This is a genomic window from Streptomyces sp. NPDC017676 (assembly GCF_044329325.1).
GTDB lineage: Bacteria > Actinomycetota > Actinomycetes > Streptomycetales > Streptomycetaceae > Streptomyces.
On the sequence record NZ_JBIRJA010000002.1, the window covers coordinates 113,147 to 228,489 of the forward strand.

Annotated in this window: 83 protein-coding genes and 5 pseudogenes (1 of these 88 cut by a window edge); 42 read left to right on the forward strand and 46 right to left on the reverse strand. The window is 71.6% G+C overall.

Annotated features, from left to right (window positions below; all coding sequences use genetic code 11):
- Positions 1-179: 179 nt before the first annotated feature.
- Positions 180-1,508 (forward strand): class I SAM-dependent RNA methyltransferase, encoded by a 1,329-nt coding sequence (locus tag ACH4LD_RS04915; protein WP_398054504.1) that lies wholly within the window; start codon positions 180-182, stop codon positions 1,506-1,508.
- A 379-nt stretch (positions 1,509-1,887) separates the two neighbouring features.
- Here ACH4LD_RS04915 and ACH4LD_RS04920 read toward each other — a convergent pair whose 3' ends face one another.
- Positions 1,888-5,745 carry a hypothetical protein gene (locus tag ACH4LD_RS04920; RefSeq protein ID WP_398054573.1) on the reverse strand — a complete coding sequence of 1,286 codons (3,858 nt, stop codon included), beginning with the start codon at positions 5,743-5,745 and terminating at the stop codon, positions 1,888-1,890.
- Between the two features lie 818 nt (positions 5,746-6,563).
- Between ACH4LD_RS04920 and ACH4LD_RS04925 the strand changes: the two genes are divergently transcribed.
- The 5 genes from ACH4LD_RS04925 (at position 6,564) to ACH4LD_RS04945 (ending at position 15,609) form a co-directional block, all read left to right on the forward strand.
- A complete protein-coding gene (locus ACH4LD_RS04925; protein WP_398054503.1) occupies positions 6,564-13,352 on the forward strand; it encodes an RHS repeat-associated core domain-containing protein in 6,789 nt (2,262 codons plus the stop codon).
- Positions 13,346-14,068 carry a hypothetical protein gene (locus ACH4LD_RS04930; RefSeq protein ID WP_398054502.1) on the forward strand — a complete coding sequence of 241 codons (723 nt, stop codon included), beginning with the start codon at positions 13,346-13,348 and terminating at the stop codon, positions 14,066-14,068. The genes ACH4LD_RS04925 and ACH4LD_RS04930 overlap by 7 nt, the downstream gene beginning before the upstream one ends.
- 66 nt (positions 14,069-14,134) lie before the next feature.
- Positions 14,135-14,404 carry an SUKH-3 domain-containing protein gene (locus ACH4LD_RS04935; protein WP_398054501.1) on the forward strand — a complete coding sequence of 90 codons (270 nt, stop codon included), beginning with the start codon at positions 14,135-14,137 and terminating at the stop codon, positions 14,402-14,404.
- A gap of 38 nt (positions 14,405-14,442) precedes the next feature.
- On the forward strand, positions 14,443-14,862 hold the full coding sequence (locus ACH4LD_RS04940; protein ID WP_398054500.1) for a hypothetical protein: 420 nt from the start codon (positions 14,443-14,445) through the stop codon (positions 14,860-14,862).
- A 183-nt stretch (positions 14,863-15,045) separates the two neighbouring features.
- On the forward strand, positions 15,046-15,609 hold the full coding sequence (locus ACH4LD_RS04945; protein WP_398054499.1) for an SUKH-3 domain-containing protein: 564 nt from the start codon (positions 15,046-15,048) through the stop codon (positions 15,607-15,609).
- A gap of 76 nt (positions 15,610-15,685) precedes the next feature.
- On the opposite strand, the pseudogene ACH4LD_RS04950 reads toward ACH4LD_RS04945, so the two are convergent.
- A pseudogene (locus tag ACH4LD_RS04950) lies at positions 15,686-15,898 on the reverse strand (hypothetical protein); the annotation flags it as partial.
- A 171-nt stretch (positions 15,899-16,069) separates the two neighbouring features.
- Here ACH4LD_RS04950 and ACH4LD_RS04955 point away from each other — a divergent pair.
- From ACH4LD_RS04955 to ACH4LD_RS04965, 3 genes are all read left to right on the forward strand, one after another.
- A complete protein-coding gene (locus ACH4LD_RS04955; RefSeq protein WP_398054498.1) occupies positions 16,070-16,498 on the forward strand; it encodes a hypothetical protein in 429 nt (142 codons plus the stop codon).
- Positions 16,499-16,518: 20 nt separating this feature from the next.
- Positions 16,519-18,867 (forward strand): hypothetical protein, encoded by a 2,349-nt coding sequence (locus tag ACH4LD_RS04960; protein ID WP_398054497.1) that lies wholly within the window; start codon positions 16,519-16,521, stop codon positions 18,865-18,867.
- A gap of 134 nt (positions 18,868-19,001) precedes the next feature.
- The gene (locus ACH4LD_RS04965; protein WP_398054496.1) at positions 19,002-19,595 is read left to right on the forward strand and encodes a hypothetical protein; all 594 of its coding nucleotides are present in this window, start codon (positions 19,002-19,004) and stop codon (positions 19,593-19,595) included.
- A gap of 407 nt (positions 19,596-20,002) precedes the next feature.
- Here ACH4LD_RS04965 and ACH4LD_RS04970 read toward each other — a convergent pair whose 3' ends face one another.
- Positions 20,003-21,199 (reverse strand): acyl-CoA dehydrogenase family protein, encoded by a 1,197-nt coding sequence (locus ACH4LD_RS04970; protein ID WP_398054495.1) that lies wholly within the window; start codon positions 21,197-21,199, stop codon positions 20,003-20,005.
- A gap of 22 nt (positions 21,200-21,221) precedes the next feature.
- Positions 21,222-22,778, reverse strand: a complete 1,557-nt coding sequence (locus ACH4LD_RS04975; RefSeq protein ID WP_398054494.1) for an AMP-binding protein — start codon at positions 22,776-22,778, stop codon at positions 21,222-21,224.
- Positions 22,779-23,026: 248 nt separating this feature from the next.
- On the opposite strand from ACH4LD_RS04975, the gene ACH4LD_RS04980 reads away from it, so the two are divergent.
- Positions 23,027-23,623 (forward strand): TetR/AcrR family transcriptional regulator, encoded by a 597-nt coding sequence (locus ACH4LD_RS04980; RefSeq protein ID WP_398054493.1) that lies wholly within the window; start codon positions 23,027-23,029, stop codon positions 23,621-23,623.
- Between the two features lie 17 nt (positions 23,624-23,640).
- Here ACH4LD_RS04980 and ACH4LD_RS04985 read toward each other — a convergent pair whose 3' ends face one another.
- A complete protein-coding gene (locus ACH4LD_RS04985; RefSeq protein WP_398054492.1) occupies positions 23,641-24,993 on the reverse strand; it encodes an MFS transporter in 1,353 nt (450 codons plus the stop codon).
- A gap of 202 nt (positions 24,994-25,195) precedes the next feature.
- Between ACH4LD_RS04985 and ACH4LD_RS04990 the strand changes: the two genes are divergently transcribed.
- From ACH4LD_RS04990 to ACH4LD_RS05010, 5 genes are all read left to right on the forward strand, one after another.
- A complete protein-coding gene (locus ACH4LD_RS04990) occupies positions 25,196-26,383 on the forward strand; it encodes a serine hydrolase domain-containing protein (protein WP_398054491.1) in 1,188 nt (395 codons plus the stop codon).
- Positions 26,384-26,560: 177 nt separating this feature from the next.
- Positions 26,561-28,801, forward strand: coding sequence for an MMPL family transporter (locus ACH4LD_RS04995; RefSeq protein WP_398054490.1), 2,241 nt, complete (start codon positions 26,561-26,563; stop codon positions 28,799-28,801).
- Between the two features lie 62 nt (positions 28,802-28,863).
- Entirely contained in the window at positions 28,864-30,381 is a 1,518-nt protein-coding gene (locus tag ACH4LD_RS05000) for a streptophobe family protein (RefSeq protein ID WP_398054489.1), read from the forward strand.
- 57 nt (positions 30,382-30,438) lie between these two features.
- Positions 30,439-31,182, forward strand: a complete 744-nt coding sequence (locus ACH4LD_RS05005; RefSeq protein WP_398054488.1) for a response regulator transcription factor — start codon at positions 30,439-30,441, stop codon at positions 31,180-31,182.
- Complete coding sequence (locus tag ACH4LD_RS05010) at positions 31,179-32,729, forward strand: ATP-binding protein (protein WP_398054487.1); 1,551 nt, start codon at positions 31,179-31,181, stop codon at positions 32,727-32,729. Before ACH4LD_RS05005 ends, ACH4LD_RS05010 begins: the two co-directional genes overlap by 4 nt.
- On the opposite strand, the pseudogene ACH4LD_RS05015 reads toward ACH4LD_RS05010, so the two are convergent.
- The 4 genes and pseudogenes from ACH4LD_RS05015 to ACH4LD_RS05030 form a co-directional block, all read right to left on the reverse strand.
- A pseudogene (locus tag ACH4LD_RS05015) lies at positions 32,730-32,840 on the reverse strand (3-oxoacyl-ACP reductase); the annotation flags it as partial.
- A pseudogene (locus ACH4LD_RS05020) lies at positions 32,837-33,222 on the reverse strand (fumarylacetoacetate hydrolase family protein); the annotation flags it as partial. The pseudogenes ACH4LD_RS05015 and ACH4LD_RS05020, both read right to left, overlap by 4 nt.
- Positions 33,223-33,571: 349 nt before the next feature.
- Positions 33,572-34,309: a hypothetical protein gene (locus ACH4LD_RS05025; RefSeq protein ID WP_398054486.1), complete on the reverse strand. Its 738-nt coding sequence runs from the start codon at positions 34,307-34,309 to the stop codon at positions 33,572-33,574.
- A gap of 217 nt (positions 34,310-34,526) precedes the next feature.
- Complete coding sequence (locus ACH4LD_RS05030; protein ID WP_398054485.1) at positions 34,527-35,144, reverse strand: TetR/AcrR family transcriptional regulator; 618 nt, start codon at positions 35,142-35,144, stop codon at positions 34,527-34,529.
- Positions 35,145-35,383: 239 nt separating this feature from the next.
- On the opposite strand from ACH4LD_RS05030, the gene ACH4LD_RS05035 reads away from it, so the two are divergent.
- The 6 genes and pseudogenes from ACH4LD_RS05035 to ACH4LD_RS05060 all read left to right on the forward strand — a co-directional run bounded on the left by ACH4LD_RS05035 (position 35,384) and on the right by ACH4LD_RS05060 (position 41,138).
- A complete protein-coding gene (locus ACH4LD_RS05035) occupies positions 35,384-35,536 on the forward strand; it encodes a hypothetical protein (RefSeq protein WP_398054484.1) in 153 nt (50 codons plus the stop codon).
- Between the two features lie 54 nt (positions 35,537-35,590).
- Positions 35,591-36,622, forward strand: coding sequence for an LLM class flavin-dependent oxidoreductase (locus tag ACH4LD_RS05040; RefSeq protein WP_398054483.1), 1,032 nt, complete (start codon positions 35,591-35,593; stop codon positions 36,620-36,622).
- Positions 36,619-37,143: an NADPH-dependent F420 reductase gene (locus tag ACH4LD_RS05045; protein ID WP_398054482.1), complete on the forward strand. Its 525-nt coding sequence runs from the start codon at positions 36,619-36,621 to the stop codon at positions 37,141-37,143. The genes ACH4LD_RS05040 and ACH4LD_RS05045 overlap by 4 nt, the downstream gene beginning before the upstream one ends.
- A 346-nt stretch (positions 37,144-37,489) precedes the next feature.
- Positions 37,490-37,648, forward strand: a pseudogene (locus ACH4LD_RS05050) (ferredoxin); the annotation flags it as partial.
- Between the two features lie 180 nt (positions 37,649-37,828).
- Positions 37,829-40,321: a phosphatidylserine/phosphatidylglycerophosphate/cardiolipin synthase family protein gene (locus ACH4LD_RS05055; protein WP_398054572.1), complete on the forward strand. Its 2,493-nt coding sequence runs from the start codon at positions 37,829-37,831 to the stop codon at positions 40,319-40,321.
- A 133-nt stretch (positions 40,322-40,454) separates the two neighbouring features.
- A complete protein-coding gene (locus ACH4LD_RS05060) occupies positions 40,455-41,138 on the forward strand; it encodes a phosphatase PAP2 family protein (protein WP_398054571.1) in 684 nt (227 codons plus the stop codon).
- Positions 41,139-41,145: 7 nt separating this feature from the next.
- Here the strand turns inward: ACH4LD_RS05060 and ACH4LD_RS05065 are convergent, their stop codons facing one another.
- From ACH4LD_RS05065 to ACH4LD_RS05195, 27 genes and pseudogenes are all read right to left on the reverse strand, one after another.
- The gene (locus tag ACH4LD_RS05065) at positions 41,146-42,471 is read right to left on the reverse strand and encodes a glutamate-1-semialdehyde 2,1-aminomutase (RefSeq protein ID WP_398054481.1); all 1,326 of its coding nucleotides are present in this window, start codon (positions 42,469-42,471) and stop codon (positions 41,146-41,148) included.
- A 7-nt stretch (positions 42,472-42,478) separates the two neighbouring features.
- The gene (locus ACH4LD_RS05070) at positions 42,479-43,030 is read right to left on the reverse strand and encodes a dTDP-4-dehydrorhamnose 3,5-epimerase family protein (RefSeq protein ID WP_398054480.1); all 552 of its coding nucleotides are present in this window, start codon (positions 43,028-43,030) and stop codon (positions 42,479-42,481) included.
- Positions 43,027-44,250: a polysaccharide pyruvyl transferase family protein gene (locus tag ACH4LD_RS05075; RefSeq protein ID WP_398054479.1), complete on the reverse strand. Its 1,224-nt coding sequence runs from the start codon at positions 44,248-44,250 to the stop codon at positions 43,027-43,029. The genes ACH4LD_RS05070 and ACH4LD_RS05075 overlap by 4 nt, the downstream gene beginning before the upstream one ends.
- Positions 44,247-45,194, reverse strand: a complete 948-nt coding sequence (locus ACH4LD_RS05080; protein ID WP_132783289.1) for a glycosyltransferase family 2 protein — start codon at positions 45,192-45,194, stop codon at positions 44,247-44,249. Before ACH4LD_RS05080 ends, ACH4LD_RS05075 begins: the two co-directional genes overlap by 4 nt.
- A complete protein-coding gene (locus tag ACH4LD_RS05085; protein ID WP_398054478.1) occupies positions 45,191-46,519 on the reverse strand; it encodes a hypothetical protein in 1,329 nt (442 codons plus the stop codon). Before ACH4LD_RS05085 ends, ACH4LD_RS05080 begins: the two co-directional genes overlap by 4 nt.
- Positions 46,516-47,769: a DUF4910 domain-containing protein gene (locus ACH4LD_RS05090; protein ID WP_398054570.1), complete on the reverse strand. Its 1,254-nt coding sequence runs from the start codon at positions 47,767-47,769 to the stop codon at positions 46,516-46,518. Before ACH4LD_RS05090 ends, ACH4LD_RS05085 begins: the two co-directional genes overlap by 4 nt.
- A 23-nt stretch (positions 47,770-47,792) precedes the next feature.
- A complete protein-coding gene (locus ACH4LD_RS05095) occupies positions 47,793-48,827 on the reverse strand; it encodes an NAD-dependent epimerase/dehydratase family protein (RefSeq protein WP_398054477.1) in 1,035 nt (344 codons plus the stop codon).
- 3 nt (positions 48,828-48,830) lie between these two features.
- On the reverse strand, positions 48,831-49,478 hold the full coding sequence (locus ACH4LD_RS05100; RefSeq protein WP_103814492.1) for a PIG-L deacetylase family protein: 648 nt from the start codon (positions 49,476-49,478) through the stop codon (positions 48,831-48,833).
- Positions 49,475-50,269 (reverse strand): glucose-1-phosphate cytidylyltransferase, encoded by a 795-nt coding sequence (locus ACH4LD_RS05105; protein WP_398054476.1) that lies wholly within the window; start codon positions 50,267-50,269, stop codon positions 49,475-49,477. The genes ACH4LD_RS05100 and ACH4LD_RS05105 overlap by 4 nt, the downstream gene beginning before the upstream one ends.
- A complete protein-coding gene (locus tag ACH4LD_RS05110) occupies positions 50,266-51,525 on the reverse strand; it encodes a class I SAM-dependent methyltransferase (RefSeq protein ID WP_132783285.1) in 1,260 nt (419 codons plus the stop codon). Before ACH4LD_RS05110 ends, ACH4LD_RS05105 begins: the two co-directional genes overlap by 4 nt.
- Positions 51,526-52,749, reverse strand: coding sequence for a glycosyltransferase (locus tag ACH4LD_RS05115; RefSeq protein ID WP_398054475.1), 1,224 nt, complete (start codon positions 52,747-52,749; stop codon positions 51,526-51,528). It lies immediately after the preceding gene.
- A gap of 2 nt (positions 52,750-52,751) precedes the next feature.
- Positions 52,752-53,990: an O-antigen ligase domain-containing protein gene (locus tag ACH4LD_RS05120; RefSeq protein WP_398054474.1), complete on the reverse strand. Its 1,239-nt coding sequence runs from the start codon at positions 53,988-53,990 to the stop codon at positions 52,752-52,754.
- 1 nt (position 53,991) lies between these two features.
- Positions 53,992-55,527: a right-handed parallel beta-helix repeat-containing protein gene (locus tag ACH4LD_RS05125; protein WP_398054473.1), complete on the reverse strand. Its 1,536-nt coding sequence runs from the start codon at positions 55,525-55,527 to the stop codon at positions 53,992-53,994.
- A gap of 14 nt (positions 55,528-55,541) precedes the next feature.
- Entirely contained in the window at positions 55,542-57,485 is a 1,944-nt protein-coding gene (locus tag ACH4LD_RS05130) for an alginate lyase family protein (protein WP_398054472.1), read from the reverse strand.
- Positions 57,482-59,662, reverse strand: coding sequence for a bi-domain-containing oxidoreductase (locus ACH4LD_RS05135; protein ID WP_398054471.1), 2,181 nt, complete (start codon positions 59,660-59,662; stop codon positions 57,482-57,484). The genes ACH4LD_RS05130 and ACH4LD_RS05135 overlap by 4 nt, the downstream gene beginning before the upstream one ends.
- Entirely contained in the window at positions 59,659-61,614 is a 1,956-nt protein-coding gene (asnB, locus tag ACH4LD_RS05140; RefSeq protein ID WP_398054470.1) for an asparagine synthase (glutamine-hydrolyzing), read from the reverse strand. The genes ACH4LD_RS05135 and asnB overlap by 4 nt, the downstream gene beginning before the upstream one ends.
- A 3-nt stretch (positions 61,615-61,617) precedes the next feature.
- A complete protein-coding gene (locus tag ACH4LD_RS05145) occupies positions 61,618-63,138 on the reverse strand; it encodes a Wzz/FepE/Etk N-terminal domain-containing protein (RefSeq protein ID WP_398054469.1) in 1,521 nt (506 codons plus the stop codon).
- Positions 63,135-64,505: a Wzz/FepE/Etk N-terminal domain-containing protein gene (locus ACH4LD_RS05150; protein WP_398054468.1), complete on the reverse strand. Its 1,371-nt coding sequence runs from the start codon at positions 64,503-64,505 to the stop codon at positions 63,135-63,137. The genes ACH4LD_RS05145 and ACH4LD_RS05150 overlap by 4 nt, the downstream gene beginning before the upstream one ends.
- Positions 64,502-65,767 (reverse strand): glycosyltransferase family 4 protein, encoded by a 1,266-nt coding sequence (locus tag ACH4LD_RS05155; protein WP_132783276.1) that lies wholly within the window; start codon positions 65,765-65,767, stop codon positions 64,502-64,504. The genes ACH4LD_RS05150 and ACH4LD_RS05155 overlap by 4 nt, the downstream gene beginning before the upstream one ends.
- Positions 65,757-67,082 carry a nucleotide sugar dehydrogenase gene (locus ACH4LD_RS05160; RefSeq protein ID WP_398054467.1) on the reverse strand — a complete coding sequence of 442 codons (1,326 nt, stop codon included), beginning with the start codon at positions 67,080-67,082 and terminating at the stop codon, positions 65,757-65,759. Before ACH4LD_RS05160 ends, ACH4LD_RS05155 begins: the two co-directional genes overlap by 11 nt.
- Before the next feature lie 73 nt (positions 67,083-67,155).
- A complete protein-coding gene (locus tag ACH4LD_RS05165) occupies positions 67,156-68,634 on the reverse strand; it encodes a sugar transferase (RefSeq protein WP_398054466.1) in 1,479 nt (492 codons plus the stop codon).
- A gap of 765 nt (positions 68,635-69,399) precedes the next feature.
- Positions 69,400-73,053, reverse strand: coding sequence for a hypothetical protein (locus ACH4LD_RS05170; protein WP_398054578.1), 3,654 nt, complete (start codon positions 73,051-73,053; stop codon positions 69,400-69,402).
- 49 nt (positions 73,054-73,102) lie between these two features.
- Positions 73,103-73,342, reverse strand: a pseudogene (locus tag ACH4LD_RS05175) (hypothetical protein); the annotation flags it as partial.
- A 130-nt stretch (positions 73,343-73,472) separates the two neighbouring features.
- The gene (gene meaB / locus ACH4LD_RS05180) at positions 73,473-74,474 is read right to left on the reverse strand and encodes a methylmalonyl Co-A mutase-associated GTPase MeaB (protein WP_398054465.1); all 1,002 of its coding nucleotides are present in this window, start codon (positions 74,472-74,474) and stop codon (positions 73,473-73,475) included.
- 7 nt (positions 74,475-74,481) lie between these two features.
- Entirely contained in the window at positions 74,482-76,656 is a 2,175-nt protein-coding gene (gene scpA, locus ACH4LD_RS05185) for a methylmalonyl-CoA mutase (protein WP_398054464.1), read from the reverse strand.
- Positions 76,656-78,470 (reverse strand): methylmalonyl-CoA mutase family protein, encoded by a 1,815-nt coding sequence (locus ACH4LD_RS05190; RefSeq protein ID WP_398054463.1) that lies wholly within the window; start codon positions 78,468-78,470, stop codon positions 76,656-76,658. Before ACH4LD_RS05190 ends, scpA begins: the two co-directional genes overlap by 1 nt.
- Before the next feature lie 98 nt (positions 78,471-78,568).
- Positions 78,569-79,066: a MarR family winged helix-turn-helix transcriptional regulator gene (locus ACH4LD_RS05195; RefSeq protein ID WP_398054462.1), complete on the reverse strand. Its 498-nt coding sequence runs from the start codon at positions 79,064-79,066 to the stop codon at positions 78,569-78,571.
- 124 nt (positions 79,067-79,190) lie between these two features.
- Here ACH4LD_RS05195 and ACH4LD_RS05200 point away from each other — a divergent pair, with 124 nt between their 5' ends.
- A complete protein-coding gene (locus tag ACH4LD_RS05200; protein WP_398054461.1) occupies positions 79,191-79,706 on the forward strand; it encodes a YceI family protein in 516 nt (171 codons plus the stop codon).
- Here the strand turns inward: ACH4LD_RS05200 and ACH4LD_RS05205 are convergent.
- Positions 79,687-81,408: a hypothetical protein gene (locus ACH4LD_RS05205; protein WP_398054569.1), complete on the reverse strand. Its 1,722-nt coding sequence runs from the start codon at positions 81,406-81,408 to the stop codon at positions 79,687-79,689. The genes ACH4LD_RS05200 and ACH4LD_RS05205 overlap by 20 nt on opposite strands.
- 276 nt (positions 81,409-81,684) lie before the next feature.
- Between ACH4LD_RS05205 and ACH4LD_RS05210 the strand changes: the two genes are divergently transcribed.
- Positions 81,685-82,074 carry a cell division protein SepF gene (locus ACH4LD_RS05210; RefSeq protein ID WP_014675566.1) on the forward strand — a complete coding sequence of 130 codons (390 nt, stop codon included), beginning with the start codon at positions 81,685-81,687 and terminating at the stop codon, positions 82,072-82,074.
- Positions 82,075-82,317: 243 nt separating this feature from the next.
- On the opposite strand, the gene ACH4LD_RS05215 is transcribed toward ACH4LD_RS05210, so the two are convergent.
- Genes ACH4LD_RS05215 through ACH4LD_RS05225 form a run of 3 tightly spaced genes read right to left on the reverse strand, consistent with a single transcriptional unit; the run spans position 82,318 to position 86,868 of the window.
- A complete protein-coding gene (locus tag ACH4LD_RS05215; protein WP_398054460.1) occupies positions 82,318-84,342 on the reverse strand; it encodes an Hsp70 family protein in 2,025 nt (674 codons plus the stop codon).
- Entirely contained in the window at positions 84,339-85,139 is an 801-nt protein-coding gene (locus ACH4LD_RS05220; protein WP_398054459.1) for a hypothetical protein, read from the reverse strand. The genes ACH4LD_RS05215 and ACH4LD_RS05220 overlap by 4 nt, the downstream gene beginning before the upstream one ends.
- 58 nt (positions 85,140-85,197) lie before the next feature.
- A complete protein-coding gene (locus tag ACH4LD_RS05225; protein WP_398054458.1) occupies positions 85,198-86,868 on the reverse strand; it encodes a hypothetical protein in 1,671 nt (556 codons plus the stop codon).
- Positions 86,869-87,030: 162 nt separating this feature from the next.
- Between ACH4LD_RS05225 and ACH4LD_RS05230 the strand changes: the two genes are divergently transcribed.
- From ACH4LD_RS05230 to ACH4LD_RS05240, 3 genes are all read left to right on the forward strand, one after another.
- Positions 87,031-88,227, forward strand: a complete 1,197-nt coding sequence (locus ACH4LD_RS05230; RefSeq protein WP_398054457.1) for an AAA family ATPase — start codon at positions 87,031-87,033, stop codon at positions 88,225-88,227.
- Complete coding sequence (locus ACH4LD_RS05235; protein ID WP_398054456.1) at positions 88,224-88,583, forward strand: nucleotide pyrophosphohydrolase; 360 nt, start codon at positions 88,224-88,226, stop codon at positions 88,581-88,583. The genes ACH4LD_RS05230 and ACH4LD_RS05235 overlap by 4 nt, the downstream gene beginning before the upstream one ends.
- A gap of 179 nt (positions 88,584-88,762) precedes the next feature.
- The gene (locus ACH4LD_RS05240) at positions 88,763-89,248 is read left to right on the forward strand and encodes a DUF6099 family protein (protein ID WP_181140546.1); all 486 of its coding nucleotides are present in this window, start codon (positions 88,763-88,765) and stop codon (positions 89,246-89,248) included.
- Between the two features lie 132 nt (positions 89,249-89,380).
- On the opposite strand, the gene ACH4LD_RS05245 is transcribed toward ACH4LD_RS05240, so the two are convergent.
- On the reverse strand, positions 89,381-89,575 hold the full coding sequence (locus ACH4LD_RS05245) for a hypothetical protein (RefSeq protein WP_398054455.1): 195 nt from the start codon (positions 89,573-89,575) through the stop codon (positions 89,381-89,383).
- A gap of 203 nt (positions 89,576-89,778) precedes the next feature.
- Between ACH4LD_RS05245 and ACH4LD_RS05250 the strand changes: the two genes are divergently transcribed.
- Both ACH4LD_RS05250 and ACH4LD_RS05255 read left to right on the forward strand, forming a co-directional pair.
- A complete protein-coding gene (locus tag ACH4LD_RS05250; RefSeq protein ID WP_398054454.1) occupies positions 89,779-90,702 on the forward strand; it encodes an LLM class F420-dependent oxidoreductase in 924 nt (307 codons plus the stop codon).
- Between the two features lie 512 nt (positions 90,703-91,214).
- Positions 91,215-91,742: a hypothetical protein gene (locus tag ACH4LD_RS05255; protein WP_132783261.1), complete on the forward strand. Its 528-nt coding sequence runs from the start codon at positions 91,215-91,217 to the stop codon at positions 91,740-91,742.
- Here ACH4LD_RS05255 and ACH4LD_RS05260 read toward each other — a convergent pair.
- Both ACH4LD_RS05260 and ACH4LD_RS05265 read right to left on the reverse strand, forming a co-directional pair.
- Entirely contained in the window at positions 91,702-92,376 is a 675-nt protein-coding gene (locus tag ACH4LD_RS05260; RefSeq protein ID WP_398054453.1) for a hypothetical protein, read from the reverse strand. The two genes, ACH4LD_RS05255 and ACH4LD_RS05260, sit on opposite strands and share 41 nt — an antisense overlap.
- Before the next feature lie 136 nt (positions 92,377-92,512).
- The gene (locus ACH4LD_RS05265) at positions 92,513-93,469 is read right to left on the reverse strand and encodes a D-alanyl-D-alanine carboxypeptidase family protein (RefSeq protein ID WP_398054452.1); all 957 of its coding nucleotides are present in this window, start codon (positions 93,467-93,469) and stop codon (positions 92,513-92,515) included.
- 162 nt (positions 93,470-93,631) lie between these two features.
- Between ACH4LD_RS05265 and ACH4LD_RS05270 the strand changes: the two genes are divergently transcribed.
- From ACH4LD_RS05270 to ACH4LD_RS05305, 8 genes are all read left to right on the forward strand, one after another.
- Positions 93,632-94,573 (forward strand): hypothetical protein, encoded by a 942-nt coding sequence (locus ACH4LD_RS05270; RefSeq protein ID WP_398054451.1) that lies wholly within the window; start codon positions 93,632-93,634, stop codon positions 94,571-94,573.
- Positions 94,574-94,649: 76 nt separating this feature from the next.
- The gene (locus tag ACH4LD_RS05275; protein WP_398054450.1) at positions 94,650-96,128 is read left to right on the forward strand and encodes a 3' terminal RNA ribose 2'-O-methyltransferase Hen1; all 1,479 of its coding nucleotides are present in this window, start codon (positions 94,650-94,652) and stop codon (positions 96,126-96,128) included.
- Positions 96,125-98,668, forward strand: a complete 2,544-nt coding sequence (locus ACH4LD_RS05280) for a polynucleotide kinase-phosphatase (RefSeq protein ID WP_398054449.1) — start codon at positions 96,125-96,127, stop codon at positions 98,666-98,668. The genes ACH4LD_RS05275 and ACH4LD_RS05280 overlap by 4 nt, the downstream gene beginning before the upstream one ends.
- Before the next feature lie 193 nt (positions 98,669-98,861).
- A complete protein-coding gene (locus ACH4LD_RS05285; RefSeq protein WP_398054448.1) occupies positions 98,862-100,709 on the forward strand; it encodes a RiPP maturation radical SAM C-methyltransferase in 1,848 nt (615 codons plus the stop codon).
- The gene (locus tag ACH4LD_RS05290) at positions 100,706-101,272 is read left to right on the forward strand and encodes a DUF5825 family protein (RefSeq protein ID WP_398054447.1); all 567 of its coding nucleotides are present in this window, start codon (positions 100,706-100,708) and stop codon (positions 101,270-101,272) included. Before ACH4LD_RS05285 ends, ACH4LD_RS05290 begins: the two co-directional genes overlap by 4 nt.
- 156 nt (positions 101,273-101,428) lie before the next feature.
- Positions 101,429-102,034, forward strand: coding sequence for a hypothetical protein (locus ACH4LD_RS05295; protein ID WP_398054446.1), 606 nt, complete (start codon positions 101,429-101,431; stop codon positions 102,032-102,034).
- A gap of 21 nt (positions 102,035-102,055) precedes the next feature.
- On the forward strand, positions 102,056-103,633 hold the full coding sequence (locus tag ACH4LD_RS05300) for a hypothetical protein (protein ID WP_398054445.1): 1,578 nt from the start codon (positions 102,056-102,058) through the stop codon (positions 103,631-103,633).
- Positions 103,630-104,370 carry a TIR domain-containing protein gene (locus ACH4LD_RS05305; protein ID WP_398054444.1) on the forward strand — a complete coding sequence of 247 codons (741 nt, stop codon included), beginning with the start codon at positions 103,630-103,632 and terminating at the stop codon, positions 104,368-104,370. The genes ACH4LD_RS05300 and ACH4LD_RS05305 overlap by 4 nt, the downstream gene beginning before the upstream one ends.
- A gap of 90 nt (positions 104,371-104,460) precedes the next feature.
- Here the strand turns inward: ACH4LD_RS05305 and ACH4LD_RS05310 are convergent, their stop codons facing one another.
- Positions 104,461-105,375: a macro domain-containing protein gene (locus ACH4LD_RS05310; protein WP_398054443.1), complete on the reverse strand. Its 915-nt coding sequence runs from the start codon at positions 105,373-105,375 to the stop codon at positions 104,461-104,463.
- Positions 105,376-105,476: 101 nt separating this feature from the next.
- Here ACH4LD_RS05310 and ACH4LD_RS05315 point away from each other — a divergent pair, with 101 nt between their 5' ends.
- From ACH4LD_RS05315 to ACH4LD_RS05330, 4 genes are all read left to right on the forward strand, one after another.
- Complete coding sequence (locus ACH4LD_RS05315) at positions 105,477-106,838, forward strand: macro domain-containing protein (protein ID WP_398054442.1); 1,362 nt, start codon at positions 105,477-105,479, stop codon at positions 106,836-106,838.
- A 167-nt stretch (positions 106,839-107,005) separates the two neighbouring features.
- Complete coding sequence (locus ACH4LD_RS05320) at positions 107,006-108,229, forward strand: arginine deiminase (protein WP_132783252.1); 1,224 nt, start codon at positions 107,006-107,008, stop codon at positions 108,227-108,229.
- A 137-nt stretch (positions 108,230-108,366) separates the two neighbouring features.
- A complete protein-coding gene (gene argF / locus ACH4LD_RS05325) occupies positions 108,367-109,389 on the forward strand; it encodes an ornithine carbamoyltransferase (protein WP_398054441.1) in 1,023 nt (340 codons plus the stop codon).
- A gap of 111 nt (positions 109,390-109,500) precedes the next feature.
- Positions 109,501-110,946: an amino acid permease gene (locus tag ACH4LD_RS05330; RefSeq protein WP_132783250.1), complete on the forward strand. Its 1,446-nt coding sequence runs from the start codon at positions 109,501-109,503 to the stop codon at positions 110,944-110,946.
- On the opposite strand, the gene ACH4LD_RS05335 is transcribed toward ACH4LD_RS05330, so the two are convergent.
- Positions 110,906-111,358 carry an ATP-binding protein gene (locus ACH4LD_RS05335; protein WP_030645169.1) on the reverse strand — a complete coding sequence of 151 codons (453 nt, stop codon included), beginning with the start codon at positions 111,356-111,358 and terminating at the stop codon, positions 110,906-110,908. The genes ACH4LD_RS05330 and ACH4LD_RS05335 overlap by 41 nt on opposite strands.
- Positions 111,359-111,669: 311 nt before the next feature.
- Here ACH4LD_RS05335 and ACH4LD_RS05340 point away from each other — a divergent pair, with 311 nt between their 5' ends.
- On the forward strand, positions 111,670-112,497 hold the full coding sequence (locus ACH4LD_RS05340; protein ID WP_398054440.1) for an enoyl-CoA hydratase family protein: 828 nt from the start codon (positions 111,670-111,672) through the stop codon (positions 112,495-112,497).
- 6 nt (positions 112,498-112,503) lie between these two features.
- The gene (locus ACH4LD_RS05345) at positions 112,504-114,771 is read left to right on the forward strand and encodes a bifunctional salicylyl-CoA 5-hydroxylase/oxidoreductase (RefSeq protein ID WP_398054439.1); all 2,268 of its coding nucleotides are present in this window, start codon (positions 112,504-112,506) and stop codon (positions 114,769-114,771) included.
- A gap of 27 nt (positions 114,772-114,798) precedes the next feature.
- On the opposite strand, the gene ACH4LD_RS05350 is transcribed toward ACH4LD_RS05345, so the two are convergent.
- Positions 114,799-115,343, reverse strand: partial view of a PaaX family transcriptional regulator C-terminal domain-containing protein gene (locus ACH4LD_RS05350; protein WP_132783247.1) — the 3' portion only. It continues 268 nt past the right edge of the window; 545 of the gene's 813 nt are visible here — the last part of the coding sequence; its start codon lies off the right edge, out of view; its stop codon occupies positions 114,799-114,801.

Genomic DNA, 115,343 nt, shown 5'->3' on the forward strand with positions numbered 1-115,343 from the left:
CGGAGTCGGAGTCGGCGTGGGCGTCGAGGGGGCCCGGGCGAAGTCCGAGTCCTCGTCGACGGAGCCCTCGGGCGAGGTCCGGGACGGGTCGGGAAGGCCGTAGACTGGTGGGCTGTTGTCGGGCCCGCCGGTGCGGGCCGCCCCCTTTCCCCGATTTCCCGGTCTGGAGTCACCCCACCATGCAGGCAGAACCGACCAAGTCTCTGGTGGGCGAGGAGTACGAGGTCGAGATCGGCCCCGTCGCCCACGGCGGCCACTGCATCGCCCGTACCCCCGAGGGACAGGTGCTGTTCGTCCGGCACGCGCTGCCCGGCGAGCGGGTGGTGGCCAGGGTGACCGAGGGGGAGGAAGGCGCCCGCTTCCTGCGCGCGGACGCCGTACGGGTCCTGGAGGCCTCCAAGGACCGCATCGAGGCCCCCTGCCCCTTCGCCGGCCCCGGCCGCTGCGGCGGCTGCGACTGGCAGCACGCCAAGCCGGGCGCCCAGCGCCGGCTGAAGGCGGAGGTGATCGCCGAACAGCTCCAGCGGCTCGCCGGCCTCACCCCCGAGGAGGCGGGCTGGGACGGCACCGTGGTCCCGGCCGAGGGCGACAAGCTGCCCGCCGGCCAGGTCCCGCAGTGGCGCACCCGCGTCCAGTACGCCGTCGACGCCGAGGGCCACGCCGGTCTGCGCCGGCACCGCTCGCACGAGGTCGAGCGCATCGACCACTGCATGATCGCGGCGGCGGGCGTCAGCGAGCTGGGCATCGAGAAGCGGGACTGGGCCGGCATGGAATCGGTCGAGGCCATCGCGGCGACCGGGTCCCAGGACCGCCAGGTGATCCTCACCCCGCGCCCGGGTGCCCGCCTCCCGCTGGTCGAACTGGACCGGCCGGTGTCGGTCCTGCGGGTGGACGAGAAGTCCGGCGGGGTGCACCGCGTCCACGGCCGCCCCTTCGTCCGCGAACGCGCGGACGGCCGTACGCACCGGGTGGGCAACGGCGGCTTCTGGCAGGTCCACCCGAAGGCGGCGGACACGCTCGTCACCGCCGTCATGCAGGGCCTGCTGCCCCGCAAGGGCGAGACGGCCCTGGACCTCTACTGCGGTGCCGGCCTCTTCGCCGGCGCGCTCGCCGACCGCCTCGGCGAGAAGGGCGCGGTCCTCGGCATCGAGTCCGGCAAGCGGGCGGTGGAGGACGCGCGGCACAATCTGGCCGACTTCCCGCGGGTCCGCGTCGAGCAGGGCAAGGTCGAGTCGGTCCTGCCGCGCACCGGCATCACCGAGGTCGACCTGATCGTCCTCGACCCGCCCCGCGCCGGTGCCGGCCGCGACACGGTCGCCCACCTCGCCTCCCTCGGGGCCCGCCGCATCGCCTACGTCGCCTGCGATCCCGCTGCGCTGGCCCGGGATCTGGGGTACTTCCGCGAGGGCGGCTACCGGGTGCGGACGCTCCGGGCGTTCGATCTGTTTCCGATGACGTCGCACGTGGAGTGCGTGGCGATTCTTGAGCCGGCTGCAAAGGGCCTCTGACCTGCGGCTTTCATAGCTGCTTCAGGTGCGACCGGGCGGGCTCGACCTGTTTCCCCAAGCGTACGACGTGCGGCAGGCAGCATGCCCGACCTACGCCGCTGACCTGCGGTCTCGCTCGGTGACGAGGAGACGGACGTGTCATTCCGCGGGTCTTTGCGGTGTCCGTGTGGGGCAGTTCTGACGCTCATATGACGCTCGACCTGATGGAGCGTTAGCGGTGTCCCGTCGGACCCGTCCGTCCTCATCGTCGCTCATAGCACCCGCAGCGAAAACGTCGGTCCCCGGGCCACAACCGTGTCCCGGGGACCGACGTCAGACGAGCCCCGATTTGACCATCAGCGTCACCAGACGACCGACGGGGCCAAGTGGACGGTCGACGCTACGCGTCGGGTCCCAGGGTGGTCAGGTCGAGTGCGTCGCTGATCGCGTGGTAGGCGTCGGCCGTGAGGTTGACGTGGTCGCCGGGGTCGTAGTCCGACGGTGCGGTGCCCGGGTTGAGTATCAGGGCCGGTGGGTCGGCCGCGCTGGTGGGGTCGGGGATGGCGACGGTCTGCTCGGCGTCGGCGTAGGTGACGGTCGGTGTGGTGTAGTCGGTCTGGTCGGTGATCCAGGTGTTGGCGTCTGCCCGGTCGGCGTCGTTGTCGGTGGTGCAGGGTGCGTAGCCGTGGCATGGGGTGAGGGTGGTGTAGACGACCTTGATGCCCCAGGCTCTGAGCTGGTCGCGCAGCAGCCCGTAGGACTCTTCGAGGGTCGTGTCGTCGGTTCCGGCCAGGATGTCCTTGAGTCCCTCGTCGATGATCACGGTCGTGATGCCGGGCAGGTCCAGGACGTCGCGGTCGAGGCGGGTGAGGACGGCCGGGCCGCCCTGGCCGGTCTGGTCGGCGGAGAGCCGGTTGTTCTCGATGCCGGTGGCGACGACGCCGTAGTCGGGGACGCCCTGCTCGTTCGTCCGCAGTGCGGTGGCGAGTTGGTCGGAGATCCTGTTGACGGGTGTGGTGGTGGTGTCGGCGGCGAAGGGGTCGATGAGGTTGTCACCGAGGACGGCGACGGTCGGCCGGGTGTCACCGGTGGTGACGTCGATGCCGGTGAGGATGTCGGCGAACCAGCCGGAGTAGACGCCTGTGCCGGTGAAGGCGCCGGCGCTGGTGTCGCTGGTGTGGTCGCCGGATCCGACGGCGCTGACGTACTGGGTGGTGGCGGTCGCCCAGCTGTGCTGGACGAGGTACGGCACGTCGTTGACCAGATGGAGACTGATCATGACGCGGTGGCCCGGGTTCGCGGTGTAGGTGACGGGGTCGCTGTAGATCTCGCCTCCGACGGGGAGCGTGACCGACTTGCTGCCGCCGTTGAAGGTCAGGTCCGTCGGGGTCGCGGTCGGGGTGGCGCCGGAGGACTGGGTGGCGAGGGTGGTGTGGTCGATGGTGAGGGGGCTGCGGCCGAGGGCGTTCGAGAGCCGAATGCGGACGCTGGAGCCGGCCACGCTGGGGTCGGCGGCGATGCGGAAGGTCTGGTCTTTGTAGTCGGTTCCCTCGTAGTTGAAGGAGCCTTCGTTGGGGGCGCTCCAGGCGCTGGTCCAGGCGGCTCCGTTCGGTGCGCTGGTGGTGTCCCGGAGGGCCATGCCGAGGATGTGCAGTCCGGGCACGTACTGGCGGGCGGAGTCGCTGAGGTCGGGCAGGGTGATCGAGTTGATCGGTGTGCCTGGCTTGAGGGGGATGGAGAAGGCGTAGATGTCGGTGCTGCGGGTTTCCTGGGTGCCGTTGACGTGGTTGCGGTGGGGGAGGGTGACGGCGGCGAGGTCGTGGGAGCCGTAGACCCAGTCGGGCATGTTCAGGTGATAGCTCTGTGATGTCGTGCCGTCGGCGTAGGTGATGGAGCCGTTGGGGCCGCCCGGCTGGCAGTCCTCGTACTGGCCGTTGCCGAGGGTGCACTCGCTCCCGCCGACGGCGGTGCCGTCGGGGACGACGGGGCTGCTGTAGTCGCTGTCGTCGCGCTGGGAGGCGATCATGCCGTAGGTGGAGAAGCCGAGGAAGACCAGTGCCCGGCCGGTGGCTCCGTTCATCTGGATGGTCTGGTTGGCGGCCATGACGTTGTCGCCGGACGCCGCACCGAAGTTCGGGAGCGTGAAGCCGGCACCGTCCACGGTGATCCGGCCTCCGGGCTGCCAGCCCGCGGCCTTGAGGTCCTGCAGCGAGATGGTCGAGCCGACTCCGTCCGCGTCGCCGGCCGACTGGCTGCTGTCGCTGGTGACGGCGGTGTTGTTGAAGGCGTCCTGAAGGCTGGTGTAGGTCTGGCCGGCGTGGCCGAGGGCGGTGAACTGGTACTGCTCCTGGCCGGAGGTGTTGCCGGCGGAGTCGACGGCGTAGACGTAGAGCGTGTGTGTGCCGGGGGCGGTGGGCGTGAGGGTGATCTTGGCCGTGTTGCCGGAGGCGGGGATGACCTCGGAGGCGGGGGTGTTGACGGTGGGTGGACTCACGTCCAGCCGGTAGAGGAACTTGGTCGCGCTGTCCGTGCTGAGCGTGAAGGTGCCGGGGGTACCGGCGGCTGTGATGCCGGCGGTGTCCTCGGGATAGCGCCCGTCGGCGCTTTTGACGGTGGGCGGGTCCGGTGCGGTGAGGTCGACGGTGAAGTGGCAGCTGGACGATGTGGGGCTGGTGTCCTCGCCGTCGCTGGAGTGCACGTTCCAGCCGACCACGTCTCCGGTCTTCAGCCCGCTCATGAACGTCGAAGAGAGCAGCTTGGGCGCGTTCTGCCCGCTGGCGACGGTCGCGCTGGTGGTCGTGGTGGCGGTACCGCCGTTCACCCAGTACTTGTACGTGGCCGCGAGGGCGTCCTTGTCGCCGTCGCTGATCACCGCGTTGAGGCTGGGCGGCGTGGTGGCGATCGACTTGCCGACGACCGCGGGGGTCGAGGTCCCGCAGCCGACGGAGTGCGTGCCGAACTTGGCCGTCAGACTGCTCGGCTTGGTGGGGGTGTGGTTGTACTCGATGGACATGGACGGGTTGTTGGCGAACCGCTTGAAGTAGGTGCCGTCTGAGCTGCTTTCCTGGCTGTTGACCAGCGCAAAGGTCCAACTGGAGTTCTTGGCGGCGGCCTTCTGGGCGATGGTGGACGTGACGGAGAAGCCTCCCGAGGGCTGGCTGGTGCAGGCGGGGCCGAAGCTCTTGGTCGCCAGGTACTTGGCGAGCGAGGGCTTGTTGCTCCAGGTGGTGCTGGAGCTGATGGACCCGGTCAGGTAGAGCTTGACGTCGGAGGAGAGGCTGCAGCTGGCGGAGTAGTTCTCCTTGACGTCGACTGTGGCGGACACGATGTGCGTGCCCCAGACGGCGGAGGGGACGGCGAGCTGGAAGTAGGAGCGTTCGACGCCGATGCAGCCCGACCAGCTGTTGTAGCCGACGCCTGGGTCTCCGTACTGGGTGGAGTCGTAGTTCTTTGCCGAGGGGCAGCCCTGCTGGGTCTCGATGTAGTGCTGTTTGCCGCCGGTGGCGTAGTGCGGGTTCCAGCTGGGATCGATGTAGACGGGGTACCGGGTGGCCGAGCCTGTGAGCAGGTCGTGATCGGGAGTCAGGGAGAGGGTGGAGCCGTCGACGTCGTCGCCGACGCGGGCGATGTGCGCACCGACGCCGGGCCCGTGGGCATCGGAGGCCGCTGAGCCTGCGGTGGTGAGTGCCGGGCGTGCCTGCGTGGTGGTGCCGCTGGTCGAGGAGTCCCACATCAGCGGCTGCGGCGCGCTGAACATGACCTGTCCGGCGGGGGTTGCGGCTTGCAGGTTGTCGTGACCGTCGTCGGTGACGGTGACGCCTGTGGTCTGGGTGGTGAGTTTCAGGGTGGCCAGTGCGGGATCGGCTGCCGCGGCGGCGGTCTTGACGACGATCACTTCGGAGAAGCCGCCGAGTGTGTCGGCGGTCAGCCTGAGGTCGACGTCCTTGAGTACGTCGGGGTAGGTGATGGTGGCGCCGGCCACGGTGGGCTGGGGCAGTTCCTTCGGCCAGGAGAAGCTCAGCCGCGTCTTGCCGCTGGTCATGGTCACCAGGGGGCCTGAGCCGCCGCCGGAGAAGACGAGGGGTTCGGCTGCTGCCCTGGGGCTGTAGGTGCCGTCGGAGTCCGACTGGAGTGTGGCATCGGCAGGCACCCAGGAACCGTGGTCGCGGATGCGCTGGGGGAAGAGGCTCGTCGTCCAGGTCACGGTTCCGGACGGGTTGGCCCGGACCGTGGCGGTCTCGGTGGTCAAGGCATCCACTCGGACGGATTCGCCCGTGTCCGCTGCCTGGGTCTGCGCCTGTGTCAGAGCCGACTGCTGGACTTCCGTCATGCCCGAGTCGTCCGGCGGACGGGTGGTCCCCAGGGGGCCGTCGGGCTGACTTTCCGGCAGTGGTGGCGCGGGGGTGGAGACCGGGGACGGACCGGTGTCGTCCGCCGCCGCGGCCTGCTGCGCGGCCACGACTCCCGCGGCGGACGACGGCAGCACAAGCGTCAGGGCGACGGCAGCGGTTCTCAGCCGGACACGTATTCGCCGGCCTCTTCGTGTGCGGCAGCGTGACTTTTCAGGCATGCGATTTCCTCAGAAAAGCGGGGGTTCTGACGGGTGTCGATCAGCGCGGGAGGACGCTATCCGCGGATCCGCGGATTGGACAAGCGAGCCGGTCTGGAAGGATCGCAAGGGGGAGTCGGTGTACGTAGCACACGGCACTCGAATCAGGGGCTGCTTGAGAAATCATTGATCTTTAGTGACGTATCATGGTCAAGAATTCATCCCGGGAAAACCGTCCTACCGGCGGAGGTTGATTAGATTCCCTCCGCGTCTTGCCGAGGGGATGGGGAATTTTCGTGGGTGAGTGGGCGAGATCCGGACAATGGCTTGAAAAGCTGGTCCGGCGGAGATCTTCTACGCGGATCTGGCTTGTTCTGATTGCATTGCTGGCGCTGATCGCGCCTTTCGCCGTGGCCGATCCGGCTTTGGCGGCAGAGGCAAAACGGGCTGATCACCTCATCAAGGCTCAGAAGGAAAAGTCCGTTCCGGTCATCGCTGTCCGCGGTCGCTCGGTCAAGCACCCGCGCATGAGGTCTTGGAATGCGGGCGCTGCCAGGCAGACCTGGCCGGCGTCGGGCGAAGCCGACACGGCACTGCCCCCTGCCGCGAAGAACCCGCACGAGCGTCCCGCGGCCACGGTCCGGGCCGGTCACCTACCGGTCTCCCTGGCGCCCGTGACGAACGGCCGCAACCCCGCCCCCGCCGGCACCAAGTTGCACGTGTCACTGCCCGGCCGGGCCACAGCCGGGAAACTGGGCGTACACGGCGTCGTCTTCACCCTGCGGGCGGACGGTGCCACGCCCGGCGGCCGAGCGCACGTCGGCCTCGATTACACGGACTTCCGCGACGCCTACGGCGGCGACTGGGCCTCCCGCCTCCACCTCGTACAACTGCCCGCATGCGCGCTGACCACCCCCTCCGCCGCCCACTGCCGCAAACAGACCCCGCTCGGCTCCTCCAACGACGTCCGGACCGAGACGGTCTCCGCCGACGTCACCCTGCCCGCACAGCACTCGCAGCAGCCCCTGCCGATGGTGCTGGCCGCCGTGGCCGGCACCTCCGGCGGCGGCGGCAGCTACGCCGCCACGTCCCTGGCTTCCTCGGGGCAGTGGTCGGCCGGCAGTTCCAGCGGTGCGTTCAGCTACTCCTATCCCGTCGCGCTGCCCGACGTCCCCGGCAGCCTGGCCCCGAGCGTGTCCCTGGACTACAGCTCGCAGAGCGTGGACGGACGGACGTCCTCCACGAACGCCCAGGCATCCTGGATCGGCGACGGCTGGGACTACGAACCCGGCTTCGTCGAGCGCAGCTATCCCGCCTGCTCCGACGACGCCGCGAACCAGACACCGAAGACCTCCGACCAGTGCTGGTCCGACGCGGCCGACACACTGACGCTGTCGCTGAACGGCTCATCCAACACCCTCGTCCACGACGACGCCACCGACACCTGGCACCCGCAGAGCGACAACGGCGAGAAGATCGAGATCAAGACCGACACGGTCAACGGCGACAACGACAACGAGTACTTCGTCGTCACCACCGCCGACGGCACCAAGTACTACTTCGGCCGCAACCGCCTGCCCGGCTGGGCCACCGGGAACGCCACCACCAACTCGGTGTTCACCACACCGGTCTACGGCAACGACACCGGCGAGCCCTGCCACGCGGCCACCTTCGCCGACTCCTGGTGCCAGCAGGCATACCGCTGGAACCTCGACTACACCGTCGACCGGCACGGCAACGCCATCAGCTACTGGTACACGCCCGAGACCAACTACTACGGCCGGGACAACTCCACCACCCCGACGCCGTACACCCGCGGCGGCTATCTGTCGAAGATCCAGTACGGCCAGTCGGACGGCAAGGTCTACGACAGCACCGCACCGGCCATGGCCCAGGTCCTCTTCGACACCGCCGAGCGCTGTCTGCCCGACTCCTCCTTCGACTGCGCCGCGTCGAAGATGACCACCGCGAACGCCTCGCACTGGCCGGACGTCCCCGTCGACCAGGTCTGCCCGTCCTCCGGCACCTGCGACAACCACGGCCCGGCCTTCTACACCACCCGGCGCCTGACGGGCATCCGCACCCAGGTCCTGGTCGGCACCGCCTACCAGGACGTGGACGCCTGGTCGCTGACCCACACCTTCCCGGCGACCGGGGACACCACCACACCGTCGCTGTGGCTGAGCCAGATCGTCCACACCGGCAAGGACGGCGGCAGTCTGGACCTGCCCCCGGTGCAGTTCGCCGGGCAGGCGCTCGCGAACCGGGTCGACGGCCTGGACGGCTACCAGCCCATCACCCGCTACCGGATGACCACCATCACCACCGAGTCCGGTGAGGTCATCACGGTCAACTACAGCGCACCCCAGTGCCACCGCGCGGGCACCCAGGTGCTGCCCTCCAGCGAGGACGGCAACACCTACCGCTGCTATCCGCAGTACTGGACGCCGCCGGGGCAGACCATGCCCCAGCTGGACTGGTTCAACAAGTTCGTCGTCAACACCGTCACCGTTCAGGACCCCAAGGGCCACGGCCTTCCCGTCCAGACCTCCTACAGCTACGTCGGCGACCCGGCCTGGCACTACAACGACGACCCGCTCACCCAGGCCAAGTACCGCACCTGGAACCAGTGGCGCGGCTACGGCACGGTCGAGACCCGCACCGGCACCGCACCGGAGAAGATCACCCTCTCCCGCGAGACCTTCTTCCGCGGCATGGACGGCGACAAGACCTCCACCGGCACCCGCAGCGTCACCCTCACGGACAGCACGGGCGACGACACGCAGAAGGACTCCGACTGGCTCGCCGGCCAGACCTTCGAAGCGCAGGCGTACAACGGCGACGGCGGAGCACTGCTGTCGGACGGCGTCACCGACCCCTGGAGCTCGGCCCCGACGGCGACCCAGTCGCGTACCAAGATTGGCCTCGACCCGCTGATCGCCCGCCGCGCCAACACCCAGCGGGTCCGCACGATCACCACCAAGGCGGACGGGACCAAGCAGACCACGGAGATCGACTACACCCTGGACAACTCCACCGGCCTGCCGACCGCCGTGGAGGACAAGGGCGACGCCGACACACCGGGCGACGAGACCTGCACCCGCACCTGGTACGCCAAGGACTCCGCCGGCGCCACGCTGCCCATGCCGCGCCGGGTCCAGGAGGTCTCGGTCGGCTGCTCGGCCACCCCGGCCTACCCGCAGGACCTGGTCAGTGACGACCTGACCTTCTTCGACAACGCCACCGACAACACGGCGGTCCCCACCAAGGGCGACGTGACGATGGTGCAGAAGGCCGATTCGGTGGCGGCCGACGGCACCGTCCACTACATCACCGCCCTGAAGAACACCTACGACGCCTACGGCCGCGAGCTGACCGAGACCGACGGCGACAACCGCACCACGACCACCGCCTACAGCCCGACCACCGGAGCGGCCCCGACCTCCGTCACGGTCACCAAGCCCAAGGTCACCGGACAGACCACCGGCTTCACCACCACGACCACCCTGGACCCGGCCCGCGGTCTCGACCTGAAGACCACCGACGCGGCCGGCTTGTCCACCACCAGCGCCTACGACCCGCTGGGCCGTCTCACCGCCGTCTGGAAACCGGGCTTCTCCACCTCCAACAACCCCAACACCAAGTACAGCTACAACCTCACCCCCGACACCACGTCCTCGGTCACCACCCAGACCCTCGACGACGACAACACCTATCGCACCTCCATCGCCATCTACGACTCGATGCTGCGGCCGAGGGAGACCCAGACCGCGACCGTCGACGGCGGCCGCACCATCACCGACACCGTCTACGACAGCCACGGATGGCCGGTCAGCACCTCCGACGCCTACTACAACTCCGGCGCCCCTTCCGCGACGCTGGTCGACGCACCCGACAACCAGACCCCCTCACAGACCGGCACCGTCTACGACGGCGCGGGACGCGTGACCGCGTCGATCGCCTACCACTTCGCCTCCGAGACCTGGCGCACCACCACCGCCTACCCCGGCTCCGACCGCGTCGACGTCACCCCGCCGGAAGGCGCCACGCCCACCACCACCTACACCGACGCACGCGGTCAGCTCGTCAAGCTGCTCCGCTACCACGGCAGCACTCCCACCGGTGCGGCGGACACCGTCAGCTACACCTACGACGCGGCAGGCCACCAGACAGGCCAGGACGACCACCAGGGACACACCTGGAGCAGCGGCTACGACCTGCTCGGCCGCCGCACCTCCCAGACGGACCCCGACACCGGCACCTCGTCCTCCGCCTACGACAACGCCGGCCAGCTGCTCAGCACCACCGACAACCGCGGCAAGACCATCGCGTACACCTACGACGAGATGGGTCGCAAGAAGGCCGAGTACGACATCACCGGCGGCGCCCAGCCGTCGACGGCCAACGAACTTGCGTCGTGGACCTACGACACGCTCAAGAAGGGCGAGCCGACCTCCTCCACCCGCTACGTAGGCGGCACCGGCGGCGCCGCCTACACGGACAAGATCCTCGGCTACGACAGCCACGGCTGGGTCCAGGCCACCGAACTCGTCGTCCCCTCCACCGAGGGTGCCCTGGCCGGGAACTACATCCACCAGAACCACTACAACCTGACAGGCACTCTCTCCAGCTACACCGACCAGGATCCGACCACCGTCAACCTCCCGCAGGAGACGGTCGCCTACACCTACGACGCCTTCGGCCGCCCGGTCGCCGTCGGCGGGGTCAACGGCTGGGAGTACGTCAACAAGCTCACCTACACCGAGTTCGACGAGCCCTACCAGTTCACCTACGGCACCACGGGCAACTTCGCCCAGCAGACGCTCACCTACGACGACCAGACCCACCGGCTCACCGGCTCCACCACCGTGACCCAGTCGGGCGCCGCGATCGCCGACCAGACCTCCTTCGCGTACCAGCCGTCCGGGAACGTCACCAGGATCACGGACAAGCTGGAGACCGGCCAGACCGACACCCAGTGCTTCACCTACGACTGGGCGCAGCGCCTGCAGTCCGCCTGGACAGCCACCGACGCCTGCGCGGCCTCTCCCGCCCCCGCGGCCTCCGCCATGGTGGGCGGCCCGTCACCGTACTGGCAGTCCTGGACCTACGATGCCACCGGCGCCCGGGCCACCCAGGTCGACCACGACACCACCGGCGACACCAGCCACGACGCGACGTCGAGCTACACCCCGTTCGCCGCGGGCAAGGGTCCTGCCCACGCCGTGTCCCAGGTGAACAAGGTGATACCGGGCGACTCGGCGTCCGACACCACCAACGCCTACACCTACGACGAGGACGGCAACGTCCACACCCGCACCACCCGCTCGGGCACCGACACCTTCACCTACAACGACGAGGGCCGGCTGTCCGGGCTGTCCTCCACCGGCAGCGCGGGCGACACGACATACCTGTACGACGCCGACGGCAGCCTCCTGATCCGCCGTAGCCCCGACGCCACCACCCTCTACACCGGCGACGAGGAGATCACCCTCAAGAAGAACGCCACCAGCTGTGACGGCATCCGCTACATCTCCCTCGCCGGGCAGACGGTCGCAACCCACTCCTCCGACGGCCACGTCACCTACCTGATCCCCGACCGGCAGGGCACCAGCACCCTGGCCGTCGACTCCCAGAGCCAGGCGGTCACCCGCCGCCAGTACAAGCCCTTCGGCGAGTCACGTGACCAGTCCGGAACCTGGACAGCGGGACAGCGCGGTTACGTCGGCGGCACCCAGGACGACAACACCGGTCTGACCAACCTCGGCGCCCGCGAGTACGACCCCACCATCGGCCGATTCCTCAGCCCCGACCCCCTGCTGGACCCCGGCTCACCACAGACCTGGAACGCCTACGACTACGCCGGCGACTCCCCGGTCACCGAGTCGGACCCCTCGGGTCTGTGCATGGCCGACCAGTGCGGCATCGGCTACCCCATCGGCGGCACCGGCACCAGCAAGAGCAACCCCAAGCGCTACGTCGACACCGGCCCCGTCGACCCCGGCGGCGCCGGCCACAACAGCGCCGTCTGCCACCACGGCCACTGCTCCGACGGCCACTCCATCGGCTACAGCGGCGGCAACATCAGCAAGAAGACCTACGACCCCCAGGCCGAGTCCCGCGCGGTCGCCCGCGCCAAAGCCACCGCCGACGCCACCGTCGCGGCGGCCAAGAAGCAGGCCGGCGGCCTCAAGCACCGCCTGCTGAACATGGTCGCCGACGTCATCGGCGTAACAGACGCCTACAACTGCTTCACCAAGGGCGACGTCATGGGCTGCATCAACACAGCCCTCACCGCGGTCCCGTGGGGCAAGGTCTTCAAAGCCATCAAGGTGGGCATCGAGGCCCTGGCGATCTGGCGCGCCCTCGACCGCGCCTACACCGCCGTCAAGGACGCCGAAGAAGCCGCACGACTCGCCGAGGACGCCCTCAAGGCCGAACACGCCATAGAAGAGGCCAGAGTCGCGGAAAGCGCCGGCACCGACGCCGCGGAAGGCGTGGCCTGCGCCGTCCACAGCTTCGTCGCCGCCACCGCGGTACGCCTCGCCGACGGCACCTCCAAACCCATCAGCGACATCAAACCCGGCGACACCGTCCTGGCCACCGACCCGCAGACCGGTGTCACGGCACCCGAGAAGGTCCAGCAGGTCATCGTCACCACGACCGACAAGGACTTCACCACCCTCACCCTCGACACGGCACCCACCCGCGGCCCGCCCCACCACACCAAGCACCACACCGAAACCCTCACCACCACCTGGCACCACCCCTTCTGGGACACCACCCACCACCGCTGGACCGACGCCCACGACCTCACGCCGGGCACGGAACTGCGCCAGCCCGACGGCACCACCGTGCTGGTCACCAAGGTCCACAACTTCCATCAGCACCACACCACCTACGACCTCACCGTCGGCACACTGCACACGTACTATGTGCTGGCAGGGGCGACACCGGTACTCGTTCACAACTGCGGTCCCGGTGGCGCGCAAGATGCAACAGAGCTCGTTTCCAAAAAGGCAGACCAGCGCTTTGCGACTAAGGAAGAGGCGCGCTCTGCGGCGCTTCGGGCTCACGGAGTTTCCGATGAGTCACTTGTGGAGACTCGAACGATTTACGGCAAGAACAACCCGAATCTGCGCGGCCCGAATGGTGAACCCTGGGAGCAGCTTGATGCTGTCAATGATGAGGGGGAGCTTGTCACGATCGACCACCATGCGAACGGCCACTATTTTGAAGACAACAATACGTACGCACTGCCGCATTATCATGGCCCGAATGGTGAGCACTACTTCTATGGGAGTCGCATATGGTGAGCCATGTTCAGGTGCTCAGTTCAGCTGAATTGAGTACTTTGTTGGCGGGCTTCAGTATTGCCCCGGATGTCGGGCCAAGTGCGCTGTGGCTGCCAGCGCATCCAGACAATGAAGCCATGCTGGTTGCTGAACTTAGTGCTGCGTGGCGTACCTTTGAGTGGTTTGCGCTGGGGACGTGGTATGCACCCGGTTCCTCCTCGCATGGGTCGAGTGGCTTTGCGAACAGATATCCAGGAATGACGCGCGAGATCATTGCTGAAAGCGTCATGGAGACACCGCGCGGCCTGAAGGTCCGTGCAGAGTGGTCCGCCCTAAATTCAGAATCGGCGGAAATTAAAAACTTCATGGCGTCTACCCGAAGGGCGAAGGGGAAGGGAATGTGTCTTGCACTCCTTCCGTCCGGAACATCGCCGCGTAATTGGTACGCGTTGTCGATGGGAATGGTAGGGCGTGCAGTACTGGCAGTAGAAGCTGAAGGTGACGTCCGACTAGAAGAGCTGCATCGGTCAGCCACATGGCAGTATCTTGCGGGATGTGCGGGCGTGGGTTGCGCATGTATAGTCCCTCTTGATCTCCATCCTTGGGGCGGTTATGTTGTCATAGCTGACAATAATCAGTTGATGCACCTTGCTCGACAATTTCGGCGGAGAGTGCGGGGACTTGCTCAGGTTGGATGGGAAGAAGTCATTCGTGGTGGTGGTGGACTGGCCCTATGATGATGGCGAATCGGCTCGCCCCGACGACCGTTGTGGGCAGTTGATGGAAGACCTAGAGATCAACTGATGTCCATACGCCGATTCGACTCGCTCGGCAAGCATTTGCTCGGGGCGCTTATTGCGGCCGGATGGAGCGCTGATAGGAAAGTTGACGTTGGTCAATGGGTAAAGCCGCTGGAGGGTGAAGGGTACCGGGCTCACCCGTTGGCTCAAGAAACACTCGCATCGGTGGGAGGGCTCTCCATCGATCCGATCAATCAAGTCGGCCCGAACTTCGGTAATGCGAGCCTTAGAACTTTGATCCCTTCGCCGCTGGATCAGGGCAGCGTGATCTGAGGATGTCTATAGGATTCGCGCCCGGAGACGTCCTCAGCATGCCGTTGCCCGATGGGCGGGGCGCGTACGGGGTGATGCTGACCACGCGTCCTTACATGGCTTTCTATGAGGACACGGCTGTAGTTGCGGACAAGCCGATCAGCTTCGAAAAAGGTCCATTGTTCATTGTTGCTGTTCATGCTTCGGCCTATTCGACAGGTCGATGGGGGCCGATTGTTGGTCGTGTCCTCAAGGGCAGTCTTCCGTCGGCGCCTGCGTTTTTTCGGCAGAACGTCCTCAATCTTGCCGACTGTGTCGTTGTCGATGCTGGTGGACTAGAAACGAAGGTAGCGCCGGAGGCGTGCGTAGGCCTGGAGCGCAGTGCTGTTTGGTCCGCTGAGCACATCGAAAGTCGAATCGCAGACCAGTATGCCGGCCGCCCGAATGTGTTCGTGGAGTCGATGAAAGTGAAGCTGTGAAGCTTCCTAAAGGTGGCCACTGTCCAGCCGCAGCCGACAGGTGTTCCGGTGGTGTACGACCGCCAGCGCATGAAGAAGTCATTCGTGGTGGTGGCGGACTGGCTCTATAGGAGGCAAACCGGCTTGCCCCACGACCGGCCGTTGTGATCGGCTGTCAGAAGACCCAGGGATCAACTGATTTCCATGATTCGATTCGACTCGCTCAGCAAGGATTTGCTTGGGGCGCTTGTTGCGTCCGGATGGAGTGCTGATAGGAAAGTTGACGTTGGCCAATGGGTAAAGCCGCTGGAGGGTGAAGGGTACCGGGCTCACCCGTTGGCTCAAGAAATACTCGCATCGGTGGGAGGGCTCTCCATCGATCCGATCAATCAAGTCGGCCCGAACTTCGGTAATGGCGAGCCTTACAATTTTGATCCCTTCGCCGCTGGATCAGGGCAGCATGATCTAGCGGAAGAGGTGGGCAGTGTTCTCGATGGAAGCTACTTTCCGATCGGTGAATGGCTAAGTTATTCGAGCGTATTCATCGAGGCTGGGGGGAGGGTGGTTGCTGCCGGTATGGGCTGGATTTGGGAGCTTGGGGCCACCTTCGAAGACTCACTGGAGTTGGCAGTCTGTGCGAATCGCCCGCTGGTCTGCCTGTATTCCGATCCGGGACTGGATCCTTGGCCGAGATCCGATGACAGTCAGCGAATCTCTGCCACGTCGAGCATCGTCAGGCCGGGCTTCTGGGCGGGTCGACGGCAGTAGCTGACGGCATGTCGGCTCAGTGCGTGCGCTGCGCGTGCAGATCGCCCCCATCGTCCCGGCGGGGCAGTCAGTCCCGGGTGTAGGCGCTGCTGTCGCGGCTCCAGGCGGTGGTGCCCCGCAGAGTGGCCCGTGAACGCCGGGTGACGCCGCCCGCCTCGTCGATGAGTTCGGTGGGAGTGCCGGTGAGGTCGGTGGCGATCGCGAAGAACCGCCGGTCGGTCTCCTCCTGGCGGTCGTCGGCCGTGAGGATGCGTTCGGTGTGGGACAGGGGCACGTCGGCGCGGTGGTCGCAGGGCCGCCTGCTCGGTCAGCGCGCCTCCCGCTCGGTATGGCGTCCGGGCTTCGGGGAATCAACTACCGGCCGGCCGAGGGCGGTTGATGATACAAGAGAAAGGTGATCAGGTCGGTGGCCGCGCGAGTCCGGTGAAGTGGCCTGCCCGGATGGACTTGGGGGGAATTCATGACGTTCGAGCAAGAATGGGCCGAACTGCGCGCGGCTGCGGCCAAGCGGACTGCCATGCAGATCGACAGCATCCCGGCCGACGGCGGTGGTGGTGGCGGCGGGAACGACCTGGTGGTCAATCGGGACGACCTCGGTGCCATCGGCAATGACGCGTACGACCTGCTCGGTCGGCTGGCGAAGGAGGGCGACATCGCCCGTTCCTCCACGTTCGACGCGGCTACGGCGCTGACCAACGGGAACTTCGTGAGCGGTTCGGCAGTGCTGAAGGTGCACGACTTCTGGCAGACCCACCTGAAGACGCTGCTGGACGCCTGCGCCCAGATTTCGAATCACCTCGATTACAGCAAGGCCCAGCACGCCAAGGACGAGGCGAAGGTCGAGGGAGATCTGAAGCGGATATCCGTGCTCACGGAATACATGAAATAGGGCTCGGGGGAGCGCGCGACATGCTGAAGTACGAGGACATCATCGACGCCCCGGTGGCGAAGCTGAAGGCCGCCGCAGACGACTGGTCGGAGATGGCGGGAAAGCTGGAGAAGCTCGCCACGGACGCCGCCGACGGGATGAAGGCGAAGGCGGACAGGGCGGCCTGGGAGGGCGTCAACGCAGGGGTCACCAGAGCGTTCATCGGGAAGACGGCCAAGGAGTTCGCGGATGCCGCGGCCGAGGCCAAGGGTGTGAAGCTGATCCTGGAAGAGGGTCACGCGGCCATCAAGAAGGCCAAGGACGACCTGGTCAACATCCGGGACCACGAGGGCCCCGCGGCCGGCATCCACGTGGACGGCAAGGGCAGGGTCACGGCGCGGAACCCGTTGTCCGGGATTCCCGCGGCGCGGCACGACCCCGACTACAGCGAACTTCTGCAGCAGGAGAGGCGGAACATCGAGTCGTGGCAGAAGAGGATCGACCTCATCGTCGACAACTGCAACGACACCGACCTCGCCCTCAAGAACACCCTTGAGGCCAACGTCACCGACCGTAAGGACTTCAGCGCTCCGACGTATACGAAGCTGGACCAGGAGGAGGCCGCCCGCGCCGCCGCTCTGGCGGCCAAGGGCAGGGACATCACCCACGTCGAACTTCAGCAGCTCAACGAGCTGCTGAAGGACAACAGTTCATCGGTGGAGTTCTCCAAGGACTTCTACGAGAAGCTCGGTCCCGAGAAGTCGCTCGCTTTCTTCGGTCAGCTCTCCACAGACACGTACGAGTACGGCAAGGTCGACCCGGAGCGTCTCAAGGACGTCCAGGAGCTCCAGAAGAACCTCGGCCTCAACCTGGCCACCGCCTCCCATGACAAGCAATTCACCGACACGTGGGGTCCGGAGCTCCGCAAGTTGGGTACGCAGCGCATTCCGCTGGCCAAGAACGACTACGGCGGGCCGTTCGGATACCAGCTGCTCGGCGGGATCATGCGGTACGGGAACTACGACGCGAAGTTCCTCAACCCGATCGCCGAACACGTGGCGCAGCTGCACGCGAAGGACCCGTACCTGTTCGCCGACAACAAGGTGGTGAACAGTCCGTTCAAGAACCCGTTCAACCCCTCCGGGGTGAACGGGGCCGGCTACGACCCGGCCACCGCCATGCTGGAAGCGCTCGGCAACAGTCCCGAAGCGGCGAAGAAGTTCTTCACCGACCCTCCGACCGCGTACAACGAGGACGGCACGGTCAACCGCGGTGCCACGGCCGACCTCGGAAAGAACAAGGACGGCGCGGCGATCGACAACTACCTCGACTTCTTCAGCAACGAGAAGTGGGAATCCTTCCCCGACGTCAACTCGCTCGACGAGAAGGAGCTCAAGGCGTCGCTCGACCAGATGCCCGACGCCCTCGGCCACGCCCTGGAGGCTGCGACCCTCGGTTACCCGGCCGGGCACCCGGACGACGGCGTGGTGCGTGACGCGGACAACGCCGCGGTCATGCAGAAGGTCATGGAGAAATACGGTGCGGACCCGGGTCTGCTCAAGGAGCACCACCAGGCGATGGCCGACAGCCTGGGCGTCATGGGCGCCGGCTACATCGACGACATCAACTGGGCACTGGACAAGAACGATCCGGACAGCGTGTTCGCGCCGGGCAAGAATCCGGATGGGCACCTCGACTTCGCGGACACCGCGGACGGGAACGGGCGGAGCGTCGTCCGGGGGTTCCTCAGCACCCTGGGCCAGCACCCGGACGCCTACGCGACGGTCTCGACCGCGGAGCAGGTCTACACCCGCAGCGCGCTGGAAGAGACCGTGGGCCCGGACGGAAGGATCAGCGAAGGTGCTGCCAGGGCGACCGTGCGCGTGGGCGCCGAGGTGCAGGGCATGCTCGACCAGTCCCGGGCCGACCAGGTGGAGGCGACGAACCTCAAGACCCACGAGGACTACGAGAAGGCGGTCGCCAAGCGGGCGGGCTGGGTGGAGTTCGGGGCCGTGGCGGGTGTCGCGGCGGGCGTCGCCTTCCTGCCCGCGACAGCGGCCGTGGGCACGGCCGCGGTGCTCATCCCGCTGGCGACCGACACCGCCAGTGGCGCTGTCGAACAGGTCATCGGCCAGATGGTCGGCGACGTCTCCGACAGCACGGTGGATGAGCACAAGGAGAAGATGGAGGAGCTCACCAGGGAGGACAAGACCAAGATCTACTCCGCCGGTGAGGGCATGGCCGAGGCCCCGATGGAGGACTTCCTGCGGCACAACGGCGTGGACACCAACAGCGATTTCGGTCAGGACTTGCGTGAATCGATGCTGACCGGCTACGGGGTCGGCAACGACCGGGAGAACCAGCAGGGCAACGACCCGGAGACCGGCTGAGGCCGGTGGACGGCCGAGGACACGTAAGGATGCGGACAGTGATGAATCGTAGGTCGGCACGCGGGGGACTTTTCTCCGCGGCCGTGGCCGGCTCGTTGTTCCTCGGGGCCACGGGTTGTGGAGGGGGCGGAGACGTGGACGGGACTCCGAAGACTCCGAAGGACTACAAGGTCGTTGCGGGGACACAACTCTGCGGTGGCGATGCCGTGTCCGCTGACGCGGCCAAGGCACTGAAGGTGATCACGGGGTCGTCGCGGTACGAAGCGTCGGCGAAGAGGTACACCGTCGCGCAGGCCGCGGCGGACCTTGTCGAGGCATTCTGGGATCCCGAGCGGTATCGCGGGGACGTCTGCCGTGTTTACACGCCCATCGGCACGCCGGATTTCGAGCTCAGAATCACCTGGAGGAGGGTCGACGGCGCCCCGACGGGCACCCCCGCCGCGAAGTTCACCGTGCTGAAGATGGGGGAGCGGGCCCTGGCGGCAGCGGACAACGCGAACGTCCAGTTCGCTTGCAGAAGCGACAAGTTGGCCGGCTCGTCAGGAGTGGCCCACATCGTGATCGGCGTGGAGCGCGGGGGTATGCCGAAGGAACCCGAGGGCGACATCGAGGCGTTGAAGGACGCCTACGCGACCGTGGCCCATTCCTTCTCGCTGGCCATGGCCAAGGAACTACGCTGCGAGAAGAACGGCCGGCTCCCCGCGAAGCCCGTGCTGAATCCCGCGTAGCCGCTGACGAACGCGGAAACGAGCATGATCTGGCGGCCCTGTTCTGTCCGGGGGAGGGCCGCCTGCCGTATGCGGTGAGCCCACGCTGCCGTATGCGGTGTGCCCACGGACGAGCGGTGAACAGGCCTCGTCTCCAGGGGCGTCGACCTCGCGCTCGCCCACGACTCCGACCCGGTCCGGCTGTGCCACCGGCTCCCTGCTCCACCTGCCGCCGGAAGTGAGCGCGCTCTCGGCCGGCCCACTCGCCGGCCGCCGGTCCTCCCTGTGGTGCAGGCTTCCTGGGGGCCGCCGGCAACAACCGGCAACAACACACCGCCACCACGGTCACCACCACGGCGGCAACGCAGGGAGCACCGGAGTGTGATCGAGCGCTTGTCGCGGTTCAGCGCGTCCGAGGGGCAGGTCGGTCAGTGATGGAAGGCCAGGAGTTTGGCGATGCCGTTGCGCTGGATCTCGGAGGTGCCGGTGAGGATGCGGAACATGCGGATCTTGCGGAAGAGGTACTCGATCTCGTTGCCCTGGGTGAGTCCTTCCTTGCCGTGGATCTGGACGGCCTCGTCGAGGATGCGGAAGGCGGACTCGGCGACGAAGAGCTTGCACATGAACGCCTCGGCGTGGACCTCCCGGCCCTCGTCCAGCGCGGTGAGCGCCGCGTAGGTCATGGAGCGGGCGGCGTAGAAGTCGGTGGCCATGTCGGCGACCTTGTGCTGGATGGCCTGCATCATCAGCAGTGGCTGCCCGCCGGCGACCTTGCGGGTGCGGGTGCGGTCGAGGGTCAGTGCGATGGCGCGGCGGGTGGCGCCGAGGACGGTGGGGCAGTGCAGGAGGCGGTTGGTGGTGACCCGGCCGAGCGCGATGCGCATGCCCTTGCCTTCTTCGCCGAGGAGGTTGGCGGCGGGGACGTAGCAGTCGTCGAGGACGATGTCGCTCTCGATGTGCTCGCCGGACATCGGCGTCGCTCCGTCCTCGACGCGGCAGCCGGGGCTGTCGAGGTCCACGAGGAAGGCGGAGAACCGCGGCTTGTCGCCCTCGTGTTCTCCGGTGCCGGCCATACGGGCGACGACGATCGCGAAGTCGGCGAACGGGCCCGCCGAAGAGAACACCTTGTGCCCGGTGAGGCGGTAGCCGTCGCCGTCGGGGACCGCGACCGTGCGCATGGAGCGCACGTCGGAGCCCGCGTCGGTCTCCGTGAGGGAGAAGCAGCAGGTGCGTTCGCCGCGGATCAGCGGCAGCAGGTACTTCTCCAGCTGGTACCCGGTGGCGTGCTTGAGGATGTCGCCTGCGCGCAGGGGGCCGCCCATGTCCCCGAGCACGCTGTGCGAGAGAACGCGCCCGCTGGCGCCGATCTCCTCCTTCAGGACTGCCAGTTGGGTGTACGAGAGATTCTGTCCGCCGTACTCCTCGGGCAAGTGGACGCCGTAGAAGCCTAGTTCGCGGCTGCGGCGCCAGACCGGTTCGAGGTCGGCGCGGGTGAGGCGGCTGCTGGGGGTGATGCGGCGCTCGCGTTCGTAGTCGGCGAGTTCGCCGTCGAGGTAGTCGCGCAGGCGGTCGACGAGTCCGGCGGTGCGGGGGTCGTCGTAGGAGGGGCGCAAGGAGAAGGTCATCTGGGGCTCCGGGGGCGAGGGTTCAGTTGACGCGGCGGGCGGTGTCCGCCCAGAACGGCTCGCGTACGGCCTTGCGGTCGAGCTTGCCGTTGCGGTTGTGGGGGAGTTCGGTCACGAAGTCGACCGACCGGGGCTTCTTGAAGCGGTCCAGCCTGTCCGCGCAGAAGGTGATCAGCTCGTCGGCCGTGACGGTCGTACCGGCGTGGGTGACGACGACGGCCTTGACGGCCTCACCCCACTGTTCGTCGGGCACGCCGACGACGCAGGCTTCCCGTACGGCGGGGTGCTCGTAGAGGGCGGCTTCGACCTCGGTGCAGTAGATGTTGAACCCGCCGGAGATGATCATGTCCTTCTTGCGGTCGACGAGGAAGAGGTAGCCGTCCTCCCGCATCCACGCCAGGTCCCCGGTGTGCACCCAGCCGCCGCGGAAGGTCTCCGCGGACAGCTGCGGCTCCCGCCAGTACTTCCGTACGCAGTCCGGGCCGCGCACGATGACCTCGCCGACCTCGCGCGGGCCCAGTTCCCGGCCCGCCTCGTCGACGACGCGGATCTCGGTGTCGTAGGAGGCCCGGCCGCAGGACTGGAGCAGCTCCGGGTCCTCCTTCACCGCGCGGGCGATCTCCTCGCTGCTCAGGCCCGCGACGACGCTGGTGGTCTCGCCCAGCCCGTAGCCCTGGGCGACGACCGGGCCGAAGAACTCCACCGCGTCCCGCAGGCGCTGCGGTGAGATGGGTGCGCCGCCGATGCGCACGCTCGTCAGGGAGGACAGGTCGTACTGTGCGGCACGTGGGTGGGCGAGGACCATGTTCACCATGGCCGGCACGAGGAAGGTGGCGGTGATGCGTTCCTTCTCGACCGTCTCCAGGAAGCTCTGAGGGCTCCAGCTCGGCAGGACGTAGGTCGTGGAGCCGCCGAACACCCCGGCCAGCAGGCCCATGCCGGTGGCGTGGGTGATCGGGCCGCAGGCGAGGTAGCGGGTGCCGGGGCGGGGGCGGGACTCGTCGGCCATCAGCTGTTTGCGCATGTTGGCGAGGCGGTTGCCGACCGTCTGCACGGCGGCCTTGAGCGCGCCGGTGGAGCCGGAGGTGAAGTTCAGGACGCAGGGGTCGTCCTCGCGGACCTCGACGTGGAACGGCGTCTCGTCGCCCTCGGCCAGCAGGTCGCCGTAGGACACCTCGCCCGGCTGGGCGCCGTCCAGCGGGACGGGCAGGCAGTCGGTGCCCGCGGCGGCGATCGCGGCCAGGGCGTCCTCCCGGTGGGCCGCGTCGAAGACCAGGGTCCGTACGGGGGCGTACCGCAGGATGTGCTCGATCTCGCCGCTTCCGAGGCGTGCGTTGATCGGTGCCCGCGTCAGCCCTGCCTTGTACAGGGCGAATTCGACCTCCACCAGCTCGCCCCGGTTCCAGGCGAGGGAGGCCACCGCGTCGCCGGGGCCGAGACCCCGGGCGGTCAGGGCGGAGGCAAGCCGATTGGTCGCGCGGTCGAGTTCGCCGAAGCTCCAGGAACGGTCCCCGCACACGAGGGCCGGGGCCTGGGGCCAGTAGCGAGCGCTGCGCGAAAGGTAGGTGCCGAGGTTCATGAAGAGACCTGTCTCCCGAGCGGAAGGGGTGAGGGCTGGAACGGAGGGCGAGCCGCGGTCCTGCCGTGATGAGGGGCCCGGTGGTCCGGCCGTGGTGAGGAACCCGCTGGACCGGCCGTGGTGGCGGGCTCACCGAGGCGTAACCATACTGGCCAATCAATTACATACAGCTTGTTCAGTAACGTGGGAGGTGTCAAGAGCCTCCTAGACTGAGCACACCCGCGCCGCACGACCGAGGAGGGGGCCCGATGGCCGAGGACAGACGGACGAGACGGTCACGCCGTGCCCTGGGGGCGGCTCTGGTCGCGCTGGTCCTGGAACGCGGCTTCACCGCGCTGACCGTGGAGGACATCACAGAGCGGGCGGACGTGGCCCGCGCGACCTTCTACGCCCACTTCCGTGACAAGGAGGACCTGTTCGCCCGGGTGACGGCCGACCTCCTGGACGAGCTCGGCGAGCGGCTCGCCCCCGCCGTCGCGGACAGCGCGATCGGCTTCACGGGCAAGCCGGTCCTGGAGATGCTCCGGCACGCGCGTGAGGAACGCGACCTGTACCGGATCGTGCTGCGCGGCGAGGGTGACGGCAGACCTCTGCAGATGTTCACGGACGCCTGCGCGAGGGCCACCGCGGAGGAGTTCCGTGCCCGCGCGGAGCGCAACGCGGTCCGGCCGCGCATCGACCCCGATCTGCTCGCCCGGGTGTGGGTGGGCGAGCAGGTCGCCGTACTGCGCTGGTGGGTCGAGCAGGAAACCCCGTCCCTGCCGGCCGAGGAGGTCGTGCGCATGCTGCTCGACCTGGCACTGCGCGGACGGTACTGGGCCAGCGGCTTCGAGGCGCCGGCCTGAGCGTCCGGTCAGGGCCCTCAGGGCGTGGGGCCGGTTCCCTCGGTCGCGCCCAGCCGTCGCGCGTCGAGCTCCGGCCGGATGGCGACCAGGGCCGTCAGGCCGCAGGCCAGCATGACGACGGCGGACAGCAGGAAGGCGTGGTCGTACCCGGTGCCGGGCGAGGCGGCGGAGTCCAGGAGGCGCCCGGTCAGGTACGGGGCGATCAGCCCGGGCAGGGTGCCCGTCGCGGCGACGATACCGAAGACCGCACCTCGCCGGGAGGCGGGCACGACCGCGGATGCCGTCATGTAGTGCAGGGGGAACACGATGGCGTGGCCGCCGAAGGCGACGGCGAGCAGGGCGATGCGGGCCCAGCCGGTGGTGATCGGGAGGGCGGCCATGGCCAGCGCCGCGACGACCACCGCGATGCCCTGCGGGGCGCCGCTCGACCACCGTCGCGAGAGGCCGCGCCGGTGCAGCCGGTCGAGGACGGGCGGCGTCGCGAGCAGCAGGACGAGGCTGAGGGCGGAGATGGCGCTGATGAGCGTGGCCGCGGTGCTCGGTGCCATGCCGAGCTGCGTGCGCAGGTAGACGGGCAGCCAGGCGTGGCTCAGGGCGAGGGCCCAGGAGCCGCCGAAGGCCGCGGCGATGCTTCCGCACACCGTGCCGTTCAACAGCAGACGCCGGTACGGCAGCCGCTCGGTGCGAAGCGCTGCCCGAGCGGTGCCGTCGGCCGGCCGTGAGCTCCGCGCGCGCCCCTCTGCGTACGGGCCGTCATGTCCCACCCGCCACCACACCAGGCTCCACACCAGGCTGGTCACGGCGAGCACCGCGAAGGCGGAGCGCCATCCGAAGCCGGTGATCAGCCATGTCACCACCGGCGCCGCGATCAGCGTGCCCAGCGCGGCACCGCTGATCTGGAGCGCCGAGGGCAGGCCCCGGCGGTCCGCCGGGAACCACTTGTACAGGGCGTGCATCGACATCGAGGCCGCGGGTCCCTCCGCCGCCCCCAGCAGCACCCGCCCCGCCACGAGTGCGGGCACGGAGGCCACGAACAGCACCGGCAGTTGGGCGACCGCCCACAGAGCGGCCATCGTGAACAGCAGGACCCGGCTGGACACGCGTGCCGAGGCGAAGCCGACGATCAGCCCGGAGAGGCTGAACAGCAGCGCGAACGAGCTGGAGACCAGCCCGTAGGTGCTGTTGCTGATGCCCAGCTCGTCCATGATCGGGACGGCCGCGAGTCCCAGGACGGACTTGTCGGCGTAGTTGATGAGCATGAACGTCACGATCAACGCCGTGATCAGCCAGGCCCGCCGGCGGTCGAATGCCGGACGGGAGGGGGCCTCGGCACCCGCACGGGGCGGCGCGGGCGAGGACGGTTCGACCATGGGGCACTCCTGCGGCTCGGAGGGGAAGCGTGCGGTGAACGGCGCGGCGGCCGAGGCCGGCCGGGCCGGCGCTCGCGGGGGCATGACGGACGCGTGACTGCTGCCCCAGGGCTTCCGTCGGCGAGGGGCTGTCGTCCCGTGCTGAACAGGTTGTACGTTAACGGCGTCGATGTTCAATACCCTTGCAGTGACGGAGTTGCCCGTGAACGACACGACCCGCCTCGGTGACCTTGCGTGGACCCGCGGCTACACCGACCCCGCGTGGATCCGCCGCTTCACGTCATCGGGCCGCGAACTCTCCCCCAGCCGCCGGGTGTGGCGCGGGCCGGAACCCGCCCGAGCCCTCCCGGGGGAGCCCGACGCCCTCGACGGGTTCGCCCTCGACATCGGCGGGGCCGCGATGACGCTGCCGGACCTGTTCGCCGCCGCGCAGACGGACGCCTTCCTGGTGCTGCACCGGGGCAGCGTCGTCCACGAGACGTACCGGCACGGCGCCCAGGCGCACACCCCGCACTTCAACGCCTCGGCGGCCAAGTCCTCCATCGGACTGATGGCGGCGACACTGGCGCACCAGGGCCTCCTGGACCGGTCGGCCCGGACCTCCGCCTACGTCCCCGAACTCGCCGGAACCGCCTTCGGTGACGCCTCGGTCGAGGACCTGCTGCACATGGGCACCCAGGTCAGTTACGCGGGCCGGCCCTTCGACAAGGCGATCGAGGCCCAGCGGTACCACGCCGTCCTCGCACCGCAGCTGCGGCCCTACGGCTACAGCGGCCCGACCACCATCCGTGAGCACCTCCTGACCGCCCGAGCCACCGGCCGGCCGGGCACCGGGTTCCGCTACGAGAACGGCAACGTCGAGGCGCTGGCCGAGGTCCTGCGGAGGGTCACGGGTCTGAGCACCTCCGCGCTGCTCAGCGAGATGATCTGGTCGAAGATCGGCGCCGAGGAGGACGCCTACTACGTCCTCGACGGCGACGGAGTCGAGGCGGCTTCCGGCGGCTTCAGCGCCACCGCGCGCGACGTCGCCCGCGTCGGCGAGATGCTGCGCCGCGGCGGGGCGGTCGGCGACCGGCAGGTCCTGCCCGAGGAGGTGGCCACGACGATCACCAGCGGTGTGCCCGACGGCTACCCCCGCCGCGTGCGGTTCCCCGCCGCGCCCCCCGACTCGCCGGCCACGCTCTCGTACCACGACCTGTGGTGGATTCCGAACGACCCCTATGGCTCGTACATGGCCAGCGGCATCCATGGCCAGCGGCTGTTCGTCTCGCCCGGCCTCGACCTCGTCGCCGTCCACTTCGGCTCCCAGGTGATCTCGCCGGACGTGCCGGTCGCCCCGCTCGTCCAGGCGTTCCTGGGGATCGGCGTCCACCTCGCGGCGACCCGGTGAGCTTTCTGTGAAATCGGGCCGCGGCGGCGGCGACCTCGGCCCGGATCCAGCCGCCCGGCCTCTTCGCGGCGGCGGATCTCTCAGAAGACTCCCAGAGACTCTCCGAGTGCGTTCAGGCCGGGGTGACAGCGTCGGTGGCTGTTCCGACGAAGCCTCGACCTGACAGGAGCCCTTGCTGTGGCCACGTTCCTTCACAGGCTGGGCCGGTTCTCCTTCCGGAGGCGCCGGCCGGTCGCGCTGCTGTGGGTGGTACTGCTCGTGGGCACGGGCGTGCTGGCCGGGAGAGCGCCCGCCGCGCCGCCCAACGACTTCTCGATGCCCGGTACGGAGGCACAGCAGGCGTACGACGTGCTGGAGAAGAGCTTTCCGGAGCTGAACGCCGACGGGGCGACGGCCCGGGTGGTGTTCCGGGCCGAGGACGGCAAGGTCACCGACCCCGAGGAGAAGAAGGCCGTCCAGCGGACGGTCCGGGAACTCGGGGAAGGCCCCCAGGTCGTACGGGTCACCGACCCGTACGCCACCCGTTCGGTGAGCGAGGACGGCTCCACCGCGTACGCACAGGTCTCGTACGAGGTGCCCGCCTCGCAGTTGGAGGAGAGCTCGCGCGACGCGCTGCAGGACACCGTCGACCGGGCGGGCTCGCAGAAGCTGACCGTCGAGGTCGGCGGCAACGCCGTCAACGCGATGGCCGGCGGACACTCCTCCGAGGCCCTCGGCCTGGCCGTCGCCGCCGTGGTACTCGTCATCACCTTCGGCTCGCTCCTCGCGGCCGGCCTCCCGCTGCTCACCGCCGTCCTCGGAGTCGGTGTCGGCGGTCTTGCGATCAAGGTGCTCGCGGAGCCGCTCGGGCTCGGCTCGACCACCAGCGGTCTCGCCACCATGATCGGCCTGGCCGTCGGCATCGACTACGCCCTGTTCGTCGTCTCCCGCTACCGCGCCGAACTCGCCCGGGGCAGGGACCGGGAAGCAGCGGCCGCTCACGCGGTGGGCACCGCGGGGTCCGCGGTCGTGTTCGCCGGTCTCACCGTGATCATCGCCCTCGCGGGACTGAGCGTGGTCGGCATCCCGCTGCTCACGCAGATGGGCCTCGCCGCCGCCGGCACGGTCGTCATCGCCATGCTGATCGCCGTCACCCTGATCCCCGCGCTGCTCGGCCTCCTCGGACGCCGTATCCGCCCCACCCGCCCGCGGCGCCTAGGCGCGGACGGCCGGCCCAAGCCGGCCATGGGCGTGCGCTGGGCACGGTTCGCCGTCCGGCGTCCGGTCGCCGTCCTGCTGGGCGGAGTCGCCCTGCTCGGCGCGGTCGCCCTGCCCGCGGCCTCTTTGGACATGGGGCTCCCGGGCGACGAGTCCAAGCCCGCCTCGACCACGCAGCGCCGCGCGTACGACCTGATCGCCGACGGCTTCGGTCCCGGCTACAACGGCCCCCTGACGGTGGTCGTCCAGGCCGACGGCGGCGGCAGCGCCCAGGAGGCCGCCCGCGACGTCGCCGCGGAGCTCCGCGGCAGGAAGGACGTCGCCGCGGTCGGGCAGCCCCGGCTGAGTACGGCGGGTGACACCGCAGTCCTCACCGTCGTACCGGTCACCGCGCCGGCCGGCGCCGAGACGGCCGACCTCGTGCACGCGCTGCGCGACCCCGTGCTCGCGAGCGGGCACGATGCCCGCGTGCTGGTCGCCGGGTCGACGGCGATGAACGTGGACGTGTCGCAGAAGCTGTCCGACGCCCTCCTCCCGTACCTGGGACTCGTGGTCGGCCTGGCGTTCCTGCTGCTGATCGCCGTCTTCCGGTCCCTCCTCGTCCCGCTCAAGGCGGCCCTGGGCTTCCTGCTGTCGGTCCTGGCCGGCCTCGGCGCGGTGGTCGCGGTCTTCCAGTGGGGCTGGCTGTCCTCCCTCTTCGGGGTCGCGGTCCCGGGACCGGTGATGTCGATGACGCCGATCTTCATGGTGGGCGTCGTCTTCGGTCTCGCCATGGACTACGAGGTGTTCCTCGTGACCCGGATGCGCGAGGCGTACGTGCACGGGCGGTCGCCGAAGGACTCCGTGGTCAGCGGCTTCGAGCACAGTGCACGGGTGGTGACCGCCGCCGCCGTCATCATGATCTCCGTCTTCGCCGCCTTCATGGGGTCCGACGAGCAGATGCTCCGGACGATCGGCTTCGGGCTCGCCGCCGCCGTCCTCTTCGACGCGTTCGTCGTCCGCATGGCGATGGTCCCGGCCGTCCTGGCCCTGCTCGGCCGGCGCGCCTGGCGCCTTCCCCGATGGCTGGACCGGCTCGTGCCCTGCCTGGATGTCGAAGGCGAGCGGCTCGGACGAGAGGCGGACGGTGCCGCGACGGCGCCCGCCGCCGGAGTCGACGCCGGCCCGGACCCCGCCGTCGGGGCGGCGGGCGGCGGCGGCCGCCGGGGCTCCGCCGTCTGATCAGCCTTCGTCATGTCCCGTGCGATGCCTCCTCCCCGATTCCCGTCCCCAGGAGCCTGCCCATGTCCTCCGCCGCACGTCGCCTCGCTCCTCCCGGTTCACCGTGGCGCCACGCCCTCGAAGGCGCCTTGTCCGTCGCGGCCGCGGTCGTGGCGATGGCCGCCGCCGCGTGGGCGGCACTCGCCGCCCTGGGCGCCGGAGCGATCGCCCCGGTCTGCCGCCTCGTGCCGATGACGGTGAGCATGGCCGTCGGTGGCGGCGTCACCCTGGAGTCGGCTCCCTCCGCCGGGTCCGCCGACGGAGGTGGGCCGGGCGGCGGCCTCGGCGGGCTGCTCGGCGGCGGTGGCGGGGCGGGCCTCGGCCTGAGCGGTGCGGTGGCGGTGACGCCGCTGGCGCTGACGTTCCTCGGCACGGCCCTCCTGGGGGTCGGCTTCTTCAGGCCCTTGCGCCGGCGGCAGCGGCCTGCCGCGGCGCTGCTGTGGGCCCGGTGCGGCGGCGCGCTGGTGACCGCGGCCGTGGTCCTCCCCGTCCTGGCCTGCCTGGCTCAGGGCACCGCCCGGCTGCCCGAGTCCGTGACGGAACGGTTCGGCAAGGGTGCGGCGTCCGGAGCGTTCAGCCGGTTCACCGGAGGCGGCGAGGGCGGAGGCCTCACCAAGGCGTTGTCCCCGGTGGTGTTCGAGACCGACGCCGTGGCGACCACCTTCCTCGGCCTGCTCTGGGTGGGCGCCGTCCCCGCCCTCGGCTGCCTCGCGGCCCGCCGTACGACACTGCCGCGCCCCCTCGCCCTGAGCCGCCTGCGACTGAAGTGGAACGCCGTCACCTCCACCCTGACCGCTCTCGCCGCGGTGCTGTGCCTTTCGGTCCTCGCCGTCGCGCTGTCGGCCGGGGCCGCGGCCCTGACCGGGAGGGAACAGGCGGCCCGGGCGGCCGGTCTGCTGCTGCTGATCGGCCCCAACCTGATCGCCGTGCTGTTCACCGTCGGCCTCGGGACCTCCTGGGAGGCGGGCATGCACCGCATCCGGCCGGCGAGCGGCGGGATGCTCGGCATGCTCGGCGGCGCCCAGGGCGGTACGGGGGGCACGGGGGGTACGGACAGGTCCGTCGACCTGGGCGGCTGGTCGGGCGCCGGCGTGCCCCTGTGGCTCCTCGGCATGCTGCTGACGCTGCTCCTGCTCGTGGTCGGCGGGTATGCCGTCGCCTGCCGCACCCCGGCGCGCACCCCGAGGGAGGAGTCCGAGCCCCCCCTCGGCCGCCATGCGGAGATCGCGCTGCGGATGGGCATCGCGGTCGGCGCCACGACCCTGGTGCTCCCGCTCCTGGCCCGCGGGTCGCTGCGGTTCGGCATCAGTCTCATGGGCAACGAGATGGGCGGCGTCACGGCCGGTCTCGACGCCGCTCCGGGACTGTCCGCTCTCACCGGGTTCGTCCTGGCCGTCCTCGCGGGCTACGGTGGCAGCCGCCTGCAGGGCCGGAGGGCCCGCCGCCGGGGCCCTGCGGCGCAACGGCCGGGCACGGCGCCCCGACGGCCGGCCGGCGCGCGGTCCACGCCGTCCCGGGTGACGTCCGACTCGGCGTCGTGAGCGTCGTGTGATCTCCTCAGAAGTCCGGTCCTGTTCGTGAAGGCGGCGATCCACACCATGGCGGCACCGACACCCCCCTCGCACCACCCCGCGGGTCGCCCCGACCACCTGCTCGTCGTCGACGACGAGCCCACGGTACGGGAGTTGCTGCGCACGGCTCTGCGCTACGCCGGCTTCGACGTGGCGGCCGCCGCCACCGGCCAGGAGGCCCTCGACCTGGCCGCGCGGCACACCCCCGACCTCGTCCTGCTCGACGTCATGCTTCCGGACATGGACGGCTTCGAGGTGATCCGCCGTCTGCGGGCCCGGCCCCGCTCGGCCCTGACCGGCCAGGGCGGGGACGTCCCGGTCCTCTTCGTCACCGCACGGGACGACCGCCAGGACCGGCTGCACGGCCTGCGTCTCGGAGGCGACGACTACGTCACCAAGCCCTTCGACCTCGAAGAGCTCATCGCCCGCATCCATGCCGTCCTGCGCCGTACCCGGGGCGAGCAGCCCGCCCGGCTCGTGGTCGGCGACCTGGCGCTCGAACCCGACAGCCACCACGTCACCCGGGCCGGCCGCACCGTGCGCCTGTCCCCGACCGAGTTCCGCCTCCTGCACTTCCTGGTGGCCAACGCGGAGCGCACCATGACCAAGAATCAGATCCTGCACAGCGTGTGGGAGTACGACTTCGGCGGCGACCCCAGCATCGTCGACACGTACATCAGCTATCTGCGCCGCAAGGTCGACACGGGTGAGCCCAAACTCATCCACACCGTCCGAGGCGTGGGCTACGTGATCCGCGAGCCCCGGCCATGAAGCGCCCGGACCGGTGGCCGACCCGCGGACGGCTGAGCCGGGTTTCCCTCCGGACCCGCCTGGTGTGCCTCTCCGTCGCCCTGGTCGCCGTCGGCCTCCTCGGCACGGGGGCGATCGTCACCACGGCGCTCCGCGGCTACCTGGAGAACCGGGTCGACGACAGGCTGGTCCTCACCGGCCAGATCGCGGCCCGCCTCGCACCGCCCGCCGGTACGGGAACCCCGCCGAGTGTGCGGGCCCTGAGCGTCCTCGGCGACACCACCGTGACCTACCTGGACGACGACGGTGCCACCCGCAGCACGTTCGACGCGAGCACCGCGCCACCCGGCGGCGGAGCCGAACTCCCCGCCCTCGACCACGCGGCCGTCCTCGCCAGAGGGGGCCGCCCCTTCACCGTGCCCGCCCGGGACGGCGACCATGAGTGGCGGGTCATCGCCCTCACCCAGCCCGCCCAGGTCTTCCCGCCCGAGCGGGCCGGAGCCCGCGGCAGTGTCCTCGTCGCCACCTCCCTCGACGAGGTCGACCGCACCGTCACCACGACCCGGAACCTCTCCCTGACCGTGGGTGCCGCCCTGCTCGCGCTCCTGACCGCCGCCGGCTGGTTCGCCGTTCGCTCCGGACTGCGTCCCCTGACCCGGATCGAGGAGACCACCACGGCCATCACCGCCGGCGACTACTCCCACCGCGTCCCCGAACTGGCCGCACCGCACACCGAGGTGGGGCGGCTCACCGCCTGCCTCAACCAGATGCTCGCCCAGATCGACACGTCCTTCCAGGCCCGCGCGCAGGCCGAGGCGAGAACCAGACGCTTCTTCGCCGACGCCAGCCACGAACTGCGCACGCCCCTCGTCGGCATCAAGGGCTACACCGACCTCTACCGCATGGGCGCCCTGCCCACCCGCGACGACGTCGACCAGACCATGACCCGCATCGCCGAGGAGTCCGAACGTCTCACCCGGCTCGTCGAGGAGATGTTCCTCCTCGCGCGCCTCGACGAGGACACCGGGGACGGGGGCCCGGACCGAGCACCCACCTTCGCCCTCGACCTCGCCCCCATGGACCTGCGCACCCTCGCCGCCGACGCCCTCCACGACGTTCGCGCCCTGGACGCCGCCCGCCCGGTGACCCTCACCGGGCCCGGCGGCGGCAAGCCGGCGACGGCCCCCGCCGTCGCCGACGAGGCGCGCCTGCGCCAGGTCGTCACCAACCTCATCGGCAACGCCGTCATCCACACCCCGCCCGGCACACCCATCAGGATCGGAGTCGGCACCGTCGACGGCCGCGCCGTCATCGAAGTCGCCGACGAGGGCCCCGGTCTCACGCCCGCCGAACGCGAACGTGTCTTCGACCGCTTCTACCGCACCGACGACTCCCGCACCCGCGCGACCGGCGGCTCCGGCCTCGGCCTCGCCATCGCCCACGCCCTCGTCACCGCACACGACGGCCGCATCTCCCTGGAGACCGCCCCCGGCCGGGGCTGCACCTTCCGCATCGAGCTCCCGCCGCCCGACCCGTCATACCGAGGGAGCGCCGATGGGAAGGCGTGAACGAGCGCCCTCCCGGGTCAGCGCCTCTGCCTCGGCCGCGCCCTGACCACGTCCCGTACCGGCGACCACGACCACCTTGCCCAGGAGCCGCTTGGGGTGCAGGTCGCTCATGGCCGCTCCCGGGACCGGCGCCGGCCGGCGGGCAGCGGCACCGGGTCCGCGCCGGGCACGACGGTGTTGGACACGCTGCCGATCCCCTCGACGGTGAGGGTGACGGTGTCACCGGGCTTCAGCGGCGGTGGTGTCCGCTCACCGCGCAGGCCCCACAGTTCGGCGAGGCAGCCACCGTTGCCGCAGGTGCCGGACCCCAGGACGTCGCCGGGCCGGGCAGCACCCGCGTGCCGCGCGAGGCGTAGGCCACCATCTCCTCGAAGGTCCAGCTCATGTTCGACAGCGGGTCCGACCCGACCGTCTCGCCGTTGACCTCCGCGGTGAGCGCGAGGCGCAGGAGGCCGTCGGCATCCCGGTACGGCTCCGGTTCGTCGGCGGTGACCCCGTTCTCCCTTCGAGGGGCCGTTCGTCCGCCCGTCCAGTGCCGTAACGTCGAACCGGAGTCCGTCGGAACCGACGCTGCGCGCACGGGTGCGTGCGGGATCGCGTACGACCATGGCCTTGCGCAGCCACCGGTCCGTGCCGTCGTACCGGGGCCGAAAGGGAGCGCGGTCGTGGACGAAGCGTTGGCTGTCGAAGAAGAGGACGCAGACGGAGACACCTGAAGGCACGGGCGTCATCGCGGTGAACGAGCGTCGTCAAGGCTCTCGGCCCCCATGCGGTCGGCGGGACCGGCAGAGGGCCCCAGGACGTACTGGCCGACAACTGCCGTGAGCCGCGGCAGAGATGTCTCACCGCGGTCGCATCACGGTCAGGTCGTCGCCCCACGCGTCCAGCACCTCGCCGTGTCCGGCGGCCCGAGCCGCCTCCTCGACGAGGGTGAACAGATGCCGTTGCTGGGAGACGTCACCGGTGGCCGAGATGCGGTCCACGGCGTGCAGCAGTGCGTCGGTGTCCCAGCCCGGCAGCGGGTACCGGGCGAGTTCCCACTCCAGGTACTTGTTGTAGGGCCGGGGGCGACGGTCCAGTGCGAAGAGCAGCTCCAGCAGGAACCGCATGCTGTCGGCCGCGTCGAGTCGGGCGGCGAGAGCCCGGCCGTCCCGGTCGTTCTTGAGGGAGCGCAACAGGGAGTTGGCGTAAGCGTCCAGCCATTCGGCCGATGTCCGGAACGCCTCATCGGCGTCCAGCCGAGCGCAGTCGGCGAGGACGCGGGCGATGCCCCCGTCGAGCCGGTCGAGCACGACCTTGCCGCGGGCGAGGGCGTAGCGTTCCCAGTCGGGCACTCCGGCCCCACGGAACTCGCTGAGCGTGACGATGACGAGGTCGAGGCCGGCGCTGCGGTGGCCTGCGAACCGGGTCAGATCGGTCCTGGCGTCATCGGCGACGATCACGTACAGGTCGTGGTCGGAGTACCGGGTGACCATGCCCTCGTGGGCCTGGGATCCTTTGAGGACAAGGCCGACAACGGCCGGATCAGCTACGGCTGTCTTGACGAACGCGTCGTAGGTGAGGAGCTGCTGAGCAGTCATGGCGTGACTCTCCGATGAGGTGACGACGGGTATGCCTGCCGAGGCGTCCCCTGGGACGGGAGGCCCTGCACCGCTTGCGGCTGCGCGTGGCCGCCGTCTGGCCGGACGCCAAGTGCTCCTGAGCCCCTTCCGGAAGGCGGCTCAAGGGCGGGCCCGTTCGTGGAGGTGGGGGTGGCCACGAAGCCACCGTCGGCAGCGGAGCGGGCGTCGGCGGTGGTCAAGGCCGGCAGAGGCGCTCGATCAGTGCCTGCCAGCTGTCGCCGAGGCGGTCCGCCATCGCGGGTGCCGGTGCGGTCGACGGCTGCGGTGCCGAGAGATAGAGCATCACCGGGCCCTCCAGCGCCGCGGTGAGCTGTAGCGCGAGGCTGTCGAGGTCGGCGACGCCGGGTCGGGCCAGGCCCAGGAGCATCCGGATGTGCATGTGCGTCAGGATCGCGGGCGAGCCGGCGGGGACGGGCCGTTTGCGGTCGAGAGAGGCGCGCACGATCGCCAGGTGGTCGGCGAGGTAAGCGGTGCGGGCACGGCCGTACGCGATCAGGCGGTCCACCGGGTCGGCACCAGGGCCAAGCGGTGGCGGGCCGTTCAGAACCTGCTCCTGGAAGGCGTGCTCGTCCTCGTCGAGCAGGGCGTGGAAGATCCCCGCGCGCGTTCCGAAGCGGCGGTAGACGGTGCCCTTGCCCAGGCCCGCGCGCTCCGCCAGGCCGTCCATCGTGACCTTCTCCACGCCGAGCTCGGCGACCATGGCTCGGGCGGTGGCCAGGAGCTGTTCGCGGTTGCGGGCGGCGTCGGCGCGCTCGGCGCGGGGCCGCCCGAGCGGCACCAAGGGGCTGTCCATGGCCTCCAACTTATCTCTCGGAATACTAAGCGGGGTGAAGTCCGCTTATGCTTGCGTCCGCACCGCCCCCTCCCGTCACTCACCACCGGACCGAACCGTGCACGCTTCTCCGTGGATCCCGCAGAGCCGGGCCCACCGCTTCAGCGCGGGCCAGGTCAAGGCCGTCGCCACGCTCGAAGTGCTCACCGCGCTCGGCCTCGTCCTCCCGGCCGCGACCGTGCGTCGGCCCGGGGCTGACCGTGCTCGCGGCCACCGGTACGGCCCTGATCGTGATCGACGCCCTCGTCACGCACGCCCGTGGCGGGGAGGGACCCCGGATCGGCCCCGGTGCGGTGCTGCTCGACACAGCCGGGGTGATCGCCTGGGGGCGGTCCGGCCCCTGCGCACGGTGATCCGGGCCTTGAGCGCACTCCCTCTCCCCTCTCGGTTCACGAAGGAGCCACCCCATGTCTGATCTCGTCTTCGGCCTGGACACGTTCGGCGACGTCCCGGAGGACGACTCCGGCCGGCCGGTCTCGTACGCGCGGGCCATCCGGCAGGTCGTCGACGAGGCCGTCCTCGCCGAACAGACCGGCGTCGACGCCCTCGCCCTGGGTGAGCACCACCGCCCCGAGTACGCGATCTCGACCCCGGAGACCGTGCTCGCGGGCATCGCGACGCGCACCGAGCGGATCCGGCTCGGGTCCGGTGTGACCGTGCTCAGCTCCGACGACCCGGTGCGGGTGTTCCAGCGGTTCGCGACGCTCGACGCCCTGTCGAACGGGCGGGCCGAAGTGATTCTCGGGCGCGGCTCCTTCACCGAGTCGTTCCCGCTGTTCGGCTACGACCTGGCCGACTACGACGTGCTCTTCGAGGAGAAGATCGACCTCTTCGCGAAGCTCCTGGAGGAAAAGCCGGTCACCTGGAGCGGTACCAAGCGGGCGCCGCTCACCGACGCCGACGTGTTCCCCAAGACCGAGAACGGGCTGACCACCTGGGTCGGCGTCGGCGGCTCGCCGCAGTCGGTGGTGCGCACGGCGCGTTACGGGTTCCCGCTGATGATCGCCATCATCGGCGGCAGCCCGACCCGGTTCGCCCCGTACCTCGACCTGTACCAGCGCGCCACCGAGCAGTTCGGCACCACGGCCCACCCCGTCGGCATGCACTCGCCGGGCTTCATCGCGGACACCGACGAGGAGGCACGGGAACTGCACTGGCCCCGCTACAAGGTCATGCGGGACCGCATCGGCGCGCTGCGCGGCTGGCCTCCGGTCAGCAGGGCGGAGTACGAGCGCGAGATCGAGCACGGCTCCCTCTACATCGGCTCGCCGGACACGGTCGCCCGCAAGATCGCAGGCGCTGTCTCGGCGCTCGGTGTCGGCCGGTTCGACATGATCTACGGCTCCGGCACCATGCCGGTCAGTGCCCGCCTGCGCGCCGTCGAACTGTACGGCAGCAGGGTCGTCCCGATGGTCCGCGACATCCTGGCGTCGCGATGAACGGCACGGGTGGCACCGACGTGCGCACGATCGGCGTCCTCGGTGCCGGGAAGGTCGGCACCGTCCTCGCCCGTCTCGCTGTGGCGGCCGGGTACCGCGTGCTCATCCCCGGGTCGGGTGCCCCCGCCGGGATCGCGCTCACGGTCGAGGTCCTCCCCCCGGGCGCGGTCCCGGTCACCGCGGCTCAGGCGGCGAAGGGCGATGCCATCGTCCTGGCCCCGCCGCTGGGCAAGTGCCGGAGCCTTCCCGGGAAGGCGCTGGACGGCAAGCTCGTCATCGACGCCATGAACTACTGGTGGGAGGTCGACGGCGACCGCGACGACCTCACCGATCCGCGTACGTCGTCCAGCGAGACCGTGCAGGGATTCCTGTCGGGCGCCCACGTGGTCAAGGCGTTCAACCACAAAGGACACCACGACCTTGGCCACCCCGGTCCTCGACCTCGGCGGCGGCTCCAACCCGTCACCGCCGGCCTCCTCGACGAGTCGGCCGTCCACGTCGGTGCCGACGGCCTCGGCTGACGTCTTCCGCCTCTGCCGGCAGCGGTCCGGTGGGGCGGCGCCTCCTCGCACGCCCGCCGCCCCGCCGGGCCCGCTCCCACCGCACGGGGAATCGCTCGTGCGTCGTCCGACACGAAGGACCCTCTTGGCCCCCGACATCGCCGGACACGCGGGATTGCCGCGTCTCGCAGCCGTGGCGGCCACCGCGGTCGCCGTCGTCGCGGTCTGCGTCGCCGGACGGCTCTCGACCGCCCGTCACCGCCCCCGGACGCAGACGGTGCACCGCGGCACCGGCGTCCCCGGCACCGGCCCGCTCGCCCTGCTGCCGCGGGAGGCCCAAGAGACGGGTAGGGGCGAACCGTTCGCGATGGACTGGACGCGGTGCGACGGACACGCGCTGTGCGCGAGCGTGCTGCCCGAGCTGATCCGGACGGGCCGGGACGGCTACCCGGTCGTGTCGGACACCGTCATCCCTCCGTACCTGGCCGCACGGGCGCGGGCCGCGGTGCGGCGCTGCCCGGAGCTGGCCCTTCGGGTCGAGAGGATTGGGACTTGTGAGGTCGGGACGGTGACACACGGTCAGGGGCGGCCGGCAGCAGCCACAGGATCGCCCTGTCCCGCAGCCGCCGGCTCCCGTAAGCAAGGCCCGCACGATCGCGCCATAGGATGGCCCGTCCCCAACTCACGGTTGAACCTAAGGAAACAGATGGGTAGACAGATACGGCGCCTGGCGGCACTCGCCGCCCCCCTCGCGCTCGGTGCGGCACTGCTCGCTCCGGCCACCGCTCAGGCCGAGACCGTCGTCTCCGGCAACTACACCGCGGTGTTCAACTACCCCACGCCCACGACGTACGACTCCTCGATCAACACGTCGGTCGGCAGCCTGATCGATCTCGCGGCGCCCAACTCGACGCTGTACATGGGCATGTACTGGTTCAACAGCTCGGACCTGGCGGCGAAGCTCGCCGCCGCGCAGAGCCGCGGCGTCACGCTGCGCATCATCTCGGAGTCGGCGAACCGGGCCAGCAGCAACCTGGACGGTCTGACGCTGACGGGCAACTCCAGCCTCACCTGGTGCTCCCGGGGCTGCCTGGGCAACGGCTCGGGCGACACGAACGCGATCGACCACGACAAGTACATCGTGTTCGACGCGCTCACCGACGGACGCACGAACGTGGTCTGGCAGAGCTCGCAGAACCTCGCGGGCGGCCAGGACGGCGAGATCAACAACGCGGTCGTCGTGTCCAACAACGCGACCCTCGCCTCCCGGTACCGCGCGCACTTCAACGACCAGATCAAACACGCCGGCGACAGCTCGCACACCACGTACGACTACACCACGGGCGACCCGAACTCTCCCGTCGAGGCGTTCTTCTTCCCCCGCGACACCGCCTCGGACGCCGGCCACTACGGCAACGCCGACATCCTCGCCTCGTTCATCGACAAGGTCGACTGCTCGATCGACGGCAAGATCAGGATCTCGGCGGCCGAGCTCGACCAGCGATCCACCCGCCCGGCCGTCTACGACGCCCTCCAGGCGAAGCGGTCCCAGGGGTGCAGCGTCGACGCGAACGTCCGCGATCTCAGCAACGGCGGCGGCAACGACGGCGTCAACGACCTGACCGCGCTCGACGTCGCCGCCTACGGCAACCGCCCCGGCGGATGCCGCTACAAGTCCTCGGCGACCGCCTCCTGCAACCACGGCACCACCCACTCCAAGTACCTGCTGACGGAGTGGACGAAGGCCGACGGCACCAAGGCCCAGCACGTGTACACGGGCTCCCACAACTGGACCGCGGGCTCGCTGAAGACGAACGACGAGACGCTGCTGCGCATCGACGACCCGGCGGTCTACCAGGCCTACGTCGCCAACTTCAACAAGGTGCGCTCGGGTGCGGTCGACATCGACGCCTCGAAGTACGGCTCGACGTCCCAGCACTACTCGCGGGTCAACGTGCAGGCCGACGGCGACCAACACTACAGCGCCATCGCCTCCGGCGGCACCTCGTCCGTCTACACCGCCGTGGTGTACGAGCAGGGCGACCGGCACGACTCCTCGGACACCGAGCTGGGCACCGACGTGTACATCCGCATGTACAAGGACGGCGTCCCGCTGTGGAACGAGAAGCTGCTGAGCAACGGCGGCACCGCCGGCAACACGACCTGGTCGCACCAGAAGCCCGACGTCGGCGTGGACGACCAGGGCAACGCGATCGTCGTGTGGGCCAAGGACGACGACGGCAACAAGTACGCCGACATCGCCGTGGTCAAGGTGGCCGCGGACGGCACGGTGACCGCCCTGCCGCGCCCGCACGCCTCCGGCAGCGGGGACCAGCTGCGGCCGACGGTCGCGGTGGCCGGTGACGGCTCCTACACCGTCGCCTGGGAGAGCACGGCCGACGGCTCCACGCTCAACCAGGTCTACGCGAGCAGCTGGTCCGGGACCGGTGCGCTGCGCTACCAGGACGTCCAGGTCAGCACGATCAACTCGGGTGCGGCCGGGTCGAACCGTCGCCCCGACGCGGCGATCGACGACGCCGGGAACACCACGATCGTCTGGGAGGAGGACGCGGACGGCAACGGCGGCCTCAACATCGGTCTCGCGAAGCTGAACACCTCGGGCGGCTTCGCAGTGGCCCGCAAGGTGGCCAACTCCCTGACCGACGGGCAGCAGACCGTCCCGGCGGTGGCGTCGGCGGGTGACGGCCGGTTCGTCGTGGCGTGGACGGACGAGTACACCACCGGCACCGGCACGCTGGTGCGGCCGCAGCGGATCTACCACCGCGTGTTCTCCGCGGCCGGCAGCGCCGCGGCGGCCGAGCAGCGCACCACCGAGGACGGCACCGGCAGCGGCCCGTACGTCGACGGCCAGCGGCCGATCTCCGACCAGGACGTCGCCGACGTCGCGGTCGCCGACAACGGCGGCTTCGTGGTCGCGTGGAAGGAGGCCTTCGACGTGAACATCGGCGGGACCGTGTACCCGGGCAAGGACGACGTGTGGGCCCGCGGCTTCAACGCGGACGGCACGACGACCGGCAGGCTCCCCGCCTACCGGATGAACGTGGTGACCGGCGGCGGCCAGGGCGGCCCGGCCGTGACCCTCGCCCCGACCGGCCGGCTCGCGCTGACGTACTCCGACGACTACGACGGCAACGGCTTCAACGAGATGCGGCTGCGGGACGCCTTCAGCAACTCCTGAGTCCCGCTGAGTCCCGGGGAGCCATCGCTCCCGGGGCCCGCGCGGTAGTGTGGCCGGTGGCTCCCGCGCGGGCCGGGTCGGACACGACGGGGGGTCGTTGGTGGGGGGTTGGCGCCGGCAGGAGCCCGGGCGTCTGGCCGGCCGGTCGGCGCCCGTGCTGCCTGCATCGCTGCGCGTGTCGCTCGGGCCGGTCGCGGCCCTCGCCGCGCTGGTGGTCGTCGTGCTCGGGATCCTGTACGCCGGCCACGGCGAGCCCGGCGCGGTGGACAGGTGGGTCGTCCGGCCGACGGCGGACAGTGTGCGGCCGCCGTGGCGGTACGTCGCCCTGACCATGGACTTCCTGGGGGAGCCCGCGGGAGCGGTGATGCTGGTCGTGGCCACCGTGACCGGCTGCCTGCTGCTCCGGCGTCCTCGGGGGGCGGTGCTCGTCGTCGCCGGCGTCGGTGTGGCCGTAGGGACGGCGACGCTGCTCAAGCACGTGGTGGGACGCACCATCCACGGCGCCGACAACCTGTCGTACCCGAGCGGGCACACCGCCTTCGCCACCGCGCTCGCCTACGCGGTGGCGCTGCTCGTGGCCGGCCGGCCCGGCCCCGGCAGGGCGGCCGGCGCGTCACTCGTGCTCGCCGCGACGCTGGTGGCGGGCGCCGCCATGGGCTGGGCGGAGGTCGCCCTGAGCGCGCACTACCCGACCGACGCCCTCGGCGGCTGGTGCACCGCGCTGGCGGTGACACCGGTGACCGCGTGGCTGGTCGACCGCACGGCCGACCGCCCGGCCCGGCGGACGGCCGGCGCCGGCCGGCGAGAGGGCGACTGACCCTGGGTCAGGCCAGTCGGCGGAAGACGGGCTTCACCGGGCGTCCGCCCAGCCAGGGCGTGGGATCACCGGCGTCCAGTGCCTTCCGGTACACCGCGCACGCCTGGGCCACCACGTCGACGGTGTGGTCGATGTCCGCGTCGCTGAGCGCGCTGCTCACCACGAACGACGGGGCCAGCACCCCGCCCATGAGGAGCCGGCGCAGGAACAGGGTGCGGAACTCCTGCGACGGCTGCCCGCTGCCGTCGAGGGTGGCGAAGACCAGGTTGCTGGCCCGGCCCCGGACGACGACGTGGTCGCCGACCCCCATGGCGGCCGCGGCCTCGCGGACTCCGGCGGCCAGCCGCTCGCCGAGGGCGTGCAGGCGCGCGGTGACGCCCTCTTCGACGTAGGTGGTGAGCACGGCCATCGCGGCCGCCAGGGAGTGGGTTTCCGCGCCGTGCGTGGTGGACAGCAGGAACACCCGGTCGCCGGAGTGGCGCAGGCCGCCCCGCTCCATCAGCTCCCGGCGCCCGGCCAGCGCGGAGACGGCGCATCCGTTGCCCAGGGCCTTGCCGAACGTGGAGAGGTCGGGGACGACTCCGTACAGGCCCTGGGCGCCCGCCTCGGACCAGCGCAGGCCGGTGATCATCTCGTCGAAGACCAGGACGCAGCCGTGCCGGTCGGCCAGTTCGCGCAGGCCGGCGAGGTATCCGGGCGGCGGCTCGGTGTGGGTGGCGGGTTCCAGGATCAGGCAGGCGACCTCGTCCCGGTACCGGGTGAGCAGTTCCTCCGTGGCGGCCAGGTCGCCGTAGGGGAACGTCACGGTGAGCTCACTGGTCGACTCCGGGATGCCCGCGGACATCGGTGTGGTGCCGATGAACCAGTCGTCGACGGAGAAGAACGGATGGTCGGCGCAGAGGGCCACCCGCGGGCGCCCGGTGACGGCGCGGGCGAGGCGCACCGCGGCGGTGGTGACGTCGGAGCCGTTCTTCGCGAACTTCACCATCTCGGCGGTCGGCACCGTCGCCAGGAAGCGTTCCGCTGCCTCCACCTCCACCACGGACGGCCGGACGAAGTTGCCGCCGCGGTCGATCTCCCGCCGCACCGCCTCGGTCACGCGGGGGTGGGCGTGGCCGAGGCTGACCGACCGCAGGCCGGAGCCGTACTCGACGTAGCGGTTGCCGTCGACGTCCCACACATGGGCGCCGCGTCCGTGGCTGATGACCGGGGCCAGGTCCTCGGGGTACTGGTCGTCGCCCTTGGCGTAGGTGTGCGCGCCCCCGGGAACCAGGGCGTGCAGCCGCTCGTTCATGGCCCGCGACCGGGGCAGGTGGAACTCTTCGGTGTCCAAGCCGGCTTCACCCTTCTCTGTGCTTCAGGACCTCGGCGAGGCTCGGCGCCTCCCGGTCCCGCTGGGACATCGATGTGACCGGCAGCGGCCACGGAATGGCGAGCTCCGGATCGTCGAAGGCGATCGTCACGTCCTCGGCCGGATCGTGCGGGCGGTCGATCCGGTACGAGGTGTCGGCGGTCTCGGTGAGCGCCTGGAAGCCGTGCGCGCACCCCGCCGGGACGTACAGGGTCGCCTGCGTGTCGCCGGACAGCTCGAAGAAGGCCCGGCCGAGGTACGTCGGCGAGTCCGGCCGCAGGTCCACGACGACGTCGAAGATCCTCCCGTACGAGCACCGCACCAGCTTGGCCTCGCCGGCGCCGGAGCGCAGGTGCAGGCCGCGCAGCACACCCCGGACCGAGCGGGACACGCTGTCCTGGACGAAGGCGCCCGGGTCGAGGCCCACCGAGCGGACCACGTCGGCGTCGAAGGTGCGGCAGAAGAAGCCGCGCTCGTCGGCGTACGGCGTCGGCTCGAACAGGTAAGCGCCGGCGATCTGCGGGACTTCGGTCGCCTTCATGGAGCCTCCCGGGCGGGGGTACGGGCGTGGCCGGCCGCGGGGAACAGGGCCGTGGTCAACGCGGTGAACTGCTGGTCGAGTTGCCGGACGGCGGCCAGGTTCCGCTCGGCGAGGGTCCGCCGCAGCTCGGCCGATCGCTCCTGAAGCTCCCGGAACTGCGCGAGCAGCCGGTCGGGGTCGAGCTCGCGCGCCGGGTGGTGGTACGCGCCGAGGCCCATCCGTTCCATGAGCGCGGCGCTCTTGGCCGCGTAGGTGACGGCGAGCGTCGGCGTCCCGGTCCTCAGCGCGCAGATCAGGTTGTGGTACCGGATCGCCACGACGGTGTCGGCAGCCGCCGTCTCCTTCATCAGGTCGGCCAGGGAGGCCGTCTCGGCGGCGGTGACCAGCGGCGAGTCCACCGCGTCGAGGATCGCGGCGACCACCGGAGCGTCGCAGTCGTCCCCGGTGAGCAGCCGGACCGCCCGGCCCTCCTCGACCAGCGCGCGGACGAACCGGATCGTCCCGTCCAGGTAGCGCCGGTGGATCTCCTCGGCCCGGGCGCGGTCGTCGTTGCCGCCGTGGAAGTCCATGACCCCGACGCAGACCGGGCCCGGCGGATCCGAGGGCGCGTTCGTCCCCGGCGTCGGCAGGGCGAACGCGAGGTCCGGGTAGACCTCGTCGCGCGCGGTGTCCACGCCCATCGCCCGCATCGCGTCGCGGGACCGGTCGTCCCGGTACGACCGGTACGCGGCCAGCCGTGCCGACCAGCGCACCAGGGCCCGGGTCGGCCGGCTGCCGATCTCGGCGGCGCCGACGCTGACCAGCGCGACCCGGGTGCCCAGCAGCCGGCCGCTCGCGCAGAGCAGGAACAGCGCGTACGGGAAGCCCCACGGCCGCAGCGGCAGCGTGGCCTCCAGGACACCCATGCCCGGCACGATCACCACGTCGTGCCGGCGCACCCAGGCGGCGGTGCGGAAGACGTCGACGAGTTTGCCCAGGCCCTTCGACGCGACCGCGCCCGCACGGGACGCGGTCCGGTACTCGCCGCGGTACCAGTGCAGCCGCGTCGCGGGGATGCCGAACCGGGCCGTGACGGCCTCGGGTCCGCCGCACAGCGCGTCCACGACCGCCTCCGGGTGCTCGGCGCGGAGGTACCCGAGCACGGCCTCCAGCGACCCGTCGTTGCCGAGGTTGCCGGAGCCGAGCAGGCCGAACAGCCCCACGCGTGTCACGGTCTTCATGCCGCCCTTCCCTCACGGCCGGCGACCAGGGCGTCTACGGAGACGGTGAGCCTGGCCGGGTCGACGGGGGCGCGGTCCTCGACCCGCTCGCCGGCGCCCGGCCGGGCCCGGCTGGCCATCCACGCGGCCAGGTGGCGGTAGCACGCGCGCCGGTCGGCAGGGGAGAGCGGCGCCCGCCGGATCGCCGAGACGAAGCCCCACACGTACTCGGCGAGCAGCCGGGGCGTCGGGTGCAGCGGGCCGGCCCGGCGCGGGTCCAGGTTGACGCACCGGGCGCGCTTGGACGGGTTGGCCCGTTCGGCGCGGGTGGGGTGGTCGCGGCGGAAGTACAGCAGCTCCGGCACCTGGTGGAAGGGCCCGTGCAGGCCGATCTCGGCGACGAACGTGCGGTCCGCGTGGTGGTAGCTGTCCATCGGTCTCACCCGGCGCAGCACGTCGGCCCGGATCACCCCGTAGAAGTCGTCGCCGCCGGGCTCGAACAGCATGCTGCGGAAGCGCTCCGGCGCGTGCGGCGAGGCGGTGGCGAGCGTGTACTCGTACGGGACCTTCACCTGGCCGTCGCCGTCGATGACCGCCTGGTCGGCGTGCGCGAGGATCACGTGCGGCCGCTCGTCCAGCGCCTCGACGCAGCGCCGCAGCAGGTCCCGGGCGTACAGGTCGTCGTGCGAGGCCCACTTGAACAGCTCGCCGCGGCACTGGGTGAAGACGTAGTTGTGGTTCGGGGTGGCGCCGACGTTCCGGGGCAGCCGGAGGTACCGGATGCGCGAGTCCTTCGCGGCGTACCGGCGGCAGATGTCCTCGGTCCCGTCGGTCGAGGCGTTGTCGGAGATGACCAGCTCGAAGTCCTCGTAGGTCTGGCCGAGCAGCGCGTCGAGCGACTCGGCCAGGTACTCCTCGCCGTTGTACACGGGCAGGCCGATGCTCAGCCTGGGGCGGTCGGTCATGAGGTCCTCACTTCGGGAACGGAGTCGTGGCGGCGCTCGCGCAGGGCGGACCGCAGCTGCAGCCACCACACGGCCGAGCCGCTGACGGTGGCGGCGGCGACGCCCCAGGCCGAGCCGACCGTGCCCGCGACGGCCGCCCCGCCGAGCCCGCCGCCGACATAGCAGGCGGAGGCGAACAGCTGGGAGCGCAGGCTGCGCCGGGCCGCGCCGAGCGCGCGCAGCCCGGCCGCGGCGCCGGTGCCGAGGCCCGCCCCCGCGACGCTGAGGGTGATCGGCGCGATGAGCTGCGAGGCGGAGTGCCAGACGCTGCCCAGCACGAGGTCGCCGAGCCGCTGCGGCAGCAGCAGCAGCGACCCGCCCCAGAGCAGCGCGGCGGCGGCCTGTCCGCCGCCCAGCAGGAGGCAGAACGTGCCGAGGCGGTGCGGGGCCTGCCGCAGCACCCGCGCCGCCTCCGGGACGGTCACCAGCGACAGTCCCATCAGTACGGCGAGGAAGGGACCCATCAGGAGCTCGGCGCCGCGCACCGCGCCCACCGCGCCGACCCCGACGATCGCGCCGAGCCCGTACGCCCGGAGCTGGCTGGCGCCGCTGAGACTGACGTTCTCGACCAGGTACCGGTAGCCGAGGTCGCGGTGCTCGCGAAGCCACTCGCGTGCTCCGCCCAGCTCGGGCCGGATCCCGGACTGGAAGCAGCCGTACACGGCGGCCACCGCGGCGGACGCGCCCCAGGCGAGCACGAACGCGGCCACGCTGCCCACGTGGGCCGCCACGACCATGGCCGGGACGAGCGCCACGCACCACACGAGGTCGTTGACGAAGGCCTTCCGCCCGGTACCGGCGGCGAAGAACGAGAACCGCCAGGCGTCCTGGAGCAGCAGCCCCGGCAGCAGGACGCCGAGGCAGGCGAACGCGGGCCCCACCCGGCCGCCGAGACCGAGCCCGGCCACCAGACACGCCGCGCCGATGGCGGCCCCCACCCCGAGCGCGGTACCCGAAGACCGGGCCACCGCCCCGCGCCAGGACTCCTCCGCCACGCCGCTGAAGCGCACCACGAGAGGGTCGGTGGCAAGGCCGCGGGAGACGTTGAGCACCACGCCGTAGGTCACCCAGGCGAGGCTGAACACGCCGAACGCGGTCACCCCCAGCGAGCGGGCCACGTAGATGCCCACCGCGAAGTTGCTGATGCTGGAGGCCGCCTGGTCGGCGAGCCCCCAGGACAGCCGGCCGGCGACGGCCCGCCTGGCGGACCGCCGGGCGTGTCCGGGCCGGGCCGCCGGTGGCGCCGTCGCCCGTGGATTCTCCCCCTCGGTGGTCATCGGCGTCATGCCTTGATCAGCCCGGCGCCGTGCAGGGCGTCGCCCGCGGCGGCGACGGTGTCGAACGGCAGCCCGGACCGCTCGGCGATGTCCAGCAGACTGTGCTCGCCGTCGGAGAGGTTGAGCACCCAGAGCATGGCCATCTGGGCCTGCTTGGTGTCGCTGCGGCCGCCGAGCGCGTCGTACAGCCCCCGCCGGCCCAGCTGCGGTTCGCCGTACGGGCTGAGGTTGACGTACCGCCGGTTGCGGTCGAGGACGGCGAACGCCTCGCGGCAGACGGCGAGCGTGTCGGCCATCGCCTCCGGGGAGACGAAGTCCAGGTCGTCCGCCGAGGTGTGGTACTCGGGGTAGCCCGCGTACGGGGTCCGGGTCAGCGAGCCCACGCCGAGGTTGAACCCGGGGGAGCAGTACTGCCGCTCGTCGTAGCCGTACGGAGTGAACTCGTTGACGTCGTGCGGGCGTTCGGAGGCGGTCAGTACGTGCCGCATCACCCGGTCGATCTCCGCGTCGCCGCGCCGGCTCTGCTTGTACGTCAGCCGGCCCGGGTCGCCGGCGCACGCGAGCACCAGGCCGTGCTTGACCCGGTCCACCCGCTCCGCGTTGCGGGCCAGCCAGGTGATCGCCCCGATGGTGCCGGGCGCGAAGACGAACCGGTAGGTGTAGTAGGGCGTCCGCCGGGCCAGCTCCCGGGCCAGGAACGTCGCCACCGCTATGCCTGCGAGGTTGTCGTTGGCCAGCGACGGGTGGCAGACGTGGCAGGAGACGATCACCTCGTCGGGGACCTGCCCGGGGACCACGTGCTCGGCGTAGGTGAGGTGGCCGTCCGCGAGGGTGGAGTCGATGCGGACCTCGTAGTCGCCCTCCGGCATCGCGTCCAGGGTCTCCTGGGCCAGGCAGAACCCCCACTCCGCCTCGTAGTAACTGGTGCGGTACGGCACCCAGGTCGGGTGCTCCGGCAGGGTGTGCAGATGTCCGCGCAGCTCGGCCAGCGGCATGGTCGCCGACACCGGCACGCTGTAGCCGAGCACGTGCAGGCTGGAGGCGGCGAAGTCGACGACCCTCTTCCCGTCGGCGTCGGCGATGTACGCGTCGCGGATGTTCCACTCCTGCGGCACGGTCCAGTCGAGCACCTGCGTGCCCGTCGGCACCTCGTGCCTCCGCAGCGGGATGTACTCCCCGACGATGTCCAAGGTGGCGCGCACACCGTCGCCGGTGATGCTCCGGCACAGCGGGTACATCCGCTCCACCAGCGCGTACATCTCCTCGCCGGTCCCGGTCCCGGTCACGGGCGCCACCGCAGGGTGTCGTCGACGGCGCCGGCTTCGGACGCCGAGCGCAGCACGGCGAGGCGGGTGAAGCGTTGCTCGAAGTCCTCCCGGGTCAGGCCGAACTTCCGGTAGGCGTCGGCGAGTTCGAGCGCCCCCCGCTTCACCGTCCACTCGCAGTCGAAGCCGGGCACCGCGGCGCGGAAGCGGGAGAAGTCCACCCGGTACGACCGCGGGTCGGCACCGGTCTCCCCGGTGATCACCACCTTCGCCCCGGACACCGCCTCGGCGACCTGCCCGGCGATCTCGGCGACGGTGACGTTGTTGGTCTCGCTGCCGATGTTGAACGCCCGGTCGTGCACCGCTTCCCGCGGCGCGCCCAGCGCGGCCGTGAAGGCCCGTGCGATGTCGGCGGCGTGCACCAGCGGGCGCCAGGGCGTGCCGTCGGAGAGCACGAGGACCTCACCGGACAGCAGCGCGTGGCCCACCAGGTTGTTGAGCACGATGTCGGCGCGCAGCCGGGGCGAGTAGCCGAAGGCCGTGGCGTTGCGCATGTACACCGGGGTGAAGTCGCCGTCGGCCAGGGCGTGCAGGTCGTCCTCCACGCGCACCTTGGACTCCGCGTACGGCGTCACCGGGCGCAGCGGGGCGTCCTCGGTCACCAAGTTCGACAAGTCGGGGTCGCCGGCGGCGCCGTAGACGGAGCAGGTCGACGCGTACAGGAAGCGCCGCACCCCGGCGTCGCGGGCCAGCCGGGCCAGCCGTACGGACGCGTGGTGGTTGATGTCGTAGGTGAGTTCCGGCGCCAGGGAGCCCAGCGGGTCGTTGGAGAGCGCGGCCAGGTGGATCACGGCGTCCACCCCGGCCAGGTGGTCGGCCGTGACGTCGCGCAGGTCCACCCGGTGCCCGGGCGGGTCGGCGGGCGCCGGGCCGAGGACGCAGTCGGCGAACAGGCCGGCGTCGAGGCCGACGACCTCGTGTCCGGCGGCCGTGAGGACCGGGGCCATGACGGTGCCCAGGTAGCCCTGGTGCCCGGTGAGCAGTACGCGCAAGGTTCATTCCCCCAGGTCGAGCGTGAGTTTGGTGACGGCGAACGCCTCGGCGTAGCGCTCGTGGCATTCGATGCCGCGGATCCGGGCGAGGCCCAGGAAGGCTTCCCGGTCGTACCAGGGCCGGTGCCGCTGCGACGGGTAGTGCTCCTGCAGCAGCCGTACCTTGCGTTCGGCGATCTCCGGCGACAGCGGCTGGTAGGCGGCCGGCCGGCCGAGATCGCCGTCCCACTTGACGATCTCGTAGCCGAGGACCAGGTGGTCGCGGAACGCGGTCGGCACCAGCCGCGCCAGGCCGCGGTGGTCCTGGTGCGCGTCCTCGGTGCGCGGGGCGAGGACCAGATCCGGGTCGGTCCGCTCGCGCAGCTCCTCGACGGCGGACTTGGCCTCCTCCCAGTGCGCGGGAAGCCGGCCGTCCGGCAGCTTGTGCACGGTCAGCCGCAGGTCGGCGCCCGGGCAGAAGGCGGCGAGCGCGGCCTGCTCCTCCTGCTCCCGCTCACTGCCACCACCGGAGAGCACCAGCGCGTCGACCCGGATGCCCGGCCGCGCGAGGCACAGCGTCAGCAGGGTGCCGCCGGCGCCGATGGCGATGTCGTCGCAGTGCGCGCCCACCGCGACGATCCCCTCCAGGCGCCCCGCCCCGAGCCGGATCACGCGTTCACCCCCGCGCCGTCCCGCTCCCACACGGCCCACGGACGGTCGCCCCGGGCGTAGGCGGCGTCGAGCGCGGCCCGCTCCTTCACGGTGTCGGTCGGCTTCCAGAAGCCGCGGTGCCGGTGCGCCACCAGCCGGCCGCGCTTGGCCAGTTGGGCGCATCCGTCGGCGACCAGGTCCCCGTCCTCGGGGATGTGGTCGAAGACCTCCTGGCGGAGCACGAAGTAGCCGCCGTTCTCCCACAGCGGCAGTTCGCTCACCGCGGTGATGCCCCCCACCAGGCCGTCCTCGCCCAGCTCCACGCAGTGGAACGACGACTGCGGCGGCACCACCATCATCGAGGCACCGGCGTCGCGCCGGGCGAAGTTCTCGATCATCTCCGGCAGCGGCGCGTCGGTGAGCACGTCGGCGTAGTTGGCGAGGAACATCTCGTCCCCGTCCAGGTGGTGCCGCACCCGGCGCAGCCGCTCCCCGATCGGCGACTCGATGCCGGTCTGCGCGAACGTGATCGTCCAGTCCGAGATGTCGGTGGACAGCAGCTCGGTCCGCCCGCCCCGCAGCACGAAGTCGTTGGACGTCGTCTCCTCGTAGGTGAGGAAGAAGTCCTTGATGTGGTGGGCCCCGTAGCCGAGGCACAGGATGAACTCCGTGTGGCCGAAGTGCGCGTAGTAGCGCATGACGTGCCAGATCAGCGGCCGGGGGCCGACCATCGCCATCGGCTTGGGCACGTCGTCCGCGGCGCCGCTGCGCATCCGCATCCCGTAACCGCCGCAGAACAGGACGACCTTCATGCTGTGACCTTTCGGGACGCGACGTCGACAATGCTCAGTTCCGGGATGGGAAAGACCAGCCGGCCGCCCCAGTCGTGCACGTAGGACAGCTGCTCGACGAGCTCGGCCCGCAGGTTCCACGGGAGGACGAGCACGTAGTCCGGCTTGTCGGCGGCGATCCGCTCGGGCGGCAGGATCGGGATGCGGGTGCCCGGGGTGAACCTGCCGTGCTTGTAGGGGTTGCGGTCGACGGTGTACGCGAGCAGGTCGGGCCGGATGCCGCAGTGGTTGAGCAGGGTGTTGCCCTTGCCCGGGGCGCCGTAGCCGACGACCGTCTCGCCGCGCTCGGCCGCCTCGATGAGGAACCTGAGGAGGTCCCGGCGCACCTTGGACACCCGCGCGGAGAACTCGGTGTACCCGGCCAGCTCCTGGAGCCCGGCGGCCTTCTCCCGGTCCAGTACGTCGGCCACCCGCCGCGTCGGCTCGCCGGCCACCTCGGCGGGCCGGGCCCACAGCCGGATGGAACCGCCGTGCGTGGGCAGCAGTTCGACGTCCACGAGCGCGAGTCCGCCGCTCGCCAGTGCCCGGATCGCGGAGGCGACCGTGTAGTACTGGAAGTGCTCGTGGTAGATCGTGTCGTACTGGTTCTCCTCGATCAGGGTGAGCAGGTGCTGCACCTCGATGGAGACCCAGCCGTCGTCGGCGACCAGGGCGCGCAGCCCCCGGGTGAACCCGACGACATCGGGGATGTGCGCGTACACGTTGTTGGCCACGACCAGGTTCGCCGGGCCGTGCTTCGCGCGGACCGCCGCGCCGGTGTCCGGGCTCAGGAACTCCGTGAGCGTCGGCACACCCGCCTCGCGCGCCGCGGCGCCGACGTTCACCGACGGCTCGATGCCCAGGCAGCGGATGCCCCGGTCCACGACGTGCTTCAGCAGGTATCCGTCGTTGCTCGCGACCTCGACCACGAAGGCGTCGGAGCCTTCGGTGCCGAGCCCCACCCGCCGCACGGCATCGGCGACGAACGTGCGCGCGTGCTCCACCCAGGACGTCGAGTACGAGGAGAAGTACGCGTACTCCTGGAACGTCTCCTCCGGCGTGATCAGCGGCGGGATCTGCGCCAGCCAGCAGTCGGTGCAGACCCGCAGGTGCAGCGGGTACGCGGGCTCCGGCCGGTCCAGTTGGTCCGCGGCGAGAAAGCTCTCGCACGGCGGCGTCGCCCCCAGGTCGACGACGCTCGCCAGCGCCGCCGAGCCGCAGAGTCGGCATCGTGTCATCTAGTGCCCCCCATTGATTCCGTCCCCCCTCGAATGCGCCCGCCCCGCGATCGCGGCGCGGTACTCCTCCTCCAGGCGCTCCAGCCCGACGGCCGGGCTGAAGCCCTTCTCGTAACGGCGCCGGGCCGCCTCGCCCATCGCCCGGTTGCCGTCCGGTCCGGTCGCGATCCGGCGTATGCGGGACGCGAGCGAGGCGGGATCGCCCGGCCGGTGCAGCAGCCCGGTCACCCCGTCCTCGACCAGTTCGACGAAGGCGCCGTGACCGGCGGCGACGGCCGGCACCCCCGCCGCCATGGCCTCCGCGACCACCAGGCCGAACGTCTCCATGGCCATCGACGGGGCCACCACGGCGACCGACCGTGCGACGGCCTGCCGGACCTGGGCCGGGTCGAGCAGACCGGCGTGGCGCACGTCGTCCCGGCCCGCCGCCCACGCGGTCACCTCCCGCTCCAGCGGCCCCGCGCCGGCGAGCACGAGCGGCACGCCCACACCGCCGGCCGCCGCGATCTCGTCCCACGCGGCCATGAGCAGCCGCACCCCCTTGGCCTCCGCGAGCCGGCCGAGGAAGAGCAACTGCTCTCCGTCGCCCACCCGGCAGACGCCGGGGTCGGGGACGAAGTTGTGCTTCACCGTCAGCAGCTCGGCCGGCATGCCCGACCGCACCAGGACGTCGCGCTGCGCCTCGGAGATGCAGAAGAACCGCTCCACACCGGACCACCACCGCCGCCGGTTGACCGACAGGCTCACCGCGAGCGGCACCGTCGCGAGACGGGAGTCCCGGTAGCAGCCGTGCCGGACGGCGGGCAGCGGCGCCGCCGAGCCGACGCACTCGGTGCACAGCCGGCCGTCCCGTTGCAGCGTGCCGGGCGGGCAGACCTGGGTGTAGTTGTGCAGCGTGGCGACGACGGGCACGCCGGCGTCGGCACAGGCGGCGAGGACCGCGGGCGACAGGAGCGGGAAGACGTTGTGGACGTGCACCACGTCCGGCCGCTCGGCGCGCAGCCGGGCGGTGAGCTCCCGGCGGACCGCCGGGTTCCACGGCACGAGCAGCGGCACCGCGACCTTGCCGAGCAGGGACCGGCCGGCGATGTCGTCGCTGCGCCGCTCGAACACCTCGACCCGGTGGCCGGCCGCGCGCAGCAGCTCCACCTCCTCGTCGACGACCCGGTTCTCGCCGCTCGGCTGCGCCGAGGAGTAGCGGTTGTGCACCACGAGGACGCGCATGGTCAGCTCACCTCCCGGTCCCGGGCCCGGCGCGGGACACCTGGTCGTGGGAGTGGGGGCGCCGGCAGCGGTGCGGCCGTGGCGGGGGCCGCGAGCAGCGAGGCGGCCAGGGCCAGGTGCAGCAGATACGGCGAGGCGTCGCCGAGGCCGGCCTCGGTGTACGACGAGATCGCGACGTAGCTGATCAGGAAGATCGCGCAGGCCCTCGGCAGTGACGGCGGGCGCAGCAGCGCGACGCCGCCGAGCACGAGGATGACGGCCGCCACGAGGGCGACACCGATCAGGCCCTGCTCGTTGTAGACGGCCAGCCAGCTGTTGTCGATCGGCAGCCCGCCGAACGACTTGTCGCCCAGGCCCACGCCGAAGAACCGCTCCCCGGTCGTCCGGGGCGCTGCCAGCAGGGCGTCCCAGACCTTGGCCCGGCCGGTGAGGCTGGAGAAGTTCTCCTTGCTCTGTCCGCGCAGGAACCACGCCTGGAGCGCGGAGGCGAACCCGACCGCGGCCACCGCGGCGACCAGCACCGCCCAGGTGAAGAACCGGCGGGCCGCGGCGCTGGTCAGCAGGAGCGAGCCGATCGCCAACGCCAGCCCGGCGAGCAGGCCGACGGTGGCCGTCCGGGTGTGGGTGAGCGCGAGGAGGACGAGGGACGGGACGATGACCATCGCCGCGCCGGCCCGGTCGACCTGGCGGCCCAGGAGCAGCAGCACGGTCAGCCCGGTGATGACCGCCGTGTACTGCCCGATCTGCGGCGGGGTGAGCGGCCACAGCGCGCCGACCAGGCGTCCGCCGTACAGGTCGGGCATGGCCGCGCCCGGTGAGACGGCCAGGCCCGCGGCCACCGACACGAGCACCGCGAAGTACATCCGGATGTGGTAGCGGACGAACGTCACGCTGCCGTCCCACCAGCGGCTCACCAGCCACAGGGTGCCGACGAAGAGGGCCAGCCGGGTGCAGCGGAACAGCGCGCCGAACCCGGACTCCAGGTGGACGCTGGAGATCACGCTCGGCACCAGCAGCAGGGTGAGCAGGAACACGAAGGCGCTGGGTCTGACGCGCAGCCGCGCATTGAGCGCGAGTGCCAGCGCGAACGCGACGACCAGCGAGCCCATGGTGACCAGCTGGATGAGGGAGCGGGGCAGCGGGACGATGGTCTTCGCCCCGGCGGAGCCGAGCGTGTTGAGGCCCAGCAGCAGCCAGACGATCCCGACGGCCTTCGGTGGGGTGGCGGGGGCACGGTCCATCTCAACCACCTGCCTGTTCCGGGAAGGTGCTGCCCGCGTCCTGCCGGTACGGCGGGCCCTGCCACTGCCATGCGTCGAGCACCTTGCCCGGGTCCTGGACGACGAACTGCCACGCTCCGCGGTAGGTGTTGTCGTGCCAGCGGTTGTGCTGCCTGAGGGTGATCGCCTCGGCCACCCGCTTGCCCTTGTACGGCGACCAGTTGGGATAGGTGCCGTAGTTGGCGAGGACCGCCATGCGGTCGCACTTCTCCGTGCACCTGACGACGGACCTGTCCAGGACGAAGCGGTTGTCGTGGATGTCCACCCGCTGCGTCTTCCAGCGGCAGTCGGCGTACAGCGGTGCCGCGGCGATCGCCGGTTTCGCGCAGCGGTGCTTGTCCTTCACCAGCAGCGTGCAGTCACCGGACGAGGTGTTGGCCGGACTGTTGCAGAACCGGTCGGCGTTCTCCCACAGGGTGATGCCGTTCCAGTTGTCCTCCAGCACGTTCCGGTAGATGTCGATCTTGTCCGTGCGGGCCTCGACCCGTGGTTCGCCGCCGGCCTCCGACAGGTAGACGGTCGCGAACGGGAAGTCGTCGCCGCGCTCGGCGGCCTTGCGGCCCTCGACCCAGTTGTTCCGCCGGATCGTGTTGTTCCGGATGACCGCGTTGTAGCTGATCTCGTAGATCAGCGCGGCGCCGTCGTTCTTCTCGATCAGGTTGTCCTCGATGCGGAAGTCGTTGTTGTTGGTGTCCGCCCACAACCCGGCCCCGCGGTTGTCGTGCACCCAGTTGCCGCGTACCTCGGCGCCGTCGACGGCCCAGAACTTGATGCCTCCGGTGCAGCCGCAGCCGGGCCTGCGCCGCTCCCAGTCACCGGTGTTGTTGCCGACGATCTCGTTGCCCTCGACCACCAGGCCGCGGATGGTGTTGCCGGTCTTGTACGCGTTCATTCCGTACTGGCCGTTGTCCCGCAGGCAGTTGGCGCGGACCTGCTGGCGGGCACCGGCCATCAGCCCGGCGCCGTCGTTGTCCTGGATCGTGGTGTGCTCGATCACCCACCCGTCGGCCATGTCGTGGTTGACCACGCCCTCGTCGGTCGGTGCGACGAAGCGCTGCACGGTCAGGTAGCGGATGGTGACATCGGGGGCGGTGCCGCTGAACGCGTACGCGTTCTTCCTCCCGCCGTCGAGAACCGCGCCCGGAGCGCCGAGGTAGCGGTCCCCCTTCTTGGGCATGACCTGGGCGTAGCGCTCCGGCTCCAGCCGATGCGTGCCCGGTCGCAGCCAGAACGTGGTGCCCGGGGGACTGCTCCTCGTCTTCTCGGCCAGATCACCGACCACGCCGGGGTCGACCGTCACCGCGCCCGCCGGCGCCTTCGCGGGCCCGGCCCCGGGCTCGGCGCACACCCGGGCCACGGCTGACGCGGCCCCCGGCCCGGAGGGCGCGGCGGCCGGCTTCGCCGGTGTGTCCGGTGAGCTCGTACAGCCGGTCACCGCCAGCAGGGTCAGCGCCAGCGGTGCCGCCGGCAACGCCCAACGCCGGCACGTGATCCCCACGGGTCCCCTCCCCCCTAGCCGTGGAACGTCAGTACGGTGGTGAACCCCCGCACACCGTCGGCGACACCGGTGCCGACCAGCGTGGTGGTGGGTTCCTTGCGCCCGAATCCCGCGGAGTACCAGCCCAGCGGCGGCTCGGTCTCGCCGCGGTGCGCGCGCCAGGACAGTTCCCCGGGCAGGACGAGCACCGCGGAGCGGTCCTCGCCGTCCCGGGTCCAGCTGAGCCGTGCCCGGTTCCCCACCAGGTCCGCGGTGATCGCCGGGCCGAGGTGGAACGCCAGCCGCACGGCCCGGCGCGGGCCGCGCACCTCGTCGAACACCTTCAACTCCCGCTCGGCAGCCGTCAGTTCCACACGGCGGCGGTGCACGGAGGGTCGGTAACCGTCGTGCTCGGCGCACCAGCGGGCCACGCCCTCGCCGGAGGTGTCCGCGACCAGGACTCGGCTGGTGGCATGCCGGGTCCACAGGAACGGGCCGCCGGAGACGGACTGGTCACCGCCGTCCAGCTGCAGGGTGTTGTGGCCGAGGGTCGACCGGAAGTACTGCCGCCACTCGGGCTGCCCGTGGTAGCAGTACGTCCCCGGGTCGGCGAGCACGTCGACCCCGTCGTGCCGTACCTCGACGGACAGTGCGTCCGCGTGGGCGTGCGCGGCGATGGACAGGAAGCCGTGCGGACCGCCGTCGCAGCGGCACCAGATCTCCTCCGGCCCACGAAGGACGGTGAGCCCCGCGTCGGCGAAGTGCGCCGGCCGGTCCGCCGGGCGGCGCGCGGACGGTCCCGTGCGCTTGATGAGGGCGGCCAGCAGCGGGGTGCGCACATCGGTGCCGGTCACCGTCGGCCACCAGGGCAGCCGGCCGAACACCGCGTCCCCGGTGGCCAGCAGCGAGCCCCAGCGGTCGGTGCCCGCGCCGTCCACGACCAGGCCGTACCCGTCGTCCGCGTCCCCCTGGCGCGGCGGCCGCAGCCGGTTGTCCACGACGGCAGCGAGCGCGTCGGTCATCCGCAGCAGCACCAGGCGGACCGTCGCGGAGACCGGCACGCCCGCGGCGTCCGCCTCGGCCACCGCGGCCAGACCGAGCTCCAGCACCAGCCCGTGGTACTCCGAGGCCAGCTCGCGGTTGAGACCGGAGAGGAACGTGTTGCCGCGCAGGTGCCGCTCCAGCGACCGCAGCGCGTCGGCCTGCCAACGCCCCGACGCGGGGAACCAGTCGAACGCGCAGGCCGCGGCGAACTGCCCGGCGGCCTCCGCGATGACGTGGTTGTTCGCCGACGACCCCCGGCTGGGGAAGGCGGCCAGCCAGCGCTGGTGGTGCCAGATCTGGTTCAGCGCCACCGGGTCGCCCTCGAACAGGGCGGCCGCGCCGGACCAGCCGTCCAGCAGCCGGCGGATCCACACCCAGGACAGCAGCCGGATGCCCAGCTCGATGCCGCTGGTCCAGTGCACCCCGCGCAGCGGTGGGTTGGCCGCCCACCACGACCGCAGGTGCCCGGCCACGCGCTCCGCGTACCGCTCGTTCCCGGTGATCGCGTAGGCGGCGGCGAGCACGGTGAGGTACTGGTGCCGGGACAGCTCCCAGATCTGCTTGATGTCCCCGACCGCGTCCTCGTTCCGGTAGGGCACGTCGAAGGCGTGGTCCCGCGGAGCGCGGCGCCCGGTCTTCGGGTCGTACGACCAGTCCGGGTCGGCCAGGTCGTCGCGGACCACCCCGAAGTACTCGGCGTGCCCGTCCATCAGCCGGTCCGCCTCGGCGACCAGACGTTTGGCGGCGTCCGGCGGTACCGCGGCGATCGTCCCCGCGGGCAGTACCGCGGTGAACCGGGCGCCGGTCACGACCGGGCAGTCCGGCGGCGCCGAGCGCCACCGCCGTCTGCGCACCGCGTCGCCCGCCCGGCCCGCGACCTCCCGCGGTCCCATCCGGGACAGCCGCCGCACGTACCAGCCCGCGCTCATGGTCATCGTGCCCGCTCCAGCGTCACCGGCGCACCGCCGGCCAGGCCGGTCCGGACGGCCAGGGTGGCCGCCGTGGTGGCGACCAGCGACTCAAGCGGCACCGGCATCGGCCCGCCGGTCCGCACGGCCCTGACGAACGCGGCCAGCTCGGCGTTCTGGCCCTTGTCGCGGGCCTTGGGCAGCCGCGAACTGACCCACCGCTTGCGGTCGTACACCGTGGCGCGGACGAAGTCGTCGAGCCGCAGCGCCTTGCCGTCCGCGACCAGGTCCAGCGTCTCCTTGGGGAAGCCGGCCGGGCCGCTGGTGACGTAGCTGATGGTGGCCGTGGACCCGTCCGGGTAGCGCAGTACGACCTGGAGGTCCTCGTTGCCGGGCGAGGCGACCGCGTACACCGAGACCGGGTCGGCGTCCAGCAGCCAGCTCGCCGTGTCGATGAAGTGCCCGCCCTCGCCGGCGAACCGCGAGCCCTCGGTGCCCTGCTGGAGGTACCAGCTGCCGTGGTCGAGGCGGCCCGCGTTGACCAGGTAACGCAGGTTCGCCGGACCGGTCCGGGTGCCGAACCGCTGCCTGGCCTCGCGCAGCAGCGGCGCGAACCGGCGGTTGAAGCCCACCTGCAGCCGGTCGTTGCCGGACTCCTCCACCGCCGCGAGCACCCCGGCCAGCTCCTCCTCGGTGAGCGCCAGCGGTTTCTCGACGAACACGGTCTTGCCGGCCAGCAGCGCCCTCCGGGTCAGCTCGGCGTGCGAGCTGTGCCGGGTGACGACGAACACCGCGTCGACGGACGTGTCGCCGAGCACGGCGTCGAGATCGGTGGTCGCCCGGTCGAAGCCGAACTTCCGCTGCGCGTTGGTGGCGGACAGCGCCGTCGTGGTGACGACGGTCGACAGCTTCACACCGTCGCGCTGTGCCAGGTGCGGCAGCAGCATCGACGTCGCGTAGTTGCCCGCGCCGACGAACGCGAGCCGCACCGGCGTGTTGCCGGCCCGGGCCGGACCACGTCCGACGTTCACCGCGGGGACGGCCACCACCGGGGCCGCCGCCTCCCGCGCCTCCCCCTCCTGCCGGGGGTACTCGAACAGCACCGCCACGGCCTTCAGGTCGCCGTCCTTCAGGCGCCGGTACGTCTCGACGGCGTCGTCGAAGTCGGCGACATGGGAGATCAGGGGCTCGACGTCCACGCTGCCGCGGGCGAGGAGATCGAGGAAGCACGCCAGGTTGCGGCGCTCGGTCCAGCGCACGTAGCCGATCGGGTAGTCCCGGCCCTCCAGCTCGTACTCCGGGTCGTAGCGGCCGGGGCCGTAACTCCGGGAGAACCGGACGTCGAGCTCCTTCTCGTAGTACGCGTTCCACGGCAGGTCCAGGCGGCACTTGCCGATGTCGACGACCCGGCCCCGGTCCCGGCAGAGCCGGGCGGCCAGCTCGACGGGCTGGTTGCTGCCGCCGCCGGCGGCCAGGTACACCTGGTCCACGCCGTGTCCGCCGGTGAGTTCGGCGACGGCGGTCTCCACCGCCGCGGACGCGGGGTCCCCGCAGGCCGCGGCGCCCAGACGCCCGGCCAGCTCGCAGCGCGCCGGGTCGGGGTCGGCGCCGACGACGCGCACTCCCGAAGCGGTCAGGAGCTGCACCACGAGCTGCCCGATCAGACCCAGCCCGATGACCAGTGCCACTTCGCCGAGTCGTGACTCGCCCTGGCGCACGCCCTGCAGGGCGATCGACCCGACGGTGCCGAAGGCCGCGTGCCTCGGGGCGAGACCGTCCGGCACCGGGACGTAGAGGTTCTTCGGTACCCAGTTCAGCTCGGCGTGCAGCGCGTGCTCGTTGCCGGCGCAGGCCACGAGGTCGCCGACCTTCACGTCGTCGATGCCGGCGCCGACCTGCTCGACCACCCCGCACAGCGAGTAGCCCAGCGGGGTGTAGGAGTCCAGCTTGCCCATCACCTTGCGGTAGGTGGCGGGCACCCCGTTGGTGGCCACGCTCTGCATGACCTTGGCCACCTGGTCCGGCCGGGAGCGGGCCTTGCCCAGCATCGACATGCCGGCCTCGGACACCTTCATCAGCTCGGTGCCGGTGGAGATCAGCGAGAAGGCGCTGCGGACCAGCACACCGCCCGGCTTGCACCCCGGCACCGGAACGTCGAGCACCGCAAGCTCGCCGCTCTTGTAGTTCTGCACTACCTGCTTCACTCGAACTCCTCTGATTCCCAAGCCGTCAACCGAGTGCTCTGGCCGGACCCAGAGGTCGCGTCGCGATACCAGTACTCAAGCGTCAGCACGTGCCACAGATGTTTGGAGAAGTCCCGCTGCCCAGCGGCGTCCTCGGCGACCATCCGCGCCAGCGCGTCACGGCGCAGGAACCCGGAGCGGACGAGCTCCCCGTCGTTGACCACCTCACGCACCAGCGGGGCCAGATCCCGGCTCATCCAGGCCCGCAGGGGAGCGCTGAACAGGCCCTTGGGCCGGTACACGATCTCCCGGGGCAGGACCGAGGTGGCCGCCTCCTTGAGGACCGCCTTGCCCTGCCGCCCGGCGATCTTGCGTTCGCCGGGCACGGCGAACGCCGCCCTGACCACCTCGACGTCCACGTACGGCACCCGCACCTCGGTCGACGCGGCCATGCTGGAGCGGTCCGTGTACGCGAGATTCAGACCCGGCAGGAACATCCGGGCGTCGGTCAGACACATGCGGTTGACGAAGTCGTCGAGGTCGTTGTCCTCGTACGTGTCCGCGTGCTCGGTGAGCACGTCCCCGACCGTCCCCGCCAGGTCCGGATCGAGAAGGGCGAGCAGCTCCTCCTGGTCGTACATGGTGTAGCTGCGCCGGAACGCGGTCTCCTCCGGCAGATCGGCGAAGGAGAGGAACCGCTTCGCGAAGCGCACCGACCGGTACCCCCGGCGGCTCGTCGCGACCGGCAGCCGGTCCACGGCCGCGGCCACCCCGCGCCGCAGCGGCCGCGGGACGCGCTGGTAGCGCAGCGCGAGCAGGTTGGCCAGGTGCTTGCGGTACCCGGCGAACAGCTCGTCGGCGCCCATCCCGGACAGCAGCACCTTGACCCCGGCCTCCCGGGCGGCCGAGCAGATCAGGAACGTGTTGATCGCGGCGGGGTCGCCGATCGGCTCGTCCAGGTGGTACGTCATCCGGGGCAGCAGGTCGAGCACGTTCGGGGCGATCTCGATCTCCCGCAGGTCGACGCCGAACCGCTCGGCCACCCGCCGGGCGTAGCGCAGGTCGTCCGGCATCGCCTCGAACCTGGCGTCCTCGGCGCGGAACCCGATCGTGTAGGCGGATATCCCGGGCTGGTGGCGGGCCGCCAGCGCGGTCAGGTAGCTGGAGTCCAGCCCGCCGGAGAGGAAGGTCGCCACGGGTACGTCGGAGAGCAGGTGGCGCCGGGTCGACTCCTCGACGACGGCGGCGATGTCCGGCCGCTCACCGGCCCGGGCCCGCTCCCGGCCCTCGGCGGCGACGTCCTTCAGGTTCCAGAACCGGCCGCGCTCCACCGACCCGTCGGCCCGGCAGCGCAGCCAGCTCCCCGGCGGCAGCTTCTCCGCCTCGCGGAACGCGCACCGTGAGTCCGGCACCCAGTAGTACAGCAGCGAGGCCACCAGCGCCGCGTGGTCCACCTCCAGCGGCCCACCGGTCACGGCGGCGAGTGCCTTGAGCTCGGAGGCGAACACCAGCCCCTCGCCGCGCCGGAGCAGGAACAGCGGCTTGATGCCCAACTGGTCACGGGCCAGCACGAGTTCGCCGGTGCGTTCGTCGAAGACGCCGAACGCGAACATGCCGCGCAGCCGGGGCAGGCAGTCGGTGCCCCAGCGCCGCCAGGCCTCCAGCAGCACCTCGGTGTCGGAGGTGCCGCGGAAGCGCACCCCGGCGGCCGCCAGCTCGGCACGCAGCTCGGGCGCGTTGTACAGCTCGCCGTTGTACGTCAGGGCGAGCCCGCCCGAGACCATCGGCTGGGCGCCGGTCTCGGACAGGTCGATGATGGCCAGCCGACGGTGCCCGAGGTGCACTTCCCCGTCACCCGCCCGGTGGCTGTACCGGCCCGCCCCGTCCGGACCGCGGTGGGCGAGGATGTCGGTGAGCCGGTCGGTCACGATCTTGCCGTCCGGCCAGCGGTACGTACCCGCGATGCCACACATGTCCTACCGCGCCTCCTGGTCGTTGTCCGCGCCCCGTGCGGCCCACATCGGCTGGCGCTCCGCCCGCCGCCGGCCGCTCTGCTGGGCCGGCCGCTCGCTGCGGCCGCGGAGCGCGGTGTGCAGCCCGTCCCACAACGTGCCGTCGGTCCGGTCCCGCGGATCGGGGTCGATCAGCACCACACCGATCACCGCGATGTGCTGGTCCGCGAGCTGCCGCGCCACGGTGTGCAGCCACGCGGCGCTGCCGTGGCCGGCACGGACGACGAGCACGGTCTGCGTGCCGAGGTACTGGAGGTCGGTCCACGCCGTACCGGGCGCCACCGAGCCGACGCCGAGCCGGCGCTCCTGAGGCGGCACGGCCGCGGCACGCTCGCCGCTGACCACGGCCGGGTCTGAGGGCTTCGGGCGGTGGTCCGCGAGCTGCGGGCCGGGCAGACCGTCGATGACGGTCACCGCCCCGTCCGCCGCCAACGCCCTGGCGAGGTCGAGGGCGATCACGCTCGTGCCACGCGCACATCCGAGTTCCAGCAGTGACACCGGTTCCGTGGAGCCGCGCACGGTGCGGGCGAGGTGCGCGGTGAGCCGTTCGCGTGCCACCCGGGTCCGTCGGCGCTGCCGGCGCCTGCCCGGCCGGTGGGGCAGCTCCGCGATGACCGAGGCGCCGAGGTGCGCCGCGATGTCCCGGCGCAGCACGGGGCGGTCCGCGACCACGACGCCGACCGCGGCGAGGGCGAGCCCGAGGACGAGGCCGAGGACGAGTCCGATCGCGGCGTCGGTGGCGGCGGCCCTGGGCAGCGAGTGCTTCACCGGGCGCGGGGCGTCCACGATCTCCGTGCCGGCGACGACCTGGGGCGTGCCGACCCGCGCCTCCTCGGCGCGCTGGTTGAAGTCGGCGATCCGCGTGGTGAGTTCGGCCCGGCGGGCGAAGAGCGACTCGATGCTCGCCGACTCCTGCGGGTCGGTCGCCGTCTCCGGTGAGCGGTCTCCGATGTCCTTGTTGACCTGGGCGAGTTCGTCCTTCATGCGGTCACGCTGATCGAGCAGGGCCTTGGCCTCGGCGTTCGCCGTCGCCCGCATCCTGCGCACGTGGTCCGCGACGAACGCGTCGGCCAGGGCCTTCGCCCGCGCCACCGCCTCCGTGTCGCTGTCGCCCGTCACGGTGATCTTCAGCAGGTTGTTGGTGACGCCGGCGCCCCGGTAGTCCCGCATGAAGTCTTCGGGGTCCTCGGAGGAGTGGAGGGATCGCAGGGCCTTCTCGGCGATCCGGGTGGTCCCCAACACCTCGACATCGGTGCGGATCAGCGTGCCCGTGTCGTTCGGCTGGTCCTCCTTGTGTGCGACCAGCACCTTGGTGACCGCGGTCGGCGGCGGAGGCATCAGGACCGCCACGGCCGCGCCGGCCAGCAGTCCGAGGAGCGCCATGGCGCACCAGAGGCGGCGGCGCCTGCGGACCGCGACCACCAGCGCCTGCAGGTCGAGGAGCGGGGTGGTGGCCGACGACTCGGGTGTCGTGCTCGTCGTCACGCTGAACCTCCCGTCGCGTGACCGGGGACCGCGAGCGCCAGTGTGGCCTCGTCCGAGGGACGGCCGTCCGTCTCCGCCGGACGGGTCCGGACCATGCCGGCGACGACGATGCCGACGACCTCGTGCCGGCCGTCCGCGCACGCCTCGGCGATGCCGGCGAGCTCCTCCGCGGTCCAGCTCCCCGCGCTGAGGACGACCAGGGCGCCGGACTCGGTGTCGCTGTCCGGCACGACCGGCCGCTCCACCGACACCTCCACCACCCGTAGCTGCGGGTCGCTCTTGGCCTCGGCGGCGAGCTGCTCGGCGGCCCGACGGGCGGTCTCGTCGCCGTCGGGTACGACAGCCAGCAGCCGTCGTGGAGCGGGCAGTTGGTTCCGGAGCCGGGCGCACACCCGCCGGTAGCGGATCCGCCGGCTGCCCTCGTCGCCGGATGTCCGCGGGACCGGGAGGTCCCACCGGGTGTCGAGGCCGAGGAGCCGGCGCGTCCGGGCTCGTGGGCCGCGGTCTTCCGGCCGGCGCCTGCCGCGCCGTTCGGCGGGCACGTCGACGGTGCCGAGGAGCGCCGAGCCCAGCGCGGCGGCGATCTCCGGTTCGGTGCGCAGCCGGCGGTTCGCCCGTGCGGCGACGAGATGGCCGATGACCGCGAGCAGGAAGCACAGCAGCGCCCCGGCGACGACGAGCTGCACCCTGGTCGGCGGCGCCTCGCCGGTCGGGCGGGCCGCCGGCCCCATGACGACCATGCCGGCCACGGTGTCCGCCGGGTCGGCCTGTTCCAGCTTCGTCATGGCCTCCTCCAGCGACGTGCGCAGCTTCTCCAGCTCGGTGCGGGCCTGCACGCTCTCCACGGTCTGTCCCGGATCGGCCGCGTCGGCCAGTTCGCTGATGCGGCGGTTGGTCTCCTCGACCTTCTTCCGCAGCGCCTCGGGCGCCGTGGCCGCCTTGGAGTCGGTGGTGCCGCCCGCGATCCGCGCCGCGAACTTGACGAACTGGCCGGCCACTTCGTCGGAGAGCCGCTGCGCGCGCTCCGGGGTGTCGGCCGTGCCCGAGATCTTGATGATGTTCCCGTCGGAGGCCTTGGCGGACACCTGGTCCCGCAGCTCGGCGCCGCTCACGCCCGGCCAGTGGAGCGCGGCCGCGGCGCGGTCGACCACCGTCGAACTGGTCGCGATGTCCACCTGGGTGAGCAGTTCGCGCTCCTCCCACTGACCGGGCAGCAGGACCGAGGCCGACGTCGTGTACCGCGGCGGGAACAGCACGGAGACGCCGTAGCCGACGAGCGCCCCCACCATGGTGAGGACGGCGAGGAACCGCCAGCGCCGACGGAGTATTCGCCCGATCGCGGCCAGGCGTATCGTGTCATCGCTCAACGGCGCGGCCTCTTCCTTGCCCGGCCCGGGGCGCCCGCCGACACCGGAGTGTGGTTCCGGCAGGCGGCGTCGTACGCGGCGAGCAGCGACGCCTGTGAGTTCCGCCAGGAGAGCGGCCCGCCGATCCGCTCCTGGCCGAGCTTGCCCATCCGGGCCCGCTGCTCCGGATCGTCCAGCAGCAGCGCGATGAGCCCCGCGAACTCGGTCTCGTCGTTGGCGCGCGCGTAGACGGCGGCGTCACCGGCGGAGACCCGCGCCTCCTTCAGGTCGAACGAGACGATCGGCCGGCCCATCACCATGTACTCCAGGACCTTGTTCATGGTGGACACGTCGTTGAGCGGATTGAGCGGGTCGGGGGAGAGGCACACGTCCGCGGTGGACAGGTAGCGCACCAGGTCGGCGTCCGGAACGCGCCCGGTGAACTGCACCTGCTCCGCGAGCCCGAGCCGCCGGGACAGCTCCACCATCGCGTCGAAGGTGTCGCCGGCGCCGACGAACACCGCGTGCCAGTCGGTCCGCCCCAGCTCGTCGCGCAGCTTCGCCAGGGCCCGCAAGGCGTAGTCGACGCCGTCCTGCGGGCCCATGACGCCCAGGTAGCACAGCAGATGGGGCTTGCCGCGCTTCAGCTCCGGCTCGGGCGGCACCGGCTGGAACCGGTCGGTGTCGGGCGCGCTGCGCACCACGAAGACGTCCTCCGGCCGCCGGCCGCCACGGCGCACCGCGACGCCCCGGTAGCTCTCGTTCGTGGCGAGCACGACGTCCGCGGCCCGGTAGGTCAGCCGTTCCAGCGCGCACACGGCGCGGTAGAGCAGGTCCTTGCCTCGGTCGAACCGGGAGAGGTACAGCTCGGGTACCAGGTCGTGCTGGTCGAACACGAACCGCGCCCCGCGCCGCTTCAGCCACAGGGCCGGCAGGAACAGCAGGTCGGGCGGGTTGCAGGCATGGACCACGTCGACCGGGCCGACCTTGCGGGCCAGCCGGAGCGTGTGCCACAGCGCCGATCCGTACTCCCTCAGGTAGCCGGCCGGACCTCCGGTGGCCGCGCGCAACGGGTAGCGGTGGATCCGCACCCCGTCGATCACCGCCTCCGCCTCCGTGTCCCGCTTGGTCCCCCGGGGGCAGATGACGTGCACCTCCCAGCCGGCGTCGCGCAGCGTCGTGCACTCCTGCCACACCCGCCGGTCGAACGGCACGGACAGGTTCTCCACCAGGATCAGCGCGCGCCGGGCCGGCCCGGCGCCGCCGGTCACGTCACCAGGCAAGGCCCACGTACCCCGGTTCGGCCCGGCGCGCCTCGGCGTCGGGGAGGCGGACGAGGTCGACGAGCACCGGGCCGCCACCCTGGGGCAGCGCCGCCAGCACGGCCGGGTCCCGGGTCCCGACCAGGCACACCTCGGCGTGCTCCAGCACCTCGCCGACGGAGCCGGCGAGCAGCTGCGCGAGGTGCGGCAGCCGGTTCTCGATGTACTCGCGGTTCGCGCCGATCAGCCGGGAGAGGTTCACGTTGGCGTCGTAGATCCGCAGGTCGTACCCCTTGCCGAAGAGCCTCTCCGCCAGCTCGACGAGCGGGCTCTCACGGAGGTCGTCGGTGCCGGGCTTGAAGGACAGCCCGAACATGCCTATGCGTCTCTTGCCGGTGCGCTCGACCAGGTCCACCGCGCGTTGCAGATGGTCGGAGTTGGAGGGCAGCACATGGGCGAGGATGGGCACCGAGACGTCGGCCCGCTGTGCCGCGTGGACCAGGCTGCGCAGGTCCTTGGGCAGGCAGGAGCCCCCGAAGGCGAAGCCGGGCCGCAGGTAGGCGGGGCTGATGTTCAGCTTGCGGTCGGCCAGGAAGACGTCCATCACCTGGTGCGAGTCCACCCCGAGCGCCTGGCACACCGCGCCCAGCTCGTTCGCGAAGCCGATCTTGAGGCCGTGGAACGCGTTGTCCGCGTACTTGATGGCCTCGGCCGTCGGGACCGGCACCCGGAACACCTCTCCGGGCAGGCCGTCGTACAGCGCCAGCACCGCGTCGCCGCTCGCCGGGTCGAGCTCGCCGATGACGGTCTTGGGCGGGTCGAAGAAGTCCCGCACGCTCGTCCCCTCGCGCAGGAACTCCGGGTTGACCGCGACCCCGATGTCCACGCCGGCCGTGCCGCCGACGGTCTTCTCCAGGATCGGCACCAGCAGGTTCAGGCAGGTGCCCGGGAGCATGGTGCTGCGGAAGACGACGGTGTGCCGTCCGCCGCGCCCTTGCCGATCCGCCAGCGCCGCACCGATCTGCTCGGTGACCCGCTCCAAGTACGTGGTGCACAGACTGCCGTTGGGTTCCGACGGCGTGCCCACGCAGACCAGCGACACCTCGCTGTTCATGATCGCGTCGCGGACGTCGCTGGTGGCGCGCAACGCTCCGCTCCGCACGACCTCGGCGGTGAGCTCGCCGATCCGTTCCTCGACCACCGGGGCCTTGCCGTCGTTGACCAGGTCGACCTTCACCTGGTTGACGTCCACCCCGATGACCTCGTGACCCATGCCGGCCAGGCACGCGGCCGACACGCAGCCCACGTAGCCGAGCCCGAAAACGCTGACTCTCATGACCCGTTCCTCCCCCCAGGCAGGCCCTGTGGCCTGCGGTCAGCGCGTCCGGCCGTACGACGGCCCCCGCGCATCAGTAGGCGCCCTGCCCGTAGAGCACCGCACGCAGCGTCTTCCACAAGATCACTGTGTCCAGGGCGAGCGACCAGTCCTCCACGTACCGCAGGTCCAGGCGCACCGCTTCCTCCCACGACAGGTCGCTGCGTCCGCTGATCTGCCACAGCCCGGTGAGTCCGGGCTTGACCAGCAGCCGCCGCCGGATGTCCGGGTCGTACGCGGCGCACTCCTCCGGCAACGGAGGCCGTGGACCGACGAGCGACATCGATCCGGTGAGCACGTTGAACAGCTGCGGCAGCTCGTCGAGCGAGTACCGGCGCAGCACGGTTCCGACCCGGGTCACGCGCGGATCCCGGCGGAGCTTGAACAGCGGGCCGGCGCCCTCGTTGCGGTGGGCCAGCTGGGCACGTGCCCCATCGGCCCCGACGACCATGGTGCGGAACTTGTACATGGTGAACTCGCGGCCGTCCTTGCCGACCCTGCGCTGGCGGTAGAACGCCCCGCCCCGGCTGTCCGCCACCACGAGCAGCCCGACCAACACCATCAGCGGTGCGAACAGCAGCAGCAGGAGCGCCGCGCCCGCCCGGTCGACCACCCCTTTGACCGCCCGGCGGCCCCCGGTGAAGGTCGGCATGCTGACCCGCAGCAGCGGGATGCCGAGCACGGCGTCGACGTGCAGCCGCGGGCCGGCCACCTCCATCAGCACGGGGGCCACGACCATCTCGGCGTCGCTGCCCTCCAGGTTCCAGGCCAGCCGTTGCAGCCGGTCCGGTGACCAGTGCGGGTCCGGTGTGACCGCAACGACACGGTAGCCGTCGTGGTGGACGTGCTTGGCGACGTCCGCCAGTTGGCCGACGACCGGCACTCCGTCCAGTTCGTCACCGTCGAGACCGAGACCGTCCGTCGTGCACACCGCGTCCACGCGCCAGCCGAGGTGCGGGAACTTGCGGGTCCGGGTGATCAGGTCGCGCACGGTGGCCACGCTCCCGGCGGCCAGCACCGGCCGCAGGCACCGTCCTTCCTTGCGCTGTTTGTGCAGCCACAGGCGCAGCAGGTACCGCGCGGTCATGGCGACGAGCGCGATCGCGGGGACCGCGACGAAGATCCAGAGCTTGATGTTGCGTGAGGTGAGGGCGATCCCGCCGAGCGCCAGTACGACGGTCGCCATGAACAGTGAGCGTCCGAGCCGCCGGAACTCCTCGGCTCCCTGACCGAGCACGGCCGGGGCCCACGCCCGGCTCACCGCGAGGGACCCCAGCACCAGCAGCTCGGTGCCGAAGGCGAGTATCCCCCACTTCTCATGCCAGTTGGCCGCGTCCCGGGCCCCGAAGAAGTTGCCGATCGCCGCCACCACCATGGCGGTGGCCAGGGTGTCGCTGATGATCACGGTACGGCGGTACCGCTGCTCCCAGTCGTTCGCGGGCCGGCTGATCGCCCCGTCCGCCAGACGCTCGCGCGCCGACGGAAACGGGCTGACAAGTCCCCCTTGCCGCACAGAACCCCCCCAGGTCCCAGTGGTTCGACGTGTTCGCCCAACACTGTTCCGCCCCCTCGGGAGGCCCCCGCCTCCCGTACTGTTCCTCCCCCGGGAGGCCCCCGCCCCCCGCGCATGCCGTCCCGGCTGTTTCGGAACCGCGGGTGCTCCCCGCACCCAGGGCCCCGTCTCGGGCTCCCCGAATTGATCATCAATACGTCTGGCGCCGGGGACGCGACTGCTGGCATTCCGTAGCGCCGGACTTAAAGATCGTTATTGGTCGCCTCGTGTCCGAACAGCTGAAGCACGGTCAATCTAGACCATCAGGGCCGATCTGAAGAGAGGATGTGTGGAATTTGTGCTCAAGCTTTTGGGGCTTGGCCCACCGACCGGTGACCGCCATGGGCGCCTTCGCGCCACCGCGCGCCCTGCGGCTCATGCGGCCCTGGGAGAGGCTTCCACGCGCCGTGATCGTAGGGGAATGGGCCCGGTGACCTGCGATTTCTGTCGACGGTCGAGGGAGATGGGTGCCGTTCCGATCATGGCGCCGGCCGTCATGAACGCCGCCGGGCGCCCGTGTGATGGGCGACCGGCGTGATCGAAACCAGCGCTGCGCGGCATGACCGGTCCTCACCGGTTCTCGGCAACCTCGCCCATCAATTCAGGAACTGGCGTTCCTGTGTTCGTGTGTTTGTTCGCGCTGTGCGCTTCCCTTGATTTCCGGATCGGACACCCGGGTTGATTCCGCGGAAGAGATTTCCGAGCCGTACCGCCGCGCCGACGGGGTCAGGCCGGCTCGACGGGACCTGCTTCGGTTTTCAGAGCCACACCGTCGGGCAGTCTGTAGCCGAGTTCCTCCAGCCGGGCTACGACGGCTCGGGGAGACCGGTTCAGGACGTCGGCGGCGCGCAGGACATGGGCTGGATCGACCGGCTGGGCATGGTCGATCCAGGGTTCTTCACCGTCCAGGTCACGGCTCATGATCCGCGTGTCGACCGGTTCCGGTAGCGGGACGCGAGCGGCGGCGCGGAACCCGAAGCGCGTGAGACGCGAGACGACATGGTCGGTCGTCTGCCCGGTGACGGAGGCGGCCCGCACGATGTGGGCGGGGTGAACGCTGGCACTCGGATCCAGCCAGGGCCCTTGTGCGTTGCAGTCCTGGCTGAGGAGACGCAGATCGCCGGGCTCCTGGGGCGGTAGCGGTCGCATGGCCATGTGGTAGCCGAGTTCGGTCAGGCGGTCGACGACGTGGTCGACGGTGTGTCCGGTCATGGTCGCGGCCATGATGACGTGTGCCGGGTGCACGGGTGTGTCGGCGTCGATCCACGGAGCGCGTCCGTTGGCGTTGGTGCTCAGGAGGCGGAGGTCGCTGCAGTCGGGCGCGGACGCGGGTGCGGTGGGGGTCGAGAAGCCGAACTGCCGCAGTCGAGCTGCGACTTCCTCGACGGAGCGCCCGATCCTGTCGGCAGCCAGCGCCAGGTGCACGCTGCTGACCCGCACCCGCAGTTCCAGCCACGGCTGCTGTGCGTCCAGGTCCCTGCTGAGAAGGAGCCGGTCGTCAGGGTCGGGCTGGGGCATCGGATCCGTGGCCACGTGGTAGCCGAGTTCGGTCAGGCGGCCTACGACGTGGTCGACGGTGTGCCCGGTTTCCTTCGCGGCATCGAGGACGTGTACCGGATGCACGGGTTCGCCGGGGTCCAGCCAGGGAGCGTCCCCCGTCACCTGCTCGCTGATGATACGGAGGTCGTCGGGTTCCAGGTGGGTCACCGATGTGGCCGAGGCCTGGAAACCGAGTCGTTCGAGCCGGTCGACGACCTCTTCGAAGGACCACCCGGTCATGCCGACGGCCTGAGCCATCAACCCGATGCTCACCCTGGGGCCGTTCCACTCCATGGAAAACAGCCACGGCGCAGTCAGCCTGGGGTCCCACTTCGGTATCAGAACGTAGACGTCGGACGGTACGGGAAGAGCCGTGTCCGAGGGCTTGGTGGCGACGAAACCCGGGAAGAAGCCGGCGTCGGCCAGAGCCTTCCTCCGGAAAGCCTCGACCTTGGGCGGCTCGGTCGCCGTCGACCAGGGGACACGTGCGGAGGGATCGCCCCTGAGGCCGTCCAGCGGGAAGTACCCGCATTTCGTGATGTCCACTTCCTGGCCCGCGATCCGCCACGGGGTGAAGCCGATGCGAACCGCTTCGGCGAAGATCTCGTCGGCGAGCCGGGGCTGTTCGGAGAGGACGTGTGCCAGCCAGTCATGCCGGAAGACGGCGTCCCCGGCGGCGAGCAGGCTGGGGATCTCCTGCCGCAACAGCCGTTCGGTCTCGGTGGCGTCGGGATCGATGATTCGCCGTCGGTCCACGGTCAGACGGGGTGTGTCCTCGCCCAAGAGATTCACCACGGCCCCGAAACAGCGTTCCCCGGCCCACAGGCCGTCGGCCAGGACGCCGCCCTCGGTACTGCACCACCACACCGCTGGGCTGGAGGTCGCCACCGTGACGGTGTCCGGCCTGCGCACGGCGGTTGGCTCGTGGGGATCGGCCGCGCCCAGCGGCGCGCTGCCGCTCAGGACGTTCGGCTCCCAGGTCTGGCTCTCCCCCCGGTCGTCACTCGCCGTGACGGCGTACTGGGAGATCCACAGGATGCGGCGCAGCACGTCGACGCAGGAGGTGACGTCGGACGACCGGAGCCTCAGGCGCACGCTGGTGTAGGCGTCCGGGGAGCGCTCCAGGCGCTGGATGCGGAACAGGGAGCCGGGGCCGGCGATCTCGATGCGCAGATGCTCGCCCGGCAGCCCGTCCGGGGTGAGCCGGCAGGTGGTGACGGTGATGTCGTCCGCCAGCATGAAGTAGCTGAGCACCCCGATGCCGAACTGGCTGTTGGGGTGCATGGAGATGCCGTGGTCTTCCCAGCGGGCCTTCTCCTCGATGTACTCCGGCATGTCGGCGAAACTCATGCCCGCGTGTGCGAAGACGTCCCGGAGTTCCACCTCCCCCATGCCGATGCCGTTGTCACGGCACTCCAGGTACGGTCCCTTCTCGTCGACCCCCTGTCGGAAGGTGATCGTGCCCTCGTACCGCATGCGCTGGCCGCGGGTGATGCCCAGGTACTTGCTGCGTGCTTCCCGGTAGCGGCAGGCGTCGAGGGCGTTCTGGTACAGCTCACGGATGGCGAGCGCGGGGTCTCCGTAGAGCTGCTCACCCATCAGCAGCTCCTGGATGCGGTCGTCGGCCAGCCGGAAACGCAGCTCTGTCGACTCGTAGGCCCAGCGGCCGCTCGCGTCGGCCGCCGGGGTCACCTGCTCGGCGGTGACGTGCAGGGGGAGGTTGCGCAGCAGAGCCGGCCGTTCCCCGTCGCCGCTGCTGATGTCGATTCGGGTGAGCAGCGTGTCGAGGGTGGCGGCGTGCCGGCGCAGGCCGAGGTCGACGGCGAGATGGTGGCACGTCGCCCTCAGCACCCGGGTCCGCCCGTTCGCCTCCCACCGGAAGCGGTCGAGTGTGCCGTGCAGGTCGCAGAGGTCGACGGCGTAGCCGATGCCCACGTGATCAACCAGTACGTCCGGCAGGGCGATCGGGTCGATCGCGAAGAGATGGGCGATGCGCAGCAGTTCGGCGAGCTGGTGCGCCCTGACCCGTTGGGCGGTCTCGGCCGTGCCCACGCTGCGGGGCATCGCGTCGACCCCTTCGGCCGCTCCCGGCAGTTGGGGCGCGCGCAGCAGCCGGGAAATCAACGGTGGATCGAGGACGTCCTCGACGAGCCTTCTCTCGCGGGGGGAGTGTTCCCCGAGGGGCACGGCGACGCGGTCGAGCAGGGTCTCCGCGGCGGCGGGGTCGTAGAGCCTCGGTTCCAGGACGAGCCAGCGGTGGAAGAGCCACCAGCCGATGGCCTCGGCGGCTTCCCGGTCGTTGCTCCGGAGGGCGCGCCGTACCAGCCGGTGTTGGTTGCGCAGGAAGATGTCGTAACTACGCCGGGCCGGCGCGGTGCTCGGGGCCTCGGCCAGCTCCGTCGGCGCGATCGAGCTGTAGCGGCTGGCGTTCTGTCTCCAGAACGCGGCGTGCAGGTAGGGGTGGGTGACGAGCAGGAACACCTCCGCGGCGGACAGCTCCAGGCTCTCCGGACGCAGGCTGCTGTCGAGCAGCAGGCTGTCGGTCCACTCGGCCACCCTGTCGGTGAAGGAGAGGGAGTGCCATGGATCACCTTCCAGGGCGGCGCTGTCCTGTGCCGTCGCGCCGGCGGCCCGGGCGACGAGCGCGGTGGCGGTGTCGCGCAGCAGGGGCAGTGCGCGTTCGTCGGTGACGTAGTTCCACAGGGGGTGATCGCGCGTCGCCGCCACCCATGCGTGTTCGGAGTGCGGTGCCGCCCCGGCCGCCGCACCGCCTGTCGCGGGGCCCGTGCAGGCCCGGTTCCGGGCGAGCACGATCTGGTGACCGAGGTCGCGGGTGCTCATCCGCGCCCGTGTCGCCGCCGGTCGGTCCGGGCCGTCCGTCGTGACGGGTGGAACGCCAGGTGGCGAACGCCAGGGCGAAGTCGGCGATGTCCACAGCGCCGCCCAGGATGACGTCCAGCGCCTCCAGGGCGCCCATCGTCGGCCCGTCGCCCGTGACCGTGGCGACCTTCAGCCGGGCGGTACCCGGATCGGCCGCCAGCCAGGACTGGAGTTCAACGAGCGACTCCTCGTCCCCGTCTGCCAGTAGGCGCAACCTCATTTCCCGCCCCCTCGGTGCATGACAGACCATCAGTCGTCCGAGCTCAGCCAGGGCCGGGGGGGCCGGGAGGAGTTTGCGGCAATCCGCCCAGGGCCCGCAGCGTCGGGCGGCGCGGCGGCGCGGCCCGCCGCGTCGGTGGACGTGGCGGGCCGGGGTCCGGTCAGCCTCCGGGTGGCACCGTACGGCCCTCGAAAGCCGCCAGAATGCGTTCCGCCGCCAGTGTGGCCGTCAATCGGCCCTCCCTGACCTGCTGTTCCAGGTCCGGGGCGGTCGCGCGGACCTCCGGGTCGGCGTGCAGGCGGCCGAGGAGTTCGTCGCGGACCATCGCCCAGGTCCAGCCGACCTGCTGGTCCCGGCGCTTGGCGGCCAGCCGGCCGGTGGAGTCGAGCAGGGTGCGGTGCTGCTCCAGGCGCTCCCAGACCGTGTCGAGACCGGTCGACTCGCGGGCGCTGCAGTGCAGGACCGGCGGGGTCCAGAAGGCGTCCTTGCCGTGCATCAGGCGCAGCGCGCCCGCCAACTCCCGTGCCGCCGCCCGCGCGTCGCGCTCGTGCGGACCGTCCGCCTTGTTGACGGCGATCACGTCGGCCAGCTCCAGGACGCCCTTCTTGATGCCCTGCAACTGGTCACCGGTGCGGGCCAGCGTCAGCAGCAGGAAGGAGTCGACCATCTCGGCGACCGTCGTCTCGGACTGGCCGACGCCGACGGTCTCGACCAGGATCACGTCGTAGCCCGCCGCCTCCATCACCACCATCGACTCCCGGGTGGCCTTCGCGACCCCGCCCAGCGTGCCCGCACTGGGGGAGGGGCGCACGAAGGCCGCCGGGTCGACCGCCAGGCGCTCCATCCTGGTCTTGTCGCCCAGGATGGAGCCGCCCGTGCGGGTGGAGGACGGGTCGACGGCGAGGACCGCAACCCGGTGGCCCAGCGAGGTCAGCATCGTGCCGAACGCGTCGATGAACGTCGACTTGCCGACACCGGGCACCCCGCTGATGCCGATGCGCCGCGCCCGGCCGCTGTGCGGCAGCAGCTCGGTGAGCAACTGCTGTGCCAGCGCCCGGTGTTGCGGCCGGGTGGACTCGACGAGCGTGATGGCGCGGGCCACCAGGGCCCGCTTCCCGTCGAGCACACCCTTCACATAGGTGTCCAGATCGATCGCGGCCATCGCGGCCCTACAGCTCGTGGCCGAGGTCGGCCGACAGGCGCTTCACCAGATCGTGCGCGGCGTCCGGGATCACGGTCCCCGGCAGGAACACCTCCGCCGCGCCCATCTCCCGCAGGGTCGGCACGTCCTGCGGCGGGATCACCCCGCCGACCACGATCATGATGTCCTCGCGGCCCTCCTCGGCGAGCTTCTCGCGCAGCGCCGGGACGAGCGTGAGGTGACCGGCGGCCAGCGAGGAGACCCCGACCACGTGCACGTCCGCCTCGACGGCCTGCCGGGCGACCTCCTCCGGCGTCTGGAACAGCGGGCCGACGTCGACGTCGAAGCCGAGGTCGGCGAAGGCGGTCGCGATCACCTTCTGGCCCCGGTCGTGGCCGTCCTGGCCCATCTTGGCGACCAGGATGCGCGGCCGGCGCCCCTCGGCCTCCTCGAACGCGTCCACCAGGGCCCGGGTGCGGTCCACGGACGGGGACTGTCCTGCCTCGTTGCGGTACACGCCGGAGATGGTACGGATCTGGCTCGCGTGCCGCCCGTACACCTTCTCCAGGGCGTCGGAGATCTCACCGACCGTCGCCTTGGCGCGGGCCGCGCGCACGGCCAGCTCCAGCAGGTTCTCCTTGCCGTCGGCCGCCCGGGTGAGCGCGTCCAGGGCGTCTCGGCAGGCCCGCTCGTCCCGCTCCGCCCGCAGCCGGCGCAGCTTCTCGATCTGCTGGGCGCGCACCGAGGAGTTGTCGACCTTGAGGACCTCGATCTGCTCGTCGCTGTCGACGCGGTACTTGTTGACGCCGATCACCGGCTGCCGCCCGGAGTCGATGCGGGCCTGGGTGCGGGCCGCCGCCTCCTCCACGCGCAGCTTGGGGATGCCCGCGTCGATGGCCTGCGCCATGCCGCCCGCCTGCTCGACCTCCTGGATGTGCGCCCACGCCTTGCGGGCGAGGTCGTACGTCAGCCGCTCCACATAGGCGCTGCCGCCCCAGGGGTCGATGACCCGGGTGGTGCCCGACTCCTGCTGGATGAGCAGCTGGGTGTTGCGGGCGATGCGCGCCGAGAAGTCGGTCGGCAGCGCCAGGGCCTCGTCGAGGGCGTTGGTGTGCAGCGACTGGGTGTGGCCCTGGGTCGCCGCCATCGCCTCCACGGCCGTACGGGTGACGTTGTTGAACACGTCCTGCGCGGTCAGCGACCAGCCCGAGGTCTGCGAATGCGTGCGCAGGGAGAGGGACTTGGTGTTCTTCGGGTCGAACTGCCGCACCAGCTTCGCCCACAGCAGCCGGGCCGCGCGCAGCTTGGCGATCTCCATGAAGAAGTTCATGCCGATCGCCCAGAAGAAGGACAGCCGGGGCGCGAACGCATCGACGTCCAGGCCCGCCTCCCGGCCGGCGCGGATGTACTCGACTCCGTCCGCGAGCGTGTACGCCAGCTCCAGGTCGGCCGTCGCGCCCGCCTCCTGGATGTGGTAACCGGAGATGGAGATGGAGTTGTAGCGGGGCATCCGCTGCGAGGTGTACGCGAAGATGTCGGAGATGATCCGCATCGACGGCTTCGGCGGATAGATGTAGGTGTTGCGGACCATGAACTCCTTCAGAATGTCGTTCTGAATGGTTCCGGCCAGCTTCTCGGGCGGTACGCCCTGTTCCTCCGCCGCCACGATGTACAGCGCCAGCACCGGCAGCACGGCGCCGTTCATCGTCATCGACACGGTCATCCGATCCAGCGGGATGCCGTCGAAGAGCTGGCGCATGTCGTAGATCGAGTCGATGGCCACGCCCGCCATGCCGACGTCACCGGTCACCCGCGGGTGGTCGCTGTCGTAGCCCCGGTGCGTGGGCAGGTCGAAGGCGACCGACAGACCCTTCTGGCCGGCCGCCAGATTGCGCCGGTAGAAGGCGTTGGACTCCTCGGCGGTGGAGAAGCCCGCGTACTGGCGGATCGTCCAGGGCTGGTTGACGTACATCGTCGGGTACGGGCCGCGCAGGTACGGCGCGATGCCCGGGTAGGTGCCCAGGAAGTCCAGGCCCTCCAGGTCACGGCCGGTGTACAGCGGCTTGACCCCGATGCCCTCCGGGGTCTCCCACAGCGGCTCGGCGCCGCCGGTGGCCCGCTTCAGGGCCTCGCGCCACTCGCCCTCGGTGGCGTCGGCGACCGGGGTCCCCAGCTCGATGCCGGAGAAGTCGGGGATTCCCATCAGGACACTCCCATGCGGTCGAGGGTCGCGGACAGGACGTCCACGGCGTCACAGCCCGCGAAGACGTACGAGTCGATGCCGGTGTGGTCGCCCCGGCCCGCCAGGAACACGTGCCGGGCACCGGCCGCGCGCAGCGCCTTCGCCGTCTCCTCGGCCTGTTCGGCGTAGAGCGCGTCGCTGGAGCACAGCACCGCCTCGGTGGCGCCGCTGTCCTCGAAGCGGCCCTCGGTGACCGGCTCGATGCCGCCGGCCTGGAAGAGGTTGGCGGCGAAGGACGCGCGGGCGGTGTACTCGGCGGCCGAGCCGATCGTGGCGAGGAAGATCCGCGGCCGGGCGCCGGTCGCCGCCAGATGGGCGTCGGAGCGGGCCCGCAGCTCCTCGAACGCCTCGTCGCGGCGCACGCGCGGCAGCCCGCCGGACGGCGGTTCGGGCGCGGGCGCGCGCTCCACCGGCTTCTCGGCCAGCAGCGGGAACTCGCTGACCCCGGTGATGGGTTCGCGCCGCTTGGCGAGCCGCTTGGAGCGCTCCGCCCAGGTCGTCGCCAGGTCGGTGCGCAGCCGGCCGGAGCGCAGGACGGCCGCCTGGCCGCCGTCGCGCTCGACCGACCGGAAGTACTGCCAGGCGGCCTCGGCGAGTTCGTGCGTCAGCCGCTCGACGTACCAGGAGCCGCCCGCCGGGTCGACGACCCGGGCCAGGTGGGACTCCTCGATCAGGATGGAGGAGGTGTTGCGGGCGATCCGGCGCGCGAACGCGTCCGGCAGGCCGAGCGCGTGGTCGAACGGCAGCACCGTCACGGAGTCCGCACCGCCCACCCCCGCGGCGAGCGTCGCGACCGTCGTGCGCAGCATGTTCACCCAGGGATCGCGGCGGGTCATCATCACCGGCGAGGTCACCACGTGCTGCACCTGCGCGCCCGCGGCCGGCGCCCCGCACACCTCGGCGACCCGCGCCCACAGCCGGCGGGCCGCGCGCAGCTTGGCGATGGTCAGGAACTGGTCGGCGGTGGCCGCGTAGCGGAACTCCAGTTGGGCGGCGGCCTGGTCGACGCCGAGTCCGGCCCCGGTCAGCTCCCGCAGGTAGGCCACGCCGGTGGCCAGCGAGGCGCCCAGCTCCTGCGCGGCCGAGCCGCCCGCCTCGTGGTAGGGCAGCGCGTCCACGGTCAGCGCGCGCACGCCCGGGTAGCGCTCGGCGCAGCGGACGGCCAGGGCGGCGAAGGGGGCGAAGTCCAGGGCGGTGCCCGTGCGGGCCTCGTACCCGAGCGGGTCGCCGCCCAGGTTGCCGCGGGCGGCCTTGGGATCGACGCCCTTGTCGTCGTACAGCCGCAGCAGCGCCTCGGCGGCGGCCCCGGTGTCGCGGCCCGCGTCCAGGGCGACCGGTGCCAGGTCGAGGTAGACGCCGTCGAGGGCGCGGCCCAGCTCGGGGACCGGGATGCCGCCCTCGCCCAGCACCAGCCACAGGGAGGTGCCGCCGTTCTCCAGGTCGGCCAGCACGGCGTCGGCCGTGCCGTCGGCGAGTGCCGTGTGCCGCTGCCGTACGTCCCAGCCGTTCGTGCTGGTGCCCTCCGGGCGGCTGCCCCGCACGAAGGGGGCGAAGCCCGGCAGGCCGGGGTCGGGCGCGCTGTCGCGCGCGGTGTACAGGGGCCGGGTGCGCAGCCCGTCCTCCAGCGTCGTGGACAGGGCGTCCTCGGCTGCCGCGCCGGTCAGTTCCTTGCCCGACTTGCGCAGGACGCCCTCGACCAGGCGTTGCCACTGCTCATGTGTCGCGTCAGGGAACTCGGCGGCCAGTGAGAGCCCGTCGTCAGGCAGGACCGTCATGGCTCGGATGCTAGGGCAGGGTGTCGGAGCCAGGGCGGAGCACGGGCTGTGAGGTTTCTCTTCTTGCGGTGGTGATCTGTGTCTCTCCGGCCCGCGGCTCAGTGGCTCTCGGTCTCCAGGTCCGGGACGAGGGCGCACATGGCCGCACGCTGCTCGGGGCCCATGGAGTCGGCGAGGGCCCGGCGGACGGTTCCGGCGAGCAGGGCGGAGGTCTCGCGCAGCAGCTCGCGGGCCTTGTCGGTGAGGGCGACCTGCACGCCCCGCTTGTCGCCGCACACGGACCTGCGGCTGACGAGACCGGCCCGCTGGAGGCAGGCGATCTGGTAGGTGAGGCGGGTCTTGGGGCGGCCGAGGAGATCGGCGACCTGGGTCATCCGCAGTCCGGTGCGCGGCTGTTCGGCCAGCAGGCACAGGATCAGGAACTCGTCGTGGGAGACGTCGAGGGTCTCCTTCACGACCGACCGCAGCCGCTGCTCCACGGCGCCGGTCGCGGCCAGCAGGAGCATCCAGGCGCGCAGCTCGTCCGGGAGCAGCCCGTCGCCGTGCGCGAGGGGACAGGAGGGCTGGTCGGCGGTGTGCGCGTCGGAGGCGGACATGGGTCGAGTCTACCTGTTGTCCAAATTTGTACGAGTGCGCCTCACGCCGGTTGTCCAAATTTGGATGAGGGGCTAGCGTGAGGCCGACCAGTCATCCAAATTTGAATCATCTGGGAGTACGACCATGACCGTCGCCGTGGAAACAGGCCTCTGGCAGCTCGACCCGACCGCGTCCACCGTGGGCCTGCGCCACAAGACCCTGTGGGGACTGGTCACCGTGAAGGGCACCTTCACCGGCGTCGGCGGCACCGGCGAGGTCCGGCCCGACGGCTCGGCCACCGGCACCGTGACCCTGGACGCGGCCTCCCTCGACACGAAGAGCACCAAGCGGGACGTGCACCTGCGGTCGGCCGACTTCTTCGACACCGACCGCCACCCGGAGATCACCTTCGCCGTGCGCGGCGCGGACCGGCTCGAAGGCGACACGGTCCGGATCACCGGACAGCTCACCGTCCGGGGTGTCAGCAGGCCGCTGTCCCTCACCGCCCGCCTGACCGGTGTGAGCGCCGACGCGCTGACCCTGGAGACCGAGTTCGGCGTCGACCGCGGGCAGTTCGGCATGGGCTGGAACCAGCTCGGCATGATCCGCGGCCTGACCACGGTCACGGCCGCGCTCCGCTTCACCCGCGCGGCGGACTGAGGCCCAGCTCGTCCCGGCGCACGTCCTGGGTGGACAGCGTCTGCGGGTCCGCCGTGAAGGCGCGCAGCCGGAGCCGGGTACCGGACTTCGCCGGCACCCGGACGGCACCGGACGGCGCCCAGAGTTCCACGGTCGCCGTACCGTGCGCGGGAACCGTGGCGGGCCCGCGCATCAGCGACCAGTACCGGCTCATGCCCTGGCCGGCGCTGAGCATGTAGTGCGGGGTGAGCGCGGTGCCGCCCGTGTTGGTGACCCGCAGGGTCAGCCGGGACAGGGTCCCTGCCGGGGTCTGCCGGGCCGCTGCGACGTCCATCCGCAGCGGCGGGGCCCCCGTCGCCGCCAGGGCCGCGCTCACCAGCGCGGGCGTGATCAGCGCGACGACCGCCACGGCCAGTGCCGCCCGGCGGCGCGGGCCGGTGAACGGGCGGGGCCGCGGCTGCCAGGCGTGGGCGAACTCCGGCAGGGGCGCGGTGACCGCCGCCGCCAGCCACAGCGGGGTCATCATCAGGTAGTAGCCGTCCTGGGAGCGGGTCGCCAGGTAGAACGCGCACCAGGGCAGCACCGTCGCGGCCGGCCCGAGCCGCCGGACGAACAGCACGAACACCGCCAGCAGGGCGGCGGCGAGCAGCACGCTCGCCCGGCCGTACCAGTCGAGCCGGTCGCTGCCGCGGGTGAAGTACAGCGAGACGTCCACCAGCCCCTGGCCGTGCAGCACCGCGCCCTGGGTCAGCGGCAGGGCGATGCCCCGCAGCCACCGGCCGGGCTCGCTCACGACGAAGTACACGTTGATCAGCAGCCAGGTGAGCACAGCGGTCCCCACGATCCGCAGCACCACCCGCGCCGCCGCCCGGCCGCCCAGCTCCCCGTGCCGCACGGCGTAGATCCCGGCCAGCAGGAACGGCGTGACGAACCACGGCAGTTGCTGGGCGGCGCACGCGGCGCCGAGGCACGCGGCCCGCGCGATCCCGGCCGCGCCCAGCCGGCCGCGCGCGCCGAGCCGGGGCCAGCGCACCACCACCGGCAGCAGCAGGGCCAGAGCGATGATCGCCGGATAGCCCTGGCGGGCGTACATCGGCAGGAAGCCGAAGCCGAGGCAGACCATCGTCGCCGCCGAGCGCCAGGGCACCGGGAGCAGCCGCCACAGCACCACCGCGCCCGCGACCAGCGCGAGCGTCGCCGCCGCCGTCGCCGGGGCGCCGCCGTGACCCAGCCACAGCAGGGGCGCGGTGAGCAGCGGGGTCAGTGGGGGATAGCCGTAGGTGAAGTCGTACCCGCCGTCCATGGTCGGCGTCAGCGCCACGCCCTTGGCGTGGAACAGCCAGGGCCAGGGCTGCTCGTACACCGGGTGCCCGGCGACGAGTTCCCGCGCGGCCTGGGTGGTCAGGGTCGCCTCGTCGCCGCCGCCGTGGTTCAGCGCCCAGGCGCACAGGGCGAGGGTGACCGCGGTCACCAGCACCACCAGGTCCAGGCGGGCCAGCGAGCGCGTCCGGCGGACGGTGAGGGCGAGCACGCCGGTCACCAGGATCGAGGCGTAGCAGACCGAGATGACCCCCGCGAGGACCAGCTGGTGCGTGGCCGCCTGGGTCCACACCGAGCGCGTCCCGATGAACAGGCTCACGTCCGCGAGGAGCGTCAGTACGCGGTGCCACTGCGCGGGGCCGTCCGGCAGCGCCGCGCGGGCGCCCGGATCGGCGGACACCACCGACGGTGTCCGCCGGCCGGGTGTCACCTGGTGTGTCTCTGCCACGTGCACGGCACGCGACGCTAGCGGGAAGGAGTGAGCGGGGCACGGAGGTGGATGAAGAGTCGGGTATGAGCCCGGTAAGAAGCGGACGTACCCGTACATCTGACGCGGGGTGTGACGCGCGAGATACGGCCGGGCCGGTCGCACACCGTGTCGTTGTTGGGCCGAACGGGTGACTTGGCGTAAGAATTGGCTGGTGCAGGGATTGAGTGCGAGTCAGATCAGGGGGAGCCGGTGAGCCGTTACGACGTCACCGATGAACAGTGGGAAGGGCTCGCCCAGGTCGTGCCGCTGCGGGGCCGGGACGCCTGGCCGTCCGCGGTGAACCACCGCTCGCTGCCCGACGCCGAGACCGAGACCCGGCGCCGGTTCGTGGTCCTGCGTGTCAACGTCTTCGCGGACGCCCGGGAAGTCGCCGAGACCCTGATGGCCGGGGCGCCGGTGCTGCTCGACCTGTCCGGCGCGGAGGGCGACGTCGCCAAGCGCGTCCTCGACTTCAGCACGGGCGTCGTCTTCGGCCTGGGCAGCGGCATGCACCGCGTGGACCGCAACGTCTTCCTCCTCACCCCGCCCGGGACGGAGGTCAGCGGACTCATGGAGGGCGCGGCGATCTCGGGCGGCTGAACGGCCGCCCCCGACTCACGCCTCACGGCCCCCGCCCCGTGACCGGGACGCCCCGCGGGAGCGCCGACCGGGCGGTGGCAGAACCGACCGCGCGGGGGAAGCCCCGGTCGCGCTGCGGGAGCCCCGGCTGCGACGCCGTAGCCCCGGCTGTGACGCCTTGGCCCCGGCCGCGTGATGCGGCTTCCACGGGGTGTGGCGCGGCCACGGCGGTGCGTGGCGCCGGGGCCGGCGAGGCGTGCGTCGTCAGTGCCGTACGGCGCCCGTCGCGGGGTTCGGGGTGCGGGCGGTGAACACCCACACGCCGCGCGACTGCGTCGCGCCCATGACGCGTCCCTTGGTCAGCAGCCAGGGGCTGTCCTTCTGGAACGGGGCGAAGTTGTCGTTGGAGACGATGATGCCGCCCACCTCCTCGGCGATGCTGATGACCAGCGCGTCACCCCGGCCCTCCGTGCCGGCCGGCGGCTGGACCACGTGGTGCTCCGCGACCGCCTGCTCCACCAGCGGCCGTTCCTCCGCGCTGACCTGGTGCCGCAGGGAGGCGTCCACGACCACGTGGATGTCGCGCTGCGGATGCTTGAACCGCAGCGCGGTCACCGCCGCCTGGAGCGCCGCGAAGCTCGGCCGGCCGCCCTGCGCGCGCGGCGGCCTGCCGTTCCAGGCGAGGTTGGAACCGTCCACGACCAGCGGCTCGGTCGACTCGCCGGGCTGCCGCGGCCTGGCCTCCGGGGTCTGCGGATGCGTGGGCTTCGGCACCGGCCGCGAAGCCGGGGACAGGGCCAGCAGCCGTTCGAGCTCCTTGGTCACCTCCGGCTCCACCGCGCCGTCGCCGAACACCTTGACCTCACCGTTGAGCACGACCTCGCCGGTCCGCTGGAGGGTCGCCTTGACCGACAGCAGCCCCTCCTTGCTGTAGGTGAACTCCAGGTCGAAGACACCCTCGCTCCGGTCACGGCAGGGCTCCGGATACGTCAGCTGGAGCTCGGTCAGCTTGACGTTGTCCGGGTGCTCGACCGGCCGGTCCGGCGCCCCCTCCCAGACCTCGACCGTCAGCTTGGTGACGTTGTCCTTGTTGGGCTCGTACGACTTCACGCGCTGCTGGGGCAGTCGCAGGTTGCGCGGGATCAGGGTGCTGAACCGCCTGTTGCCGTCGCTCCCGGTCGTGACCGTGCCGAGCGCGTGCGTGTTGACGACCCGGATGATGCTGCTCAGCTCCCCGGCCATGGCGGCGGCGCAGATGGCCGCGCCCTCGGCCACCGCCGTCATCGGGTCGAACGCCTCCACGGACACCGGGTCCCGGTCGAGCGCCTCGGCGACCGCCGCGCGTACCGCGGGGATCTGGCTGCTGCCGCCGATCATCAGCACGGCGGTCAGGTCCTCCGGGTCGAGCTGCGCCTGGGCGAGGCACTCCTCGACGGGCTCCAGCGCCCGGGTGATCAGGTCCTGGATCTCGTACGAGAACTCGTCCTGGCCGATCTCCACCGACGCGCCGTCAGGGGTCAGCACGCTGACCGACTCCTGCTGGGACAGCAGGATCTTGCTGCGCTCGATGTCGAGCCGGAACTGCCGCTTCTCCGACTCCGTCCACGCCCGCCGCGCGGGGGACCGCTCCAGGACCATGCGGCGCAGCCGTTCGTCGATCTCCAGACCGCCGAGCCGGTTGACACCACGGCTGGCCTTCTCGTCGAAGAAGCCGTCGTCGTGCAGCAGGAGGGTGGCGTCCATGGTGCCGCCGCCCCAGTCGAAGACCAGGAACTCGCCCTCCTCCTCCAGGTAGTGGGCGTAGGCGATGGCCGCGGCGGTCGGCTCGTTCAGCAGGGCGCGCACGCTGATGCCCGCGGCACGGGCCGCCTCCCGGGTACGGAACCGGGCCGCGCCGGTGGCGTTGGCCGGTACGGTGATGACCGCCTCGTCGATGTCCGTGGCCGCCTCGTCCTGCGCGGCGACGACCATCGACCGGAACACCGCGGCCGCGGCGGTGGTGGCGGCGAACCGCTCGCCCCCGATGGTCACGAGCGGCTCTTCGCGCAGCATCCGCTTGCACGCCTCCACGGCGCGCTCGGAACGCAGCTTGGCCTCCCAGCCGAACAGGGTGCCGGCGCGCAGCGAACTGGTGCCGACCACGGATGGGTACAGGCGCTCGAAGCCCGGACGGCGCCAGGTGGCGTCCAGCCCGTGGCCGCCGATCTCCAGCACCTCGGCGAACTCGCCACCGGTCCACTGCGCGGCCACCGAGTTCGTGGTGCCGAAGTCGATACCGGTGGCCGTCATGCGTCTTCTCCCGTGGTGTGCTGTGCGGCGTCCGACGCGATCCGCCGGAGCTGACCGGCCAGGATGACCTTGCCCGTCAGTTCGTCGACGTAGGCGGGGCGGAGCAGCTCGAAGGCATCTCCCGTCCCCTCCGTGACGACGAACGCTTCCGCCTGGTCCGGTGTGTCCAGCCGCCGGATCCCGAGGGCCTTCAGATGGTCCGCCAGCGAGGCGCGGACGGCCGGGCCGCCGTGGTCCGGCTGTGTCCACAGCAGGGCGTCCATCTCGGCCACGCGGCCGGTGAAGGCCGCGCGGGTGCGGAACTCGTCCAGAACCGCCTTGCGCACGGCCGCGGTGAGCGCGCTCGGCGGGGGCGCGTCACCTGCCGCGGCCTCCGCCAGGGCGGCGGGGACGCGTTCGACGATCCCCTTGATCAGCGTGGGCGCGTCCACCGGGACCCGGGCGGGCGCCGGCGCCGGGGCCTCGGCGGGCGCGGACGCCGGGGCTTCGGCGGGTGCGGGCGGTTCGGTGGGCTCGGCGGGTGCTCCGGCGGGGTCCGGTCGTTTCGTGGCCGCGGCCTGCGCCGGCCGGGCGGTGGCCGCGCGGCCGGCCTGGCGGATGCGCAGACCGGTGGGCTTGGGGCTCTTGGCGCGCCCTTCAGCCCCGGGCTGCACACCACCGCACGCCGGGCAGATGCGCCCGGGACGGTCGGCCTTGTCGACCCTCTTCCTGGCGACGGCCTTCGTCGGCGCGGCCTTCTGGTCGGCTGACCGGCCCCGGGAGCCGGTCGAACGAGAGGGGTTCTTGCTGGGGGACATCGCGGACGATTACCTCGCAGAGAGGGTGAGACGGGTGGGAAGAACGGCCGGGCGGTGATCAGGCCCGTCGGTCGTGGCGGTCGAGACGCGGTGGCGTACTGCGCAGGTCGTCGAGGAGTTCCACGGCGGCGCGCGCCCGGATCCGCTCCAGCTCCGCCCCGCTCACCGCGGGCGTGCGCCGGGGCAGCGCCGCCGGCGGCGGTACGAGCGTGGCGGGAACCGAGTCCGGCATCAGGTAGCGGTCCGGCTCCAGCGGGATCCGGAAGAAGACCGACAGACCGGCGTCGGTGCCCTGAGCGGCGCGGATGCGTTCCTCCGCGTCATTGATCCGGGCCTGCTCGGTGTGGTCGCCCTCAGCCTCGCGGAACAGCTCCCGGCAGTGCTTCTCCCACCGGAACGAGCCGTGGTCCAGGCCGAGTTCGATGAAGGGGTTGGTGACCCGGTCGCGGCTGTTCTTCGGCGTGGCCCGCCAGCGGCGCACCAGCACCAGATTGGGCTGCGCCTGCTCACCCAGTCCCGCGGCGGCCTCCGCGAGCGCCTCGGCCTCCGCGAGGTCGCCCTCCACCGCGGCGACGTACGCCCTGATCGTGAGCGCCTCCTGGCGCAGTCCGGCGCCGGCCTTCCTGCCGGTGCCGCCCTTCTCGAACCGTGCCGCCTGCTGCCCGGCCTCCCCCAGGCGGCCCGCCTTCAGCAGGTCGTACGCGCGGTTCAGCGCCACCAGCGCGTGGAACGGGCTCAGTTGGGGACTGACGCTCTCCCGCGGCTGCCACAGGTTGGCCATCAGCAGCCACAGCCCGGTGTCGGCGACCGTCTCGCGCGGCCATTCCCCGTTGATCGCACCGGACCTGAGGTCCCGGAGCTGGATCTGCTGGGTGCGGGGCAGCAGGGCGTCGAGCTCGTCGATCCGCGAGATGTCCCCGTCGGCGACGACGTCGTACAACAGGTCCCACAGATCGGCGGGGTCCAGCCGCTCCAGGCGCGCTCCGCCCAGGAACGCCTCTCGCCGCAGGTGCTCGGTCCACTCCAGGGCGGCCGCGTCCTGTGGATCGACCTTGTCCGGCACGAGGCGCGCGCGCAGGTACAGCGCCTCGTCGGGGTCCCGGTCCGCCCACGGCCGGTCCTCGGGCAGCAGACCGCCGTGGTCCACCAGGTCGTCCAGGACGGGCAGCGGCGCCCAGGGCAGGATGTCGGGCAGATGGCGCGTCGGCACGGGGACGGCGCCACGGGTGGCGGCGGCGGCGAAGAGGGAGAAGGCCGGACCCCCGGAGACGCCGCGCGCCCGGCCGCTGACGAGCAGCAGGCTCGGCGCGCTGGAGCAGATCACCCGGCAGCGCTCCGCTCCCGCGTCGGTCAGCCACGGGACGTCCGCTTCCCACAAGGTCCGTATGTGCGCCAGCACCTCTTCCGGAGCCGCGTGTTCCAGCGCCCTGCGCACCGCCGGGAGGAGCGCCTCGCGGTCCGGAGCGCCGGCGGCCGCGGCCCGCAGCACGGCGCGCGGTCCGTCGGGCAGATCCGGTACGGCCGAGAGTTCGTCCAGAAGGCCGTGCACGGCGGTGACGGCGTCCCCGGTCACGCCCAGCCAGGCCCACTTCCGGCGCAGGAAGCCGCTGACCGCCGTGCGGTCGCGGGATTCGCGCCGCGCACGGTCGCGGGCCAGCCGGTCCTTCTCCGCGGCGATCGCCGCACGCCTGCGCGCCGCGGGATCGCCCATCTCGAACTCCTCGTACACCCCGGCAGAGTAACGGTGAGCACCGACAACGACCACAAGACCGTCATCTTCTGCAAAATTCCTGGTCTGCGCGGGATGTCGGCTACCGTCAGGTCCCCCGATCGTAGGAACGTCCCGGCAGTGAAACGGTTCGGCGTACGGGCGGAGCCCTACGGTCCGCATATGGCCGTGCCCTCCGTGTCCGCTGAGCCGCCGGCGGCCGACGCGTCCGCCGCCACCGTCCCCGCGCACTCCCGTCCGCCCCTCGACATCCGCTCCCGGATCACCGAACTGCGGCTGTCGGCCTTCGCCGGACACCGGCGGGCCGGGTTCCCGCTCGGCCCGGTCACCGTGTTCGCGGGACCCAGCGGTACCGGCAAGACCACCGCGCTCGCCGCGTACGAGGCGCTGGCACGGCTCGGCGGCGGCGCCCCGCTCGGTGAGGCGTTCCCGGCCCCGGTCGACTGCGTGCCGGAGCGGGCCCGCCCCGACGCCGAGGGGCGGCGGGGATTCCGGATCGGCTGTACGGCCGACGGCGCCGAGGGCCCGGTCCGGCTCGACCTCGCCGTCCAGGCGGAACCGTACCTGCGGATCGTGGGGGAGCGGCTGACCGCGCGCGGAGTCGTCCTGCTGGAGACCGCCCTGCGCGACCCCGGACGCCGGACCGTCCAGGCCGCCTGGCACACCGCCGGCTCGGCCCCGGTCACCCGCGCCCCGCTGCCCGACGACCGCCTGGGCACCGCCCTGCTGCCGCTGCGCGTGGCCGGCAAGACGGACGGCCAGCGCCATGTGCTCGCGGCGGCCGAGCAGATGGTCGTCGCCCTGCGTTCCGTCTTCCCCTGCGATCCGCGCCCCGAGTACATGCGCGCCCCCGTCCCCACCGGCTCCGGCCGGCTGCTGCGCGGCTGCGACAACCTCGCCGACGTGCTGTGGCGCACGCGCGCGGAGTGCGGCCGGCGGCACGGCCTGCTGGTCGAGACGGTGCGCGCGGGCTGCGCCGGGCGGGTGGCCGACCTGGTCGCCGAGCCTCTGGCCGACGGCACGGTACGGGCACTGCTCGACCGCGGCGACGGCTTCCGCAGCGAACTCGCCCGGCTGGGCGACGGCGAACTGCGCTACCTCGCGCTGGCGCTGGTGCTGCTGACCGGGCCGGGTGTGCTCGACGTGGACACCCCCGGCGAGGTGCCCGACGCGCTGCGGACCCTCACCGTCCTCGCAGACGGCTTCGACCGCGGCCTGGATCCGCGTCAGCGCCGGGAGTTGCTGCGGACGGCCGCGCTGATGGGCGAGCGGGGGCACATCCGCTGTGTGGCCGCGGTGAGCGACGCCTCGTGGGCCACCGGGACCCCCGGTGTCACGGTGGTACACCTGAACCCGTGACCGAACACCCCGATCCCGACCTGGCCCGACTCCAGCGCAGACTGGCCGAGTTCGCCGCCGCGCGGAACTGGCAGCCCTACCACACGCCGAAGAACCTAGTCGCCGCCCTCTCGGTGGAGGCCTCCGAACTGGTCGAGATCTTCCAGTGGCTGACGCCCGAGGAGTCCGCCCGGGTGATGGACGACCCCGGGACGGCCCACCGGGTCACGGACGAGGTCGCCGATGTGCTGGCCTATCTGCTCCAGCTCTGCGAGGTCCTCGGCGTCGATCCGCTCGCGGCGCTGGCCGCGAAGATCGACCGCAACGAACGCCGGTTCCCGCTGCCCGGTGCCGGGGACGAGGACCGGGACCAATAATCGGAGGGCTGAACTCCGTTATTACTCTCCGGAGTCAAACCGCCGATCGAATCCGAATTGTTGTCCACAGATTTCGGTCTTCCTCTGGCTTTTCGCCCTGAGGTCCCTCACGCTGGGTAGTGAACAAGGGAGTTCGGGCAGCCGTGCGAGGTGACGCGGCGGAGGGACGGGGGCACTGTATGGACGCGGTACGGCTCATTCTCACGAGCAGGCGGGCGCTGGCGGGTGGCGCCGACGCGGCGGAGATGATGGCGGAGGTCTGGCAGGCGCAGGCCCTGGCACAGGCGATCGGCAGCCGCCTCGCGGTCTCCGGCCCGCCGGAACTGCGCGGCGAGGCACTGGGGCTGACGGAGCTGGCGGGCCGGGGCTGCGGAGTGCTGGACCCGCCCGAACTCGACCCCGGCGATCTGCGCGCCGCCCAGCTCACCGAGCTGGACGACGCCCGGGAGACCCTGCTCTGCCTCGGCGGCCTGCTCGGCGAGGTCGGCATAGCCCTGGTCGGCATGGCCAGCGCCGCGGCCGACGAGACCACGTACTGGCAGTGCATGGAGGCGATCGACGCGGCCGACGAGTCCCGCGACCGCGTCCTGGAGATGCTGCGCAAACTGGCGGCCCGGGAGGAGGTGCTGCCGGGCGACATCCAGGACAGCCCGTCGGGCGTGTGAGCGGCGTTCCCACGCGGGGCGGTTCGGCCGGGGGCGGTACGTCCGGTGGGTGCCGGGGGCCGGGTGCCGGGTGCCGGGTGCCGGCTGATGGTGTTACAGGGCGGGGCGGGGCGGTTCGCGTTCGGCTAGGCGTCACCGCGCGGGTCGCCTCAGCCGTGCGTCTCCTTCCGTCTCGTCGGCCGTGCCCGGCGCCGGCCCCCCGGCCTGGAGGTCCGACAAGGCCGACACGGTCGACAGTTCCGCGTTCAGTGCCGCCATCAGCTCCTCCAGCAGCCCCTTCGGCCGGCCGGCGGGGCCTCCCTGCCGGGGGACGGACTCCTCGGACATGGCAGCCTCCTCGGCCCCCGGCCCGCCGGGGCCGGCACGGGCGCCGGAAGGTCCGGCCCGACGGCCCAACGATCACCGTCGGGGCCGGTCACTGGCCTGCGCCGGGCCCGCGCGGGGGGTCGGGGAATTTCACCCGACCGGGGACGGCCGTGCCGGACGGTACCGGCGCGGTTGACGCGGGCGGCGCCGTGCAGGATAGATGTATGGACCTTCGAATCTTCACCGAGCCCCAGCAGGGGGCCACCTACGACGCCCTGCTCGCCGTGGCCAAGGCCACCGAGGACCTGGGCTTCGACGCGTTCTTCCGTTCCGACCACTACCTCCGCATGGGCAGCGTGGACGGACTTCCCGGCCCGACGGACGCCTGGATCACCCTGGCCGGCCTCGCCCGTGAGACCAAGCGCATCCGTCTCGGCACGCTGATGACCGCCGGCACCTTCCGCCTGCCCGGCGTGCTCGCCATCCAGGTCGCCCAGGTCGACCAGATGTCCGGCGGCCGGGTCGAACTCGGCCTCGGCGCGGGCTGGTTCGAGGAGGAGCACAAGGCGTACGGCATCCCCTTCCCGAAGGAGAAGTTCGCGCGGCTGGAGGAGCAGCTCGCGATCGTCACCGGGCTGTGGGCGACCGAGGTCGGCAAGACCTTCGACTTCCACGGCACGTTCTACGACCTCACCGACTCGCCGGCGCTGCCCAAGCCGGCCCAGAAGAAGGTCCCGGTGCTGATCGGCGGCCATGGCGCGACCCGGACCCCGCGGCTCGCCGCCCGGTACGCCGACGAGTTCAACATCCCGTTCGCCTCGATCGAGGACAGCGAGCGGCAGTTCGGCCGGGTGCGGGCCGCCGCGGTGGAGGCGGGCCGCGAGGCGGACGACCTGACGTACTCCAACGCGCTCGTCGTCTGCGTCGGCAGGGACGACCAGGAGGTGGCCCGGCGCGCCGCCGCGATCGGCCGTGAGGTGGACGAGCTGAAGGCCAACGGGCTGGCCGGTTCCCCGGCCGAGGTCGTCGACAAGATCGGCCGGTACGCCGAGATCGGTTCCGAGCGGATCTACCTCCAGGTGCTTGACCTCGGCGATCTGGACCACCTGGAGCTGATCTCCAGCCAGGTCCAGTCCCAGCTGTCGTAACCACCCGACCGCCCACCTCCGGTCCCGGGGCCCGGCCCCAAGAGCCCCGGGACCTCGTTCCGGGGGCCACCCGGGCGCGCCGGGACCTCGCTCCGGGGCCACCCGAAGAGCCCACGCCACGGGCTCTCGTGCGCAGGCCGCCGGTCCGGGCTCAGGGCTTCAGCCCATCGGCCCGTCTGTCCCGGCCCCCGGCCGGCGGTCCGGCCCCGCCCGGGGTGCCCAGCCCGCGGGTTCAGCACATCGGCCCACCCGCCGGGGTGCCCGGGGCCCGGCCCCAAGAGCCCCGGGACCTCGCCCCGGCTGCCGCAGCTCTCCCAGGGCCCCGCCCATAGCCCTGCGCTCTCCCAGAGCCCCGCCCAACAGCCCGCCCCCTCCCCGTGCCCCCTCCCCACGCCCCGCCTCCGCACCCCCTCCCCACGCCCCGCCCCCTCCCCCCCGCCTGTGACGAGCCTGTGACCGGAGGTGTGGCTTCCATCACGGTCGAGAGGCGGGGGGCCTGTTGGGATCAGTCGATGGACGACGACTCCGCGCTCGGCATCCTCTTCGGCTTCCTGCTCTTCCCGGCCGTTCTGGCGATCCCCGCCTGGGTGATCGCCGTCATCGTCAAGCTCCTGTCCGTGGCGATGCCCGGCAGGCGCCCGGACTGGCGGCTGGACCTGGTGCGCTGGTCGGCGTGGATGGCGGGCTGGGCAGCGGTCGTCCTCTATTTCCTGGGCGCGGGAGCGGTCGCGCTCTCCGTGCACGAGTCCTCCTCCGGCGCCGACTCCACACCGGCCCACGAGTGCCGCGACGACTTCCCGCCCGGTGTGCTCGTCGGCCAGAAGGCGTCCTGGGTGCCGCTCCGCTTCGACTGCGTCCTGGCCGACGGCAGCACCCGGCCCAGCAGCCCCGGCTACTTCTGGGTCAACACGGGCGTCGTCGGCCTCGGCCTCGCCGCCGTGACCCTCGGCATCCTCGCCGGAGCGATCTCCGAGCGACGGCCGGAGCGGGGTGGACCGGTCACAGATCCCGGGTCAGAAGACGCTCGCCGTCCCGTGTGAGCAGGAGCAGGTTCCAGGCGGCGCCGCCCTCCCCGTCGTCGCCGTCCCACCACTCGGCGAAGGCGTCGGCCAGGTCCGCCGCGTCCGCCGCACGGTCGCCGGGACGGTAGGCGCCGGTGAGTTCGACGTCGTAGTCGCGGTCGCCGAGGTGGACCAGGACGACCCGGCTCGCCCTCGACGCGGAGTCCTTCGCGCCGTGCCGCGCGGCCCAGGAGCGGAAGCCGGCCAGGAGACCGGGGGCCGTCTCGCGGCGGGTCAGGGGGCGGGCGGGACGCCGGTGCGGGACGCCGGAGACCCCGTGCCGGCAGCCGAGCACCCAGGCACCGCGGTCCCGGTCCACGACCTCCCGCGGCCGGGCCGTGAGCGAGCGGCGCACACAGCCGCCCCAGACCACTTCGCGGATCGCCGCGCCCTTGCCGCCGGAGTCGTGGATCCCTCTGCCGGTCCGCCAGCCGGCGTCGTAGGCCGCGACCTGGACCGCGACCCGGGCCGGTGCGGTCGGGCGCGTCGCGGTCGCCGGCCGCCGCGCGCCGGTGTCGCAGGAGGACACCGTGAGCAGCGTGAGCAGCGTGAGCAGTGCCAGCACGGCCGGCGCCCACGCCCGCCGCCCGCCCGTCCGGTCGGTCACGAGCACGGTGAGTTCCCCTCAAGTCCCTGTCCGGTGCGTCCGTTCGGTGAGAGGGCCCCCGTGCCGGAAGGGTTGCCCGAGGCCCGGACGGACCTGGACCGGCCAGGGGTGCCGGGGGGACCGTGGATCCCCCCGGCCCGGCTCAGCCGCTCCGGGTGAAGCCGTAGTCCAGGATCTTCGCCGCGTCCTTGAAACGCTGGTCCGCCGACGTGTCCGCGAGGATCGTGCCCACGACCGTCCTCGAACCACGGGTGGCCGCGAACACCAGGCAGAACTTCGCCTCCGGACCGGAGCCGGTCTTCACCCCGAACGCGCCCCGGTAGGAGGTGAGGAGCTTGTTCGAGTTGCTCCACGGCTTCATGGCGTGCGTCCCGCCGCCCGGCCGGTACGACTGCATGTCGTCGTAGACCTTCGTACCGACGACCTTCTTGAACGTCTTGTTCTTCAGCGCGACCCCGGCCAGCTTGGCCAGGTCACGCGGCGAGGAGTAATTCTTCCCGTTGGACACCCCGTCGAAGGAGTCGAAGTGGGTGTTCTTCAGTCCGAGTTCGCGCGCCTTGTCGTTCATCTTGCCGATGAAGGACTTGGTCCGCTGGGCCGTCGTCGAGCCCGTGCCGTAGGTGTCCGCGAGCGCGTAGGCCGCGTCGCAGCCCGACGGCAGCAGCAGGCCGTACAGCAGGTCGCCGACCTTCATCGAGTCGCCGAGGATCAGATTGGCGCTGGAGTAGCGCTGAACGTGCGTCACCGGGTCGATGACGTAGTCGGTGTACTCCCTCTTGATCTTCACCTTCTTCCCGAGGTCCACGTTCCGCTGCGACAGCACCACGAGCGCCGTCATGATCTTCGTCGTGGAGCCGGTCCGCAGCCGTCCGTCCGGCGCCTTGCCGAAGAGCTGCTTGCCCGTCGCCGGGTTCATTGCGTACGCGCCCTGCGCCGACACCTGCGGTGCCGCGGCGGCGGAGCGCTGGGCGGAGGCCGCGGCCGGAGCCGTGGCCGCCTGGGCGGGAGCGGTCGCGAGGACGCCCGCCCCGAGGACGGCACCGGCCGCCACGGCGACGGCGGCTCTCCTGCGTATCCGGATCCCCTGGCCGTTGGTCATGGTTCCCCCTTCTGTCAGTGGTCAGTTGACGAGAGCTCACTCCATCAGACACGGGGCCGGGACGGCCATAACGGAGATCACAGGGGTCTTCTGTGAACACCGTGTGCCGGAACTGTGGCTTCCATCACAGCGCGCATGATCCCTGCCTGGTCATATGACCGCGTGCGTAGAATCCTCCCCCTTGCCCTGACCGGCCTGCTCGCCGTGTCGGCGTGCCAGTTCGTCGGCGACGACGACCCCGGCGACGAGGCCCGCCGCCTCAACACCATGAAGTCGTTCCCGCTGAACGCCTACATACCGGACGCGACGTCCCGCGACGGCAAGGCCGTCGGCACGGCACAGTGGATCCTCGCCAAGCGGTGCATGGTCCGGCTCGGGTTCACCGGTTTCAAGACGCTCGACATCAGGACCGTCGAGTCGACCTACCCGGTGCGGCAGGGCACCCTCGCGGGCGGCAGCCAGGTCGGGGACGACAGCCCGTACGGCGTGGACGACCCCGACCTGGCGGCCGAGCACGGCTACCACAACGCGCGGCGGGACGAGTCCGACGACCAGCCCATGGAGTGGCCCGCCGACCAGTACGCGGCCCTCACCGGCACGTTCGAGTCCGGCGAGAGCCACCGGGCGCACGGCCACCCCATTCCCGCGAAGGGGTGCATGGGCGAGGCGGTCCGGAAGATCTACGGCCCCGAGCCCAAGCCGACGAAGATCGGCGGCGTACGGCTCAGCGGCTACTACTCGCTCCCCGCGCAGTACTGGTACCAGGCGCACAAACAAGCGCGGAAGGACCCCGCCTGGAAGAAGGCCGAGCACGAGTGGTCGACGTGCATGAAGGACAAGGGCTTCCGCTACTCCGACCCGGACCAGGCGTCCACCGACTCCGACTGGTTCCGCGGTGACGAGCCGTCGGAGAAGGAGAAGAAGACCGCCGCCGCGGACGCCCGGTGCAAGCTCGACACCGGCTTCATCCAGGCCGTGCACGCCGTCGAGAGCCGCGCGCAGAAGACCGCCATCAGCGAGAACAAGAAGGCGCTCGACGCACGCCGCGCCGACGACCAGCGGGCCATGGCGAAGGCGCGGAAGATCGTCGACGACGAGTCCTGAGCGGGCGGGCCCGGCCGGCCACAGCCGCGCGGAAAACCTGTGGTCAGCGCGGTTCCGGCCAGGGAGACTCGACAGCATGTTCGTGACGATCTCCACCACCGGCACGGCCGCGAACCCGGCCACCGACCTGGGGTACCTGCTGCACAAGCACCCAGACAAGGCGCAGGCGTTCTCCACGTCGTACGGCACGGCGCACGTCTTCTACCCCGAGGCGGACGCCGAACGCTGCACGGCCGCCCTGCTGCTGGAGACCGACACGCTCGCACTGGTCCGCCGGGGCAAAGGCAAAGGCAAGGGCAAGGGCCGCGGCGGCGCCCCCGACGCGGCCCTCGCGCAGTACGTCAACGACCGCCCCTACGCGGCCTCCTCGCTCCTCGCCGTCGCGCTGAGCACCGTCTTCTCCAGCGCCCTGCGCGGCGTGTGCAACGCCCGCCCCGAGCGGGCGGCGGCCCCGCTGCCGCTGCGCGTCGAGGTCCCGGCGCTGCCCGCCCGCGGCGGAGCCGCCCTCGTACGACGGCTGTTCGAACCGCTCGGCTGGTCTGTCACCGCCGACCCCGTCCCGCTCGACACCGCGTTCCCGGAATGGGGCGACTCGCGGTACGTCCGGCTCGTGCTGGAGTCGGACCGGCTGACCCTCGCCGAGGCACTGCGCCACCTGTACGTCCTGCTGCCGGTGCTGGACGACGCCAAGCACTACTGGGTCTCCGCCGACGAGGTCGACAAGCTGCTGCGCGCCGGCGAGGGCTGGCTGGCCGGCCACCCGGAGCAGCAGCTCATCACCAGCCGCTACCTGTCCCGGCGCTGGTCGCTGACCCGGCAGGCGCGCGAGCGGCTGGAGCTGGTGCGGCTGGCCGAGGCCGACGACAGCGAGGTCGAGGACATCGACAACGCCGTCGCGCAGGAGACCGAGGCGGAGGAGAAGCCGACCCCGCTCGCCGAGCAGCGCCGGGCGGCGATCCTCACCGCGCTGCACGCCTCCGGTGCCGCTCGGGTCCTCGACCTCGGCTGCGGTCAGGGCCAGTTGGTGCGGGCGCTGCTCAAGGACACCCGGTTCACCGAGATCGTCGGCGTCGACGTGTCCGTACGGGCCCTGACCATCGCGGCGCGGCGGATCGGGCTCGACCGGATGGGGGAGCGGCAGGCGGCCCGCGTGAAGCTCGTCCAGGGCTCCCTCGCCTACACCGACAACCGGCTCAAGGGGTACGACGCCGCCGTGCTCAGCGAGGTGATCGAACACCTCGACCTGCCCCGGCTGCCCGCCCTGGAGCACTCCGTGTTCGGGCACGCGCGCCCCCGTACGGTCGTCGTCACGACCCCGAACGTCGAGTACAACGTCCGCTGGGAGAGCCTGCCCGCCGGACACGCCCGGCACGGCGACCACCGCTTCGAGTGGACCCGCGAGGAGTTCCGCGCCTGGGCGGCGACCGTGGCCGGACGCCACGGCTACGACGTCGAGTTCGTCCCCGTCGGCCCGGACGACCCCGAGGTCGGCCCACCCACCCAGATGGCCGTGTTCCACCGCCACGACACCGAGAAGGAGGCGAAGGCCGCATGACCGAGACCCGGAAGCCGGGACGGGAGCTCCCCGTCACCGACCTGTCCCTCGTCGTCCTCGTCGGGGCCTCCGGCTCCGGCAAGTCCACGTTCGCCCGGCGGCACTTCAAGCCGACCGAGGTGATCTCCTCCGACTTCTGCCGCGGTCTGGTGGCCGACGACGAGAACGACCAGAGCGCGAGCCGGGACGCTTTCGACGTCCTGCACTACATCGCCGGCAAGCGGCTGGCCGCCGGCCGCCGTACGGTCGTGGACGCCACCAGCGTGCAGCAGGACTCCCGGCGTCAGCTGATCGACCTGGCCAAGCGGTACGACGTGCTGCCCATCGCCATCGTGCTGGACGTGCCCGAGGAGGTGTGCGCCGAGCGCAACGCGGCCCGCACCGACCGCGCCGACATGCCCCGCCGGGTCATCCAGCGGCACGTCCGCGAACTGCGCCGCTCGCTGCGGCACCTGGAGCGCGAGGGCTTCCGCAAGGTGCACGTGCTGCGCGGCGTGGAGGAGGTGGAGAACGCCACCGTCGTCACCGAGAAGCGCTACAACGACCTGACCCACCTCACCGGCCCGTTCGACATCATCGGCGACATCCACGGCTGCTCCGCGGAACTGGAGGCGCTGCTCGCCAAGCTGGGCTACGCGGACGGGGTGCACCCGGAGGGCCGTACCGCCGTGTTCGTCGGCGACCTGGTCGACCGGGGCCCGGACAGTCCCGGTGTGCTGCGCCGGGTGATGTCCATGGTGAAGTCCGGCAACGCCCTGTGCGTCCCCGGCAACCACGAGAACAAGTACGGCCGCCACCTCAAGGGCCGCAGGGTCCAGCACACCCACGGGCTCGCCGAGACCATCGCGCAGATGGAGGGCGAGAGCGAGGAGTTCCGCGCCGAGGTGCGGGAGTTCATCGACGGACTGGTCAGCCACTACGTCCTGGACGGCGGCCGGCTCGTGGTCTGCCACGCCGGCCTGCCGGAGAAGTACCACGGCCGCACATCCGGCCGGGTCCGCTCGCACGCCCTGTACGGGGAGACCACCGGCGAGACCGACGCGTTCGGGCTGCCGGTGCGCTACCCGTGGGCGGAGGACTACCGGGGCCGGGCCGCGGTCGTCTACGGCCACACACCCGTGCCCGAGGCCACATGGCTCAACAACACCATCTGCCTGGACACCGGTGCCGTCTTCGGCGGCAAGCTGACCGCGCTGCGCTGGCCGGAGCGGGAGCTGGTCGACGTACCGGCCGAGCGGGTCTGGTACGAGCCGGTGAGGCCGCTGCACTCCGAGGCGCCCGGCGGGCAGGACGGCCGGCCGCTGGACCTGGCGGACGTGTACGGCCGCCGGGCCGTGGAGACCCGGCACGCGGGCAGGGTGGCCGTCCGCGAGGAGAACGCGGCGGCGGCCCTTGAGGTCATGAGCCGCTTCGCGACCGACCCGCGCCTGCTGCCGTACCTGCCGCCGACCATGGCACCGACGGCCACCTCGCGGATCGAAAGCTACCTGGAGCACCCCGAGGAGGCGTTCGCGCAGTACGCGCGGGACGGGGTCGCGCGGGTGGTGTGCGAGGAGAAGCACATGGGCTCCCGCGCGGTGGCCCTGGTCTGCCGGGACGCGGAGACGGCACGCAAGCGGTTCGGTGTGGACGGCCCCACGGGCTCGCTCTACACCCGTACCGGGCGGCCGTTCTTCGACGACACGGAGGTGACCGAGGAGATCCTCGGCCGGCTGCGCTCGGCGATCGGGGACGCCGGTCTGTGGGACGAACTGGACACGGACTGGCTGCTGCTGGACGCGGAGCTGATGCCGTGGTCGCTGAAGGCCACGGGGCTGCTGCGCGGCCAGTACGCGGCCGTCGGCGCCGCGTCCGGCGCGGTGTTCCCGGGCGCGCTCGCCGCCCTGGAGGCCGCGGCGGCGCGCGGGGCCGACGTGGGCGGCCTGTTCACCCGGCAGCGCGAACGCGCCGCGGACGCACGGGCGTTCACCGCCGCCTACCGCCGCTACTGCTGGACCACCGAGGGCCTGGAAGGGGTCCGGCTGGCCCCCTTCCAGCTCCTGGCCGTCCAGGGCCGCAGCCTCGCCGCGCTCCCGCACGACGAGCAACTGGCCCTGATCGACCGGCTGGTGGAGCACGACGGCACCGGACTGCTGCAGACCACCCGGCGGCTGTACGTCGACACCGGCGATGCGGAGTCGGTCCGCGCGGGTGTCGACTGGTGGCTGGAGATGACGGGCCGGGGCGGCGAGGGCATGGTCGTCAAGCCGGTCGGCGCGCTGGTCCGCACCCCCGAGGGGCGGCTGGCGCAGCCCGGCGTCAAGTGCCGGGGCCGCGAGTACCTGCGGATCATCTACGGTCCCGAGTACACCCGGCCGGAGAACCTGGCCCGGCTGCGGCAGCGGTTCCTGAACCACAAGCGGTCCCTCGCCCTGCGCGAGTACGCCCTCGGCCTGGAGGCCCTGGACCGGCTCGCCGGCGGGGAGCCGCTGTGGCGGGTGCACGAGGCGGTGTTCGGAGTGCTGGCGCTGGAGTCGGAACCGGTCGACCCCCGCCTGTGAGCACGGCCGTCACACGACGCCCTTGTGCCGCACACACCTCTGTCCATATGGTGGACAGCCGTGCGGCGCAAGGGCGTTCGCGTGCCATGAGGGGAGTGGCGAGCGTGGAGATCAAGAAGACCGTGGTCCGCGAGGACCAGCGGAGCACCACCCGCCGGCCGGCGATCCTGGAGAAGCGGCCGACCCGCTGAGCATGCGCGTCCACCTGGTCACGATGCCGTGGCATCCGCTCGACCTGCCCTCGCTGCAACTGGGCCTGCTCCAGGAGATCGTCCGGCGGGCCCGCCCCGGCGACGAGGTGACCGAGTTCCACGGCTCGCTGCGCTGGGCGGAGTACCTGCTGGAGCGCTCCGGCGGCCGGCTCCTGCCCGGTGACTACGTCGAGGTCGGCAGCGACGCCATCTTCCACGGCCTCGGCGACTGGGTCTTCTCCGGCGTCCTGTACGACGATCCCGGCTGGGGCGAGGCCCGGCTGAAGGAGTACGCGGCCGACCGGGACGTGTTCATCGACACGGCCCTCGCGATGCGCCCGTACGCGGCCGGCTTCATCGACGCCTGCGCCACCGAGATCCTGGCGGCCGGACCGGACGTGGTCGGGTTCACCAGCACCTTCATGCAGAACGTGCCGTCCCTCGCCCTCGCTCGCGAACTCAAGCGAAGACGCCCCGAGGTGACGGTCGTCCTCGGCGGCAGCAACTGCGACGGCCCGATGGGTCACGCCCTGCACCGCAACCACCCCTTCGTCGACCACGTGGTCCGCGGCGAGGCCGAGTACGCCTTTCCCGCGCTCCTGGGCCACCTGGACGCCCGGACCGCCCCGGCGGACGTCCCCGGGCTGTGCTGGTGGGACGGCCCGGTGTCCCGGGCCAACACGGAAACCCGGCGGACCGTGGCCCCGGCCGACATACCCTCGCCCGACTACGACCAGTGGCAGGCCGCGCTGGACGCCTCCCCGGTCCAGGAGCACATCCATCCGAAGCTCGTCGTGGAGGGAGCCCGGGGCTGCTGGTGGGGCGAGAAACACCACTGCACCTTCTGCGGGCTGAACGGCACGGCCATGGCCTTCCGCGCCAAGCCGGGGGAGCGGCTGTGGACGGAGATCGACCGGCTGGTGCGCCGCCACCGCCTCCTCGACGTGGTCACCGTCGACAACATCATCGACATGGCCTACTTCCGCGACTTCCTGCCCCGCGTGACCGCGAGCGGCTGGGACCTGCGGCTGCACTACGAGGTCAAGTCGAATCTCACCCGGGCCCAGCTCGGACTCCTCGGTGCGTCCGGCACCGTGCACATCCAGCCCGGCATCGAGAGCCTGGGCAGCCGCGTCCTGGACCTCATGGACAAGGGCGTCACCGGCGCCCGGAACGTCCGCACCCTGCGCGAGTGCGAGAACCACGCCCTGACCTGCTCCTGGAACCTGCTGTACGGCTTCCCCGGCGAGACCGCGGACGACTACACCCCCGTCCTCGACCAGGTGCCCGCGCTGGTCCACCTCCAGCCGCCGAGCGGAGCCCACCGCATCCAGCTCGAACGGTTCAGCCCGCACTTCACCGACCCCGGCCTCGGCTTCGGCGAACGCCGCCCGGCCGCGATGTACCGGCACGTCTACGACCTGCCCGAGGACGAACTCACCGATCTGGTCTATCTGTTCGACACCGAGCCCGCGGGCATCGAGGGCCCGGTCGAGCGGCGGTTGAAGGAGGCGGTGGCCGGCTGGCGGGCCGGGCACGCGGACTCCCGGCTGCTGTTCGAGGAGGACGGCGCGGAGCTGCTGGTGCACGACCGCCGGTACGGCCGCCCGCCCGCCACCCACCGCTTCACCGGCTGGCGGGCCGCGGCCCTGCGCCGGCTGGAGGACGGCCGGACCGTTCCCGCGCTGCACCGCCTGCTGACCACCGACGGCCACGAGGTCCCGGTACGGGCCCTGGACGCATGGGTCGACCACGCCTTCTCCCTGGGCCTGCTGTTCCGCGACGGCGCCACGTACGTCTCCCTGCCCACCTGGGGCGAGCCGGTCCGGCTGGCCGAGGGGGCCGGATGAGCGGGCTGACCGGGGAAGGCGGGGCGAGCGGGCTGCCAGGCCGCGTCCCGCACCGGCGCACCGGGCGCCGGGTGGAAGCCGACGTACCCCTCGACATGAGCGGCACGGGCCGTGCGACGGCGGAGGCGGTGCGGTTCCTGCGCGAGTGCCAGGGCCTGGGCCTCGGCGTGAGCTGGCGGGCGACGGGCACACCGGCGTACGACCCCCGTCTGCTGCACCACCTGCCACCGCCCACCGAACTTCCCGCCGAACCGGACACGTTGGCGTCCTGGCGGGCCGCTCACGCGCACGGCACCCTCTACCACCGGCGCGGCCCGGACTTCGTCACCGTCCTGGACCGCAGACAGCGGGGCACGGCCGTCCGCCTGACCCTGGACCACCCCGCGCTGCACGCCACGTTCCTCCGGCTGCTGGAGCCCACGCCCGTCGCGGAGCTGGACGCCACCGCGCGGGAGGCGCTGGGGCTGCTCGCGGCCGAGCGGCTGGTGCTCGCCGGCGGCGGCTGGGCCGTGACCCTGCCCCCGCGCATCCGGCAGTGGCCGGTGCCCTGCACGGCGATCTGAACCCCGGTCCGGCCCACCCGCCCCGCGCGTCGCGGATCGGAAGCGCATCGGAAGCGTGAAACCGGCGCCCGCCCGGCGGATGTCGGGCAGAGTGACTGTCGTCATACCGACGGAACGAGCGAGGTCCCGGCCGGCTGCCGGGAGTTGCGAGGACCCATGAACCACACCTACGAGCCGCCGAGCCTCTTACCCGTCGGCGGTAGGGAGCGGACGTACGCACTGCTCATCGGTGGTGTCCCCTTTCTGTTGATCCTGCTCATGGGCATCGCGCCCCACCTGGGCCCGGAGGACGACGGCGGCTACTCCGGCAGCTACTCGGACGACTACTCCGGCGGTTACGACCCGTCGTCCCCGGCCACGCCGGCCCCGGACACCTCCACGGCATACGAGACGCCGACCTGGGCGTCCACCGACAGCGCCGACCCCACGGACACCGCTTCCGCCCCGGCCGGCACCGAGAGCCCCGAGGCGAGCGACAGCCCCTCCGGCACGGTGACCTCCTTCTTCGAGGCCATCAACGAGCACGACTACCAGACCGCCTGGGACCTGGGCGGCAAGAACCTCGACGCGTCCTACAGCTCCTTCGTGTCGGGCTTCGCCACCACCGAGCGGGACGACGTCACCATCGAGTCCGTCCAGGGCGACACGGTCTGGGTGGATCTCCTCGCCCGGCAGACGGACGGCACGCAGAAGTCGTACAGCGGCCGGTACACCGTGGTCGACGGTGTCATCACCGACGCCTCCATGACCCCCACCGGCTGAACAGAGCGGAGCGAGAAGACAATGGCGAGCGACTTCCTCACCGTGCCCGCTCCGTCGCCGGAACCGGACCGGCCGGCCGCGGCCCGCCCGGCCGCGGACGCGACGAGCAACGCCACCCGGCTGCTCTGCGCGGGCACCTACCTCGACCCGGTCTACCGCGCCGGCGTCATCCGCGAGCTGCTGACCCACCGGTACCGGGTGGTGGCCCCGTCGTACGGGTACGACGCGGTGCCCGTGCTCGCGCACGCCCTGGCGGCGCGCCGGCTCCAGCGCATCCGGCTGGCCGTGTTCGCCGCGGGCGCCGCGCTCACGCTCGTCCTCATGCTGACCGGCGCGCTGAACGGGTTCACCGCGCTGCTGGCCGTGCTGTGGCTGCTGTGGGTCACCGCCTTCCTGCGGCGGGTCGTCACCCTCCAGACGCTGACGCGCCGGCTCGCCCCGCCGGCCGGCGAGGGACGCCGGGGCCGGGGGTTCGACGGTTCCTACCCCGAGCACCCGGAGCTGACGCCCCAACTGGTCGACAAGATCAGGCGGGAGCAGACCTCGGACGGCACGGTGATCCGCTACGGCGGCTACAAGCCGTTCGTCGGCGCGGGCACGCAGGTACGCCGCTGGTCCAACGCGGAGCTGCTGATCGGCGCGCCGCTCGGGGTGTTCGACGGCCGCCCCGGCGCGGGCCCGGTGGCGGCATCCGGCGCCCTGGGCCAGGAGCCCAAGCGCAAGGAGGTCGTCCCCTTCACCGTCGAGGAGCTGACCGCCTACGTCGCCGACCGCATGACCGCCCGGCTGCGCGCCCAGGCCCGCCCGGCGCAGCGGATCGAGGGCCTGGCCGTCGAGCGCAGCACCTTCACCACGGCCGTCACGACGCTGCGGGGTGTGGCGGAGCCGACCCCCGAGCAGCTCGACGGCGACTGGCGGGACGTCCAGGACACCGGGCGCGACTACCTGTGCATCCGGGTGGGGTCCTGGGACCAGGAGCTGGTCACCACGGCGTTCGTGGGCTTCGACCTCAAGGGGAACACCCTGCACACCGAGTTCTACTCGTACGTGCTGGCACCCGTCCGGGCGAGCTTCCAGCTGGTGGACCGGCTCCCCGCCGCCCTGGACGAACGGCTGCTGCTCAAGCTGGCCTGGCACACCCTGCGCGGCACGCCCCACTCCGCGGTGCGGTCGGCCGCCGCCAAGGCCGCGGGTGCCCAGGTGCTGCCGCGGCTGCCGTGGACCAGGGAGAAGATCCGGTTGCCGCAGCCGGCCGACACCAGCGAGTTCGGCCTCGGCCGCTACGCGGACGCCCTGCTCAACCGCGGGGCGGTCACCAGCGTCCGGGAGATGGCGACCAGCCCCCACTTCCACGTCTTCTTCCAGGAGACCGACACCATCAAGTACACGCAGATCGTGGAGCGCCAGTTCCTCCACGTCGTCCGTGACTTCCTGTACGAGCACAACGTGGACCTCACGGAGCACGAGGCCCGCCAGACCAACATCCTCAACAACTACGGGCACAACAACAGCTTCGTGCACGGCGACAACAACACCACCAACTCGGGCACGCAGAACTTCGGCGGCCCGAACGGCGGTCAGGGGGCGGGATCCGCATGACGCACACCTCCACGGGCGGCAACAGCAGCGACTACGGGAGCCGGAACGACTTCGGCCGCCACAACAGCTTCGTCACCGGGAACAACAACACCACCAACTCGGGCACGCAGAACCACTACGGCGCTCCTCCCGCCGCCGCCCACGGCACCGGCCCGGAGCACGACGGCCCCGCCCCGGACCGCCGCCGCAACGTCTTCGTCGTCCACGGCCGGGACGAGGAGGCGCGCCTGCGGATGTTCGACCTGCTGCGCCTGCTCGATCTGCGTCCGCTGGAGTGGGAGGACCTGGTCAACGCCACCGGCAAGACGGCCCCCTTCCTCGGTGAGGTCGTCGCCGGGGCCCCCGAGCTGGCCCAGGCGGCCCTCGTGCTGCTCACCCCGGACGACGTGGTCCAGCTCCACCCGGACCTGCGCGGCCGCAACGAGCCGCCGTACGAGACCGAGCCCACCGGTCAGCCCCGGCCCAACGTGCTCATCGAGCTGGGCATGGTGCTGATGGCCTACCCGGAGCGCACCCTGATGGTGGAGATCGGACAGCTGCGCCCGATCGCCGACATCGCGGGTCGGAACGTCATCCGGTTCGACGGCACGGAGACCGCCCTGCGCAAGATCGCCGAGCGGCTGAAGCTGGCGGGCTGCGCGGTCGACGACACCCGTGCCGACTGGCTCCAGACCTGGCCGTACCGCCATCTGGCGGCGTACGGCCGCACCGGGCGGGCGACACCGCCGGCCCACTGAGCCGCGGTACGGGCCCGGTGGTTCGTCCACAGTCGGGGGACGGGCCCGTACCGCTCCACACCCCCTCATCGGGGCGGGCGTCGCCCGGCGTCAGACATGGCGCCGGGCGCCCGCCGCCAGACCGGCCAGGAAGGCGCCGGTCTCCGGCAGGTCGATCCGCCCCAGCTCACCGGGGCGGACCACCACGTGCAGTTCGCGGCAGACCGGCCGCTCCCAGGAGTGCACCACGAAGGACAGCAGGATCAGCCGCAGCAGGCTGTCCTCGTCCAGGTCGTGCAGCCGGGCCAGGCCCGCGCCGGTCAACGGCATGGTGAGGCGTTCGAGCTGGCCGTGCCGGTGGACGGCGTCCCACAGCCGGTCCAGGCCGAGCCACAGGTCCTGCACCCTGGAGGAGGCGACGCAGTCGTTGCCCATCCGGCTGTAGGCGACGGCGAAGACGAGGTCGGGCCGGGTGCCGAGGACGGCGACCGTGCCGACCGGGTACCGGGCGCGCTTGCCCCGCGGCTTGTCCCGTGCGCTCTCCCACGCCACCGGGGTCACCCCCGCGAGCGCGGCGGTCAGCTCCGCGTCCAGCCGCCGGGCGTCCCCCGCGTAGCGCCGGGCGAGCAACTGCCCCTGCACACTGCCGTCGTTGATGACGCCACCGTCGTCCACGACGGTGTCGAACGTGTCGGTGAACCCCACCACGAGCTGGCCGGGCTGCTCGAAGAGGTCGCCCTCCTCGACCACCACCGTCATCCCGGGGCGGGTGAACTCCTGCCGTACGGCGGCCTGCGGACGCGCCCGGGCGAGCCCCCAGGCCAGGCACAGGGTCACGGAGCCGGCCAGCACCAGTCCGGGCCGGGACACGACGTCCGGGAAGAGCTGGCCGGCGAACTGCACGACGGCCGACACCCCGCCGAAGGCCGCCAGCACGCTGCCCGCGAACACCCGCCGTTCGCGCCACGACCGCAGCAGCCGCGGCCGCGCGGGCCGCGGAGACGGGCGGGGACCGGTCAATCGCATGCTTGCCTCCAAGTCACCTTGGTACGCTGACGGCACTGTTGACGGGACGTCACGCGGCGGAGGGGGCGAGGCGCGTGCAGACCCGCGCACCGTGCATACGGGTGAGCGTTCTGGGCCCCGTCCGGCTGGACGTGAACGGCGCCGCCGTGCGCCTCACCCCCCTCACCGCCCGGCTGCTGCTCCGGCTGGTCGCCGCCGACGGCGAGGCGATCACCGCGCGCCGGCTGTACCTGGACGTCTGGCAGCCGACCGTGGAACTGCCGCACCAGGACCTGCGCAACCGCAACGAGGTGCAGAAACGGATCCTGGAGCTGCGGCGCGCGTTCGACCGGGCCGGCCCCGGACACGGCGCCCGGGTCGTGCGCACCGGCCGGCTGCCGACCGCGCGCGGCGCCGAGAGCACCTACCGGCTCGACCTCGCCGACGACGAACTGGACAGCGCGGAGTTCACACGCCTGGTGGGCGACGCGCTGCGCGCGGCACCGGCCTCGGCCGTCCGACTGCTCACCGACGCCCTGCGGCTGTGGCGCGGCCGGCCGCTTTCCGAGGTGCGGGACGAGGAGTTCGCGCGCGCGCCGGTCCGGCGGCTGACCCAGCTCAGGGAGACCGCGCTGCGGGAACTGATCGCCGGCCACACCGCGCTGGGCCGCTACGACCTCGCGCTGCCGGTGGCCGAACAGACCGCCCGGGAACGTCCGGACGACCCGGAGGCCGCCGCCGCCCTCGCCCGTCTGAACGCCCGGCTGCGCGAGCGGCACGGCGACGAACTGCTGCGCCACACGCTGCGCGGGCTGCGGGTGGACGTCGTCGTGGTGCGCGGCGACCTGTTCGACCAGGAGGACGCCAACCTGGTCGTGGGGTTCTCCGACACCTTCGACACCTCCACCGACGACATCGTCATCAGCCGGGAGAGCGTCCAGGGGCAGCTCGTCGACCGCCTCTTCGAGGGGCGCCACCGGCTGCTCGACGACCAGCTGCGCCGGGGGCTCAGGGAGGTCACCCCGCTGGCCACCGAGAGCGTCCGGGCCAAGCCGCGCGGCCGGCGCACCCGCTACCCGATCGGCACGGCCGTGCCGGTCCCGGTGGGCAAACGCCGGGTCTTCGCCCTCGCCTACTCCCGGCTGGGCAATGACCTGCGCGCCCGGTCCGCCCCGGCCGAGCTGCGGCTGAGCCTGGAACGCCTGTGGCCGTCGGTCGCCCGGCACGGCCTGTTCAGACCGGTGGCGATACCGCTCATCGGCGCCGGCCTGTCCCGCCTGGTCGAACTCGACCACACCCAGCTGCTGTCGCTGATCGTCGAGACCTTCACCGAGAGCCTGCGCCAGGACCCGGCCGTCTGCCCCGAGCTGCGGATCGTCGTCCGGGACGAGGAACTGGAGCGGACCGACCTCTCGGCGGTCGAGGCGTTCCTGCGGGACGCGGACGAGCGGGGCCCGGTGCTCCCGCCGGCCGGCACGGTCTGAGCTGTTCACACCCCCAGCAAAGCCCCGCGCCCGCTTCCGCCGACAGTCACCGCCCGCTTCCGGAACGCTTCCGCCGCACAACCGGCCGTCACCGGGCGTGGAAACCGGTGGGCGCGGAAACCGCCGAGGGGCGGGTGAAGCGGGGCCCCGGTGGTCAGGATGGAGGCATGGGATTCCATGTCGACTCCGAGGCCGGGCGGCTGCGCCGCGTCATCCTGCACCGGCCGGATCTGGAGCTCAAGAGGCTCACCCCCAGCAACAAGGACGCCCTGCTCTTCGACGACGTGCTCTGGGTGCGCCGGGCGCGCGCCGAGCACGACGGCTTCGCCGACGTACTGCGCGACCGGGGGGTCGAGGTGCACCTCTTCGGGGACCTGCTCGCCGAGACCCTGGCGCTCCCCGAGGCCCGCGCGCTCGTCCTGGACCGGGTCTTCGACGAGAAGGAGTACGGCCCCCTCGCCACCGACCACCTGCGCGCCGCCTTCGACCGGATGACCCCGGGCGAGCTGGCCGAGGCCCTGGTCGGCGGCATGACCAAGCGGGAGTTCCTGGCGCAGCACGCGGAACCGACCTCGGTCCGCTTCCACGTCATGGAGCTGGACGACTTCCTGCTCCGCCCGCTGCCCAACCACCTCTTCACCCGCGACACCTCGGCGTGGATCTACGACGGCGTCTCCATCAACGCCATGCGCTGGCCGGCCCGGCAGCGGGAGACCGTCCACTTCGAGGCGATCTACCGCCACCATCCGCTGTTCCGTGACGAAACGTTCCATGTGTGGTCCCGGGGGCAGGCGGACTACCCCTCCACCATCGAGGGCGGCGACGTCCTGGTGATCGGCAACGGAGCCGTGCTGATCGGCATGAGCGAGCGCACCACCCCGCAGGCCGTGGAGATGCTGGCGCACAAGCTGTTCGCCGCCGGTTCCGCCCGTACGATCGTCGCGCTCGACATGCCGAAGCGGCGCGCCTTCATGCATCTCGACACGGTGATGACCATGGTCGACGGCGACACCTTCACCCAGTACGCCGGCCTCGGCATGCTCCGCTCGTACACCATCGAGCCGGGCGTCGGCGAACGCGAGCTGAAGGTCACCGACCATCCGGCGGAGCACATGCACCGCGCGATCGCCGCCGCGCTCGGCCTCGGTGAGATCCGGGTGCTGACCGCCACGCAGGACGTGCACGCCGCCGAGCGCGAGCAGTGGGACGACGGCTGCAACGTCCTCGCCGTCGAACCCGGCGTCGTGGTCGCCTACGAGCGGAACTCCACCACCAACACGCATCTGCGCAAGCAGGGCATCGAGGTGATCGAGATCCCGGGCAGCGAGCTGGGCCGGGGCAGGGGCGGACCCCGGTGCATGAGCTGTCCTGTGGAGCGGGACCCCGTATGAGATCGCAGTACGTGATCGCAGTACGTGATCGCAGGATGAGAACGCAGTACGAGAGCGCGGTACGAGATCGCATAGAAATGTGAAGGGTCGTATAGACTTCCAGTGTCCCCTGTAGTCATACATCTGGAGCGCCCCCCATGGCGACAGTCCCGACCGCCCTCGCCGGCCGCCACTTCCTCAAGGAGCTCGACTTCACCGAGGAGGAGTTCCGCGGCCTGGTCGAGCTGGCCGCCGAGCTGAAGGCCGCCAAGAAGGCCGGGACCGAGACCCCCTACCTGCGGGGCAGGAACATCGCGCTGATCTTCGAGAAGACCTCGACGCGCACCCGCTGCGCGTTCGAGGTCGCCGCCGCCGACCAGGGCGCCCACACGACCTACCTCGACCCCTCGGGCTCGCAGATCGGGCACAAGGAGTCGGTCAGGGACACCGCGCGCGTGCTGGGCCGGATGTTCGACGGCATCGAGTACCGGGGCGACAGCCAGGCCAAGATCGAGGAACTGGCCGCGTACGCCGGCGTGCCCGTCTACAACGGCCTCACCGACGACTGGCACCCCACCCAGATGCTCGCCGACGTGCTCACCATGACCGAGCACAGCGCCAAGCCGCTGCGGAAGATCGCCTTCGCCTACCTCGGCGACGCCCGCTTCAACATGGGCAACTCCTACCTGGTCACCGGCGCCCTGCTCGGCATGGACGTACGGATCGTCGCCCCGAAGGCCTACTGGCCCGCCCAGGAGATCGTCGACCGCGCCCACGAGCTCGCCGCGACCAGTGGTGCCCGCGTCACCCTCACCGAGGACATCGCCGAGGGCGTCCTGGGCGCGGACTTCGTCGCCACCGACGTCTGGGTCTCCATGGGAGAGCCCAAGGAGGTGTGGGACGAGCGGATCACGGCCCTCGCCCCCTACGCCGTGACCATGGACGTCCTCCACGCCACCGGCAACCCGGACGTGAAGTTCCTGCACTGCCTGCCGGCCTTCCACGACCTCGGCACCACCGTGGGGCAGCAGATCCACGAGACCCACGGCCTGGCGTCGCTGGAGGTGACGGACGAGGTCTTCGAGTCCGCCCACTCGATCGTCTTCGACGAGGCCGAGAACCGCCTGCACACCATCAAGGCGGTGCTGGTCGCCACACTCGGCCGGGAAACCCTTGCCTGACCCGCCTCACCTGGCACTATCCTGACCCGCGGCCCCGAGCCACCCCTTCTCGGAGCCGACGCCGCGCCCCTATGACGGGCGCCCGCACCACCAGAAACGAGCACCACCCGCATGCCCGCTCCCCGCATCAAGTCCCCGCACCTGCTCGTCGCCGAATCCGGAGCCGACCGCGAGGGACACGGCCTGAAGCGCACCATGGGCCTCTTCCAGCTCATCTGCTTCGGCGTCGGCGCCATCGTCGGCACCGGCATCTTCGTCGGTCTCTCCGACTCCGTCGCACAGGCCGGTCCCGCCGTCGTCATCTCCTTCGTCCTCGCCGCGCTGACCTGCGTCTTCACCGCCTTCTCCTTCGCGGAGCTGGGCGGCGCCATCCCGGTCTCCGGCTCCTCGTACTCCTTCGCCTACGCGGGCCTCGGCGAGTCCACCGCCTTCCTGGTCGGCTGGTGCCTGCTGCTGGAGTACGGCATCTCCATCTCCGCCGTCGCCGTCGGCTGGAGCGAGTACGTCAACGAACTGCTGCACAGCCTCACCGGCCTCCAGCTGCCGGCCGCCCTGTCCGCGGGACCGGGCGACGGCGGCCTCGTCAACCTCCCCGCCGTGCTCGTCATCGCCATGGCCTCCGTGCTGCTGGTGCGCGGGGTGCGCGAGAGCGCCCGGGCCACCGCCGCCATGGCCGCCGTGAAGCTCGTGATCCTCCTCGCCTTCTGCGCCATCGGCTACAGCGCCTTCAAGCACGGCAACCTCACGCCGTTCTCCCCGGCCGGCCTCGGCGGCATCGGCGCGGGCACCACCGCCGCGTTCTTCTCCTACATCGGCTTCGACGCGATCACCACCGCCGGCGAGGAGGCGAAGAACCCGCGCCGGGACATCCCGGTCGCGATCATGGTGTGCATGGGGCTCGTGACGCTGCTGTACTGCGCGGTCGCGCTCGCCGCGATCGGCGCCATCGGCGGCGACCAGGTCGCCGGCCGCCCCGCCGCCCTCTCCTACGTCGTCAACGAGGTCACCGGCTCCACCGTCGGCGGCGGTGTCATCGCCTTCGGCGCGGTCGTCGCCATCGCCTCCGTGGTCCTCGCCGTGATGTACGGCCAGACCCGCATCCTGATGTCGATGTCCCGGGACGGCCTGATCCCGCGCGTCTTCGAGAAGGTCAGCCCGAAGACCTCCACACCGGTCGCCGGCACCCTGATCGTCGCGGTCGTCTTCGCGCTCCCGGCGGCCTTCGCCTCCCTGGACGCCGTGATGAACCTGTGCACCATCGGCACGCTCGCCATCATGGCCGTCGTCAACATCGTGGTGATCGCCCTGCGCCGCCGCGAACCGGGCCTCTCCCGCAGCTTCCGGGTGCCGCTCTACCCGGTGGCCCCGCTGCTCGGCGTCGCCTTCTGCCTGTACCTGATGTACGAGACCGGCTGGCGGACGTGGATCCAGTTCGCCGTGTTCCTCGCGGTGGGCCTGCTGGTCTACGCCGGCTACGGCCGCCGGCACTCCACGCTGGCGCGGCCGGCAGCCGAGGTCACGCCGGCCGGCGCTGAGCGGGAACCACAGGCAGTCTGAACCACACCGCCTTGCCCGACGGGGTGGGGCGGTGCCCGCAGGACGAGCTGAGGGCGCGGATCAGCAGCAGCCCGCGCCCGCCCTCCTGCCAGACGTCGGGCTCCTCGATCACGGGCCGGGTCAGGTGCCCGGGCGGCGCCGGGTCCGGGTCGTGCACCTCGACCTGGCAACCGGTCGGCGCCAGCTCCACCACCAGCTCTATCGGGCCGCGCCCGGCGGTGTGCTCCACCGCGTTGGCCACCAGCTCGGCCGTGAGCAGCTCCGCCGTGTCGCAGTCGGCCACGTGCTCCACCTCGGTGAGGGCCGTGCGCACCAGGGCGCGCGCCACGGGCACCGCCGCCGCGGTGTGCGGCAGCGCGATGCGCCAGGAGGCCGATTCGGCGGGGCGTTCGTGCAAGGCGAGTCCGTTCATGGAGCAGGCTGTCCTGCTTTCCGACTGTAGGAATGGTACGGGCCCGGCCACTGAAGGCCGTCGCCGGGCTGCGTCCGGGAACCCCCGGGCCCCGGCACCGGGCGACCTACCCACGCGAACGGCCCGCCTCGCCCGCGCGTCCGCACTGTTACGGCGCTGTCGACAACCGGTGACCGATGCGACGGGACGCGGCCGGTCACGGCAGGCGCGCCGACGGGCATGTCGCGCTCTGCTGACGGCAGTCACAAATGAGTGATAACTTCATGGGGTAGAGCAACGTACGGCACCGCCGCGCTAGGAGGCCGCACGTCATGAGTCCCTTCACCGGCTCCGCCCCCCGCACCGCCGACTGGGCACACCTGCGGGTCGGGATCGCCGACGGGGTGGCCACCGTCACCCTCGCCCGCCCCGAGAAACTCAACGCGCTCACCTTCGGCGCCTACGCCGACCTGCGCGACCTGCTCGCCGAGCTGTCCCGGGAACGCGCGGTGCGCGCCCTCGTCCTGGCCGGCGAGGGCCGCGGCTTCTGCTCCGGCGGCGACGTCGACGAGATCATCGGCGCCACGCTGGCCATGGACACGGCCCAGCTGCTCGACTTCAACCGGATGACCGGCCAGGTCGTCCGGGCGATCCGCGAATGCCCGTTCCCGGTGATCGCGGCGGTGCACGGCGTTGCCGCCGGCGCGGGCGCGGTCCTCGCCCTGGCGGCCGACTTCCGGATCGCGGACCCCTCGGCCCGCTTCGCCTTCCTCTTCACCCGGGTCGGCCTGTCCGGCGGCGACATGGGCGCGGCCTACCTGCTGCCCCGGGTCGTCGGCCTCGGTCACGCCACCCGGCTGCTGATGCTGGGCGAGCCGGTGCGGGCCCCCGAGGCCGAGCGCATCGGCCTGATCAGCGAGCTCGCGGAGGAGGGCCGGGCGGACCAGAAGGCCGCCGAACTGGCCCGCCGCCTGGCCGAGGGCCCGGCCCTCGCCCACGCCCAGACCAAGGCGCTGCTCACGGCCGAGCTGGACATGCCCCTGGCGGCCGCGGTGGAACTGGACGCCTCGACCCAGGCCCTGCTGATGAACGGCGAGGACTACGCGGAGTTCCACGCGGCCTTCACGGAGAAGCGCCCGCCGAAGTGGCGGGGGAGGTGAGGTCCGGTGCGCGTGGCGATCATCGGCGGCGGTCCCGGCGGACTCTACGCCGCCGCCCTGCTGAAACGCCTCGACCCCGCCCGCGACGTCACCGTCTGGGAACGCAACGCCCCCGATGAGACCTTCGGCTTCGGCGTGGTCCTCTCCGACGAGACCCTCGGCGGCATCGAACACGCCGACCCCGTCGTCCATGAAGCCCTGCGGCGGGACTTCGTGCGCTGGGACGACATCGACATAGTGCGCCGCGGCACACGGCACCGCTCCGGCGGCCACGGATTCGCCGCGCTCGGCCGGCACCGGCTGCTGGAGATCCTCCACACGCGCTGCCGCTCCCTGGGCGTGGAGCTGCGGTTCTCCACCGAGGCGCCACCCGTCGACCGGCTCTCGGCGGACCACGACCTCGTCATCGCCGCCGACGGTGTGCACAGCACCACCCGGGAGACCTACTCCGATGTGTTCCGCCCCCAGGTGACCGATCACCACTGCCGCTACATCTGGCTCGCTGCCGACTTCCCCTTCGACGCCTTCCGCTTCGAGATCGCCGAGACGGAACACGGCGTGATGCAACTGCACGGCTACCCCTACGCGGCGGACTCCTCCACCGTGATCATCGAGATGCGCGAGGAGGTCTGGCGCGCGGCGGGATACGACGAACTCACCCCGCAGGAGTCCGTCGAACGCTGCGCCAAGGTCTTCGCCGACGCGCTCGGCGGACGCCCCCTGCGCTCCGGCAAATCCGCCTGGACCACCTTCCGAACCGTGGTCAACGAGCGCTGGTCGCACGGCAACGTCGTCCTCCTCGGCGACGCCGCCCACACCGCCCACTTCTCCATCGGCTCCGGCACCAAGCTCGCCGTCGAGGACGCCCTCGCCCTGGCCGCCTGTCTGACGGAGCAGCCGGACGTGCCCGGCGCGCTGGCGGCCTACGAGGAGGAGCGCAAGCCCGTCGTCGCCTCCACGCAGCGGGCCGCGCGGGCCAGCCTGGAGTGGTTCGAGAACCTGCGGCTGTACCTGGGCCAGCCGCCCCGCCAGTTCGCCTTCAACCTGCTCACCCGCAGCCGCCGGGTCACCCACGACAACCTCCGGCTGCGCGACGCCCGCTTCACCGAGGCCGTCGAGCGCGAGTTCGGCTGTCCGCCCGGCACGCCCCCGATGTTCACACCGTTCCGGCTGCGCGGCCTCACCCTGCGCAACCGGGTCGTCGTGTCACCGATGGACATGTACTGCGCCACCGACGGGGTCCCCGGCGACTTCCACCTCGTCCACCTGGGCGCGCGCGCCCTCGGCGGGGCCGGCCTCGTGATGACCGAGATGGCGTGCGTCAGCGAGGAGGGCCGTATCACCCCCGGCTGCGCCGGCCTCTACACCGGCCGGCAGGCCGAGGCGTGGCGGCGCGTCACCGACTTCGTGCACCGCCAGGCCCCGGGCGCCGCGATCGGCGTACAGCTCGGGCACTCCGGCCGCAAGGGCTCCACGAAGCTGATGTGGGAGGGCATCGACGAGCCGCTGCCCAGCGGCAACTGGCCCGTCGTGGCCCCCTCCCCGTTGCCGTACAAGCCGGGCAGCCAGATACCGCGCCGGCTCTCCCGCGCCCAGCTCACCGACATCCGCGAGCAGTTCGCGGCGGCCGCCTGGCGGGCCGCCCGGGCCGGCTTCGACCTGCTCGAACTGCACTGCGCCCACGGCTATCTGCTCTCCGGTTTCCTGTCCCCGCTCACCAATCACCGCACCGACGCCTACGGCGGCTCCCTGGAGAGGCGGCTGCGGTTCCCGCTGGAGGTCTTCGACGCCGTCCGCGCGGTGTGGCCGGGCGAGCGGCCGATGACGGTGCGGATCTCGGCGACCGACTGGGCGGAGGGCGGGACGACCGCCGAGGACGCCGTCGAGATCGCCCGCGCCTTCGTCGCGCACGGCGCCGACGCCATCGACGTCTCGACGGGGCAGGTGGTGGCCGAGGAGCGCCCGGAGTTCGGGCGGTCGTACCAGACGCCGTTCGCCGACCGGATCCGGCAGGAGGTCCGTGTCCCGGTGATCGCGGTCGGCGCGATCTCCTCGTGGGACGACGTCAACTCGCTGATCCTGGCGGGCCGCGCGGACCTGTGCGCGCTGGCCCGGCCGCACCTGTACGACCCGCACTGGACCCTGCACGCGGCGGCCGAACAGGGCTACGAGGGACCCGGCGCGGTCTGGCCCGCCCCCTACCGTGCGGGCAGCCGGCGCCCGCGCACCGGCCGCACCGACGCCCCCCGCCCCCGCCTCTCCCTCAACGGCTGAGACCCACCGCCCGTGGAACGCCGGGTGTCACAGCCCGGCGAACTCCGCGCCCGCGTCGCGCAGTCGTTCGTGCAGGCGGCGGAAGACCTGGGCCGAGCGGACGCCCGGCCAGTTCGCCGGGAGGAGGTGGGTGGGCAGGCCCGGGTCGGTGTAGGGGAGGTGGCGCCAGGAGTCGAGGGCGAGGAGGTAGTCGTGGTACGCCTCCTGGGGCGGGGTGCCGGGCCGGCGCTCCCAGGCCTGGAGCACGGGCGCGTGCGCGTCCAGGAAACGCTCGTGCTCCTTGGCGATCGCGGCCAGGTCCCACCAGCGGCCCACCGCCTCGGCCGTGGCCGCGAAGCCCAGGTGCTCGCCGCGGAAGAAGTCCACGTACGCGTCCAGGCGCAGTCGCCGCAGGGTGTGCTCCGTCTCCTCGTACAGCCGGGCCGGGGCGATCCACACCCCGGGGGCCGCCGTGCCGAAGCCCAGTCCGGCCAGCCGGGAGCGCAGCACGTGCCGCTTCTGCCGCTCCGACTCCGGGACCGAGAACACCGCGAGCACCCAGCCCTCGTCCGCGACGGGCGCGCCCGCGTAGA

Coding starts and splice junctions, on each gene's coding strand:
- ACH4LD_RS05040 (WP_398054483.1), top strand. CDS start 35,591: ATGTCTGATCTCGTCTTCGGCCTGGACACGTTCGGCGACGTCCCGGAG.
- meaB (WP_398054465.1), bottom strand. CDS start 74,474: ATGGCCGCGATCGATCTGGACACCTATGTGAAGGGTGTGCTCGACGGG.
- ACH4LD_RS05245 (WP_398054455.1), bottom strand. CDS start 89,575: ATGTCCGAGGAGTCCGTCCCCCGGCAGGGAGGCCCCGCCGGCCGGCCG.
- scpA (WP_398054464.1), bottom strand. CDS start 76,656: ATGGGAATCCCCGACTTCTCCGGCATCGAGCTGGGGACCCCGGTCGCC.
- ACH4LD_RS04940 (WP_398054500.1), top strand. CDS start 14,443: ATGCCGTTGCCCGATGGGCGGGGCGCGTACGGGGTGATGCTGACCACG.
- ACH4LD_RS05030 (WP_398054485.1), bottom strand. CDS start 35,144: ATGGACAGCCCCTTGGTGCCGCTCGGGCGGCCCCGCGCCGAGCGCGCC.
- ACH4LD_RS05330 (WP_132783250.1), top strand. CDS start 109,501: ATGCCCGCTCCCCGCATCAAGTCCCCGCACCTGCTCGTCGCCGAATCC.
- ACH4LD_RS04915 (WP_398054504.1), top strand. CDS start 180: ATGCAGGCAGAACCGACCAAGTCTCTGGTGGGCGAGGAGTACGAGGTC.
- ACH4LD_RS05110 (WP_132783285.1), bottom strand. CDS start 51,525: ATGACACGATGCCGACTCTGCGGCTCGGCGGCGCTGGCGAGCGTCGTC.
- asnB (WP_398054470.1), bottom strand. CDS start 61,614: ATGTGTGGCATCGCGGGTACGTACCGCTGGCCGGACGGCAAGATCGTG.
- ACH4LD_RS04955 (WP_398054498.1), top strand. CDS start 16,070: ATGACGTTCGAGCAAGAATGGGCCGAACTGCGCGCGGCTGCGGCCAAG.
- ACH4LD_RS05240 (WP_181140546.1), top strand. CDS start 88,763: ATGGACGCGGTACGGCTCATTCTCACGAGCAGGCGGGCGCTGGCGGGT.
- ACH4LD_RS05295 (WP_398054446.1), top strand. CDS start 101,429: ATGAACCACACCTACGAGCCGCCGAGCCTCTTACCCGTCGGCGGTAGG.
- ACH4LD_RS05170 (WP_398054578.1), bottom strand. CDS start 73,053: ATGAGCACCCGCGACCTCGGTCACCAGATCGTGCTCGCCCGGAACCGG.
- ACH4LD_RS05075 (WP_398054479.1), bottom strand. CDS start 44,250: ATGAAGACCGTGACACGCGTGGGGCTGTTCGGCCTGCTCGGCTCCGGC.
- ACH4LD_RS05005 (WP_398054488.1), top strand. CDS start 30,439: ATGGCGGCACCGACACCCCCCTCGCACCACCCCGCGGGTCGCCCCGAC.
- ACH4LD_RS05090 (WP_398054570.1), bottom strand. CDS start 47,769: ATGTACGCGCTGGTGGAGCGGATGTACCCGCTGTGCCGGAGCATCACC.
- ACH4LD_RS05230 (WP_398054457.1), top strand. CDS start 87,031: ATGGCCGTGCCCTCCGTGTCCGCTGAGCCGCCGGCGGCCGACGCGTCC.
- ACH4LD_RS05275 (WP_398054450.1), top strand. CDS start 94,650: ATGTTCGTGACGATCTCCACCACCGGCACGGCCGCGAACCCGGCCACC.
- ACH4LD_RS05290 (WP_398054447.1), top strand. CDS start 100,706: ATGAGCGGGCTGACCGGGGAAGGCGGGGCGAGCGGGCTGCCAGGCCGC.
- ACH4LD_RS04925 (WP_398054503.1), top strand. CDS start 6,564: ATGAGGTCTTGGAATGCGGGCGCTGCCAGGCAGACCTGGCCGGCGTCG.
- ACH4LD_RS05335 (WP_030645169.1), bottom strand. CDS start 111,358: ATGAACGGACTCGCCTTGCACGAACGCCCCGCCGAATCGGCCTCCTGG.
- ACH4LD_RS05045 (WP_398054482.1), top strand. CDS start 36,619: ATGAACGGCACGGGTGGCACCGACGTGCGCACGATCGGCGTCCTCGGT.
- ACH4LD_RS05310 (WP_398054443.1), bottom strand. CDS start 105,375: ATGCGATTGACCGGTCCCCGCCCGTCTCCGCGGCCCGCGCGGCCGCGG.
- ACH4LD_RS05265 (WP_398054452.1), bottom strand. CDS start 93,469: ATGACCAACGGCCAGGGGATCCGGATACGCAGGAGAGCCGCCGTCGCC.
- ACH4LD_RS05340 (WP_398054440.1), top strand. CDS start 111,670: ATGAGTCCCTTCACCGGCTCCGCCCCCCGCACCGCCGACTGGGCACAC.
- ACH4LD_RS05280 (WP_398054449.1), top strand. CDS start 96,125: ATGACCGAGACCCGGAAGCCGGGACGGGAGCTCCCCGTCACCGACCTG.
- ACH4LD_RS05300 (WP_398054445.1), top strand. CDS start 102,056: ATGGCGAGCGACTTCCTCACCGTGCCCGCTCCGTCGCCGGAACCGGAC.
- ACH4LD_RS04945 (WP_398054499.1), top strand. CDS start 15,046: ATGATTCGATTCGACTCGCTCAGCAAGGATTTGCTTGGGGCGCTTGTT.
- ACH4LD_RS05070 (WP_398054480.1), bottom strand. CDS start 43,030: ATGAAGGCGACCGAAGTCCCGCAGATCGCCGGCGCTTACCTGTTCGAG.
- ACH4LD_RS04985 (WP_398054492.1), bottom strand. CDS start 24,993: ATGGTCGAACCGTCCTCGCCCGCGCCGCCCCGTGCGGGTGCCGAGGCC.
- ACH4LD_RS05220 (WP_398054459.1), bottom strand. CDS start 85,139: ATGTCCCCCAGCAAGAACCCCTCTCGTTCGACCGGCTCCCGGGGCCGG.
- ACH4LD_RS05120 (WP_398054474.1), bottom strand. CDS start 53,990: ATGGACCGTGCCCCCGCCACCCCACCGAAGGCCGTCGGGATCGTCTGG.
- ACH4LD_RS05000 (WP_398054489.1), top strand. CDS start 28,864: ATGTCCTCCGCCGCACGTCGCCTCGCTCCTCCCGGTTCACCGTGGCGC.
- ACH4LD_RS05160 (WP_398054467.1), bottom strand. CDS start 67,082: ATGAGAGTCAGCGTTTTCGGGCTCGGCTACGTGGGCTGCGTGTCGGCC.
- ACH4LD_RS05105 (WP_398054476.1), bottom strand. CDS start 50,269: ATGAAGGTCGTCCTGTTCTGCGGCGGTTACGGGATGCGGATGCGCAGC.
- ACH4LD_RS05055 (WP_398054572.1), top strand. CDS start 37,829: ATGGGTAGACAGATACGGCGCCTGGCGGCACTCGCCGCCCCCCTCGCG.
- ACH4LD_RS04975 (WP_398054494.1), bottom strand. CDS start 22,778: ATGAACCTCGGCACCTACCTTTCGCGCAGCGCTCGCTACTGGCCCCAG.
- ACH4LD_RS05190 (WP_398054463.1), bottom strand. CDS start 78,470: ATGACGGTCCTGCCTGACGACGGGCTCTCACTGGCCGCCGAGTTCCCT.
- ACH4LD_RS05025 (WP_398054486.1), bottom strand. CDS start 34,309: ATGACTGCTCAGCAGCTCCTCACCTACGACGCGTTCGTCAAGACAGCC.
- ACH4LD_RS04960 (WP_398054497.1), top strand. CDS start 16,519: ATGCTGAAGTACGAGGACATCATCGACGCCCCGGTGGCGAAGCTGAAG.
- ACH4LD_RS05215 (WP_398054460.1), bottom strand. CDS start 84,342: ATGACGGCCACCGGTATCGACTTCGGCACCACGAACTCGGTGGCCGCG.
- ACH4LD_RS05130 (WP_398054472.1), bottom strand. CDS start 57,485: ATGACCATGAGCGCGGGCTGGTACGTGCGGCGGCTGTCCCGGATGGGA.
- ACH4LD_RS05080 (WP_132783289.1), bottom strand. CDS start 45,194: ATGACCGACCGCCCCAGGCTGAGCATCGGCCTGCCCGTGTACAACGGC.
- ACH4LD_RS05320 (WP_132783252.1), top strand. CDS start 107,006: ATGGGATTCCATGTCGACTCCGAGGCCGGGCGGCTGCGCCGCGTCATC.
- ACH4LD_RS05305 (WP_398054444.1), top strand. CDS start 103,630: ATGACGCACACCTCCACGGGCGGCAACAGCAGCGACTACGGGAGCCGG.
- ACH4LD_RS04930 (WP_398054502.1), top strand. CDS start 13,346: ATGGTGAGCCATGTTCAGGTGCTCAGTTCAGCTGAATTGAGTACTTTG.
- ACH4LD_RS05250 (WP_398054454.1), top strand. CDS start 89,779: ATGGACCTTCGAATCTTCACCGAGCCCCAGCAGGGGGCCACCTACGAC.
- ACH4LD_RS04980 (WP_398054493.1), top strand. CDS start 23,027: ATGGCCGAGGACAGACGGACGAGACGGTCACGCCGTGCCCTGGGGGCG.
- ACH4LD_RS05085 (WP_398054478.1), bottom strand. CDS start 46,519: ATGACGCCGATGACCACCGAGGGGGAGAATCCACGGGCGACGGCGCCA.
- ACH4LD_RS05285 (WP_398054448.1), top strand. CDS start 98,862: ATGCGCGTCCACCTGGTCACGATGCCGTGGCATCCGCTCGACCTGCCC.
- argF (WP_398054441.1), top strand. CDS start 108,367: ATGGCGACAGTCCCGACCGCCCTCGCCGGCCGCCACTTCCTCAAGGAG.
- ACH4LD_RS04970 (WP_398054495.1), bottom strand. CDS start 21,199: ATGACCTTCTCCTTGCGCCCCTCCTACGACGACCCCCGCACCGCCGGA.
- ACH4LD_RS05195 (WP_398054462.1), bottom strand. CDS start 79,066: ATGTCCGCCTCCGACGCGCACACCGCCGACCAGCCCTCCTGTCCCCTC.
- ACH4LD_RS05200 (WP_398054461.1), top strand. CDS start 79,191: ATGACCGTCGCCGTGGAAACAGGCCTCTGGCAGCTCGACCCGACCGCG.
- ACH4LD_RS05255 (WP_132783261.1), top strand. CDS start 91,215: ATGGACGACGACTCCGCGCTCGGCATCCTCTTCGGCTTCCTGCTCTTC.
- ACH4LD_RS04935 (WP_398054501.1), top strand. CDS start 14,135: ATGTCCATACGCCGATTCGACTCGCTCGGCAAGCATTTGCTCGGGGCG.
- ACH4LD_RS05010 (WP_398054487.1), top strand. CDS start 31,179: ATGAAGCGCCCGGACCGGTGGCCGACCCGCGGACGGCTGAGCCGGGTT.
- ACH4LD_RS05115 (WP_398054475.1), bottom strand. CDS start 52,749: ATGCGCGTCCTCGTGGTGCACAACCGCTACTCCTCGGCGCAGCCGAGC.